Annotated in this window: 106 protein-coding genes and 1 riboswitch (2 of these 107 cut by a window edge); of the genes, 61 read left to right on the forward strand and 45 right to left on the reverse strand. The window is 68.2% G+C overall.

From position 1 onward, the window contains the following. Together DPM12_RS05305 and DPM12_RS05310 are read left to right on the forward strand one after the other, a co-directional pair. Positions 1-447: the 3' end of an NAD(P)-dependent oxidoreductase gene (locus tag DPM12_RS05305; protein ID WP_112257254.1), read on the forward strand. It extends 531 nt beyond the left edge of the window; only the last 447 of its 978 coding nucleotides appear in the window; its start codon lies beyond the left edge, outside the window; it ends in the stop codon at positions 445-447. Further along, positions 444-1,694, forward strand: a complete 1,251-nt coding sequence (locus DPM12_RS05310; protein WP_112257255.1) for a M24 family metallopeptidase — start codon at positions 444-446, stop codon at positions 1,692-1,694. Before DPM12_RS05305 ends, DPM12_RS05310 begins: the two co-directional genes overlap by 4 nt. A 44-nt stretch (positions 1,695-1,738) precedes the next feature. Here DPM12_RS05310 and DPM12_RS05315 read toward each other — a convergent pair whose 3' ends face one another. Further along, positions 1,739-3,904: an elongation factor G-like protein EF-G2 gene (locus DPM12_RS05315; RefSeq protein WP_112257256.1), complete on the reverse strand. Its 2,166-nt coding sequence runs from the start codon at positions 3,902-3,904 to the stop codon at positions 1,739-1,741. A 142-nt stretch (positions 3,905-4,046) separates the two neighbouring features. Here DPM12_RS05315 and pgsA point away from each other — a divergent pair, with 142 nt between their 5' ends. The 4 genes from pgsA to DPM12_RS05335 are packed head-to-tail and all read left to right on the forward strand — an operon-like array spanning position 4,047 to position 7,301. Then, positions 4,047-4,658: a phosphatidylinositol phosphate synthase gene (pgsA, locus tag DPM12_RS05320; protein WP_112257257.1), complete on the forward strand. Its 612-nt coding sequence runs from the start codon at positions 4,047-4,049 to the stop codon at positions 4,656-4,658. Continuing rightward, the gene (locus DPM12_RS05325; RefSeq protein WP_112257258.1) at positions 4,655-5,608 is read left to right on the forward strand and encodes a phosphatidylinositol mannoside acyltransferase; all 954 of its coding nucleotides are present in this window, start codon (positions 4,655-4,657) and stop codon (positions 5,606-5,608) included. Before pgsA ends, DPM12_RS05325 begins: the two co-directional genes overlap by 4 nt. Continuing rightward, a complete protein-coding gene (locus DPM12_RS05330) occupies positions 5,605-6,765 on the forward strand; it encodes a glycosyltransferase family 4 protein (protein ID WP_112257259.1) in 1,161 nt (386 codons plus the stop codon). The genes DPM12_RS05325 and DPM12_RS05330 overlap by 4 nt, the downstream gene beginning before the upstream one ends. Further along, positions 6,762-7,301: a hypothetical protein gene (locus tag DPM12_RS05335; protein ID WP_211658479.1), complete on the forward strand. Its 540-nt coding sequence runs from the start codon at positions 6,762-6,764 to the stop codon at positions 7,299-7,301. Before DPM12_RS05330 ends, DPM12_RS05335 begins: the two co-directional genes overlap by 4 nt. A 56-nt stretch (positions 7,302-7,357) precedes the next feature. Here the strand turns inward: DPM12_RS05335 and DPM12_RS05340 are convergent, their stop codons facing one another. Next, positions 7,358-8,209: a PAC2 family protein gene (locus DPM12_RS05340; RefSeq protein WP_112257260.1), complete on the reverse strand. Its 852-nt coding sequence runs from the start codon at positions 8,207-8,209 to the stop codon at positions 7,358-7,360. Positions 8,210-8,309: 100 nt separating this feature from the next. Between DPM12_RS05340 and DPM12_RS05345 the strand changes: the two genes are divergently transcribed. From DPM12_RS05345 to DPM12_RS05380, 8 genes are all read left to right on the forward strand, one after another. After that, positions 8,310-9,017, forward strand: a complete 708-nt coding sequence (locus tag DPM12_RS05345) for an HAD family hydrolase (protein WP_112257261.1) — start codon at positions 8,310-8,312, stop codon at positions 9,015-9,017. Between the two features lie 212 nt (positions 9,018-9,229). Further along, positions 9,230-9,949: a GntR family transcriptional regulator gene (locus DPM12_RS05350; protein ID WP_158542760.1), complete on the forward strand. Its 720-nt coding sequence runs from the start codon at positions 9,230-9,232 to the stop codon at positions 9,947-9,949. Continuing rightward, positions 9,946-11,343 carry a glycoside hydrolase family 15 protein gene (locus tag DPM12_RS05355; RefSeq protein ID WP_112257263.1) on the forward strand — a complete coding sequence of 466 codons (1,398 nt, stop codon included), beginning with the start codon at positions 9,946-9,948 and terminating at the stop codon, positions 11,341-11,343. The genes DPM12_RS05350 and DPM12_RS05355 overlap by 4 nt, the downstream gene beginning before the upstream one ends. Further along, on the forward strand, positions 11,330-12,511 hold the full coding sequence (locus DPM12_RS05360) for an ABC transporter ATP-binding protein (protein ID WP_112257264.1): 1,182 nt from the start codon (positions 11,330-11,332) through the stop codon (positions 12,509-12,511). The genes DPM12_RS05355 and DPM12_RS05360 overlap by 14 nt, the downstream gene beginning before the upstream one ends. Further along, a complete protein-coding gene (locus DPM12_RS05365) occupies positions 12,508-13,401 on the forward strand; it encodes a carbohydrate ABC transporter permease (protein ID WP_211658482.1) in 894 nt (297 codons plus the stop codon). The genes DPM12_RS05360 and DPM12_RS05365 overlap by 4 nt, the downstream gene beginning before the upstream one ends. Continuing rightward, positions 13,388-14,407, forward strand: coding sequence for a carbohydrate ABC transporter permease (locus DPM12_RS05370; protein ID WP_211658483.1), 1,020 nt, complete (start codon positions 13,388-13,390; stop codon positions 14,405-14,407). The genes DPM12_RS05365 and DPM12_RS05370 overlap by 14 nt, the downstream gene beginning before the upstream one ends. Before the next feature lie 43 nt (positions 14,408-14,450). Beyond that, a complete protein-coding gene (locus DPM12_RS05375) occupies positions 14,451-15,770 on the forward strand; it encodes an ABC transporter substrate-binding protein (RefSeq protein ID WP_112257265.1) in 1,320 nt (439 codons plus the stop codon). Positions 15,771-15,778: 8 nt separating this feature from the next. After that, entirely contained in the window at positions 15,779-17,233 is a 1,455-nt protein-coding gene (locus DPM12_RS05380) for a Gfo/Idh/MocA family protein (protein WP_112257266.1), read from the forward strand. 94 nt (positions 17,234-17,327) lie between these two features. Here the strand turns inward: DPM12_RS05380 and DPM12_RS05385 are convergent, their stop codons facing one another. Then, positions 17,328-19,583 (reverse strand): outer membrane protein assembly factor BamB family protein, encoded by a 2,256-nt coding sequence (locus tag DPM12_RS05385; RefSeq protein ID WP_158542761.1) that lies wholly within the window; start codon positions 19,581-19,583, stop codon positions 17,328-17,330. Between the two features lie 163 nt (positions 19,584-19,746). Beyond that, positions 19,747-20,580 carry a phytanoyl-CoA dioxygenase family protein gene (locus DPM12_RS05390; RefSeq protein WP_112257268.1) on the reverse strand — a complete coding sequence of 278 codons (834 nt, stop codon included), beginning with the start codon at positions 20,578-20,580 and terminating at the stop codon, positions 19,747-19,749. A 172-nt stretch (positions 20,581-20,752) separates the two neighbouring features. Between DPM12_RS05390 and DPM12_RS23100 the strand changes: the two genes are divergently transcribed. Then, complete coding sequence (locus DPM12_RS23100) at positions 20,753-20,893, forward strand: hypothetical protein (protein WP_158542763.1); 141 nt, start codon at positions 20,753-20,755, stop codon at positions 20,891-20,893. A gap of 179 nt (positions 20,894-21,072) precedes the next feature. On the opposite strand, the gene DPM12_RS05395 is transcribed toward DPM12_RS23100, so the two are convergent. From DPM12_RS05395 to DPM12_RS05410, 4 genes are all read right to left on the reverse strand, one after another. Next, entirely contained in the window at positions 21,073-21,759 is a 687-nt protein-coding gene (locus DPM12_RS05395) for a response regulator (RefSeq protein WP_245951213.1), read from the reverse strand. Positions 21,760-21,894: 135 nt separating this feature from the next. Beyond that, positions 21,895-22,764, reverse strand: coding sequence for a RecB family exonuclease (locus tag DPM12_RS05400; protein ID WP_112257269.1), 870 nt, complete (start codon positions 22,762-22,764; stop codon positions 21,895-21,897). Positions 22,765-22,887: 123 nt separating this feature from the next. Then, positions 22,888-23,748 carry a tRNA (adenine-N1)-methyltransferase gene (locus DPM12_RS05405; RefSeq protein WP_112257270.1) on the reverse strand — a complete coding sequence of 287 codons (861 nt, stop codon included), beginning with the start codon at positions 23,746-23,748 and terminating at the stop codon, positions 22,888-22,890. Between the two features lie 10 nt (positions 23,749-23,758). Then, positions 23,759-24,874 carry a site-2 protease family protein gene (locus DPM12_RS05410; RefSeq protein WP_112257271.1) on the reverse strand — a complete coding sequence of 372 codons (1,116 nt, stop codon included), beginning with the start codon at positions 24,872-24,874 and terminating at the stop codon, positions 23,759-23,761. A gap of 138 nt (positions 24,875-25,012) precedes the next feature. Between DPM12_RS05410 and arc the strand changes: the two genes are divergently transcribed. The 7 genes from arc (at position 25,013) to DPM12_RS05445 (ending at position 33,000) form a co-directional block, all read left to right on the forward strand. After that, positions 25,013-26,698, forward strand: a complete 1,686-nt coding sequence (arc, locus tag DPM12_RS05415) for a proteasome ATPase (RefSeq protein ID WP_112257272.1) — start codon at positions 25,013-25,015, stop codon at positions 26,696-26,698. Between the two features lie 162 nt (positions 26,699-26,860). After that, positions 26,861-28,372 (forward strand): depupylase/deamidase Dop, encoded by a 1,512-nt coding sequence (gene dop / locus DPM12_RS05420; protein ID WP_112257273.1) that lies wholly within the window; start codon positions 26,861-26,863, stop codon positions 28,370-28,372. Positions 28,373-28,493: 121 nt separating this feature from the next. Next, the gene (locus tag DPM12_RS05425; protein WP_112257274.1) at positions 28,494-28,715 is read left to right on the forward strand and encodes a ubiquitin-like protein Pup; all 222 of its coding nucleotides are present in this window, start codon (positions 28,494-28,496) and stop codon (positions 28,713-28,715) included. A 42-nt stretch (positions 28,716-28,757) separates the two neighbouring features. Next, positions 28,758-29,567, forward strand: coding sequence for a proteasome subunit beta (gene prcB, locus DPM12_RS05430; RefSeq protein WP_112257485.1), 810 nt, complete (start codon positions 28,758-28,760; stop codon positions 29,565-29,567). A gap of 33 nt (positions 29,568-29,600) precedes the next feature. Then, complete coding sequence (gene prcA, locus DPM12_RS05435; RefSeq protein ID WP_112257275.1) at positions 29,601-30,377, forward strand: proteasome subunit alpha; 777 nt, start codon at positions 29,601-29,603, stop codon at positions 30,375-30,377. A 9-nt stretch (positions 30,378-30,386) separates the two neighbouring features. After that, complete coding sequence (pafA, locus tag DPM12_RS05440) at positions 30,387-31,748, forward strand: Pup--protein ligase (protein ID WP_112257276.1); 1,362 nt, start codon at positions 30,387-30,389, stop codon at positions 31,746-31,748. Positions 31,749-31,860: 112 nt separating this feature from the next. Then, complete coding sequence (locus DPM12_RS05445) at positions 31,861-33,000, forward strand: FKBP-type peptidyl-prolyl cis-trans isomerase (RefSeq protein ID WP_158542765.1); 1,140 nt, start codon at positions 31,861-31,863, stop codon at positions 32,998-33,000. 49 nt (positions 33,001-33,049) lie between these two features. Here DPM12_RS05445 and DPM12_RS05450 read toward each other — a convergent pair whose 3' ends face one another. Further along, positions 33,050-34,138 carry a DUF3866 family protein gene (locus tag DPM12_RS05450; protein ID WP_112257486.1) on the reverse strand — a complete coding sequence of 363 codons (1,089 nt, stop codon included), beginning with the start codon at positions 34,136-34,138 and terminating at the stop codon, positions 33,050-33,052. A gap of 111 nt (positions 34,139-34,249) precedes the next feature. Between DPM12_RS05450 and DPM12_RS05455 the strand changes: the two genes are divergently transcribed. From DPM12_RS05455 to DPM12_RS05480, 6 genes are all read left to right on the forward strand, one after another. Then, positions 34,250-35,224 carry a helix-turn-helix transcriptional regulator gene (locus tag DPM12_RS05455; protein WP_211658485.1) on the forward strand — a complete coding sequence of 325 codons (975 nt, stop codon included), beginning with the start codon at positions 34,250-34,252 and terminating at the stop codon, positions 35,222-35,224. Then, a complete protein-coding gene (locus tag DPM12_RS05460; protein WP_112257278.1) occupies positions 35,221-36,228 on the forward strand; it encodes a helix-turn-helix transcriptional regulator in 1,008 nt (335 codons plus the stop codon). The genes DPM12_RS05455 and DPM12_RS05460 overlap by 4 nt, the downstream gene beginning before the upstream one ends. A gap of 12 nt (positions 36,229-36,240) precedes the next feature. Beyond that, the gene (locus DPM12_RS05465; RefSeq protein ID WP_112257279.1) at positions 36,241-36,474 is read left to right on the forward strand and encodes a hypothetical protein; all 234 of its coding nucleotides are present in this window, start codon (positions 36,241-36,243) and stop codon (positions 36,472-36,474) included. 80 nt (positions 36,475-36,554) lie between these two features. Further along, complete coding sequence (tatA, locus tag DPM12_RS05470) at positions 36,555-36,857, forward strand: Sec-independent protein translocase subunit TatA (RefSeq protein ID WP_112257280.1); 303 nt, start codon at positions 36,555-36,557, stop codon at positions 36,855-36,857. 36 nt (positions 36,858-36,893) lie between these two features. Next, entirely contained in the window at positions 36,894-37,763 is an 870-nt protein-coding gene (gene tatC / locus DPM12_RS05475) for a twin-arginine translocase subunit TatC (protein ID WP_112257281.1), read from the forward strand. 29 nt (positions 37,764-37,792) lie between these two features. Then, on the forward strand, positions 37,793-40,540 hold the full coding sequence (locus tag DPM12_RS05480) for a DEAD/DEAH box helicase (protein ID WP_112257282.1): 2,748 nt from the start codon (positions 37,793-37,795) through the stop codon (positions 40,538-40,540). A 222-nt stretch (positions 40,541-40,762) separates the two neighbouring features. Here the strand turns inward: DPM12_RS05480 and DPM12_RS05485 are convergent, their stop codons facing one another. Beyond that, positions 40,763-41,656, reverse strand: coding sequence for a 5'-3' exonuclease (locus DPM12_RS05485; RefSeq protein WP_112257488.1), 894 nt, complete (start codon positions 41,654-41,656; stop codon positions 40,763-40,765). Positions 41,657-41,784: 128 nt separating this feature from the next. Here DPM12_RS05485 and DPM12_RS05490 point away from each other — a divergent pair, with 128 nt between their 5' ends. Next, positions 41,785-42,900 (forward strand): M24 family metallopeptidase, encoded by a 1,116-nt coding sequence (locus DPM12_RS05490; RefSeq protein ID WP_112257489.1) that lies wholly within the window; start codon positions 41,785-41,787, stop codon positions 42,898-42,900. Positions 42,901-42,998: 98 nt separating this feature from the next. Here DPM12_RS05490 and DPM12_RS05495 read toward each other — a convergent pair whose 3' ends face one another. Next, complete coding sequence (locus DPM12_RS05495) at positions 42,999-43,640, reverse strand: NAD(P)-dependent oxidoreductase (protein WP_112257490.1); 642 nt, start codon at positions 43,638-43,640, stop codon at positions 42,999-43,001. A gap of 83 nt (positions 43,641-43,723) precedes the next feature. Between DPM12_RS05495 and DPM12_RS05500 the strand changes: the two genes are divergently transcribed. Both DPM12_RS05500 and DPM12_RS05505 read left to right on the forward strand, forming a co-directional pair. Then, a complete protein-coding gene (locus DPM12_RS05500; protein ID WP_158542767.1) occupies positions 43,724-44,335 on the forward strand; it encodes a TetR/AcrR family transcriptional regulator in 612 nt (203 codons plus the stop codon). A 76-nt stretch (positions 44,336-44,411) separates the two neighbouring features. Further along, complete coding sequence (locus tag DPM12_RS05505; protein ID WP_211658489.1) at positions 44,412-44,870, forward strand: Lrp/AsnC family transcriptional regulator; 459 nt, start codon at positions 44,412-44,414, stop codon at positions 44,868-44,870. A gap of 52 nt (positions 44,871-44,922) precedes the next feature. Here the strand turns inward: DPM12_RS05505 and DPM12_RS05510 are convergent, their stop codons facing one another. Genes DPM12_RS05510 through lat form a run of 4 tightly spaced genes read right to left on the reverse strand, consistent with a single transcriptional unit; the run spans position 44,923 to position 51,329 of the window. Next, the gene (locus tag DPM12_RS05510) at positions 44,923-46,098 is read right to left on the reverse strand and encodes an acyl-CoA dehydrogenase family protein (RefSeq protein WP_112257285.1); all 1,176 of its coding nucleotides are present in this window, start codon (positions 46,096-46,098) and stop codon (positions 44,923-44,925) included. 8 nt (positions 46,099-46,106) lie between these two features. Next, the gene (locus DPM12_RS05515) at positions 46,107-48,425 is read right to left on the reverse strand and encodes a thiamine pyrophosphate-dependent enzyme (protein WP_164465291.1); all 2,319 of its coding nucleotides are present in this window, start codon (positions 48,423-48,425) and stop codon (positions 46,107-46,109) included. After that, complete coding sequence (locus tag DPM12_RS05520; RefSeq protein ID WP_112257286.1) at positions 48,422-49,975, reverse strand: aldehyde dehydrogenase family protein; 1,554 nt, start codon at positions 49,973-49,975, stop codon at positions 48,422-48,424. The genes DPM12_RS05515 and DPM12_RS05520 overlap by 4 nt, the downstream gene beginning before the upstream one ends. A 13-nt stretch (positions 49,976-49,988) precedes the next feature. Beyond that, on the reverse strand, positions 49,989-51,329 hold the full coding sequence (lat, locus tag DPM12_RS05525; RefSeq protein ID WP_112257287.1) for an L-lysine 6-transaminase: 1,341 nt from the start codon (positions 51,327-51,329) through the stop codon (positions 49,989-49,991). A gap of 337 nt (positions 51,330-51,666) precedes the next feature. Between lat and solA the strand changes: the two genes are divergently transcribed. Continuing rightward, a complete protein-coding gene (gene solA / locus DPM12_RS05530; protein WP_112257492.1) occupies positions 51,667-52,872 on the forward strand; it encodes an N-methyl-L-tryptophan oxidase in 1,206 nt (401 codons plus the stop codon). 51 nt (positions 52,873-52,923) lie between these two features. Here the strand turns inward: solA and DPM12_RS05535 are convergent, their stop codons facing one another. After that, positions 52,924-54,087, reverse strand: coding sequence for an epoxide hydrolase family protein (locus DPM12_RS05535; RefSeq protein ID WP_112257493.1), 1,164 nt, complete (start codon positions 54,085-54,087; stop codon positions 52,924-52,926). A 62-nt stretch (positions 54,088-54,149) separates the two neighbouring features. On the opposite strand from DPM12_RS05535, the gene DPM12_RS05540 reads away from it, so the two are divergent. From DPM12_RS05540 to DPM12_RS05555, 4 genes are all read left to right on the forward strand, one after another. Continuing rightward, positions 54,150-55,193: a helix-turn-helix transcriptional regulator gene (locus DPM12_RS05540; protein ID WP_112257288.1), complete on the forward strand. Its 1,044-nt coding sequence runs from the start codon at positions 54,150-54,152 to the stop codon at positions 55,191-55,193. 603 nt (positions 55,194-55,796) lie between these two features. Continuing rightward, positions 55,797-57,503, forward strand: a complete 1,707-nt coding sequence (gene lnt, locus DPM12_RS23530) for an apolipoprotein N-acyltransferase (protein ID WP_123788477.1) — start codon at positions 55,797-55,799, stop codon at positions 57,501-57,503. Between the two features lie 5 nt (positions 57,504-57,508). Next, positions 57,509-58,276 (forward strand): polyprenol monophosphomannose synthase, encoded by a 768-nt coding sequence (locus tag DPM12_RS05550; protein ID WP_211658490.1) that lies wholly within the window; start codon positions 57,509-57,511, stop codon positions 58,274-58,276. Further along, positions 58,276-58,881, forward strand: coding sequence for an FxsA family protein (locus DPM12_RS05555; RefSeq protein WP_112257291.1), 606 nt, complete (start codon positions 58,276-58,278; stop codon positions 58,879-58,881). The genes DPM12_RS05550 and DPM12_RS05555 overlap by 1 nt, the downstream gene beginning before the upstream one ends. Positions 58,882-58,951: 70 nt before the next feature. Here DPM12_RS05555 and DPM12_RS05560 read toward each other — a convergent pair whose 3' ends face one another. Continuing rightward, positions 58,952-59,341: an RNA polymerase-binding protein RbpA gene (locus tag DPM12_RS05560; RefSeq protein ID WP_112257292.1), complete on the reverse strand. Its 390-nt coding sequence runs from the start codon at positions 59,339-59,341 to the stop codon at positions 58,952-58,954. 306 nt (positions 59,342-59,647) lie between these two features. Here DPM12_RS05560 and DPM12_RS05565 point away from each other — a divergent pair, with 306 nt between their 5' ends. After that, positions 59,648-60,142, forward strand: a complete 495-nt coding sequence (locus DPM12_RS05565) for a peptide deformylase (protein ID WP_112257293.1) — start codon at positions 59,648-59,650, stop codon at positions 60,140-60,142. A gap of 31 nt (positions 60,143-60,173) precedes the next feature. Here the strand turns inward: DPM12_RS05565 and DPM12_RS05570 are convergent, their stop codons facing one another. Next, entirely contained in the window at positions 60,174-60,956 is a 783-nt protein-coding gene (locus tag DPM12_RS05570; protein ID WP_112257294.1) for a glycerophosphodiester phosphodiesterase family protein, read from the reverse strand. Between the two features lie 101 nt (positions 60,957-61,057). Beyond that, positions 61,058-61,162, forward strand: a riboswitch (ZMP/ZTP riboswitch). Between the two features lie 41 nt (positions 61,163-61,203). Here DPM12_RS05570 and DPM12_RS05575 point away from each other — a divergent pair. Continuing rightward, the gene (locus tag DPM12_RS05575) at positions 61,204-62,478 is read left to right on the forward strand and encodes a serine hydroxymethyltransferase (RefSeq protein ID WP_112257295.1); all 1,275 of its coding nucleotides are present in this window, start codon (positions 61,204-61,206) and stop codon (positions 62,476-62,478) included. 103 nt (positions 62,479-62,581) lie between these two features. On the opposite strand, the gene DPM12_RS05580 is transcribed toward DPM12_RS05575, so the two are convergent. Together DPM12_RS05580 and DPM12_RS05585 are read right to left on the reverse strand one after the other, a co-directional pair. Then, on the reverse strand, positions 62,582-62,947 hold the full coding sequence (locus tag DPM12_RS05580; RefSeq protein WP_112257296.1) for a DUF4282 domain-containing protein: 366 nt from the start codon (positions 62,945-62,947) through the stop codon (positions 62,582-62,584). 47 nt (positions 62,948-62,994) lie between these two features. Further along, positions 62,995-64,059, reverse strand: coding sequence for an N-acetylglucosamine kinase (locus tag DPM12_RS05585; RefSeq protein WP_123788476.1), 1,065 nt, complete (start codon positions 64,057-64,059; stop codon positions 62,995-62,997). Between the two features lie 240 nt (positions 64,060-64,299). Between DPM12_RS05585 and DPM12_RS05590 the strand changes: the two genes are divergently transcribed. From DPM12_RS05590 to DPM12_RS05615, 6 genes are all read left to right on the forward strand, one after another. Further along, entirely contained in the window at positions 64,300-65,256 is a 957-nt protein-coding gene (locus tag DPM12_RS05590) for a MurR/RpiR family transcriptional regulator (protein ID WP_211658492.1), read from the forward strand. A gap of 210 nt (positions 65,257-65,466) precedes the next feature. Beyond that, positions 65,467-66,264, forward strand: coding sequence for a sugar isomerase domain-containing protein (locus DPM12_RS05595; protein ID WP_112257495.1), 798 nt, complete (start codon positions 65,467-65,469; stop codon positions 66,262-66,264). A 75-nt stretch (positions 66,265-66,339) separates the two neighbouring features. Beyond that, positions 66,340-67,818: an N-acetylglucosamine/diacetylchitobiose ABC transporter substrate-binding protein gene (ngcE, locus tag DPM12_RS05600; protein ID WP_112257298.1), complete on the forward strand. Its 1,479-nt coding sequence runs from the start codon at positions 66,340-66,342 to the stop codon at positions 67,816-67,818. Positions 67,819-67,911: 93 nt separating this feature from the next. Further along, positions 67,912-68,835, forward strand: a complete 924-nt coding sequence (locus tag DPM12_RS05605) for a carbohydrate ABC transporter permease (protein WP_112257496.1) — start codon at positions 67,912-67,914, stop codon at positions 68,833-68,835. Further along, complete coding sequence (locus DPM12_RS05610) at positions 68,832-69,785, forward strand: carbohydrate ABC transporter permease (RefSeq protein WP_112257299.1); 954 nt, start codon at positions 68,832-68,834, stop codon at positions 69,783-69,785. Before DPM12_RS05605 ends, DPM12_RS05610 begins: the two co-directional genes overlap by 4 nt. 188 nt (positions 69,786-69,973) lie before the next feature. After that, a complete protein-coding gene (locus DPM12_RS05615) occupies positions 69,974-70,360 on the forward strand; it encodes a VOC family protein (RefSeq protein ID WP_112257300.1) in 387 nt (128 codons plus the stop codon). A gap of 104 nt (positions 70,361-70,464) precedes the next feature. Here the strand turns inward: DPM12_RS05615 and DPM12_RS05620 are convergent, their stop codons facing one another. Next, complete coding sequence (locus DPM12_RS05620) at positions 70,465-71,235, reverse strand: TetR/AcrR family transcriptional regulator (protein WP_112257301.1); 771 nt, start codon at positions 71,233-71,235, stop codon at positions 70,465-70,467. An 83-nt stretch (positions 71,236-71,318) separates the two neighbouring features. Here DPM12_RS05620 and DPM12_RS05625 point away from each other — a divergent pair, with 83 nt between their 5' ends. After that, positions 71,319-72,356 carry an ATP-binding cassette domain-containing protein gene (locus DPM12_RS05625; protein ID WP_245951204.1) on the forward strand — a complete coding sequence of 346 codons (1,038 nt, stop codon included), beginning with the start codon at positions 71,319-71,321 and terminating at the stop codon, positions 72,354-72,356. After that, complete coding sequence (locus tag DPM12_RS05630) at positions 72,353-73,210, forward strand: ABC transporter permease (protein ID WP_112257303.1); 858 nt, start codon at positions 72,353-72,355, stop codon at positions 73,208-73,210. Before DPM12_RS05625 ends, DPM12_RS05630 begins: the two co-directional genes overlap by 4 nt. 66 nt (positions 73,211-73,276) lie before the next feature. Here the strand turns inward: DPM12_RS05630 and DPM12_RS05635 are convergent, their stop codons facing one another. Further along, entirely contained in the window at positions 73,277-74,227 is a 951-nt protein-coding gene (locus tag DPM12_RS05635; RefSeq protein ID WP_112257304.1) for a hypothetical protein, read from the reverse strand. Between the two features lie 110 nt (positions 74,228-74,337). On the opposite strand from DPM12_RS05635, the gene DPM12_RS05640 reads away from it, so the two are divergent. The 4 genes from DPM12_RS05640 (at position 74,338) to DPM12_RS05655 (ending at position 80,344) form a co-directional block, all read left to right on the forward strand. Next, positions 74,338-77,295 (forward strand): AfsR/SARP family transcriptional regulator, encoded by a 2,958-nt coding sequence (locus DPM12_RS05640; RefSeq protein WP_112257305.1) that lies wholly within the window; start codon positions 74,338-74,340, stop codon positions 77,293-77,295. Positions 77,296-77,336: 41 nt separating this feature from the next. Further along, positions 77,337-78,239, forward strand: a complete 903-nt coding sequence (locus tag DPM12_RS05645; protein WP_112257497.1) for a putative RNA methyltransferase — start codon at positions 77,337-77,339, stop codon at positions 78,237-78,239. A 250-nt stretch (positions 78,240-78,489) separates the two neighbouring features. Then, positions 78,490-78,651 carry a hypothetical protein gene (locus tag DPM12_RS23105; RefSeq protein WP_158542769.1) on the forward strand — a complete coding sequence of 54 codons (162 nt, stop codon included), beginning with the start codon at positions 78,490-78,492 and terminating at the stop codon, positions 78,649-78,651. A 106-nt stretch (positions 78,652-78,757) separates the two neighbouring features. Next, the gene (locus DPM12_RS05655; RefSeq protein WP_112257307.1) at positions 78,758-80,344 is read left to right on the forward strand and encodes a phytoene desaturase family protein; all 1,587 of its coding nucleotides are present in this window, start codon (positions 78,758-78,760) and stop codon (positions 80,342-80,344) included. 59 nt (positions 80,345-80,403) lie between these two features. Here DPM12_RS05655 and DPM12_RS24450 read toward each other — a convergent pair whose 3' ends face one another. After that, positions 80,404-80,769, reverse strand: a complete 366-nt coding sequence (locus DPM12_RS24450) for a Clp protease N-terminal domain-containing protein (protein ID WP_112257308.1) — start codon at positions 80,767-80,769, stop codon at positions 80,404-80,406. Positions 80,770-80,882: 113 nt separating this feature from the next. Here DPM12_RS24450 and DPM12_RS05665 point away from each other — a divergent pair, with 113 nt between their 5' ends. Next, positions 80,883-81,116, forward strand: coding sequence for a hypothetical protein (locus tag DPM12_RS05665; RefSeq protein ID WP_112257309.1), 234 nt, complete (start codon positions 80,883-80,885; stop codon positions 81,114-81,116). Positions 81,117-81,230: 114 nt separating this feature from the next. Here the strand turns inward: DPM12_RS05665 and DPM12_RS05670 are convergent, their stop codons facing one another. Next, positions 81,231-81,641 carry a rhodanese-like domain-containing protein gene (locus tag DPM12_RS05670; protein ID WP_112257498.1) on the reverse strand — a complete coding sequence of 137 codons (411 nt, stop codon included), beginning with the start codon at positions 81,639-81,641 and terminating at the stop codon, positions 81,231-81,233. Positions 81,642-82,311: 670 nt separating this feature from the next. Here DPM12_RS05670 and DPM12_RS05675 point away from each other — a divergent pair. Next, positions 82,312-83,037, forward strand: a complete 726-nt coding sequence (locus DPM12_RS05675) for a polysaccharide deacetylase family protein (protein ID WP_158542773.1) — start codon at positions 82,312-82,314, stop codon at positions 83,035-83,037. Between the two features lie 91 nt (positions 83,038-83,128). Here DPM12_RS05675 and DPM12_RS05680 read toward each other — a convergent pair whose 3' ends face one another. Continuing rightward, complete coding sequence (locus tag DPM12_RS05680) at positions 83,129-83,887, reverse strand: SDR family NAD(P)-dependent oxidoreductase (RefSeq protein ID WP_123788473.1); 759 nt, start codon at positions 83,885-83,887, stop codon at positions 83,129-83,131. A gap of 192 nt (positions 83,888-84,079) precedes the next feature. On the opposite strand from DPM12_RS05680, the gene DPM12_RS05685 reads away from it, so the two are divergent. Both DPM12_RS05685 and DPM12_RS05690 read left to right on the forward strand, forming a co-directional pair. After that, complete coding sequence (locus DPM12_RS05685) at positions 84,080-84,937, forward strand: helix-turn-helix domain-containing protein (RefSeq protein ID WP_112257312.1); 858 nt, start codon at positions 84,080-84,082, stop codon at positions 84,935-84,937. Between the two features lie 44 nt (positions 84,938-84,981). Further along, positions 84,982-85,470 carry a GNAT family N-acetyltransferase gene (locus DPM12_RS05690; protein ID WP_112257313.1) on the forward strand — a complete coding sequence of 163 codons (489 nt, stop codon included), beginning with the start codon at positions 84,982-84,984 and terminating at the stop codon, positions 85,468-85,470. A 40-nt stretch (positions 85,471-85,510) separates the two neighbouring features. On the opposite strand, the gene DPM12_RS05695 is transcribed toward DPM12_RS05690, so the two are convergent. Then, positions 85,511-85,834 carry a rhodanese-like domain-containing protein gene (locus DPM12_RS05695; RefSeq protein ID WP_112257314.1) on the reverse strand — a complete coding sequence of 108 codons (324 nt, stop codon included), beginning with the start codon at positions 85,832-85,834 and terminating at the stop codon, positions 85,511-85,513. A gap of 134 nt (positions 85,835-85,968) precedes the next feature. Here DPM12_RS05695 and DPM12_RS05700 point away from each other — a divergent pair, with 134 nt between their 5' ends. Together DPM12_RS05700 and DPM12_RS05705 are read left to right on the forward strand one after the other, a co-directional pair. Beyond that, positions 85,969-86,205, forward strand: a complete 237-nt coding sequence (locus DPM12_RS05700; RefSeq protein ID WP_211658499.1) for a DUF1918 domain-containing protein — start codon at positions 85,969-85,971, stop codon at positions 86,203-86,205. Between the two features lie 119 nt (positions 86,206-86,324). Then, on the forward strand, positions 86,325-87,170 hold the full coding sequence (locus tag DPM12_RS05705; protein WP_112257315.1) for a polysaccharide deacetylase family protein: 846 nt from the start codon (positions 86,325-86,327) through the stop codon (positions 87,168-87,170). Between the two features lie 59 nt (positions 87,171-87,229). Here DPM12_RS05705 and DPM12_RS05710 read toward each other — a convergent pair whose 3' ends face one another. Further along, positions 87,230-89,119, reverse strand: coding sequence for an ABC transporter ATP-binding protein (locus DPM12_RS05710; RefSeq protein WP_112257316.1), 1,890 nt, complete (start codon positions 89,117-89,119; stop codon positions 87,230-87,232). A gap of 887 nt (positions 89,120-90,006) precedes the next feature. Here DPM12_RS05710 and DPM12_RS05715 point away from each other — a divergent pair. Together DPM12_RS05715 and DPM12_RS05720 are read left to right on the forward strand one after the other, a co-directional pair. Beyond that, positions 90,007-91,173 carry an ROK family transcriptional regulator gene (locus tag DPM12_RS05715; protein ID WP_211658501.1) on the forward strand — a complete coding sequence of 389 codons (1,167 nt, stop codon included), beginning with the start codon at positions 90,007-90,009 and terminating at the stop codon, positions 91,171-91,173. Between the two features lie 139 nt (positions 91,174-91,312). Then, complete coding sequence (locus DPM12_RS05720; RefSeq protein WP_158542774.1) at positions 91,313-92,821, forward strand: glycoside hydrolase family 3 protein; 1,509 nt, start codon at positions 91,313-91,315, stop codon at positions 92,819-92,821. A 40-nt stretch (positions 92,822-92,861) separates the two neighbouring features. Here the strand turns inward: DPM12_RS05720 and DPM12_RS05725 are convergent, their stop codons facing one another. The 12 genes from DPM12_RS05725 to DPM12_RS05780 form a co-directional block, all read right to left on the reverse strand. Further along, positions 92,862-93,485, reverse strand: coding sequence for a ceramidase domain-containing protein (locus DPM12_RS05725; RefSeq protein ID WP_112257318.1), 624 nt, complete (start codon positions 93,483-93,485; stop codon positions 92,862-92,864). Continuing rightward, positions 93,478-95,445 carry a TRAP transporter permease gene (locus DPM12_RS05730; protein WP_112257319.1) on the reverse strand — a complete coding sequence of 656 codons (1,968 nt, stop codon included), beginning with the start codon at positions 95,443-95,445 and terminating at the stop codon, positions 93,478-93,480. The genes DPM12_RS05725 and DPM12_RS05730 overlap by 8 nt, the downstream gene beginning before the upstream one ends. 27 nt (positions 95,446-95,472) lie before the next feature. Then, entirely contained in the window at positions 95,473-96,492 is a 1,020-nt protein-coding gene (locus tag DPM12_RS05735) for a TAXI family TRAP transporter solute-binding subunit (protein WP_112257320.1), read from the reverse strand. A 143-nt stretch (positions 96,493-96,635) separates the two neighbouring features. Next, positions 96,636-97,589, reverse strand: a complete 954-nt coding sequence (locus DPM12_RS05740; protein ID WP_112257321.1) for a TAXI family TRAP transporter solute-binding subunit — start codon at positions 97,587-97,589, stop codon at positions 96,636-96,638. Next, a complete protein-coding gene (locus DPM12_RS05745; protein WP_112257322.1) occupies positions 97,586-98,965 on the reverse strand; it encodes an ATP-binding protein in 1,380 nt (459 codons plus the stop codon). The genes DPM12_RS05740 and DPM12_RS05745 overlap by 4 nt, the downstream gene beginning before the upstream one ends. Before the next feature lie 5 nt (positions 98,966-98,970). Then, positions 98,971-99,645, reverse strand: coding sequence for a response regulator transcription factor (locus DPM12_RS05750; protein WP_112257323.1), 675 nt, complete (start codon positions 99,643-99,645; stop codon positions 98,971-98,973). Positions 99,646-99,740: 95 nt separating this feature from the next. Continuing rightward, positions 99,741-100,115, reverse strand: coding sequence for a RidA family protein (locus tag DPM12_RS05755; protein ID WP_112257324.1), 375 nt, complete (start codon positions 100,113-100,115; stop codon positions 99,741-99,743). Between the two features lie 60 nt (positions 100,116-100,175). Continuing rightward, positions 100,176-100,964, reverse strand: a complete 789-nt coding sequence (locus tag DPM12_RS05760) for an SDR family NAD(P)-dependent oxidoreductase (RefSeq protein WP_112257325.1) — start codon at positions 100,962-100,964, stop codon at positions 100,176-100,178. Beyond that, positions 100,961-101,854: an SMP-30/gluconolactonase/LRE family protein gene (locus DPM12_RS05765; RefSeq protein ID WP_158542775.1), complete on the reverse strand. Its 894-nt coding sequence runs from the start codon at positions 101,852-101,854 to the stop codon at positions 100,961-100,963. The genes DPM12_RS05760 and DPM12_RS05765 overlap by 4 nt, the downstream gene beginning before the upstream one ends. Continuing rightward, positions 101,839-103,116, reverse strand: coding sequence for an aspartate aminotransferase family protein (locus DPM12_RS05770; RefSeq protein ID WP_112257327.1), 1,278 nt, complete (start codon positions 103,114-103,116; stop codon positions 101,839-101,841). Before DPM12_RS05770 ends, DPM12_RS05765 begins: the two co-directional genes overlap by 16 nt. A gap of 88 nt (positions 103,117-103,204) precedes the next feature. Continuing rightward, complete coding sequence (locus tag DPM12_RS05775; RefSeq protein ID WP_112257328.1) at positions 103,205-104,704, reverse strand: M81 family metallopeptidase; 1,500 nt, start codon at positions 104,702-104,704, stop codon at positions 103,205-103,207. A gap of 69 nt (positions 104,705-104,773) precedes the next feature. Next, positions 104,774-105,601: a sugar phosphate isomerase/epimerase family protein gene (locus DPM12_RS05780; protein WP_112257329.1), complete on the reverse strand. Its 828-nt coding sequence runs from the start codon at positions 105,599-105,601 to the stop codon at positions 104,774-104,776. Between the two features lie 22 nt (positions 105,602-105,623). On the opposite strand from DPM12_RS05780, the gene DPM12_RS05785 reads away from it, so the two are divergent. Beyond that, positions 105,624-105,905, forward strand: a complete 282-nt coding sequence (locus tag DPM12_RS05785) for a DUF2277 domain-containing protein (protein WP_112257330.1) — start codon at positions 105,624-105,626, stop codon at positions 105,903-105,905. Here DPM12_RS05785 and aroQ read toward each other — a convergent pair. The 4 genes from aroQ to aroC form a co-directional block, all read right to left on the reverse strand. Beyond that, a complete protein-coding gene (aroQ, locus tag DPM12_RS05790) occupies positions 105,869-106,300 on the reverse strand; it encodes a type II 3-dehydroquinate dehydratase (RefSeq protein WP_112257331.1) in 432 nt (143 codons plus the stop codon). The genes DPM12_RS05785 and aroQ overlap by 37 nt on opposite strands. Positions 106,301-106,371: 71 nt before the next feature. Then, a complete protein-coding gene (gene aroB / locus DPM12_RS05795) occupies positions 106,372-107,472 on the reverse strand; it encodes a 3-dehydroquinate synthase (protein WP_112257332.1) in 1,101 nt (366 codons plus the stop codon). Then, positions 107,456-107,959, reverse strand: a complete 504-nt coding sequence (locus DPM12_RS05800; protein ID WP_211658503.1) for a shikimate kinase — start codon at positions 107,957-107,959, stop codon at positions 107,456-107,458. The genes aroB and DPM12_RS05800 overlap by 17 nt, the downstream gene beginning before the upstream one ends. Beyond that, positions 107,959-109,155: a chorismate synthase gene (gene aroC / locus DPM12_RS05805; RefSeq protein ID WP_112257501.1), complete on the reverse strand. Its 1,197-nt coding sequence runs from the start codon at positions 109,153-109,155 to the stop codon at positions 107,959-107,961. Before aroC ends, DPM12_RS05800 begins: the two co-directional genes overlap by 1 nt. Positions 109,156-109,195: 40 nt before the next feature. Between aroC and DPM12_RS05810 the strand changes: the two genes are divergently transcribed. Both DPM12_RS05810 and DPM12_RS05815 read left to right on the forward strand, forming a co-directional pair. Then, positions 109,196-110,722 (forward strand): TldD/PmbA family protein, encoded by a 1,527-nt coding sequence (locus DPM12_RS05810; RefSeq protein WP_112257334.1) that lies wholly within the window; start codon positions 109,196-109,198, stop codon positions 110,720-110,722. Beyond that, a complete protein-coding gene (locus DPM12_RS05815) occupies positions 110,719-112,137 on the forward strand; it encodes a metallopeptidase TldD-related protein (protein ID WP_112257335.1) in 1,419 nt (472 codons plus the stop codon). The genes DPM12_RS05810 and DPM12_RS05815 overlap by 4 nt, the downstream gene beginning before the upstream one ends. Here the strand turns inward: DPM12_RS05815 and DPM12_RS05820 are convergent. Together DPM12_RS05820 and gcvP are read right to left on the reverse strand one after the other, a co-directional pair. Next, on the reverse strand, positions 112,121-112,819 hold the full coding sequence (locus DPM12_RS05820) for a DedA family protein (protein ID WP_112257336.1): 699 nt from the start codon (positions 112,817-112,819) through the stop codon (positions 112,121-112,123). The genes DPM12_RS05815 and DPM12_RS05820 overlap by 17 nt on opposite strands. A gap of 132 nt (positions 112,820-112,951) precedes the next feature. After that, a protein-coding gene (gene gcvP, locus DPM12_RS05825; protein ID WP_112257337.1) for an aminomethyl-transferring glycine dehydrogenase crosses the window boundary here: on the reverse strand, positions 112,952-115,343 show its 3' portion. Its footprint extends 503 nt past the window's final position; the window shows 2,392 of its 2,895 coding nt (coding positions 504-2,895); the start codon falls outside the window, past its right edge; it ends in the stop codon at positions 112,952-112,954.

Here is a 115,343-nt window from a genome sequence, read left to right on the forward strand (position 1 = left end):
GCGTCCCGGCTGGTCAAGATCGCGCATAACCTCTTCCTTGGCGTGGTCACCCAGTCGCTGGCCGAGGTCACCGTCCTGGCGGAGAAGGGCGGTGTCTCGCGGCACGCCTTCCTGGAGTTCCTCAACGGCAGCGTCCTGGGCTCGACGTTCACCAGATACAAGTCACCGGCATTCGTCAACCTCGACTACACGCCCACGTTCACCCCGCCGTTGCTGCGCAAGGACTTCGACCTCGGCCTGGGCGCGGCGAGCGACATGGACGTTCCCATGCCGCTCGCCGCCATCACGGCCGCGCTCATCCAGTCGGTCATCGGCCGCGGACGGACCGACGAGGACTTCGCGGTCCTTCTCGACCAGCAGGCGGCGTCCTCCGGCATGGAGCTGACGCCCGAACACGTCGACGTCGACGACGGCCTGACCACGAACGGAAAGGCGGGCGAATCATGACATCGGCCGAGCCGCTGCCCGCTCCCGGGCACATGGGAGTCGACTACGAGGAGCGGGTGGATTTCGAACGGTTGCGACGCTACCGCCTCGCGCGAGCCCGCCAGGCGCTGGAGAGCAGCGAGTGTGGCGCGTTCCTGCTGTTCGACTTCTACAACATCAGATACGTCACCCAGACCTGGATCGGTGGTGGGCTGGGGGACAAGATGACCCGATACGCCCTGCTGGCACGGGAACGCGAACCCATGCTCTGGGACTTCGGGTCTGCGGCACGCCATCACAAGCTCTACGCGCCCTGGTTGGAGCCGGACAACTGCCAGGCCGGGATGCTCGGCCTGCGTGGGGCGATCGCACCCTCGGCCGGGCTCATGGAGGACGCGGTGCGCCAGATCAGGGGCCTCCTCGAAGACGCCGGCCTGGCGGATGAGCCAGTCGGTGTGGACCTCGTCGAACCCCCGTTCCTGTTCGAGATGCAGCGGCAAGGACTGCGCGTCGTCGACGCGCAGCAGCTGATGCTCGACGCGCGCCAGATCAAGTCCCGGGACGAGATCGCGCTGCTGACCCAGGCGGCATCCATGGTGGACGGCGTGTATCAAGAAATCGTCGAGGCGCTCAAGCCCGGAGTTCAGGAGAACGAGATCGTCGCGCTGGCCAACAAGCGCCTGTACGAGCGCGGATCGGACCAGGTGGAAGCGATCAACGCGGTGAGCGGGGAGCGGTGCAACCCGCATCCGCACAATTTCTCGGACCGCATCATCCGGCCTGGCGATCAAGCGTTCTTCGACATCATCCACTCGTTCAATGGCTACCGGACGTGCTACTACCGCACGTTCAGCGTCAGCGCGGCGACTCCCAGCCAGCGAGACGCGTACGCGCGGGCGCGGGAGTGGATGGACGCGTCGATAGAGAAGGTGGAACCCGGGATCGGGACGGACGAGATCGCCGCGGTGTGGCCGGCCGCGACGCAATTCGGGTTCGAGAGCGAGATGGCGGCGTTCGGGCTGCAATTCGGCCATGGGCTGGGTCTGGGACTGCACGAACGCCCGATCATCTCGCGCCTGAACAGCATGACCGAGCCGGTGGAGATTGCAGAAGGCATGGTCTTCGCCCTGGAAACGTACTGTCCGGCAAGCGACGGCTTCTCGGCCGCGCGGATCGAGGAGGAGGTCGTCGTGACACGGGACGGAGCGCGGGTCTTGACGTTGTTTCCCGCGCAGGATCTCCTCGTCACCCACCCCCACTTCCCATGATCATGAACACTAGGGCCTCGAAAATCACCCCCTAGTGTTCATGATCATGGGGAGGGGTGGTGGTCCAGGACCTTGGCCGCCAGATGCTGCGGCATCGGGGCGTAGCGGGAGAACGTGCGGGTGAACGAGGCCGTGCCGTGGGTCATCGCCCGCAGGTCGACGGCGTAGCGCACCAGCTCGGTCTGCGGGACCTCGGCGCGTACCAGGCTGCGTCCCTGCCCGATCGCCTCGGTCCCGAGCACCTGCCCTCGCCGCGCCGACAGGTCGCTCATCACCGTGCCGACGTCGTCGTCGCCGGCCAAGATGGAGACCTCGTCGAAGGGTTCGAGCAGCGCCACGCCCGCCGCCTGCGCGGCCTCGCGCAGGGCCAGGGCTCCGGCCATCTGAAAGGCCATGTCGGACGAGTCGACGCTGTGCGCCTTGCCGTCCACCAGCGTGACCCGGATGTCCACCATCGGATAGCCAGCCGAGGTGGTTCCCTTCTCCATCTGGTTGCGGATGCCCTTCTCCACCGAGCCGATGAACTGGCGCGGGATGGCTCCGCCAACGATCTTGTCGACGAACTCGAACCCCGACCCCTGGGGTAGCGGCTCGACCTGGATCTCGCAGATGCCGTACTGGCCATGCCCGCCGGACTGCTTGACGTGCTTGCCGCGTCCACTTCCGGGACCGGAGAGCGTCTCGCGCAGGGGAACGCGCAACTCGATCGGATCGACGTGCACGCCGTAGCGATGGGCCAGCCGGTCGAGGAGTACGTCGGTGTGCGCCTCGCCCATGGTCCACAGCACCAGCTGGTGGGTTTCGGGATTGTTCTCCACCCGCAATGTCGGGTCTTCGGCGGCGACCCGGCTCAGCCCCTGCGACAGCTTGTCCTCGTCGGCCTTGGTGCGCGGGGTGATCGCCACGGGAAGCATGGGCTCGGGAATGTCCCAGGGCCGCATCAGCAGCGGATCGCCCGGATCGGACAGCGTGTCGCCCGTCTCGGCGCGGCTGAGCTTCCCGACCGTCACGATCTCGCCTGCCGGCGCCTTCGGGATCGGACGCTGCGTCTTGCCCAGCGGTGACGACAGCGAGCCGACCCGCTCGTCCTCGTCGTGTTCCTCGTGGCCGCGTTCGGCGAGGAAGTGCCCGGACACGTGCACCGACATGTCCGGGCGCAGCGTTCCGGAGAAGACCCGGACCATGCTCAACCGCCCGATGTAGGGATCCGTCGTGGATTTGACGACCTCGGCCAGGAGCGGGCCGTCGGGGTCGCAGCTCAGATCGGTGCGGGTCTTGCCGGCCACGGTGGTGACCTCCGGCAGCGGGTGCTCGGCGGGCGAGGGGAACGCGCCGCTCATCAACTCCAGCAGCTCGACCGTGCCAAGGGCGGTCGGCGCGCACACGGGCAGCACGGGGTGAAACGCCCCGCGGGCGACGGCTCGTTCGAGATCGCCGATGAGAACCTTGAGATCGATCTCCTCACCGGCGAGGTAGCGCTCCATGAGCGTCTCGTCCTCGGACTCCTCGATGATGCCTTCGATCAGCTCGCCGCGCGCCCGTTCCACCCGGGCGTGGCCGGCGTCGTCGAGCTGACCCTCGCTGCGGCGGCCGTCAGAGTAGGTGTAGAGCTGACGGCTGAGCATGCCCACCAGGCCGCTCGCGGTTCCGGTGTCGGGATCTGGCAGGTAGATGGGCAGTACGTTGTCGCCGAAGCTCTCCCGGCAGGCGGCGAGCGTGCCCGGGTAGTCGGCTCGCTGGTGGTCCAGCTTGGTCAGGACGACGGCCCGCGGCATGCCGACGGCGGCACACTCGGTCCACAGCAGCCGGGTGGTCCCGTCCAGGGGTGCCGCGGTGGACACCACGAACAGCGCACAATCCGCGGCGCGCAACCCGGCCCGCAGGTCGCCCACGAAATCGGCATAACCGGGCGTGTCGATCACGTTGATCTTCACGCCGTCGTACTCCAGCGGGGCCAGCGCGAGGTTCACCGATCGCTGCTGGCGCGTTTCGATCTCGTCGTAATCGCAGATGGTCGTGCCGTCCTCCACCCGGCCGGGCCGAGAAACAACACCGCTCGTGGCAAGCAGTGCCTCCACGAGCGTCGTCTTTCCTGCACCGGTATGCCCGACAAGCGCGACGTTGCGGACCTCGCGCGCGCCGGGCGATCGCGCTTCGTCGCTGGTGACACCTGCCGCGCTGCCTGAGTTCTTCGAGTTGCGACCCGCCATGGCGCCTGCCCCTCACTCGTGGTGTGATTGCCACTCTGCTGCGCCAGCCCCTGATGCGCAAGAGGGGGAGTGACATCGATGCGCCCCCGGATACGATGTCTGCGCTAGCCTCATCCGGACCCGTACCAGACGAAATGCGCTGATGCTCGACAAATACACGCGCGTATACACGACGCGCATCCTGACGCCAGCAGCGCGCGCCCTGCTGAAGCTGAGGATCGGTCCCGACGCCGTGACCATCGCGGGCACGCTCGGCGTTACCGCGGGCGCGTTCGCCTTCTACCCGCGGGGGGAGTTCCTCTGGGGCACGCTGGTGATCACCGCGTTCATCTTCGCCGACAACATCGACGGGATCATGGCGCGGCTCGCCGACCGGCGCAGCCAGTGGGGAGCGTTCCTCGACTCGGTACTCGACCGTGTCGGAGATGCCGCGATCTTCGGTGCCCTGGCGCTCTGGTTCGCGGGCGAGGGAGCCAACATCCGGATGACGGCCCTGCTGATCGCGTGTCTCGCCTTCGGGGCTATCGTGTCCTACGCGCGAGCACGCGCTGAGAGCCTGGGATACACGGCGTCTGGGGGAATCGCCGAACGCGCAGATCGTCTCGTCGCGCTGCTGGTCACAACAGGTCTCGTGGGCTTGCTGGGCCTACCCGTCGTTGTCTTGGAGGTCGTACTCTGGCTGCTCATGGGGGCAAGCGCGTGGACCGTGGTCCAGCGAGTGCGCTACGTTCGACGTCAGGCGGTGCAGGCATGAAGAGGCTCGCCGACCGAGCGCGGCTGCTGATATATAGCGCTGGGTGGTCAGCAGTGCACGCCATGCCCGAGCGCATGGCCTATGCCTTGTTCCGTTCGCTCGCTGATCTGGCCTGGTTGCGACGCAGCCGGCCGACGCGTCGGCTGGAGCGCAACCTCGCCCGGGTGGTTCCCGATGCCACCGCGGATGAGCTGCGCGCCCTCAGCCGTGCGGGGCTGCGATCGTACATGCGGTACTGGTGTGATGCCTTCCGCATCGACGGCTGGACTCAGCAGCGGCTCAGCGAGCGGGTCCGTACCCGGCGGCTGGACCGGATCACGGAGCCGCTGCAGGAGGGACGCGGGGTGATCGTCGCGCTACCGCACATGGCCAACTGGGATCATGCCGGCGCCTGGGCCTGCATGAACCTCGGCCAGGTCGCCAGCGTCGCCGAGCGGCTCAAGCCCGAGGAGCTGTTCGAGCGGTTCCTCGCGTACCGCGAGCGGCTCGGGATGAAGATCTGGCCGGTGGGCGGCCAGGACGTGAACGTCATGACCGAACTCGCCGCACACGTGCAGCGCGGTGGTCTGGTCTGCCTGCCGGCCGAGCGGGACCTGTCCCGGCGCGGTATCACGGTGACGTTCTTCGGCGAGCAGACGCGGATGCCGGCGGGTCCGGCCATGCTCGCCCTGCGCACCGGGGCGACGCTGGTTCCGATGACGCTGTCGTATGAGGGCCGCGAACCCGACCACGGCATCGTCTTGACCTTTCACGACCCGATCGAGATTCCGGCGGAGCGTACGAGTTCGCCCGGTCGTATCGCCACCATGACCCAGCAGGTTGCCTCCGCCTTCGAAGTGGGTATCAGCCAGCATCCGGAGGACTGGCACATGACACAACGACTCTTCCTGTCCGATCTCGACACCAGCGGGCGCCGCGGGCGCCCATCCGACGAGCTCGTCGCGCCGTGAACATCGGTATCGTCTGTCCGTACTCGTGGGGTGTGCCGGGTGGCGTCCAGTTCCACGTCCGCGACTTCAGCGAGGAGCTGATGGCGCGCGGGCACACCGTGTCGGTGCTCGCACCCGGCGGCGAGGAGGACGAAGCACCCTCATACGTGGTCAAGGCCGGGCGGCCGGTTCCGGTGCCGTACAACGGATCGGTGGCCCGGATCCTGTTCGGCCCGCGTGCGGCGGCACGGGTACGCCGCTGGCTCTCCGAGGGCAAGTTCGACGTCGTGCACATTCACGAGCCGACCACCCTGAGTCTGGGCCTGCTCGCCACCTGGTGGACGGATGCTCCCGTGGTCGCGACGTTCCACCAGGCGACCAGCCGCTCGCGGGCGATGAGTGCCGCGCACGGGATACTGCAGTCCGCGTTCGAAAAGGTCAGCGCCCGGATCGCGGTCTCGGAGGAAGCCCGGCGCACCCTCGTCGAGCATCTCGGCGGAGACGCCGTGCTCATCCCCAACGGCATCTACGTCGACCGGTTCGACGTGCCGCCCCGACCAGAGTGGCAGGGGGAGGACAGCACGCTGTGCTTCCTGGGCCGGGTCGACGAGCCGCGCAAGGGCCTGCCTGTCCTGCTCGAAGCGTGGCCGGAGATCCACACGCGGGTGCCGGGCGCGCGCCTGCTCGTCGCCGGCCCCGGCGATGTCGACGAGGCACGCCGCGCCATCCCGGCCGAGCACCGCGACGCGGTGACCTTCCTCGGCAGTGTCAGCGACGACGACAAGGCGGCCATGCTGGCCAGCAGCGACCTTTACGTCGCCCCGCACATCGGTGGGGAGTCCTTCGGCATCGTCCTCGTGGAGGCGATGGCGGCTGGCACGCCCGTCCTGGCCAGCGGCCTGACCGCGTTCCGGGCGGTGCTCGACGACGGCCGGCTGGGCGCGCTCGTGCCGGTGGGCGACGCGTCGGCCCTGGCCGAGGAGGCGTATGGGTTGCTGTCGGATTCCGAGCGGCGGGAACGATACCGCCAGGCGGCCTCGGTGGCCGTGCGACGATACGACTGGTCGGTACTCACCGACGAGGTACTCGCCGTGTACGAGATGGTCATGGCAGTGGGCTCGCCGGCCTCCAGCGGACGCCGGTTCCGCATGCCCGGTCGTGAGGGACGGCACTCGTGACGTGGGTCTATCTGGGCATCATCGCGTTCGTATTGCTGCTCCTGGGTGTCTACTTGTCGTGGACAGCAGGGCGGCTGGACCGCCTGCACGCGCGGGTAGACGCGTCGCAGGCCGTACTTGAGGCCGAGCTCCTGCGCCGCTCGGCCTCGGCACTGGAGCTCGCCACCGCCGGGTTGCTCGACCCGGCGACCTCGGTGGTGATGGCCGACGCCGCCTCCCGCGCCCGGGTGGTCGGGGCCGAGCACCGCTACCAGGCCGAAAGCGACCTGACCGCCGTCCTGTGCGCGGGCCTGGATGCGCCCGAGGATCTGGCCGCGCTGCGTGACGAGGTGCAGGATCTGGATGCGGCGCTCGACGAGCTCGGCATGGCTTGCCGGCGCGTCGCGCATGCCCGTCGCTTTCACAACGAGATGGTGCGTGGTGTCCAGCGGTTGCGCCGCAAGGCGCTAGTCCGGTGGCTGCGCCTGGCCGGACACGCGCCGTTGCCGGAGACCGTCGAGTTCGACGACACCGTGCCACGCGGTCTGAGTGGCTGAGCACGGCTGGCATGCGCCATGCAGCATGGCCCGGACGGCCCGGACGGCCCGGACTGCTACGTGTCGTTGCCCCGATGGCGCAGGTAACGCTCGAACTCGCGGGCGATGTGCTCGCCGGATGCCTCGGGAAGCTCGATCGTGTCCGAGGCCTCTTCCAGCCGCTGCACGTATTCGGCGATGTCCGAGTCCTCCCGGGTGAGCTCCTCCACGCCGTGCTGCCAGGCCTCGGCCTGATCGGGCAGGTCACCGAGCGGGATGGACATCTCCAGCAGGTCTTCGAGGCGGCGTAGCAGCACCACCGTGGCCTTGGGGCAGGGCGATTGCCCGACGTAGTGCGGCACGGCCGCCCAGAGCGAGACGGCGTCGAAACCGGCCTTGACGGCCGCATCCTGGAAGACGCCGACGATGCCGGTGGGGCCCTCGTAACGGGACTGCTCCACGTTGAGCACCCGGTTCGACGCGGCTGGCTCGCTGGACGACGCGGTCACCGGAACCGGGCGCGTATGGGGGACGTCGGCCAATAACGCTCCGAAGGTCACGATCTGGTCGATACCCAGCTCGGCCGCCACCCCCAGCAGCTCCGAGCAAAACCCGCGCCAGCGCAGGTTCGGCTCGATCCCGCGCAAGAGCACGACGTCCCGGCCGAGATCGTTCTCCTGGGTCAGTGACATGCGGGTGGTGGGCCAGCGCAGGAACCGGTTACCTTCCGTGTCGAATCCCACTTGCGGACGGTTGACCTGGAAGTCGTAGTACTCTTCCGGGTCGAGGGAAGCCAGCGGGGCAGCGTGCCACGTCTGCTCCAAGTGCTCGACAGCGGCAGTCGCCGACTCACCGGCATCGTTCCAGCCCTCGAACGCCGCGATCAGCACCGGCTCGCGCAGCTGCGGAACGCTTTCGAGTTCAATCACGCTGGTCCTTCCCTGCCTCGGGTATTGCTCTTTGCACCCAGCCTAAGGTGTGCAGCGTCCACACTACGGGTCAGCGGCCGGTGATGGCGTGCATGCGACTATGGATCGCGTGACATCGCCATACCCCGCCGCCGTCCTGTGGGACATGGACGGCACGATCGTCGATACCGAGCCACTGTGGATCGCCGCCGAGAAAGCGCTGGTCGAAAGGCATGGTGGTGCGTGGACCGATGCCGACAGCTTGGCGCTCGTCGGCAGTGACCTGCTCGTGGCCGGTGATTACATCCGCCGGCGCGGCGACCTGCCGATGAGCAGCGCCCAGGTGGCCGAGTACCTGCTGGGCGAGGTGCTCGACGGAGTGAAGGCGGGCGTCGAGTGGCGCCCGGGCGCTCGCGAGCTGCTCACCGAGCTCGGAGCCGCGGGCATACCGTGTGCGCTGGTCACCATGTCGTACCAGGTGCTGGCCGAAGCCGTCGTCGCGCAGCTGCCGCCGGGCACCTTCGAGGCCGTCGTCACCGGCGACATGGTCGCCAACGGAAAGCCACACCCCGAGCCCTACCGGACCGCCGCGGAGACGCTCGGTATCGAACCGGAACGGCATGGCACGTGTGTCGTCATCGAGGATTCACCCACGGGAGCCGTTGCCGGTCTCGCTGCCGGTATGCCCGTGCTGGCCGTGCCGAACACCGTGGAGGTGCCGGACCAGCAGGGCATGGTGGTGATCGACTCGCTCGCCGGGCTGCGCGCGGCAGACCTGTGGGCGACCGTCACCGGCGGTCCGGGGCACGGGGCGAATTCCGCTCGGTAGCGCCGTCACCAGCACGCCGTCGCGTGCGGCCCCGGACTGCGACGCCGCTCCGTACGTCGCCTCACATTTTCAGACCGACGGTCTAGCTAACGTCGACGATGACCGCTAGGATCCCCCTACACAGCCCACTTTGAGGGAACCACTGGTACGGCAACGATCCGGGCGGATTTCGGAGGGACACGTTGGCCAGGCCTTCGGTCAAGCCTCGACAGGTGCGCGACCTGCTGGTCAAGCAGTTCGTCGCCACGCTGCAACCGGCCGACGTCCTCCCGTCCGAGCGGAACCTCGCCGAACTGTTCGGGGTCTCCCGCGTGACCGTGCGCGCCGCCCTGAAGCTCCTGGAAGACGAGGGTGTGCTGCGGTCCGCGCCGGGCGTCGGCACCTTCGTCGCCGCGCCCCACGTGTCCACCGCACCCGTGCTCAGGTCGTTCTCCGAAGAGATCCGCGAGCGCGGATGGACACCCGGCTCGAAACTCATGGAGAGCCACGTCGACAGCGCCGATTTCGTCGTCGCGCACGACCTCTCGATCGAACCCGGATCGCGGTTCTACGAGATCACCAGGCTCCGCCTCGCCGACGACGTCCCGCTGTCCATCGAGCGCGTCCGGCTTCCCGAGCGGTACTTTCCCGGCCTGCTCGAGCATGACCTCGAAGGATCCCTGTACAGCCTGCTGGCCCGCGAGTACGGCGTGCGTATCTCCCGGCACGAGCGCCGGATCAACGCGATGAACATCGACGCGCAGACCGCGGAGCTGTTCGGCGTGCCGGACCGCGCGGCCGGGCTGTACGTCGTGCAGAGCGGGTACGACCAGCACGGCCGCAAGGTCGAGCACGGCCGCTCGCTCTACCGCGGCGACCGCTACGACTTCAGCACCGTCGCCTACGCCCCACCCGAGAGTCCTGCCGCCCACACCCCTCCGGAGACCTCATGAGCGAGCCCGGCCACGAGCCCGCCGTCCTCGGCACGCGGGGCACCGCCTGGGCTCCGGAGACCCGCCTGTACTCGGACGGCGTCGTGGTGGGCAAGGACGGCGAGCCGCTGGTGGTGCCGCCGCATTCGGGGCTGGCCCGCGTTCCCGGCACGGGATATCTCGATCCGGTCGCCGGCAGCCTGCCCGGTGCCCACGAGCCAGCTCCGGAGGAGGTGGACGCCTGGACCGCGCGGCTGGAGGGCGCCGCGATTCCCGGTGTCGACGGGCCGTACTCGGACATGGCGCGCACCGCGCTGGCCGACATCGAGGTGCTGACCTTTCCCAACGGCGCGGCCGTCGCCGCGGGCAGCCCGTACTGGCGCTTCGTCTGGCCGCGCGACACCGGCTTCATGGCGGTCGCTCTCAGCCTGACCGGCCGGACGCGGGAAGCCCGGCGGCTGCTGGACTACGTGGCCCGGATGCAGGAGGACGACGGCGGCTGGCAGGCACGCTACCTGCCCGACGGCTCCGGTGACGTGCCGGACGGGCGTGGCCGGCAGCTCGACGGCATCGGCTGGACCCTGTGGGCCACCTGGTTCTGGCAGCGCACCACCGGGGACGAGCTGGGGGATCTGGGGGAGATGGCCGAGGCCGCCACCCGGGCGGCGCTAGACGCGCTCGACCCGGCAACCCACCTGCCCACGGCGTCGCAAGACTACTGGGAGATGGACGTCGACGAGGTCACGCTCGGCACGGCGGCGCCGCTGCTCCTGGGGCTGCGCTGTGCACACGACCTGCTGCTCGACGCCGGCGCCAGTCCAGATGCCGGGGATGCCGCCGACACGGCGGGTCGTCATCGGACCGCGCGAGCCGACCTGGCCGCGCGGGCGGCACGGGCCGCGTCCGGGCTCGACACCGCCATCCACACCGGGTTCGGAGCACACGGCTACCGCCGCCGGTTCAGCGGCTCCGGCGGGTATGACGCCTCGGTCGCGTTCCTGCTCCCGCCGTTCGCCCCGCTCACGCGACGAGATCCGGGCGGCGTCGCCGACGCCTGGCGGCGAGCGGTCGAGGCCACGACGGTCGCCAACGGAGGTGTCCGGCCGGGGGAGGAGTGGACGGATCTGATGACGGCGTGGACGCCGCAGGTCTCGCTGCACGCGCTCGCGGCGGCCGGGCTTGGCGACACGGCCCTGGCGCATCGGCTGCTGAGCTGGCTCGATGTCCGGCGCACCGGGCTGGGCTCGCTGCCCGAGAAGGTCACCGAGGCAGGACGGCCGGCCGCGGTCGCCCCGCTCGGCTTGACCGGGGCGACCGTGCTGATCGCACTGGCCGTGCTGGAGGGCACCACGCTGCCCGTGCCCGGGCACGGGCGAGACGGTACCGAGGGAGGTGTGAGGTATGACCCGTGGTGAATCCGCCGGGGTCCGGTATCGGGGCGTCTCCAAGTGGTACGGCGATGTCCATGCCGTCAAGGAGATCGACCTCGACGTGGCCGACGGCGAATTCCTCGTCCTCGTCGGGCCGTCCGGGTGCGGCAAGTCGACGCTGCTGCGGATGACCGCCGGGCTCGAAGACATCAGCGGCGGCACGCTGGAGCTCGGTGGCCAGGTGGTCAACGACGTCGACGCCGCCCAGCGCGACGTCGCCATGGTCTTTCAAAGCTATGCGCTCTACCCGCATCGCACGGTCCGCGGCAACCTGGCGTACGCGTTGCGGTTGCGGCGCATGCCCAAGCAGGAGATCGCCGCGCGGGTCGATGCGGTCGCCGAGATGCTGGACATCCAGGAGCTCCTCGATCGCCGGCCCGGCCAGCTGTCCGGTGGGCAGGCGCAGCGGGTCGCGCTGGGTCGGGCGATCATCCGCCAGCCCACGGTCTTCCTCATGGACGAGCCGCTGTCCAACCTGGACGCGAAGCTGCGGGTGCAGATGCGGGCCGAGCTCATCAGGTTGCATCGCGAGGTGCAGACCACCACCGTGTTCGTCACGCACGATCAGGTCGAGGCCATGACGATGGGCCACCGGATCGCGGTACTCGACCACGGCGTCCTGCAACAGGTCGGTCCACCGCGCGACGTCTACGAGCGCCCGGCCAACCTGTTCGTCGCCGGATTCCTCGGCGCACCCCCGATGAACCTCGTCGAGGCCGAGCTGATCTCGGACGGCGGTGTATCGCACGTACGTGCGGACGGCGTGTGGGCGCCGGTACCGCCGGCCGTGGAGGCGGGGCTCGACCAGGTTCATCGGGGGCGCACCGAGCGGACCGTGGCTCTCGGGGTGCGACCCGAGCAGCTGGAGGTGGTCGCGAGCGACACGGCTGGCCAGCAGCCCGATGACGCGGCAACCGGAGACGTGATCATCCAGGGTACGGTCGACGTCGTCGAGCTGCTGGGCGGCGAGTCCTACCTGCACATCATCACCGGGACGCAACGGTTCACCGCGAAGGTCCCGTCGTCCATGAGCTTCGACCCGGGCGCGCGCATCACATTGCGCGCGAACTCCGATGCGGCCCATTACTTTGACCTGGAGTCCGGGATCCGGCTGGACTCCGCCCTCGACCGTCCGGCGCTCGGAGCGGTATGAAGGCGCGGCTGGCCTCCATGCGGTGGGGCAGGCGCCGCACGCTCGTGGCAATCGGGCTGCTCGCCATCCCGCTCGCCGGCGTGCTCGTCTTCCGCATCATGCCGGCCATCGCATCGTTCGCGCTGTCGTTCACCGAGTGGAACCTGATCGCACCACCCGAGTTCGTGGGCCTGTCCAACTTCGAGGAACTGGTCGGTGATCCCACGTTCTGGCAGGCGCTGTGGAACACGATCTACTACGTCGGAGGTGCGGTGCCGGGCATCGTCGGCGTGTCCCTGGCACTGGCGCTGATCCTCAACCGGGGCATCCGGGGCATCAAGATCTTCCGGACGGTCTACTTCCTGCCGGTGGTCTCGTCCATGGTGGCCGTCGGCATCATGTGGCGCTGGATGTTCAACGCCCAGTATGGGCTGGTCAACGCCGGTCTCGGGTTCCTGGGCATCGAGCCGATCAACTGGCTGGGATCGCAGACGTGGGCGATGCCGGCGCTCATCGTCGTGACGGTGTGGCGGGAGATCGGCTTCTACATGATCATCTTTCTGGCGGCCTTGCAGGGCGTGCCGCGTCACCTCGTCGAGGCGGCCCGTCTCGACGGTGCCGGGCCGTGGCAGCGCTTCTGGGGCGTGACCTTTCCGATGATCTCGCCCGTGACCTTCTTCGTCAGCATCATGGCGATGATCAACACGTTCCAGGCCTTCGAATACATGTACGTGATGACCGAGGGCGGGCCGCGCGACAGCACCCTCACGCTCGTCTACTACCTGTACTTGCAGGGCTTCGAGTACTTCCGGACCGGCTACGCGTCGGCCATCGCCCTCGTCCTGTTCACGATCATCCTGGTGATCACCATCGTCCAGTGGAAGATCGGAGAGCGCCGTGTCGTCTACTGAGACCTCCACCGGCGACACGCCGGCCCACGAACCCTCTCCGCACGCCCCGCAGGGCGCTGGCTCCCAGCGGCATCTCGTGCAGCCCTTGCGCGTTGCCGCCGACGGCGTGCACCACGCCAGCGGTGCCGAACGCGTCGCGGGGATGGAACCACCGCCACAGGCGCGGGTCTCGCACATGCAGCGGCATCTCGGATGGATGGGCAAACCGCTGTACTACGCCACACTGATCTTCGGTGCGGCGATGATGGTCGTCCCGTTCCTCTGGATGTTCTCCACGTCGCTGAAGGTGGAAAGCGACGTCTTCCAGTTCCCACCCGAGTGGCTCCCCGATCCGGCCCGGCCGGAGAACTACCCGGACGCGTTGACCATCGCGCCATTCGCCCGGTACCTGGCCAACTCGGCCTTCGTCACGATCACCGACACGGTGTTCTCGCTGACCGTCTGCGCGATGGCCGGATATGCCTTCGCCCGGTTTCACTTCCGGTTCCGCAACACCATCTTCATCGCCGTGCTCGCCACGATGATGGTGCCCGTTCATGTGGAGCTCATCCCGCAGTTCATCCTCATGCGCGGGCTGGGATGGATCGACACGTTCCAGGCGCTGATCGTGCCGTCGATCTTCTGGCCGTTCGGGATCTTCCTGCTGCGGCAGTTCTTCATGACGGTGCCCAAAGAGCTGGAAGACGCGGCACGCATGGACGGCGCCGGGCATCTGCGCATCCTGTTCGGGCTGATGGTTCCGCTCTCGCTGCCAGCCATGGCGGCGCTGGGCATCTTCAAGTTCATGTTCACCTGGAACTCCCTGATCGCGCCGCTGATCTTTCTCACCTCACGCGAGAAATTCACCGTCACCCTCGGGCTGGCCACCTTCCAGGGCCAATACGAGACGCAATGGGCCTTGCTGATGGCAGCGACGGTCGTCGCCCTCGTTCCCATCATCACCGTCTTCCTCATCGGTCAGCGCTACTTCATCCAGGGTGTGGCGCTGTCCGGGTTGAAACGTTAACCACCCGACAGATCGCCCCGACACCTTTTTGCGGAGGAGTCAGATGAGGTACCACACCCGTGGCGGCACCGCCACATCCCCGAGAACGACCCGCCCGGCCATGGCGCGGGCGGCCGCGCTCGTCGCCGGGTCCGTCCTGCTCCTCGCCGCCTGCGGCGACGGCGACGACGGCGCCGGCTCCGGCAGCGACGGGCCGGTGAACCTCGTGTTCACCAGCTGGTTCGCCGATCAGGAACTCGAGGTCGCCGACGAGCTGATCGCGGAGTTCGAGGAGGAGAACCCGCACATCACGGTGGACCATCAGATCATCCCCTGGGATGACTACTCGACCACACTGCAGACGCGCATCGCCGGGGGAGAGGTGCCCGACGTGATGTTCCTCAGCCAGCTGTGGTACCAGGGCTTCGCCGACATCGGCGCCATCGGCGAGATCGGCTCGGCGGCCAGTTCCGACGCCGAGTTCGATCTGGACGACTTCAATCCGGACCTGCTCGACAGCGGCTACTACAAAGACGAGCTGCACTGGATTCCCTATGGCATCGACATGCAAGTGCTGTTCTACAACGCCGACATGTTCGACGAGGCCGGCCTGGACTATCCCGACGAGTCGTGGACCTGGGAGGATCTCCGCTCGGCCGCCGACGAGCTCACGGTCGGGGACGGCGATCGGGTGGAACAATACGGCCTGATCGCGCAGAACGACTTCGGCTCCGGATGGAACTGGATCTGGCAGAACGGCGGCCAGGTGCTCAACGACGACGCCACGGGCGGCGCGATGTCCAGCCCAGAGACGCGGGAAGCGCTGAGCTTCTTCAACGAGATGATCAACGAGGACGGCTCCGTCCCCGGCCCGGACGTCATCTCCGACCTCGGCTACACCACGGCGTTCACCGGTGAGAACGCGGCCATGGGCATCTACGGGCACTACCTGATTCCCACGCTCGAGGACGAGGCGGACTTCGAATGGGGCACCACCGTGCTCCCTGCGGGACCGGTCAGCCGCGATTCGTTCGCCTCCGGAGCGGGATACACCATGTCGGCGCAGACCGAACACCCGGAGGAGGCGTGGGCGCTGATCTCGCACATGGCCAGCGCCGACGGCATGAGCCAGTTCATGGAGCTCGGATCGATCACACCGTCGCGCACGTCGCTGTACGAGAGCGAGGAGTTCGTCAGCCGGGAAGCCAGCGAGGCCTTCACCGCCCAGGCCGAGCACCTCACCCCGCTGCCGATCGCCCCAGAATGGAACGAGTACTACGACACGATCCAGTCCGAGCTCGAGGCGGTCTACCGGGGAGACGTCGAACTTGAGGAGGCCACCTCGGTGATCGACGAGCGCATCGGCGAGATCCTGGGCGAGTGATGCCACCTATGCAGAACACCACCGGCACGCCGGTCCGCCTGCTCATCCTGGGAGCGGGCGGACGCGGCGCGCACGCCTACGGGACATGGTGCCGCTCCAACCCGGAGCTGGCACGGGTCGTGGCAGTGGCCGATCCGGACACGGAGCGGCGCACGGCGCTCGCCAAGGAGCACGCCATACCCGAGGCACACCAGTACGGTTCCTGGCAGGAGGCACTCGCCGAGCCGGGTCCGTGGGATGCCGTGCTGGTCGCCACGCCGGACCGGCTGCACGTGGATCCGGCGCTGCGAGCCCTCGACCTTGGCTACGACGTCTTGCTGGAAAAGCCAATCGCGCCCACCCTCGACGAGTTGCACCGGATCGCGGCAGCCACGACCGGCGCCACCGACCATGGACGGGTGCCCCACGAGCAGGCGCGACCCGCCGGCTCCTCCGACGATGCTGCCGGGAATGCCACCAGGGGGGCCCACATCACGGTCGGGCACGTTCTCCGATACACACCCTTCTTCCAGACGGTGAAGCGGCTGCTGGACGACGGGGAGATCGGCGAGTTGCAGACCGTGCAGTGGGCCGAGAACATCGGGTACTGGCACTTCGCCCACAGCTTCGTGCGGGGCAACTGGCGCAACGAATCGCTGTCCAGCCCGATGATCCTCGCCAAGGCCTGCCACGACCTCGACCTGCTGCGGTGGCTGGTCGGCCAGCCCACGGAGCGGGTCTCGTCGTCCGGCGCGCTCACCCATTTCCGGCATGATCGAGCACCCGAGGGCTCGACCGAGCGGTGCATCGACGGGTGCGCCGTGGCCGACACCTGCCCGTACAACGCCGTCCGTTTCTACACCGAGGATCTCGCCGACGTGCACGGGCCACCGGTGACGGCGATGACCCTCGACACGTCGCGCGCTGCCCGCCTGCACGCGCTGCGGACCACGAACTACGGGCGGTGCGTCTACCGCATGGACAACGACGTGGTGGATCAGCAGAGCGTCATCCTGGAGTTCGCGGGCGGCGTGACAGCGTCGCTGCTGGTCACAGCGTTCTCGGCGGATGTGACACGCACGTTCCGGCTGCTCGGCAGCCACGGCGAGATCAGCGGCGACCTGCGGCTCAACGAGTTGACGGTAACGCGGTGGCGGGACGTGGCGCCGGGTGTGGGCCACGATTCCACACGGGGCGAATCATCCAGTTCGGCCAGCCGCAACGTTCCGATCGTCGCAGGTCCGGGCCCAGATGGCGACGATGACGCGAGCGAGGCGTTTCGGGGGCATGCCGGCGGTGACGCCGGCCTGATGGCGGCCTTCGTCGACCGGGTGCGCCAGCGCCTGCACGGCCTGCCCGCGCCCGAGGCCCTGACGTCGCTGGACGAGAGCCTGGAGAGCCATCTCGTAGCCTTTGCGGCCGAAGAATCCCGGCACACCGGACAGGCGGTCCGCCCGGACAGCATGCTCGCCCGCACACCCTGAATCGCGCCGGGCGAAGACGAAGAGAACCGACATTTTCCAGGCTATGGCCTCGATAATATCGGCTCTTTAGCCAATCGCACGGGTCCGAAGCGACCTAGGCCAGGCTCAGTCCGTGTAGTACGCCGTCCTGGTCACCGACGATCAGCATGTCGCCCGTCACCACCGGCGTGCTGTAACAGTTGGCCGTCGCGGTCAGTTGCAGCCGCTCGGTCACCTCGCCACTGTCGAGATCGACGGCAACCAGCTGACCCGTCGTGCCGTGCACCCACGCCACGCCCTCGTGGACAGCTGCGCCCGTGTTGAGCGCACGCACGCCGATGTTCGTCGTCCAATGGGACGCGCCGGTGCGGGGATCGATCACGGAGACCGTGCGGGCCCAGTCGTCGATGACGAGCAGCCGCGTGTCGTCCAACAGCGTCTTCGGGGCGAAGATGTAGGAGCCGGAAATCGACCAGCGCTCGACGCCGGTTTCGACATCGAGAGCGAAGGCGTCCGTCACGGTGGACACCAGCACCTGCCCTCCGGGAAGGACCTCAAGGTTGTCGTACCACGGCCCGTAGATCAGCTGGCGGTACGACTCGCTCCGCGTGTTGGTGCGAAACGACCACACGACCTCGCCGGTCGAGGCGTCATACGCGTACGCATACGCATTCCCACCGCCGGTGTAGACGCGCTGACCGTCGGCCGCGGCCCTGCCGACGAACATGCCCTGCTCACCGGTGGACCACAAGCCCGCGCCCGTCACGGCGTCGACGGCATGTACCGTCTCGCCGGCGCCGACGACGATCACGGGCTCGCCCTCCACGTGGGTCAGCAGCGGGCTGCCGGTGACCGGATCTCCGGCGTCGTAGGCGAACCGGGTCTCGCCGGTGTCCGCGTCGAGTGCGTAGAGGCGGTGATCGACAGATGGGACGTAGACCGTGGCTCCGTCGTCGGCGAACACTGGCCGGCCCGTCACCGCCCCCACGTCCCGGCTCCACCGCTCGTCCAGCCCGGAGCTCGTGGGATTCCCGGCGAGCACCGTGCCGGCCGTCGTCGTCGCAACCAGCAGGCCGTCATGCGCGGCCAGGCCGGCCTGCACCGGCGCGCCCAGTTCCACGCGCCAGCGGACCCGTTCGGCACCCGGGATGGTGTACCCGTGCGTCTCCTCGCACCAGACGTCGCCGTCACCGCTGACCCGCACGGTCATGCGATGTGCGCCGGGAGGCAGATCCGAGATGTCGAACGCGCCGGAATACCGGCGACGGCGCGCGTCGGGGCGCAGCTCCGTCCAGTCTCCCGGATCCTTCATGGCGTACGTGTGCTGTGGATACAGCTGCGCGTGCACCGGTGAACCGGACGCGCGCGAACGCAGCCGCACCGACACCCGCAGGGTCTCGCGTTCGGGTTCGAGATCGACGGTCAACGGGCGCTGGTGCAACGCGATGCGCGGACCGCCCAAGGGAATGGTGCCGACCTCGCGGGTGACCGTCTCGCCGTCGGAGCTCGCGTCGGTGCCGTTCGCGCCACGGTCCGCATCCGGCTCCTCGGCGCCGTCCCGCGCGTGCTCGGGTATGCGCGGGCGAGTGCGGGGCGTTGCCCCCGATGAGCCGTCGTCGGCGCGGCGCACCTCGGAGACCCGAAGGGCCGGACCATCGGTGCCGGTGACGTGCTCCAGCCAGTAGTACAGCGGCGCGTTCAGCGTGCCGTTGACGGCCAGCTGGGTGATGCCGTTGAACCGGTGCAGCTGCTCGTAATGGATGTGCCCGGCGAACCAGGCACGCACGTTGTAGTCGTAGAGGATCTCCAGCAACCGTTCCTGATCGCTCAGGTAGTAGTTGTCGAATCCGATGGGGAAGTGGCACATCAGGATGACCGGCGTGCCGTCCGGCGCCTGGTCAAGCTGATCGATCAGCCATTCCATGCCGTGCTCGCCGATCCCGCCGCCTTCCTGGAACAGGTGGCTCGGGTCGATCGTGACGAACCGGATCCCCGCGGCGTCGAACGCGTAGCGGGTATCGCCGAGCAGTTCGCGATACCGTTCCCGGGCGGTGGCGTCCCAGCGCCAGTCGTGATTCCCGGGTACGTGGCGCACCCGGGAAAAGAGGTCGTCGGGGATGGTGCTCAGATACGCCTCGTACTCCTCGACCGAGCCGTAGTCCATGATGTCGCCGACGTGGCACACCGCAGCGGCGTCGCGTGCGGCGATGTGCTCGTACACCCAGCTGACCCATTCCGCGCGCTGGGGCACGGTCACGCCCACGTGGGTGTCGCCGAGCAGCGCGAACCCGGAAGGTCGCGGTTGTGCCGACGCGACGCCGGAACCACCCACGCTCCCGAGGGCGGTCGCGCCGACCGAGCCCGCCGCCATCGACAGCAGCGTCCGGCGATTCAGCCTGTACGGTTCCCGTGACGTGTGCTGTGACTCCGCTGTCTTGTGCTGTGACTCTGCTGTTGCCGGGTGATCAATCCCGTCCATGGTGCTCCCTTCACCAACCCGCTGATCATGAACACTCTTCGTTCTATGTAGTCGCTTACTGTTCATGATCAGCGGGATTGGGGTAGAGGACCGGGTTCAGCGGCGTGTCGGGGATCTCGCCCGTCTTCGCTCCCGGCATCAGCATGTCGAGATCATTCTGCTGTTCCGGCCGCGCCAACGGTGCCACCCGAATGTTGGCGTCCATGTAGATCACGGTCATGACGCGGCGGGCCTCGGTACCGACGTTGCGCCCGGCCCGGTGGAAGGTCCAGCCCATGTGGAAGCTGACGTCACCAAGCTCGTACGGTTCCTCGTCCACGGGGAACTGCGCCTCATCGAGTGCCTCTTGAAGCGCGCGTTCGGACTCGTCGCTGATCTTCAGGTCCCGGCCGAACTCGAACCGGTGGCTGCCGACGGCGAACGACAACGGACCCATGTCCAGCGGTGTGTCCTGCAGCGGGATCCACACGGTGCAGGTGCGATCGCTCGACAGCGGCCAGTAGTACTGATCCGCGTGCCAGGGCGTGATTCCTCCGGAGGGTTCCTTGTAGAGCGCCTGATCGGCGTACAGCCGCACGCTGTCGACCTGCAACAGCTCGGCAGCAATCCTGGCGAGCCTGGGGGAGAAGACGAGGTCACGCGCGGCCTGGCAGTGCCGCCACAGGTTGCCCACCTGGAGGAAGGCCTTCTGCGTGGTCGAGCGCTCTTCCATCGGCGCATCGACGGTGTTCAGCTCGAACACCTTGTTGGTGATTTCCGGTTCCCGTTCGCGCAGCACATCGGGATCAAGAACGTCCTTCAGGCGGATGAAGCCCTGCCGATCGAAGGTGTCGATGTCTTCTTGACTCAGCGGCAGCGGCGTCGCGAGTGCGGCGGGTGCAGCGGTCATGATGCCCGTCCCTCCGAACCATCGGTCTGCTCATCAGGCCCGCACCCGTCGGCGACAGGCCCTCCGGAATGCAATTGTTCCGGGAGTCTAACGGTGATCATCCAACTTGAACAGACCACTGGTCTGAAAATTTGCCGAACACGAGACAGCATCGAGGTGTGCCCTGGCTGGCGTGCCTCGACTGGTGTGCGCTGGCTGGCGTGCCCCGGCTGGCGTGCGCTGGCTGGCGTGCCTCGACTGGTGTGCGCTGGCTGGTGTGCGCTGGCTGGCGTGCCCCGGGCTGGCGTGCCCCGGGCTGGCGTGGCCCGGCTGATAGCCCTGATGTGTCCCGGCCGCAGCTCACTTCGACACCCAGACGTGCGTCAATGGCCGCCAAAACGCCAATTCGCGCCCGCGTGGATATCGAAGTGCGGTCCATGGGGTCGCTCGGGGAAAGCCGGCTCCGCGCCGGTGTCGTCAACCGGAAACCAGCTGGCGCGGCTGGTCGACGGCTCAGAGCGAGCCGGGCGTGACGAGGCCGCTCTCATAGGCATAGATGGCTGCTTGCACGCGGTCTCGCAGGTCGAGCTTGGTCAGCAGGTTGCCGACGTGAGTTTTGACCGTGGTCTCGGAGACGACGAGCTCCGTGGCTATCTCGGCATTGGACATGCCGCGGGCCACCATGATCAAGACTTCGCGCTCCCGGCTCGTCAGGTGCTCCAGCCCCTCCGGAACCGGTGCGTTCGACGCCGGCAGCCGGGCGGCGAACATGTCCAGCAGCCGCCGCGTGATGTTCGGCGCGACGACCGAATCGCCACTGGCCACGGTGCGGATCGCTGCCACTAGCTGGTCGGCTGGCACATCTTTGAGCAGGAACCCGCTCGCGCCCGCGCGCAACGCTTCCACCACGTATTCGTCGAGGTCGAACGTGGTGAGCACGAGCACCCGGGGTGGTGTCTCCCGGGTACTTCCGGTGATTGCCCGCGTGGCCTGGACACCGTCCATGTGCGGCATCCGGATGTCCATCAACACGACATCCGGTTGCAGCGCGCGGGTATGGGACACGGCCGCTTCGCCGTCGCCGGATTCCCCGACCACCGCGATGCCGGATTCAGCTTCGAGGATCATCCGGAAACCAGTGCGCAGCAAGGGCTGATCGTCCACGAGCAAGACCCGGATCGGCTGGGGCATCGTTACCATCACGTCGTTCGAGTATTCCAGGTGGGGCATAAGCGGCCGTGGAGTGCATCCCCGTGCCAGCAGGGTGATGGTGGACGTGCCCGGGCGGCCGGATCGTGGCGTGCATCGTCGCGTGCCGGGGGCGGGTACACGCCGTCAGATGTCCGCACCCGAGGTGCGTGGCGATGGTGCGTCGTGACCTTCCTCGCCAGCTGCCTCGCTAGCGGGGACGTTCTCCGGCAGCGGTGGGGGTGTGCCGCCGTAGGCCGGACACAGGGCCTGGTGCGCACACCACCCGCACAGCCGGCTCGGGCTGGCCCGCCAGTCTCCCGTGCTCAACGCCCGCTCGATGGCCGTGGACAGCGCCGCCAGCTTGCGTTCGGTGGCGCGCAGATCCGCCTCGTCCGGTTCATAGCGCAGGATCTCACCGCTGCCGAGATAGACCACCTGCAGCAACCGGGGCACCACGCCGTGCTGGCGCCACAGCATGACCGCGTAGAAGCGCATCTGGAACATGGCACGCTGCTCGAAGCCCGCCGTGGGAGCCTTGCCGGTCTTGTAATCCACCACCCGTAGCTCGCCGGTAGCCGGAGCCCGGTCCAGCCGGTCGATGTATCCCCGCAGCTGCAGCCCGGATTCGAGGGTGGTCTCGATGTAGAGTTCGCGTTCGGCCGGTTCGAGCCGCTGCGGATCCTCCAGCGCGAAATACCGTTTGACCAGGTCCTCCGCGCTGGCCAGCCATTCCTCCTGGGCGGGGGCTTCGTCGTCGGCGAACAACTCGCCCAGCTCCGGTTCCTCCTCCAGCAGGCGGTTCCACTCCGGGCGAACCATGCGCACCGCCTCGTCCGGTGTGCGCTCACCCGCCGGGAGGTCGAACAGCCGCTCCAGCACGGCATGCACGACCGTGCCCCTGGTGGCGTCCGGGTTCGGCGGCTCGGGGAGCCGGTCCACGGTGCGAAACCGGTACAACAGGGGGCAGCTCATGAAATCGGTGGCGCGTGACGGCGAGAGGCTCAACGAGACCATGACGTCACAGCGTAGACGAGCCGTCCGACAACGTCGGGACGCGCGCCGGGGCCGTTCCGGCCCGTCTCGTGCACCGCGCATGGCCCGTCTCGTGCACCATCGGCGGCCCGTCTCACGCGCGGGTCACTCGCGCTGCGCGCTGGGCGCCGGGCGCCGACGACGCGGCGGCGCCGTAACCCCTGGTGCCAGCCTGCGGGCGGTGATCAGAAACCCGGTGTGGCCGACCATCCGGTGGCTCGGACGCACGGCGAGTCCCTCCACATGCCAGGTGCGCAGCATGGTCTCCGAGCTGGCGGGCTCGGTGAAGCCGCCGCGTTCCCGTACGGCCTCGACGAACGTCGACAACTGGGTGGTGGTAGCCACGTAGCAGCACAGCACGGCGCCGGGAACCATCGCCGAGGCGACGACGTCGAGGCACTCCCACGGCGCGAGCATGTCGAGGATCACCCGGTCGACCTCGGTGTCGTCGAGCTCGTCCGCGAGATCGCCGACGGTCAATGTCCACGTGTCCGGGACCTCGCCGAGGAAGCGCCGCACGTTTTCGGTGGCAACCTCGGCGAAGTCGGCGCGTCGTTCGTAGGAGTGGACGCGGCCTTCGGGGCCGACGGCGCGCAGCAACGACATCGTCATCGCCCCGGAACCGGCGCCTGCCTCGACGACGCGCGCACCGGGAAAGATGTCGGCCATGGTGATGATCTGCGCCGCGTCCTTGGGATAGATCACGGTCGCCCCGCGTGGCATGGACAGGACGTAGTCGACCAGCAACGGCCGCAAGGCGAGATACGACGTGCCGCCCGTGGTGGTGACCACGCTTCCCTCGGGTTCGCCGATCAACGCGTCGTGGCGCAACGCCCCCTTGTGCGTGTGGAACTCGCGCCCGGCCGCGAGCGTGATCGTGTGCTGGCGTCCCTTCTGGTCGGTGAGCTGGACCTGGTCTCCTACCCGGAACGGACCGGTGCGTCGTGGTGTCTCGCTGGTCGGCATGCGACGCAGGTTACCGAGTACCGCTTCCCTTCGCGGACAGGGCGGCGTCGACGTCGGCTGCGGCCAGCACACCGTAAACCGTGCCGTCGTGGTCCAGGACCAGGTACTCCGGGACCGGTGCGCTGCGCATCGCTGCCAGCAGTTCCGTGCCGGCGATGTCGACGCCGAGCGTCATCCCGTCGCTGACGGTGCGGGCCACCGACGCCACGGACACCCACGGCCGCCGTTCTTCGGGCAGTGCGGAGAGCGCCGTGAGGTTCACCACACCGGTGGGCCGGTCCCGCGCGTCGACCACCACCATCGACGAGGCCCCGCGTTCGCGTGCGGCGCGCAATGCCTCGGAGACCGGCTGATCCGCGGAAACGGGCACCGCACGACGGGCGAGTTCGCGCGCGCCGAGCCGGGGGATCCGGGCACGCATGCGGCCCGTGGCGAGCGCCTGCGTGGCGCCCGTCCACAGCAGCATCGCCACGAGCGCGGCCCACACGATGCCGAAGGTGGTGGGCCCGTCACCCACGACGAACGGCACCAGCAGGACCAATCCGGCCAGGACCTGGCCCGCGCGTGCCGCGACGACGGTGCCGCGCTGCTCGTCACCGCTGATCCGCCAGACCGCCGCGCGCAGCATGTGCCCGCCGTCCAGCGGCAGCGCGGGCAGGAGATTGAAGAAGCCGACAATCCCGTTGGCGGCGGCGAGCACCAGCAGCAGATACTCCGGGATCGGCGCCGTCACCGGCATCGCCGCCAGATATGCGGCGGCGCCGAGCACTAGTGACAATGCCGGACCCGCGGCGGATACGAGCAGGTCGCGGCCCGGTGTCGGCGAGTCTCGCTCGATCTCGGTGTGTCCACCGAGGAAGTGCAGCGTGATCCCGCGCACGGGCAGGCCGAACGCACGTGCCGTCAGCGCGTGGCTGAGTTCGTGCAGGAGGACGGAAACGTACAACAGGACCGCGAAGGCGAACGTGACCGCGTACGCGCCGGCGCCAAGATCGCGCAGGCTGCGCGCGACGAACGGCTCGAAGCCGACGGTGATCACTGCTGCCACGATGAACCAGGTCGGGCTGACGTAAACCGGGATCCCGCGCAGTCGTCCCAGCGGGATATTGCGCCAGCCACTCACCATACGGGCAAGCCTACGGTGTGCCCGCCACTCGCGGATCTAGGGTGAACTTCTCGTCACGACCCTGCTACATGCGGCGCAAGTGGGGTAAGCGATTGTAGGGTCAGGGTGAGAGAGGACACCTGACGAGGAGGTGCGACCGTGACAACGCAGGACGACGGTTTCGAGCACGCGCGTCGTGGATCTGGACGTGAGTCCTCGGAGCTCGCTGGTGAGGTGGCCTTTCTCGAGGCTCGGCTAGCTTCGGTGACAGCGCAGAACGAACGGCTCGCCGCCACCCTCCGGGAGGCTCGCGACCAGATCGTGTCGTTGAAGGAGGAAATCGACCGGCTGGCACAGCCGCCTTCCGGTTTTGGCACGTACCTGGCCAAGTACGACGACGGCACGGTGGACGTGTTCACCGGTGGCCGCAAGCTACGCGTGGCGGTCAGCCCGGATGTCGACGTTTCGTCGCTGCGGCCGGGCCAGGAAGTCATGCTCAACGAGGCACTCAACGTCGTACGAGCGCTGGAATTCGAGCGCGTCGGCGAGGTCGTGATGCTCAAGGAGGTGCTCACCGACGGCGAGCGCGCGCTCGTGATCGGCCACACCGACGAAGAGCGGGTGGTGTGGCTTGCCTCGCCGCTCAAGGATGCCGGGCTCCGCTCCGGCGATTCCCTGCTGCTCGAGCCGCGTTCCGGCTTCGTCTACGAGCGCATACCCAAGAGCGAGGTCGAGGAGCTGATCCTCGAAGAGGTTCCCGATATCGATTACCTCGACATCGGCGGCCTCGGCGGCCAGATCGACCTCATCCGCGATGCGATCGAGATGCCGTATCTGCATTCGGACATGTTCCGCGAGCACCAGCTGCGTGCCCCGAAGGGTGTCTTGCTGTACGGGCCGCCCGGCTGCGGGAAGACACTCATCGCCAAGGCGGTGGCCAACTCGCTGGCCAAGGAGGTCGCGCGCAAGACCGGACGTGCCGAAGGCAAGTCGTACTTCTTGAACATCAAGGGTCCCGAGCTGCTCAACAAGTACGTCGGCGAGACCGAACGGCACATCCGGCTGGTGTTCCAGCGTGCCCGGGAGAAGGCGAACGAGGGCATGCCGGTCATCGTCTTCTTCGACGAGATGGACTCGCTGTTCCGCACCCGTGGTTCCGGCGTGTCGTCGGATGTGGAGAACACGATCGTCCCGCAGCTGCTGTCGGAGATCGACGGCGTGGAGAGCCTGGACAACGTCATCGTCATCGGGGCGTCCAACCGTGAGGACATGATCGATCCGGCCATCTTGCGGCCGGGACGGCTGGACGTGAAGATCAAGATCGAGCGGCCGGACGCCGAGGCCGCGAAGGACATCTTCACGAAGTACCTCACCACCGACTTGCCGCTGCACAAGGATGACGTCGCCGAGCACGGTGGCGATCCCGAGGCGACCGTGGAGGCAATGATCCAGCGGTCGGTGGAGCGGATGTACGCCGAAACCGAGGAGAACCGCTTCCTCGAGGTGACCTACGCCAACGGCGACAAGGAAGTGCTGTACTTCAAGGACTTCAATTCCGGAGCGATGATCCAGAACATCGTCGACCGGGCGAAGAAGATGGCGATCAAGGACGCCATCGACACGGGCGTCAAGGGAATCCGCGTCCAGCACCTGCTCAACGCCTGCTTCGACGAGTTCAAGGAGAACGAGGACCTGCCCAACACCACCAACCCCGACGACTGGGCCCGCATCTCCGGCAAGAAGGGCGAGCGCATCGTCTTCATCCGGACTCTCATCTCCGGCAAGACCGGAGGCGAGGCGGGCCGGTCCATCGACACGGTGGCCAACACGGGCCAGTACCTGTGATGAACACCTCCCCACTTTCCCGTGATCATGAACACTAGCTGGCCATATGGGTCACATAGTCTTCATGATCATGGGAGGGGAGGGGGTTACGGCTGTGTTTCACTCCGAATCGTGGGTACGTATAGACATCGTCGAAACGGAACTCTCACGTAGGCTCGTTGCATGAGCGCACGTCGCATCATGGGTATCGAGACCGAATACGGGATCTCGGTTCCCAGTAACCCCGCCGCAAACTCGATGTTGACGTCCTCCCAGGTCGTCAACGCTTACGCGAGTCAACGGGCCCGGGCCAGACGAGCGCGGTGGGACTTCGAAGAGGAGAATCCGCTGCGCGATGCCCGGGGTTTCGAGCTCTCGCGAAGCGCAGCCGATCCCAGCCAGCTCACCGACGAGGAGATCGGGCTGGCCAACGTCATCCTCACCAATGGCGCCCGGCTCTACGTGGACCACGCTCATCCCGAGTACTCCTGCCCGGAGGTCACGAACCCCCTGGACGCGGTGCTGTGGGACAAGGCCGGCGAGCATGTCATGACCGACGCCGCACAGTTCGCGGCCTCGCTGCCGGGCGCGGCGCCGATCCAGCTGTACAAGAACAATGTCGACAACAAGGGCGCCTCCTACGGCTGTCACGAGAACTACCTCATGGAGCGGGCGACGCCCTTCGCCGATATCGTGCGGCACCTCGTCCCGTTTTTCATCTCCCGGCCCGTGGTGTGCGGTGCCGGCCGGGTGGGCATCGGCCAGGACGGCAGCCGCCACGGCTTCCAGCTGTCCCAGCGCGCCGATTACTTCGAGGTCGAGGTCGGCCTGGAGACGACTTTGAAGCGGCCGATCATCAACACCCGCGACGAGCCGCACGCCGATCCGGACCGGTACCGGCGGCTGCACGTGATCGTCGGCGACGCGAACATGTCCGAGATCTCCACCTACGTCAAGCTCGGCTCCACAGCGCTGGTCCTGACCATGATCGAGGAGGGCTTCCTCGGCTGGGATATCGCCGTCGAACGTCCGGTCAACGCCATGCACGCGGTGTCGCACGATCCCAGCCTGCGGCACATGATCGAGCTCACCGACGGCCGGCGGCTCACAGCCGTGCAGTTGCAGTCGGAGTACGCCGAGCAGGCGCGCAAGTTCGTGGAGGATCGCTACGGCGCCGACGCGGACCCGATCACGATCGACATCCTCGACCGGTGGGAGTCGATCCTGACCATGCTCGCCAACGACCCCATGGCCCTGGCCGACCAGCTCGACTGGGTGGCCAAGCTCGCCCTGCTGGAGTCCTACCGCGAACGCGACGGGCTCGACTGGTCGAGCTCGAAACTGCATCTGATCGATTTGCAGTACTCCGACGTCCGGCCCGATCGCGGGCTGTATCACCGGCTCGTCAACAAGTCTCGTATGCAGCGCTTGCTCGATGACGACGACGTGATCCGTGCGATGTATGCCCCACCCGAAGACACCCGTGCCTACTTCCGGGGCCGGTGCCTGGCGCAGTACTCCGATTCCATCGCGGCAGCCTCGTGGGACTCCGTGATCTTCGACCTTCCCGGGCACGATGCCCTCAAGCGGGTGCCCACACTCGACCCGCTGCGTGGCACCAAAGCCCATGTGGGCGCTCTGCTCGACCGCTGTGAATCGGCCGCGGAGCTCGTCTCGCAGCTCACGGCCAAGTAGCGGTGATCACCTTGGGTTCGCTGTTGGCGAAGAGCCTCGCGGGGAACAATTCGATCCCAGACAAGGCTCTCATGGGTGATCCCGGATAGGGTCATAGGTAGGCCACGAACGGAGGTTGACGATGGCGCGTGACACAAGTGGTGGGCAGCAGCGCAAGCAGCCCCGCCGCAACGAAGACGTCGAGACCGAGGAAGCCCAGGAAGCCGAGGCCACCGAAGAGGTGAAGGACCGCCAGGAGAAACTGGCGGACGACGTCGACTCCATGCTCGATGAGATCGACGAGGTACTGGAGGAGAACGCGGAAGATTTCGTCAGGTCGTTCGTTCAGAAGGGTGGAGAGTAACTAGTGGACCTGTCCGGTGCCGGCCGCCTACCCGCGGCATTCATGACACCCGGCACATCGTCGTTCACCGACTTCCTGGGACAGCATGCGCCCGATTTGCTTCCCGGGCGGCGGCTGGCGGGCAAGCTGTCCGACGGCGAGTACAGTGAGATCGCACCGCACGGCACCACGATCGTCGCCGTCACGTTTCGCGGCGGCGTGGTGATGGCAGGTGACCGGCGGGCAACCGCCGGCCACCTCATCTCGCAGCACGACGCCGAGAAGGTGTTCCAGGCTGACGAGTACTCGGCGGTCGGCATCGCAGGAACCATGGGCCTGGCGCTCGAGCTGGTCCAGCTGTTCCGGCTCGAGCTCGAGCACTACGAGAAGATCGAGGGCACCGTGCTCTCGCTGGAAGGGAAGGCGAACCGGCTCGCCCACATGATCCGGGCCAACCTCGGTCTCGCCCTGCAGGGACTCGTCGCGGTCCCGTTGTTCGCGGGGATGGACCCGGGAAGCGAGCGGGGCAAGATCTTCTCTTATGACCCCACGGGTGCGCGCTCGGACGAGCACTCGTTTTACTCGGTCGGCTCCGGTTCGGTCTTCGCGCGAGGAGCGTTGAAGAAGCTGTTCCGGGAAGACTTCACCGCTGACGACGCGGTCATGGCGGCGTTGCAGGCCCTGTACGACGCCGCCGAGGACGATTCGGCCACTGGTGGCCCCGATGTCCTGCGCAAGATCTATCCCATCGTGGCGGTGGTCGACGAGGACGGGTACCGGCGCTACGAGGACGAGGATCTCTCGCAGATGGTCGACACGATCGTCTCGGGGCGCAGCCGCCGTCCGGACGGCCCGCAAGCCCCGTTGAACTGACCCCCACCCGGCCCGTCGGAAGGATCACCACCGTTGTCGATGCAGTTCGGATACGTCTCGCCCGAGCAGATCATGAAGGATCGGGCGGACTACGCCCGCAAGGGCATCGCCAGGTCGCGCTCGGTCGTCGTCCTTCAGTACGCCGACGGTATCTTGTTCGTCGCCGAGAACCCGTCGCCCTCGTTGCACAAGATCAGCGAGATCTACGACCGCATCGCCTTCGCGGCGGTCGGTAAGTACAACGAGTTCGAAAATCTCCGCCAGGCCGGGGTGCGCATGGCCGACCTGCGGGGCTACGCCTTTGACCGGGTCGACGTCTCCGGGCGTGCACTGGCCAACATCTACGCCCAGACGCTCGGCACCATCTTTACGCAAGATCCCAAGGCCTACGAGGTCGAGCTCGTGGTCGCCGAGGTCGGCAGTGGCGAGGAGGGCGACGAGATCTACCGGATCACCTACGACGGCTCGGTCTGGGGCGAGACGGGCTTCACGGTGATGGGAGGGCCGGCCGAACAGGTCGCCAACTACGTGAAGGAGCGCTTCGAGCAGTCGGCGTCGCTGGAAGGTGCGCTGCGCCTGGCCGTGGACTCGCTGAGCCGCGACAACGGCGGCGAGCCGCGCCAGCTGGAGACGTCCCTGCTGGAGGTGGCGGTCTTGGATCGCCACCGGCAGCGGCGCACATTCCGCCGCATTCGGGGCGCCAAGCTTGATGCGCTGCTCGGCCGGAGCGGAGCGGATCAGGCAGGCCAATCCAGCGATTCCGGACAATCCGGCCGATCGGACGAGGCATCCGAGAGCACAGACGACTAAAGTCGATTCATGGATCGACGCATCTTCGGGTTAGAGAACGAGTACGGCGTCACGTGTACGTTCCGCGGTCAGCGTCGGCTCTCACCCGATGAGGTCGCGCGCTACCTGTTCCGCCGGGTCGTCACGTGGGGCAGGAGCAGCAACGTCTTCTTGTCCAACGGCGCCCGGCTGTATCTCGACGTGGGCAGCCATCCCGAGTACGCGACGCCGGAGTGCGACACGATCACCGATCTCGTCGCGCACGACAAGGCGGGCGAACGAGTACTGGAGGGCCTGCTCGTCGACGCCGAACGCCGGCTGGCCGAGGAAGGCATCGTCGGTGAGGTCTACCTGTTCAAGAACAACACCGACTCGGCGGGCAACTCGTACGGCTGCCACGAGAACTACCTCGTCGGACGTCACGGGGAGTTCTCCCGGCTGGCCGACGTGCTCATCCCGTTCCTGGTCACGCGTCAAATCATCAGCGGCGCCGGTAAGGTCTTGCAGACACCGCGGGGGGCGATGTTCGCGCTCAGCCAGCGTGCGGAGCACATCTGGGAGGGCGTGTCGAGTGCCACCACCCGCAGCCGGCCCATCATCAACACCCGCGACGAACCCCACGCCGACGCCGAGCGCTACCGCAGGCTGCACGTCATTGTCGGCGACTCCAACATGAACGAGTGCACCACGCTGCTCAAGATCGGCGCCACCGACCTGGTGCTGCGCATGATCGAGGCCGGGGTGGGGCTGCGCGACCTCGGACTGGAGAACCCGATCCGCGCGATCCGGGAGATCAGCCACGACATCACCGGGCGGCGCAAGGTACGCCTGGCCGGCGGGCGCGAGGCGTCGGCGTTGGAGATTCAAGAAGAGTACTTCACCAAGGCCCGCAACTTCGTCGAACGCCGCGAGATCGAGACCCCTCTGATCCGCCGCGTGCTTGACCTGTGGGAACGCACGCTCAAGGCGGTCGACACCGGCGACGTCGGGCTCATCGAGCGCGAGATCGACTGGGCCACCAAGTACCAGATGGTCGAGCGGTACCGGGCCAAGCACGGCATGACGCTCTCCAACCCGCGTATCGCCCAGATCGATCTTGCGTACCACGACATCCACCGCGACCGCGGCTTGTACTACATGCTGGAGCGCCGGGGCTCGGTGGCCCGTGTCATCCGCGACATCGAGACGTTCGAGGCGAAGTCGGTGCCACCACAGACCACGCGGGCCAAGCTGCGCGGCGAGTTCATCAAGCGCGCCCAGGAGCGCCGGCGCGACTTCACGGTCGACTGGGTTCATCTCAAGCTCAACGACCAGGCACAGCGCACCGTCTTGTGCAAGGACCCGTTCCGGGCACACGACGAGCGGGTGTCCCGCCTGATCGAGAGCATGTAGGAGATCCGCACGCCTCGGCGGGAACGGGCCGTCGTACTGGCACGTTGTCGGGGATAGGCTAGCTTCTCGGCTCGACAGACGTGTCCACCAACTTTTCGAGGATTTGTCCACTGTGCACACACGACAGCTTTTCACCGTCCTCGTCGCCGCGTCCGGCCTGGTACTCGCGGCGTGTGGCGACGACGACGGCACGGATGACACCAGCACGCAGGGGAGCGGGGCGCTCCAAGACGTCGGCGTGACCGGGGAGTTCGGCGACAAGCCGGACTTGGAGATACCGGACGGCGACCCCTCGGGCGAGCTCGAAGTCGAGGTCCTCGTCGAAGGCGACGGGCCCGAAGTGGCCGAAAGCGACTTCGTCGTCGCCAACTATCTGGGCCAGACGTGGGACGAGCGTGACGGCGAGGAATACGTCTTCGACAACTCCTACGATCGCGAGCAAGCATCCGGTTTCTCGCTCAATTCGGTCGTGGATGGGTGGAAGCAAGGACTCGCGGGGCAGAAGGTCGGCTCGCGGGTCCTGCTCTCGATCCCGCCAGAACTGGGCTACGGCGAAGCCGAGGAGTCACAGGACGGCGCAGAAGGCTCCGAGAACGGCTCCGGGGAGGGCTCGGAAGGCGGCTCTGAGGACGGCTCCGGCGACGGCTCCCAGGACGGCGCGGCCGGAGGCGCGGAAGGAAGCGGGGAAGGAAGCGGGGCGAGCTCGCAACACGATCTGGCCGGGGAGACGCTGGTCTTCGTCGTGGACATCGTCGAGAACGTCGCTCCCGACGCCGCGGCGACGGGTGCTCCCGCGCAGGATCTGCCGGACGACTTGCCCGTGGTCGAAGGCGGCGAGACCGGCCCACCCGAGATCGACTTCGGTGACGCTCCGGAACCGGAGGAGACCGACGCCACCATCATCCTCGAAGGCGACGGCCCGGAGGTTTCGTTCGAGTCGGTGGATGACGGGGGCGAGGACGGCGACGCTCCTGCCAATCCCCAGGCCGGCCCGACGGTTCTCGTGCAGATGATGGAGGCACCCTACCCGGATGGCGAGGGCACGCAGAGCACCTGGGAGCTGCAAGGCCCCGAGCAGGTGCCGGCCCAGGGTCTCGCGTCGCTTCCCGGCTGGGACGCGATCACCGACGATCTCACCGTGGGTTCGCGGGTGCTGACCCGGATCAGCTCCGAGGACGCCGGAGCGGCAGCTCAGGGCGAGGAGGAATCCCCTCCGCTGGTGCTGATCGTCGACGTGCTCGCCACCTTCTGACGCTGCCAGCACGTACTGACGCTGCCCGGGCGTCGCTCGGTGACGCGCCTCAGGCCTGCCCGCGTACCTGGGCGGCCAGCGTTGCCGCGTAGCGGCCAGCGGCCGCGGCGGTGAGGAAGTATGCCGTGTCTTCGTCGACGCCGCGGCCCATGGTCGACAGGTGCACCGGCGCCGCGCGCAGCGCGGCGTCGAGGCCGTCCACTGGCGTGTACACGAGGGTGTGCCGCTCACCCAGCCGCTTCACCTGCGCGTTGACCTGACCGCCGAACACGCCGCCGAGATCGGGGACGACGACGTCTGCCGGCGCCAGCGCGACCTTGCCGTAGGCGGTCATGCTGTGGTGCGACACGCCGTGGTGCCGCGGGCGGGCGTCGGCCTCGCTGATGCGCAGCGAGCCCACCGGTCGCCCGCCGAGCGTCGCCACGGCGTTGACCGCCTCACCACACGCCACGCCGGAGAAGCCCCACGCCGTGCCGGTGCCCAGGTTGCCCGGACCTTGCGCGACGACGGCGATGTCGGCGTCGAGCACGTGGCGTGCCGCGAGCAGGCCGGTGTGCAGCGTCACCGCTTCGATGTCGCCGCCGAACGCCTGCCCGACGGTGACCGTGCCGGCCAGCCAGCCGGCCTCGACCATGCCTGCCACCGAGCGGCTGAACCACAGCGGCAGCGCGCCGCCGTCGGTCATCACGTAGGCGACCCGGATGCCCGCGGCATGATCTCGGGCTCCGGCCACCACGGCGGGCAGCGCCGAGTGCAGGTCGGCCGTCACCACCGGCATGTCCGCGAGGTCCCGTGCCACCCGCAGCTCGTCGTACCACGGCGAGTTCTGCTCGTCGACGCCGAGCACGGTCGCTTGCAGGGGGGTGTAGCGGGCCTTCATCAGGTGGCCCGGCGTCGGTGGCGGATCCGCCGGCAGCCGGTCAGGTATCGCCACCACCTGGGCATAGCCGCCCGTGCCGAGGCCGAGAGCCAGCGCGTTGACGTTGAGCAGGACCCGGTCGCCCGGCTCGGGCTCGCCGACCAGCTCGGTATAGGCCAAGGCACGCACCGTGCCGTCGTCGGTCTCGACGTCGAGTTCGAGCGCGCCAGGCCAAGATCGACCTGCTGTTCGCACCACGCCGTTTCGCCACCGGATCACCCGCACAGCGTAATAGAGAGGTACTCTCGCCGTTGAGCGTGACTCGGACGGCGTCGGCCGGCGGCCCCGCCGGGGCCGAGTCGGGCACGGACATGACAAAAGGGGGTGCGCGTGTCCCAGCAGCTCAAGAGCGAGCGGTTGATGAATCTGGTCATCTGCCTGCTGGTCGCGCGCGGTTATGTCCCGAAAAGCCGGATCCGCCGGATCGTCGGCGGCTACGGGGGACAGACCGACGAGGCGTTCGACCGCATGTTCGAACGAGACAAGGAGGAGTTGCGCGAGGTCGGCATCCCCATCGAAACGGGGTCGAACGACCCGTTCGGGGAGGACGAGCCCGGCTATCGCATCTCCCGCCAGGAGTTCGAGCTGCCCGAGATCCGGTTGGAGCCGGACGAGGCCGCCGTGGTCGGGCTGGCGGCGCGCATGTGGCAGCAGTCCGGCCTGGCCGAGGCCACCAGCAACGCCGTGGCCAAGCTCCAGGCCGCCGGCGTGTCTGCCGACACCCGCGCGCTCGACGTCGTCGAACCGCGCGTGGGCCGGGAAGAACCGGCGTTCTGGCCGCTGTGGGAGGCGGTACGCGACTGCCGGCCGGTGCGCTTCTCCTACCAGAAGCCGTCCAGCGCGTCGGCCGAGCGGCGGCACGTGCAGCCGTGGAGCGTGCTGTCCTGGCACGGTCGCTGGTACGTGCTCGGCTTCGACGTCGACCGCGACGATTCCCGCATGTTCCGGCTGTCCCGGATCGTCGGCGACGTCGAGCCCGCCGGCCCGCCCGGCAGCTACGAGATGCCGCCGTCCGACGAGGTCCGCGCCGCCGCCATCGGGTTCAGCCCACCCGAGCCGCACGACCTGCCGACGGCCACCATCCGGGTCCGCCGGGGTGCGGGCCACACGCTGCGCCGGCACGCCGTGCACGTCACACCCGACGACGAGCCGGGGTGGGATGTCGTCACCGTGACCTACTCGTCGCTGGGCCGGCTTGCCGAGGAGATCGCTGCCCACGGCGTGGACGCCGTGGCGATCGAGCCGGAAGAGCTGCGCACGCGCATGGTCTCGTGGCTGAGCGATGTCGCGGGGGCGGCGTCATGAGCAACGCCACCCGCCGGCAGCCACGGCCTGACAGCGCCTCGTCGCAGGTGGCGCGGCTGCTGTCGATGCTGCCCTACCTGCGATCGCACCCGTATACGCGCGTCGCCGATGTTGCCCAGCTGTTCGGCGTGAGCGAGCGCCAGGTCATCCGCGACCTGCGCGTGCTGTGGTTCTCCGGGCTTCCCGGGCTGGCCATGGGCGACTACATCGAAGTCGACATGGAGGCCGTCGAGGGTGAAGGCACCGTCAGCGTGTCCAACGCCGACTACCTCGCGCGGCCGTTGCGCCTGCGCACGGACGAAGCCGTCGCGCTGATCGTGGCGCTGCGCACGCTGCGCGATGTCCCGGGCACGTTCGAGCGCGAGGCCATCGACCGGGCGATCACCAAGCTCGAACACGCCGCCGGCGAAGTGGCCGAGCGCGCCGCGGCCGTCCAGGTCGAAGTCGACGCCGACGCCGTCGCCGAGGTTGCCGCCACGGTCCGCGAGGCGCTGGAACGCAACCGCGTGCTGCACCTGTCGTACTGGGTCCCGGCGCGGGACGAGACCACCGAACGCGATGTCGACCCCATGCGGCTGGTCGTGGTGGACGGCCGGCTGTATCTGGAAGGGTGGTGCCGGCGCGCCGAGGCCGTCCGGCTGTTCCGCCTGGACCGGGTCGCGGCCATCGACGTGCTGAACGCGACGGCCGACGTGCCCGGCGAGGCGCGGCCCCGGGATCTGTCCGCCGGCCTGTTCCAGCCCTCGCCCGGAGACGAGCTGGTCACCCTCGATCTGACCCGGCACGGGCGGTGGGTGGCCGACTACTATCCCCACGAAAGCGTCGAAGAGCTTTCCGGGGGCGGCGTGCGGCTGCAGCTGTACGTGCGGGACCGGCCGTGGGTCCGGCGCCTGGCATTGCGCCTCGGGGCGACCGGGCGCGTCGTCGACCCGCCCGACCTCGCCGCGGAGATCTCTGCCGAGGCACGCGCCGCCCTGGCCGGTTACGGCGTGGATGTGCAGTAGGCTCGAAGACCTATGTCGACGTTGGCAATCTGGTTGTTCGTCGCGGTCGGGCTCCTGTTCCTCGCGGCGGTCCTGTTCGTTCTCCTCGCCGCGCGCTCGACGCTGCGCAAGGGCGCCACTCTGGTGCGCGAGCTGGATGGCCTGTACGCGGATGTCGACGGTGTCATGGCACCGCACAATTCGCACCAGCCGGACGGTGGTGCACAAAACGTGACCACTCCCGGGTATGACGTGGGCCACCACTGACGTACCATCGGATGGCAGGCCCGTATAAGGCACCGTCGACCCGTCGGCATGCGGCGCCGACAGCAAGGAGACGAGTTCGAATGTTCGGTATGCAGGGATGGCAAATCGTCATCGTCGCGGCTGTCATCTTGCTGCTCTTCGGCGCCAAGAGGCTGCCGGAGATGGCACGGGGTGTGGGACGCTCACTGAAGATCTTCAAGGCCGAGACGAAGGGCCTCGTCGACGACGACTCGAAGCGGGATGACTCCGTCGTCGCCGACACCGATGAGCAGTCCAGCGGTTCCTCGTCCGACGACGATGCCCGGGCCGTCGAGCCCACCAAGGTCGAAACGTCGACCGAGCGCACGGCGGAGTCCTCGGGCTCCTCGAGCCGCGACGCGTAGACCGACATCGTAGACCGACAACAGGGCTGAGAAGACGTGGCGACCATCCTGGGCCGTCGCGGTAAGGGATCCCGTCCCGAACGCGACCCGGAAGGCCGGATGACCCTGGCCGAGCACTTGCGCGAGCTGCGCTGGCGGCTGCTCGTCTCGGCCGGGGCCGTGGTGCTGTTCGGCATCCTCGGCTTCGTCTTCCGCGATCAGATCATGGAGTTCTTGCTGGAACCCATGATCGACGCCGCGGCAAGCACCGGAGCCGACGCGCGAGCTACCTACCCGCAGGCCATCGATCCGATCATCGTCCCGATGATGATCGCGCTGTGGACCGGCCTGATCCTGGGTGCTCCGGTCTGGATCTACCAGGTTTGGGCGTTCGTCACGCCCGCGCTGTACTCCAACGAGAAGAAGTGGGCGACGACGGCCATCGGCGTGTCGGTGCCGATGTTCGCCGCCGGGGTTGCCGTCGCCATCTGGGTCATGCCCCGCGCGTGGGAGTTCTTGCTGAACTTCACCCCGGAGGAGGTCCACAACTATGTCCACTTCCGGGACTATCTGAACTTCGTCATCCGGCTGACGTTCGTCTTCGGTGTCGGATTCTTGCTCCCCGTGTTCGTCGTCCTGCTCAACGCGGTCGGCGTGTTGCGGCACGAGACGCTGGCATCGGCGCGCCGCTGGGTGATCGTGGGAATTTTCGTCTTCGCGGCGGTTGCCACGCCCACCGGCGATCCACTCACCCTGATCTCGCTGGCAACGCCGATGTGGCTGCTGTTCGAAGCGGCGGTGCTGGTATGCCGCGTGTTCGACCGGCGCCGGGCACGCATGTACGGCACGGCGCTCGACGACGATGCGGCCACCCCAGACGACGAACTCGACCGGATCGGCCGTGTCGATGACGAGGATGACGGCTGAACCCGACGATGAATGGGTAGCCTGGGGGCATGAGCTCGCCCGCTGAGCGGTACGCGGCGTCGCGACGCCGGCAGGCGGACCGCCAGTCGTCGCTGGAACGCTTCCGTTCCTACTACGGATTCGATCTCGACGACTTCCAGGTGCAGGCATGCAGCGCTCTGGAACAGGGCCGCGGCGTCCTGGTCGCCGCTCCCACCGGTTCCGGGAAGACGGTGGTCGGCGAGTTCGCCGTGCATCTCGCCCTGGAAGAGGGGCGCAAGTGCTTCTACACCACACCCATCAAGGCGCTGTCCAACCAGAAGTATCACGATCTCGTCGCGCGTCACGGCTCCGAGCAGGTCGGGCTGCTCACTGGCGACAACACCATCAATGGTGAGGCCCCGGTGGTCGTCATGACCACCGAGGTCCTGCGGAACATGATCTACGCGTCCTCGCCCACCTTGCTGGGCCTGGGCTACGTGGTGATGGACGAGGTCCACTACCTGGCCGACGTCTTCCGCGGCGCGGTGTGGGAAGAGGTGATCGTCAACCTTCCCGATTCGGTGTCCATCGTCTCGCTGTCGGCCACGGTCTCCAACGCCGAGGAGTTCGGCGAATGGCTGAGCACCGTACGCGGCGACACCGACGTCGTCGTCGAAGAACGCCGCCCCGTGCCCCTGCTGCAGCACGTGATGGTCGGTCCCCGGCTGCTCGACCTGTTCTCGCAGACCGGTTCCGGCCAGGAAGCCCGCCGGAGCGTCAACCCGCACCTGCTGCGCTACACCCGTGGGGAACCCAACCGCCGCAACGGCCGCGGGCCACGGGGCCGCGGCCGAGACGGTCGGGGCCGCGGCAGCGCCACGTACACGCCCCGCCGAACCGAAGTCCTGGAAAAGCTCGACAGCGCCGACCTGTTGCCAGCGATCGTGTTCGTGTTCAGCCGTGCCGGCTGCGACGCTGCCGTCGAGCAGTGCCTGGCATCCGGCGTGCGGCTGACCGAGCGCGACGAGCGCGACGAGATCCGGGCCGTCGTCGAGGAACGGGTCGCCGGGATCCCCGACGACGACCTGCGCGTCCTGGGCTACGACGGCTGGCTCGACGGCCTGCAGCGTGGGATCGCCGCCCACCACGCGGGCATGCTGCCGACCTTCAAGGAGGTCGTGGAGGAACTCTTCGTCCGCGGGCTGCTGCGGGCGGTCTTTGCCACCGAGACGCTCGCGCTGGGTATCAACATGCCGGCGCGCACCGTGGTGCTCGAACGGCTGGTCAAATGGAACGGCGAGACACACGCCGACATCACGCCGGGCGAGTACACCCAGCTGACGGGACGGGCCGGCCGGCGGGGCATCGACCTCGAAGGCCACGCCGTCGTGCTGTGGCAGCCCGGCTTCGACCCCTCCGCCGTAGCCGGCCTCGCCTCCACCCGGACGTATCCACTGCGCTCGTCGTTCCGGCCCTCCTACAACATGGCGGTCAACCTGGTGGGCCACGTGGGCCGCGACACCGCACGCGAGATCCTGGAATCGTCGTTCGCCCAGTTCCAGTCCGACCGGGCCGTCGTCGGCATGGCGCAGCGGCTCAAACGCAGCCAGGAGGCTCTGGAAGGCTACCGGGAGGCGATGACCTGCGAGCTGGGCGACTTCGAGGAGTACGCCGAGCTACGCCAGGCGATCAAGGACCGGGAGAAGGCCCTCGAACGCGAGGGCACTGCCCGGCGGCGTGCCGAGGCAGCCGCGTCGCTGGAAAAGCTACGCACCGGTGATGTCATCCAAGTACCGGCGGGCAAGTCGGCCGGGCTCGCCGTCGTCCTCGATCCCGGCCGGCCCGGCGGGAACGAGCATCGCGACGGCCCGCGGCCCACCGTCTTGACGGAGGGCCGCCAGGTCCGCCGGCTGTCGCTGACCGACTTTCCCGACCCCGTCGAGTCGGTGGCCCGGATGCGGATCCCGAAATCGTTCAACCCCAAGGTGCCGGCGGCGCGGCGCGAGCTGGCGGCGAACCTGCGCGCGCAGGCGCCGCAGCACGCTGGCAAGCCGCGACGGCGCAAGAAGCGCTCGATGGCCATCGACGACGAGGAACTCACCCGGCTGCGGCGGGAAATGCGCCAGCACCCGTGCCACCGCTGCCCGGAACGCGAGGAACACGCCCGCTGGGCACAACGATGGTTCAAGCTGCGCCGGGAAGCAGAACAGCTCACCCGGCGGATCGATTCGCGCACCAACATCCTCGCCCGGCAGTTCGATCGGGTCTGCACGGTGCTGGAATCGCTGGACTACCTGCACGGCGACGAGACCACCGAATCGGGGCGGCGGTTGGCCCGCCTGTACGGCGAGCTCGACCTGGTCGCGGCCGAATGCCTGCGCCACGGGGTCTGGGAGGGCCTGGACCCGGCCGAGCTCGCGGCGTGCGTCTCGGCGTTGACGTTCGAATCCCGGCAGCCCGACGATTCCATGCGCCCGTCGATGCCTCCGGGCCAGGTGCGTGAGGTCCTGACCCGCATGGTGCAGATCTGGACCGAGCTCGACGAGCTGGAATCTTCACATGGCGTGGACCTGCTGCGCGAGCCCGACCTCGGCTTCGCACACGCGGCGTGGCGATGGGCGAGCGGGCACCGGCTCGAGGCGGTGCTGCAGGAGGCCGGGCTGGCGGCTGGGGACTTCGTGCGTGCCGTGCGGCAGCTCCTCGACCTGCTCGACCAGATCGGTGACGCCGCGGCCGGTACGCCCCTGCGGGACACCGCACGCCACGCCTCGGCCTCGCTGCGCCGCGGCATCGTCGCCTACGACATGCTCACCTGACCCCACACACTCCACACGACGTCACAGAATGATCATGTATGGTACGTTCCCTCGGGCCATGACACGGCTGTAGACGTGGTACGGCCCGAGGAAACGTGTCAACGTGTCGCATCGGTCGCACCGATCATGCCGCTCGCGTCGCTCGCGTCGGTCGCACCGGCCGCACCGGTCGCACTGACCACGCCGCTCGCAGCGACCAGCTGATCACGCCGATTGCGTGGATCACGCCAGGGCGTTCAGCACGCGATTCACCGACGAGTCGATACCCCAGCGCTCGGTGAGGTTCCCCAGCGCCTCGGGCTCGGCCGGGGAGCGCGGCATCCGATCGTCGAGCTCGGGGATGGGCACGTCGGCACGGACGGCCACGACACCGGGAGCAGCGGCGAGATACTCGTGCGCATCGAGCAACTTGCGCCGCACGGTGGGGGAGAGCTCCGAGCCCGAATCGTCGGCGGCCGCGCGCAAGCTCGCCAGATCACCGAAACGCGTGATGAGGGTGGCGGCCGTCTTGTCGCCGACGCCGGGCACGCCGGGCAGCCCGTCACTGGGATCGCCGCGCAAGGTGGCGAAGTCGGCGTATGCCCGGCCGGGAATGCCGTACTTCTCGGTGACCGCGGCCTCGTCGATCACCTGGTGCTTGCCGACACCACGAGCCGTGTACAGGATCCGTATCCCGCGCTCGTCGTCCACCAGCTGGAACAGATCTCGATCGCCGGTCACGACGTCGACCGGTCCGTGGTGGCGTGCCGCCAGGGTGCCGATCACGTCGTCGGCTTCGAATCCCGGCACTCCGACGTTCGCGATGCCGAGCGCGTCAAGAACCTCGATGATCACCGGGACCTGCGCTTCCAGTTCGGGCGGGATCGTCTCCGCTCCGGTCTGTTCGTCCGCGATCCGATGCGCCTTGTAGCTGGGCAGCAGCTCGACCCGGAAGGCGGGCCGCCAATCGGCGTCCAGGCAGGCCACTAGACGATCGGGAGCGCGATCGGTGACGAGGCGGGCGATGAAGTCCAGCAACCCCCGCACCGCGTTGACGGGGGTGCCGTCTGGCGCGGTGATGGTCGAGGGCACGCCGAAGAACGCCCGGAAGTACAGGGACGCGGTGTCGAGAAGCATCAGACGTTCCACGAGAACCAAGCTTGCCACGAACCGCCGCCTGACCGGACGCCGACCGGTCTCGTAGGCTGGGCTTCGTGATCGACGCATGGAACGACCAGGGATTCGACGACGTGGGATCCGACCACATGGATTTCGGTCCCGCGGTATTCGACGACCGCCTGGCCCGCACGCGCGCTGCCGCACGTGCGGCCGGAATCGATGCTCTCCTCGTCACGCCCGGCTCCGATCTGCGCTACCTCACCGGGTACGATGCCCTGCCGCTGGAGCGGTTGACGTGTCTCGTGCTGCCCGCCGACGGCCCGACCCGCCTCGTGGTGCCGGCGCTGGAGAGACCGGCCGCGCTTGAATCGCCGGCGAGCCAGCTCGACCTCGAGATCCGCGACTGGCCCGAGACGGAGGACCCGGTCGAGCTCGTGGCCTCGATGCTCCCTGGGGCTCGACGGGTCGGGCTCAACGATCACATGTGGGCCGAGAAGGTCCTGCGGTTTAGATCGGCCATGCCGGACGCCGAACAGGTGCTTGCCGGAGAGGTGCTGTCGGAATTGCGGATGCGCAAGGACGCCGCCGAGGTCGATGCGCTGCGGGAGGCCGGCCAGGCCATCGACCGGGTGCATGCCCGCATCTCCGAATGGTTGCGTCCGGGCCGCACCGAGGCCGAGGTCGGCCGGGATATCGCCGAGGCGATCGTCGCCGAAGGACACGTCCGCGCCGACTTCGTCATCGTCGCGTCCGGTCCGAACGGCGCGAGCCCGCACCACGAGGCGGGGGAGCGGGTGATCGAGCGTGGCGATGCGGTGGTGATCGACATCGGCGGTACCACGGCGGCCGGCTACTGCTCCGACGAGACGCGAACTTACGTCATCGGGGAGCCTCCCGACGGCTTCGCCGAACGCTACGACGTGCTCGTGCGCGCGCAGGAGGCCGCGGTGGAGCACGTACGTCCCGGCGTCAGCACGGAGTCCGTGGACACCGTGGCTCGCGATGTCCTGACCGATGCCGGGCTCGGTGAGTACTTCATTCACCGCATCGGGCACGGAATCGGGATGGACACCCACGAGGCGCCTTATCTCGTCGACGGGAACACCAGCCCGATGGAGCCCGGCATGACCTTTTCCATCGAGCCGGGCTTTTACATTCCCGGCCAGTACGGGGCGCGCATCGAGGACATCGTTGCCGTCACCGACACGGGTGTGGAACGGCTCAATACGCGGCCCCGGGAGATGACCGTTCTGCACGCGTGACGCGCGAGCCAGCGCGCGCCGCCGTGCACGCTGAGGACACGTCAGACGGCCGTGGAAAGCGACGATCGGGGTGCATTCACCGTGCACGGACAGCGCGATTACGATGTCACGCCCAGCGAGGTGCGGATGGTTGACGGGTCGTCTACGGCGTCGAGGACGGCGTGTGCCAGATCGGCGCGGCGCGTGACCATCCCGCGTCGCACGTTGCTGTTCCGGCTGATCCGATAGTTCCGGGTCAGTGGCTTGTCCGTGAGCATCGCCGGGCGCATGATCGTCCACTCCAGGGAGCTGGCTTGGACGAGCTCCTCCATGGCCAGCATGTCGGCGAAGGCGTGTTTGAGTGCCCGTTGCAAGATCGGCTTGACCAGGGTGCGGGTGATGATTCCGTCACCGTCGGTGTGCGCTCCGGCGGCGCTGATGACGACGAGCCGGCTCAACCCGGACGTGTTCATGGCACGGATGACGGCGCTGGTGCTGGAGCGGCAGATGGTGGACCGATCCCTGGCCGGCGGCCCGAGCGCCGATATCACGGCGTCGTGCCCGCCGATGGCGCCGGAGAGGGTGTCCGGATCGGTGACGTCGCCCTCGAGGACGTGCAACCGGGGATTCGTGTGCTCGGCCAGCCCGGCCAGCTTGGCCGGATTGCGGACGATTGCCGTGACCGTGTGGCCGCGGGAGAGTGCCTGATCGACGAGTAGGCGGCCGGTACCACCGGTTGCGCCGAGCATGACGACCTTCATCGTGGTCACCCTTTCGGAGGTTAGTAAATACTTACCCACCAGAATGGTTAGTGAACACTCACATGTCAAGTAGGATGCGGGGCGTGAGTACACGCGAGCGAATTCTCGACGCGGCGGCCGAGATCATGCGCACCGACGGTATCGCCCGGGCAACCACCAAGGAGATTGCCCAGCGTGCTGGCTTCTCCGAAGCGGCCCTGTACAAACATTTTTCCGACAAGACCGAGATCTTCATGGCCGTCCTCGGCGAGCGCGTACCCGGCCTGGCCGCGGTGCTCGACCGGTTACGTTCGGCAGCCGGCACCACCGACGTGCGGGACACGCTCGAACAGGTCACCCGCACGGCCATCGAGTTCTACGACCGCACCTTTCCCATGGCGGTGGGCATGTTTCACGAGCGTCGCCTGCTGGAGACATACCGCGAGGGAACGCAACACCACGGAGGCGGTCCGGAAACGGTGAATCGAGCGCTGTCCGAGTACCTGCATGCCGAACAGGATCTGGGCCGCCTACGAGCCAACGTGGAGCCCGAGGCTCTGGCGTCGTTGCTGATGGGTGCCTGCTTGCAGCAGGCGTTCTTCCGTCATTTCTACGGCCGGCCCGAACCGGCGGACGCCGACGATCGCGCGTCGCAGCTCGTGGATGCCGTTCTGCACGGAGCGGTGCTGCCCTCGGCACACGGGGCCCGATACTAACGGTCGGATCACGATCCTCCGCCATGCCCAGAAGAATTTCCTGCATCCCGGGCTCGATAACCTCTACAGTGAGCGGGTGGAAGAGCTCGATAGACAGATCGTGTGGCTGCTCCTGCAAGACGGCCGGATGAGCTACACCGATCTCGGCAAGGCGACCGGTCTGTCGACGTCTGCGGTGCACCAGCGGGTCCGCAGGCTGGAGGAGCGCGGTGTCATCAAGGGATACACCGCCGTGGTGGATCACGAGTCGCTGGGGCTTCCGCTGACGGCCTTCGTGTCGATCAAGCCGATCGACCCCAGCGAGCCGGACGACTCGCCCGATCGGCTCGCCAAGATTCGCGAGATCGAGGCATGTTACTCGGTGGCCGGCGACGAGAACTACATCTTGAAGGTCCGCGTTGAACGCCCGGTGGGCCTGGAAGAGCTGCTCGCGCGGATCCGTTCCTCGGCCAATGTCTCCACCCGCACCATCATCGTGCTCTCGACGCCCTATGAGAACCGCCCCACCATGGAACCGCCTCCGCAGGACGGGTGACCTGCTGCCGCGCACGCATCGCGAGGCCGCTCGTCAGGGGCGGAGCCGATCGTCAGGCGAACGCGGACTCGCCCGTGAGGGCCTGGCCGATCACCAGCTGGTGAATCTCTGATGTCCCCTCGTAGGTGAGCACCGATTCCAGGTTGTTGGCGTGGCGCAGCACCGGATACTCCAGCGTGATCCCGCTGGCCGCGAGGATGGTGCGGCACTCGCGCGCGATGCCGAGCGCCTCGCGCACGTTGTTCAGCTTGCCCATGCTCACCTGGCGAGGATCCAGGCGTTCGTCGTCTTTGAGCCGGCCGAGGTGCATCGCCAGCAGGAAACCCTTCTGCAGCTCCAGCGTCATGTCGGCCAGCTTCGCCTGGGTGAGCTGGAACGACGACAGCGGCTTGCCGAACACCTCGCGGTCGCGGGCGTACTCCAGCGTCGCGTGCAGGCAGTCGCGCGCGGCACCCACCGCGCCGAAGACGATCCCGAACCGGGCCTCGTTCAAGCAGGACAGCGGACCACGCAGGCCACTGGCCTCGGGCAGCACGGCATCGGCCGGCAGGCGCACACCGTCGAGCACCAGTTCGCTGGTCACCGAGGCGCGCAGCGACAGCTTCTTGGAGATCGACGGGGCCGAGAAGCCGGGCGTGTCCGTGGGCACGACGAAGCCCCGGATGCCGTCGTCGGTCTGGGCCCACACGATCGCGACATCGGAGACCGTGCCGTTGGTGATCCACATCTTGGTGCCGTCCAGCACCCAGTCCGAACCGTCACGCCGTGCCCGGGTGCGCATCGCGGACGGATTGGAACCGAAGTCCGGCTCGGTCAGGCCGAAACAGCCGATCAGCTCGCCGCTGGCCATGCCCGGCAGCCAGCGCTGTTTCTGCTCCTCCGAACCGAACTTCCAGATGGCGAACATGGCGAGCGAGCCCTGCACGGAGACCAGGCTGCGCACACCCGAGTCTCCGGCTTCCAGCTCCAGACATGCCAGGCCGTAGGAGACGGCGTTGGTCCCGGCGCACCCGTAGCCCTCCAGGTGCATGCCCAGCAGTCCGAGCTTGCCGGCCTCGCGGGCCAGCTGGCGCACGGTGTCGGCATCCAGCTCGTGTTCGTACCACTCGGCGACGTGCGGGCGTACCTGGTCGTCGACGAATCGGCGCACGGTCTCCTGGATCGCCTTCTCCTCGTCGTCGAGCAGGTGGTCGACGCCCAGGAGCTGGAGCGGGTTCAGAGCGGTCATGGCTACCTTCAATCCCTCAGCTTTCCGGCTTTCCGGGCAAGCTCGTTCGCTGCCGCCTCGATGTCATCCTCTCCCAGCAGCACGTGATGTGCCGCCCGGCCGAGCGGGACGAAACTGTCATAGCTGGCCACGCGCGTGACCGGGCCGGAGAAGCCCGCCTCCACGAGGGCCGTCACGACGCCTTCGCCGACACCGCCGGAGTGCCGGGTCTCGTCGGCGACGACGACGCGCCCGCTGGCCTGTGCCTCGCGGACGATGTCCTCCACCGGCAGCGGGGCTAGCCAGCGCAGGTCCACCACCCGGGCGGCGACGCCCTGCTGCTCCAGCCGGCTCGCCACGCGCAGGCTCATGGGCACGCCGTTGCCAAACGTCACGATGGTCAGATCGGTGCCGTCGCCATGGACCCGGGCCCGGCCCACGGGCACGTGCGCACCGGTGTCCCGGGCCAGCCACGCGCCGTCGCCGTCGTCGTGCAGGTCGCGGGTGTGGTATAAGGCGATGGGTTCGAGAAATGCCGACACGGTGCCGTCGACGTCGGCCGCGGCAAGGCAGGTCCGCAGCATGCCCGCGGCGTCGTCGGCACGGGCCGGGCATGCCACCACGACGCCGGGAATGTCGCGCAGCACGCCGACGGCGTTGTCGTTGTGAAAGTGGCCTCCGAAGCCCTTCTGGTAAGCCAGCCCGGCGATGCGCACCACCATCGGGTTGCGGTACTGGGCCTGCGAGAAGAACGACAGCGACGCCGCCTCGCCACGCAGCTGATCTTCGGCGTTGTGCAGGTATGCGAGGTACTGGATCTCGGGGACCGGCAACAGCCCGGCCAGACCGGCCCCCAGGCCCAGGCCGAGAATGGACTGCTCGTCCAGGAGCGTGTCGAAGACGCGGGCCGCGCCGAACCGGCGTTGCAGGCCGCGGGTCACGCCGTAGACGCCGCCCTTGCGCCCCACGTCCTCGCCGAAAAGGATGACCTTGCGCTCCTGTTCGAGCGCACTGGCAAGGGTCGCGTTGATCGCCTCGGCCAGGGTGCGCTCGGGTTGTCCCGCCTCATGAGCGGTACTGCCGGCGCCGGACCCGTACTCGCCGGTGCCGGAAGTGCCGATCGGGAGGCCGGCCAGCTCGACGGCGCGGGCCGCGACGCGCTCGGGCGTGCGCGGCGCCTGCGGAGCCATCACCTCGGCCGCCGAGGCGAGCGTGCGCACCTCGCCGAGCCCGGCCAGCGTGGTATCCACCACGGCGCGCCGGTCACGGTAGCGCCGTACCAGCTCGTCTCCGGGAACGCCCCGCTCGGCAAGCAGGCGTGCCGTGCCGAGGATCGGGTCCCGGGCGTAGTCGGCCGCGACCTGGGAGGGGGTGCGGTAGCTGATCTCCGCGTCGCTGCCGGCGTGCCCGCCGAAGCGCACCGTTCGCAAGTGCAAGAAGGCCGGCTGCCGGGTATTGCGGACGTGCGCGGCAGCGTCGGAGGCGGCCTGCATGGTGGCTGCAACGTCCGCGCCGTCGGCTTCCAGGTACCGCAGGTTCGGCCGGTTCCCGTAGGCGGCCTCGATCCAGCCGTCGGGTGTGGGCACGGAGATCCCGTACCCGTTGTCCTCGCACACGAACAGGACTGGCACGGGCAGGCCCCGGAACGCGGTGTTGATGGCCGCATTGATGGCGCCCGCGGCCGTGGAGTGGTTCACCGACGCGTCACCGAACGAGCACACCACCAGGGCATCGGCCGGCCATTCGGCAGGCGAAACGGCAGGCGAGGTACCCGGCGAGCTATTCGGCGAGCCGGCATGCGAGCCGGCGGGCGAGACACCTGGCTGACGATCCGCGGCACCGAGCCGCCGGGCCCGATGCAGGGATAGGGCGAGCCCGACGGCCCGGGGCAGGTGGGAGGCGATGGTCGAGGTCTGCGGGATGACCGAGAGCGCGGCGTTGCCGAAGACCTTGTGCCGCCCGCCGGCTATCGGCTCGCCGGTGGCGCACATCAGCCCTTGCAGGACGTCCCGGACCGGCGTCGTCCCCTCGACCTGCGCTGCCCGGGCGAGGTAGAAGGCGCCGGAGCGATAGTGCAGCAGCGCCGGGTCGCTGGGACGCAGCGCCTCGGCGACGAGGGCGTTGCTCTCGTGCCCGGACGATCCGATGGTGTAGAAGCCGCGCCCGGCCGCCTGCAACTCCCGGGCCACCGCATCCAGGTGGCGGCTGGTGGCCTGCGCGTCGAAGATCCGCCAGAGGACGTCGGCATCGAGCTGCGACGCCGGCGACACCGGCCGCTCTGGCAGGGCCGTGCCGTTTCCCGCCAGAGCGGCCAGCGCCTCGACGAGCGCGGTCTCGTGGTCGCTCACGGCGTGCTGAGCCGGAACTCGGTGTCGGGCACCAGCTCGGCCACGTCCATCTGAGCCTTCTGCAGCTTGCCGGAGTAATCCCAGTTCATCGACTGCCAGCGGGTGAACTGGTCGATCACCCACAGCCCGGACAGGCGCGAACCGTTGCCGGACTTGCCGTTGCCACCGAACGGCAAGTGCACCTCGGCCCCGGATGTCGAGTTGTTGACGCTGACCATGCCGGCCCCGATGCGCTCGCGGAAGGCGAGGGCATCGGCCGGATCGCTGGTGTAGATGGACGCGGACAGGCCGTAGCCGGGCGCGTTGGCCAGCTCGATGGCCTCGTCGAAGTCACGATACGTGGTGACACCGACGATCGGCCCGAACGTTTCCTGGTCGAAGAGGCGATCGCCCGGGCGGACGCCGTCGACGATGACCGGGTGATAGTACAGGCCCTCCGCGGCCTCGCCCGCGAATCCGTCCCGCGGCTGCTCGGAGGTGATCCGTCCCGGCGTGCCGTACCGGGTGTGGTGCGGCTCGATCCAGCCGAGGAACTCCTCGTAGCGCCGGGCGAACTTCTCGTCCAGCATCGGTCCCATCAGGACGTCGCCGGTGGGGTCGCCGATCGTGGCGCTCTCGACGGCGGCGGTGAAGCGCTCGAGGAATTCGGCGTGCCGGGACTCGTGCGCGATGGCGGTGCCCAGCGACGTGCACCGCTGCCCGCCGGTGCCGAATCCGGAGAACAGCGCGCCCTCGACGGCGAGGTCGAGATCGGCGCTGGGCGTGACCACGAGCGGGTTCTTGCCACCGAGTTCGAGGCAGGCGGTCTGCAGGTGCCGGCCGGTGAGCGCGCCGATCTCGCGGCCGACCTCGGGCGAACCGGTGAATCCGACCTTGTCGACCGTTCCGGCACCCAGGGCCTGCTCCAGGCCGGCCTGGGCGTCGGCGCCCTCGGCGTAGACAACGTTGAACACTCCGGGCGGCAGGCCACCACCCCGGACGAAGAGCTCGTGGAAGGCGCGCGAGACGGCGGCCGAATACTCGGCCGGCTTCCAGACCACCGTGTTCCCGCACAGCAGCGCCGGCACGATGTACCACGACGGAACGGCGACGGGGAAGTTTCCGGCCGTGATCACCGCGGCGGTACCGACCGGGTTGCGGAAGGTGAACAGCTGCTTGTCGGGCATCTCGCTGGGAACGGTCTGCCCGTACAGGCGCCGGCCTTCGCCGAGGAAGACGTCGCAAGTATCGACGACCTCGCGCACCTCGCCGAGCGCCTCGACGTAGGGCTTGCCGATCTCCCGGGTAACCAGCGCGGCGAGGCGTTCCGCGTTGGATTCGACGAGCCGGCCGATGTGGGCGATGGCCCGGCCACGCACGGGGGCCGGGACGGCGGCCCAGCCGGGTTGGGCACGCTTGGCCGACGCTGCGGCGTCGGCGAACGTCTGCGCCTGGGCGAGCGAGATCTCCGCGACCGTGTCGTCGAGATGCGCCGGGTTCGGGCTGGTGATGGTACGGGTGCCCTCCACGGGCTTGCCGTCGATGATGGAGGTCACGAGCTTGTCGGTCATGGCGGAACTCCTCTTACGACGTCTGGCGGGCCACGGCCCGGCTGAACGCGGCCACGGCGTGGTCGATCTCATCATGGGTCACGGACAGTGCCGGGCGGAAGCGGACCGCGTGCGGACCGCTCGGCAAGACGATCAAATGTTCCGTCTCGCGCATGTCCGCGATCACGGCATCCCGGGTGGCGCGGTCGGGCAGGTCGGCGGCGAGCATGAGGCCGCGTCCGCGGACGTTGCCGATCACGCCGGGTTCGGCTGCGCTGGCCGCCTTCGTCAGCGCGGTGAGGAAGTATTCGCCCTTGGGGCCCACGCTCTCGATGACGGCGTCCCGCTCGATGATCTCGAGGAGTCGGCGGGAGCGCACCATGTCCACCAGGCCACCTCCCCACGTGGAGTTGATCCGGCCGGAGACGGCGAACACGTTGTCGGCCACCTCGTCGATACGTCCTCCCGCCATGATCCCACCGACCTGGGCCTTCTTGGCGAACGCGACGATGTCGGGGGAGAGGCCGAACTGCTGGTAGGCCCACGGCGTGCCGGTGAGGCCGACACCGGTCTGCACCTCGTCGACGATGAACAGCGCGTCGTGCTCGTGGGCGAGATCCTGCATGGCTCGCAAGAACTCGGGCCGCATGTGGTTGTCGCCGCCCTCGCCCTGGATGGGCTCGCAGATGAACGCGGCGATGTCGTGCGGGTGGGCGGCGAAGGCCGCACGCGCCTGGCTCAGCGCGCGCTCCTCGGCGGCCATGACGTCGTCGAGGTGTTCGGCCAGCGGGAAACGGATGGCGGGGACGTCGATGCGGGGCCAGTCGAACGCCGGGAACCGTGCCGTCTTGCCGGGCTCGGTGTTTGTCAGCGACATGGTGTAGCCGCTGCGGCCGTGAAACGCCCGCGTGAGGTGCAAGATGCGACCACCCAGTTCCGGGTCGCGGCCGGCGGCCTCGTTGTGCCGGCTCTTCCAGTCGAAGGCGGCCTTGAGCGCGTTCTCGACGGCGAGTGCCCCGCCTTCGACGAAGAACAGGTGGGGGAGCGCGGCGTCACCGAGCACCCGGGTGAACGTCTTGGTGAACTCCGCGAGGTGGGTGGTGTAGACATCGGAGTTGGCGGGCTTGTTGGCCGCGAGCTCGCCGAGCTGCGCCATGAAATCGGGATCGTCGACGATTCCCGGCGGGTTGCATCCCAGCGGCGCCGAGGCGAAGAAGGTGTACATGTCCAGGTAGCGCGTGCCATCTCGCGCGTCCACCAACCAGCTGCCACTGCTGGCCTTGGTGTCCAGCACCAGCTTGAACCCGTCGGTGAGCAGATGCTCGCTCAATACGGTGTGGACCTTCTCGGCCGGGACACTCGACTCCGCAATCATGCGTTGACCTCCTCGACTGGCGACCGGAAGCACGTCGAGGCGGAAGGATCTTCCCGCACGAGCGCTTCATGACGTAAGTCTTACGGTATCAGCTCGATATTTCGGGAAGAAGTTACGAGTCGGTCTCATTGCGATGGAGAAGTTTGTGGTCGTCACGCCACTCGGGTGATCACGCCATGCCGCGTTGGTCATCAACGATCATTCACAGTGACATGTGACACGTGCGCCGTCGTCGACGATCACGCCAGCAGGACCGTGCTCTCGGGACGTGCGATCCGGACCGGGGAGAGTCAGGGGCGCTTTCCGGGCGAGCCGAGTGTTGCGTAGCCTGCCGTTCATGCAGCACTACGAGGTGATCGTCGTCGGTCTCGGCGCCATGGGCAGCGCCACCACATACCACCTGGCGCGCGCGGGTGCCCGGACCTTGGGCATCGACCAGTTCGCACCGCCGCACACCCTGGGATCGACGCATGGCGATACCCGGATCACCCGCCAGGCGGTCGGGGAGGGCGACGCCTACGTGCAGCCCGTGCTGCGCAGTCACGAGCTGTGGCGCGAGCTCGAAGCCGAGGCCGACGTCTCGCTCTTCGACCAGGTGGGTGGCCTGATCCTGGCGCCCGCCTCGGGCGGGCCGGCGATGCACGGCGCCGAGGACTTCTTCGCCGCGACCCTCAAACTCGCCCAGCGCCACCGCATCGACCACGAGGTCCTTCCTGCCGCCGAACTCGCCCGGCGGTTCCCGCAGTTCCGGCTCGGCGACGAACCCAAGGCCGCCGACGTGGTGGGCTACTACGAACCCGGCGCCGGTGTGGTCCGCGCCGAAGCAGCCGTTCAGGTGCAGCTCGACCTGGCCGAACGCCGCGGCGCCCACGTTAGCCGCGAGGAGCAGGTGCTCGACGTCACGCCGTCGCCGACGGGCGTAACCGTGACGACAGACCGCGGCAGCTACGGCGCCGACACGGTGGTCCTCTCCGCCGGGCCGTGGATCCGCGAGCTGGTCGAACCCGAGATCGGCGAACTCTTCACGGTGCACCGGCAACTCATGTCCTGGTTCACGCTCGACCGTGCCGCGCAGACGGCCGGCACGTTCGAGCCCGGCCGATGCCCGGTGTTCATCTGGCAGTTCGGCACCACGGAGGAGGACGTCTTCTACGGGATTCCCGCTGTCGACGGCCCGTCCGGCGGCGTCAAGATCGGTACCGAGGGCTACGGCGCGACCACCGATCCGCACCGCGTCGAGCGCGCGGTCGATCCCACCGAGCCCGCAGAGACGTTCGAACGCTGCCTGCGCGGCCGCGTGCCGGCGCTCCAGCCGGCGGCGCTACGCAGCGTGACATGCCTGTACACGGTCTCGCCGGATTCGGGCTTCGTGATCGACCGCCATCCCGAGCACGACAGGCTGATCATCGCCTCGCCGTGCTCGGGACACGGCTTCAAGCACTCTCCAGCGATCGGTGAGTCGCTGGCGGAGCTCGCCACCACCGGAACCAGCACGCTCGACACGAGCCCGTTCAGGCTTTCCCGCTTCGCCGCGCCAAGCTGACCCGTCCCGCCGGCCGGCCAGAACCGGGCAGTGCCAGCCGAGTGGATCCGGTCAGCGCCAGATCCGGAAGAACTCGCGCAGGTCCGCGACGAGCAGGTCGGGCACCTGATGCGCCGAGTAATGCCCGCCGGTGTCGTAGGTGTGCCACTGGACGATGTTGTGGTGGTCCCGCTCGGCGAACCGGCGCATCGACACGAAATCGTCGGCGAAACCGGCCAGCCCGAGCGGGAAGGTCGTGGGCTCGGAACCGTCGGCACCGGCATGCCGATCTTCGTAATAGAGCCGCGCCGAGGACGCCGCCGTGTTAGTCAGCCAGTAGATCGTCACGTTGGTGAGCAGGAAGTCGTCGCTGACCGCACCCGCGCCGAACAGCTGCGCGTTCCACGCCAGCTGACCCGCTGGCGAATCGGCCAGGGCGTGCGCCAGGGTCTGCGGCTGGCTGGACTGTAGCTGGTTGAACGCGCCCATCGTTTCCCAGAACCATTGCAGGTGGGCCAGGCCCGCCTGCTCCTCGTCGGACAACCCGTCCATCTCGGCCGGATCGCCCGACGGGAACGAGAAGATCTGGGTGACGTGCACGCCCGCGATCGAATCTCCGGCGATCCGGCCGACGCACGGAGAGATGATGGAGCCGGCATCGTTGCCATGGACGCCGTAACGTCCGTAGCCGAGCCGCCGCATCAGCTCAGCCCACGCCGCGGCGATGCGTTTGCTGTCCCAGCCCTTCTCCGTCGTCGGTCCGGAGAACGCGAAGCCGGGCAGCGAGGGGATGACCAGGTGAAATGCCGTGGACGGGTTGCCGCCGAATGCCCGCGGATCGGTGAGTGGCTCGATGACATCCAGAAACTCGACGATCGAGCCCGGCCAGCCGTGAGTGAGCAGGAGCGGGAACGCGTCCGGCTCGGGGGAACGGACGTGCAGGAAGTGGATGTTCTGGCCGTCGATCTCCGTCGTGAATTGCGGGTACGCGTTGAGCCGTGCCTCCCACGCCCGCCAGTCGTAACCATCACGCCAGTACTCGGCCAACCTGCGTACGTGATCGATCGGCACGCCGTAGTCCCACCCGGCGCCGGGGAGCTCCTGGGTGAATCGCGTGCGGTTCAGGCGCTCGTGCAGATCGTCGAGATCGGACTGGGGAATGGCGATGGTGAACGGGTGGATCTGGGCGGACGGGGTCTCGTGGGTGGCGCCGGTAGCGCTCGCCGTGTTGGTCATGACAGGCATGCTAGGGAGAATTGCGGAAGACTTTCTTCCTTGATTGCTGCCATTCTTGACGAATGCTGGAAACGTCGGCGCGGCTCCTGCGGCTGCTCTCCTTGCTCCAGGTCCGGCGAGAATGGTCGGGCACCGAACTCGCCGCTCGCCTGGACGTCAGCACCCGCACGATCCGCAATGACATCGACAAGCTGCGTGCGCTGGGATATCCCGTCGACGCGACGCCAGGCGTCCACGGTGGTTACCGGCTGGGAGCCGGTGCCGAGCTACCGCCGCTGCTGCTCGACGACGACGAGGCCGTCGCCGTCGCCTTAGGCCTGCGCACCGCGGCGACCGGTGCCGTGGAAGGGATCGAGGAATCGTCGGTGCGTGCCCTGGCCAAGCTCGAACAGGTGCTGCCGCACCGCCTACGGCGGCGCGTCGCAGCGCTGCAGGATTACACGATGTCGGTGCCGTTCGACGCTCCGGCTCCCGCCGTGGATGCCGCCATCGTGACCGTGCTCGCGGCGGCCTGTCGTGACCGTGAACGGGTGCGCTTCGCCTATCGCAGCCACGATGGCACCGAGACGAGACGGGCAGTGGAGCCACACCGCCTGGTGCGCTGGGGTCGTCGCTGGTTCCTCGTTGCGTGGGACCGCCATCGACGGGACTGGCGCACGTTTCGCATCGACCGGATCCGCGAGTGCGTGCCCGTGGGTGCTCGGTTCGGCGACCGCGAGCCACCCGCGGCCGATCTCACCGCCTACGTGGCCCGGCAGGTATCGGTAGCGCCCCGCACCCACCAGGCCAGGATTCTGCTACACGGCTCGTTCGAACGACTTCGCGAGCGCATTCCCGCGGCGGCCGGAACGCTCGTGGATATCGACGGTCGTGCGTGCGTTCTCAATACGAGCGCGAATTCACTGAATGAGATCGCCGTTAATATCAGCATGATTGGTGTGGATTTCGACATCATCGAACCCGCAGAATTGATCACACACGTTCGCGATCTCGCCGAACGGTATGCGCGTGCCGCGTCCGCTGGTGACTCGGCGTCACCGTCACACCCAGTGACGATGCCGAACAGAAGGCGAAGTGACGATGGTCATGACAAGGCTCATGACTAGCATGATCACATCGAGTCGATCACCAATATCGTACGGGCGTCCGGGCGCCATGGGCGACACGCCGATAACCGGCAAAGAATTCATGATCGATGTACCTCCAGAAGGCCCCGGTTGACCTGCGGCTACAGGGTATTCGCGCAGGTCGCTAAGAGCTTGACAGTTCCCCGTGCGCTGGAGGAGAGTCGCAACAAGTCCACCAGCGGACGAACCGCTACGAGCCACGTCCCGGGTAGGTTGCGTGACCGGGGTCGAGGTGGCAATTCGGCCATGCCGGTACACCTCTTGCAGCCAGGCCTGCGCTCACGCTTCTGGCCCGCCACGTGAGCCGTAGCGGCACGGGGTGAGACCAGGTCGGGCCCGGCCGCCCAGTAGACAACGGGCCGCGAGTCGCAGCCGGCGGCACCGCGGCCTGGTCCGAAGGGCGTCCGGGCCGCGTCCCTCCGCAGCGTCGCCCTCGCGAGCGTCGCCCTCGCGTTTCCGGCCGCGCGCTCGTTGCAATCCTGGGCACTCACACCGATCCCGAGACGTTGTACCGTCGCAGGTATCGGCCATCGCTGCCATGTCGTGACGACCAGCGAATCGGCACCAGTAGACGAGACACGAGTGAATGGAACACGAGTGGATGGCACGCGTGAACACCAGCCGCCGGTGAACCACCAGGGCAGCCTGTCCAGTCACGGGAACGAGACAACCGGCGACGAGCGCACGCTGATCCGGCTGGGCCGGCATCCGGTGTCGCGGTTGGCGATGTCGCTTGTCCTCGGCGGCGCACTCGTTCTGGCGTTCCCGCCCTACGACCTGTGGTTCCTCGCCGTACTCGCACCCGCCGGGCTCACGCTGCTCACTCGCCGCCAGCCGGTCAAGCACGCCGCCCTCTCCGGCTTCATGCTCGGGCTGGGCTTCTTCGTTCCGCTGCTGTATTGGACCGGACTCGAGGTCGGCCCGATCCCGTGGCTCGTCCTCGCGATCGTGCAGGCCCTGTTCTTCGTGCCGCTCGGCATCGTTTCGACTCTCCTTCAGCGGTTGCCGGGATGGCCGTTGTGGATTGCCTGTGCCTGGATTGCCATCGAGGCAGTGCGGGGCCGCGTTCCGTACGGCGGATTGACCTGGGGGAACCTCGCGTTTTCCCAGGCCGACGGCTCGTTCGCCGGGCTCGCCGCACTCGGTGGCACGCCCCTGGTGTCGTTCGGAGTGGCCCTGTGCGGCTCCCTGCTGGCCTGGACGGTGCTGGCCGCTACGGCACGCACCCGGCTTGTCGCGGCGGGCGCAGCCGTGGTCGTGGCGCTCGCCGGTCTCGCCGTGCACCCGCCGGAACCGAACGGGCCCACCACCACCGTGGCGTCCGTGCAGGGAAACGCGCCCACGCTGGGCATGGACTTCAACTCGCGCGCCCGCGCGGTCACCGACAATCATGTCGAGGCCACCGAGCAGCTCGCCCGAGACGTCGAGGCCGGTGCCGCCAAGCAGCCGGACCTGGTGATCTGGCCCGAGAACGCCCCGGATCGCAACCCGTTCCGCGACGAGGCGACCCGCGACGCGATCGATCGCGCGGCCCAGCGTGTCGACGCTCCCATCCTCGTCAGCGCCATCATCCCGACCGCCGACGAGCAGAACGTGGAAAACACGTCCATCCTGTGGGATCCCGTCGACGGGCCCGGTCAGTCCTACGTCAAGCGCCATCCGATGCCGTTCGGCGAATACATCCCGTTTCGCGGTATCGCCGAGATGATCACCGACGCCGTGCAGCGCCAGCCACGTGACCACGTCGGCGGTGACGAGGTCGGGGTCTTCGACACCGACGCAGGTACCGTCGGCGTCGCCATCTGTTTCGAGGTCGGTTTCGGCCATCTCGTCCGCGACACGGTCCTCGACGGCGGCCAGTTGATCGCCGTGCAGACCAACAACGCGCACTTCCTCGACTCGCCGATGACCGAACAGCACCTGTCCCAGTCCCGCCTGCGCGCGATCGAGCACGGCCGCACGGTGGTCGTATCGGCGCTCACCGGTGTCAGCGCGGTGATCGGCCCGGACGGCGAGATTAACCAGCGCACGGACATCTTCACCCAGGATGTACTCGTCGGGGACGTGCAGCTGTCCGACGAGATGACCGTCGCGACGCTCGTAGGCGAGTGGCCCGAATGGATCCTGGTGGCCGTCGCGCTCGGCGCCCTCGGCGCATGCGGTGTCTGGTTTCGGGCCGGCAGGTCCGGACGTCGCGAGCCCGCCGTGGCGGGCGAAAGCACGGCATCACCAGAAACCGGATCAGCAGATACCGAATCACCAGAACCGGTCACCGCGGGATTATCGTGAGGCGAGTGCGATCCGATCACACCGGGGTACTCGTCATCATCCCCACGTACAACGAGGCCCTTACCCTGGAAAAGGCGCTCACCCGCCTGCACACGGCGGTGCCTGACGCCCACGCCCTCGTCGTCGACGACGGTTCCCCCGACGGGACGGGCGAGCTGGCGGACCATCTCAGCGAACTGGACTCCCGAGTGCACGTGATGCACCGCACCAGCAAACGGGGCCTCGGCACGGCCTACGTCGCGGGATTCGACTGGGCACGGCGGCACCAGTACGACGTCATCGTGGAGATGGACGCCGACGGCTCGCACCAGCCCGAGGAGTTACCCCGGCTGCTCAATGCACTGCGGCATGCCGACCTCGTGCTGGGGTCGCGCTACGTGCCGGGAGGATCGGTGGTCAACTGGGCCCGGCATCGCGAGCTGCTGTCCCGAAGCGCCAACCTGTACGCGCGCCTGGCACTGGGCATCAGGATCCGCGATGCCACGGGCGGCTATCGCGCATTCACGGCGACGGCGCTCGAACACCTCGACCTGGAAACGATCGCTTCACAGGGGTACTGTTTCCAAGTCGACCTCGCCTGGCGCGCCGTCCGGGCGGGCTTGCGCGTCGTCGAAGTGCCGATCACCTTCGTCGAGCGAGAGCAGGGGCAGTCGAAGATGGGCGCGGACATCGTCCGGGAGGCGCTCCTGCGAGTGTCGCGGTGGGGAATCGAGCACAGGCTGGCGCAGCTGAGAGCCAGACTGCAGCCGCTGGCAAGCAAGAGGAGACGCTGATGACCTACGGTCAGAGCATATATCGTCCGCGTCGTCGCAGATTCGGAGCCTTCGGCCCCTTCCTCGGTGCCGTCGTGGAGATCGTTTTCTTCGTGTTCGTGGCCAACGTGATCGGCTTCGGGTACGCGGTTCTCGCGGCACTGGCCACCAGCGCCATCGGCCTGTGGCTCATGCGACGCGCCGGCTTCCGGGCATGGAGATCGTTGCGGTCGGCCATGGCCGAAGCCGACCCCGCCACCCGGCCGTACGACCACACGGGGACCATCTCGTCGTCGGACGAAGCACGACCCGAGGATCGCATCGCCGACGCGGGCGTCACGCTGCTCGCCGGCACGGTGCTGGTGCTTCCCGGCTTCGTCACCGACGCGGCGGCGCTGTTGCTCCTGTTGCCGCCGGTACGCACAAACGTGGGCCGCCGCCTTGCGGCAGCGGCCCTGCGCACATTCCCGGCCCGGCCCCGCGCGGGCGCCTCTCCCGATGGCACCGTCATCGAAGGCGAGGTGGTCGACGAGAGCGATACCGGCGGGGCAACGGGCACCACGAATAGCTGGCGGCAAGTTCGCGACCCGAACAGCCGGGACCCCGGGGAACCCGACGGGGGGTAACTCCCGGGGCGAGAGCCCCGCTGAGTCCTTGAGGAACCTTTGTGAAGTCCGCGATGCCCTGGAGGAGCCGCTATGCGGACTTCTTGCGCTCGCGGTTGTTCTGGGCCAGATGCGCCGCACCAGGCAGCAAACCGGCGCGGAGGAGCTCGAGCCGCTCGTTAAGCAGGGCTTCGAGATCTTCCATGGACCGCCGTTCGAGCAACATGTCCCAGTGCGTCCGAGCCGGCTTGAGCTGCTTGTCGTCGGGCTTCTCACCGGACTGCTGCAACGCCTCGGTACCGCATCGCGGGCAATCCCAGAGCGTCGGGACGTCGGCCTCGGTGGAGAAGGTCACCTCGAACTCGTGACCCGCCGGGCACGCATACGGGATGACCTGACGTTCAGCGAACTCGACGCCGCGCTCGTCCTCGTAGCTCCGGGCGCCGAGGCGGGAGCCACGCAGGGTAGAACGCTCAGACATGTGAAAGACCCTTCTGGGGTGTGCACACCCCTGGACGTTGTGTCGTGTACTAGTACCGCAATGAAATAACGGATGAGGCGAGGCCAGTGTTCCGGAATCGGCGCGCCGCCGCGATGCGAGCACGAGTGATTCCGGTCACACATGGTCCTTGTCTACTACCCCCTCCCCACCGTTCTATGCTATCGCGACAGCGATCCGTGCGCTGCCCGATGCTGGGTTAAGGTGGGCGCGGCTCGCGAGGAAAGGCTGACCACTGACACGTACCGGCTGGGTACGTCCGAGAAAGACATCTGGAGTTGAGCGACGTTGACGGTCCGTGAGATCCGCCTGTATGGCGATCCGGTCCTGCGCACGGTGACCGACGAGGTCAAGGAGTTCGGGGAGTGGAGCCACGCGCTAGCTGAGGACCTGCTCGACACCCTGGACGTTCCGGGCCGGGCGGGAGTCGCGGCACCACAGATCGGGGTGCCGTACCGTGCCTTCTCCTACGGCATCGAGGGCGAGCGTGGCGTCATCTTCAACCCGGTCCTGGTCAAGACCTCGGGCGAACAAGGCGGGGAGGAAGGATGCCTCTCCGTGCCGGGGCTGTGGTTTCCCACCCAGCGTGCCGCGTATGCCGCCGTCGAAGGCGTCGATGCGGACGGCGAGCCCATCCGCGTCGAAGGTGAGGGCGAGCTCGCCCGGTGCTTGCTCCACGAGGTCGACCATCTGGACGGCATCGTCTACATCCACCGCCTCGAGCCGTCCACCCGGCGTGGTGCCATGAAGGAGATCCGCCGCAGCGCCTGGTTCAACGGATAGCCCGACACGCCTCCGGCGCTAGCCAGGAGGATCACGTGCTCCACGAGCCACGGGTGCGGAGGACATCGCGCAGGATGTCCGCACGGTCGGTCAGGATCCCGTCCACGCCGAGATCGAGCAGGCGATGCATCTCCGGCGCATGGTTCACCGTCCACACGTGCACCTGCCGGCCAGCGGCGTGCGCGTCGGCGACCGTCTTCTGCGTGACAAGCTGCACGGACCCCATCCGCACGGGCACCTGCAAGCAGTGGATCTCGGCGAGCCATGCGCGCATCCGCGCGGCAAGCCCCACGCGCGAGGCGAACACGAAGCCGGACACTATCGACCGACCGGCAGACGTCGCCACCTTGCGCGAGAGCCCGCGCAGCACGGCCCGGCGACGGGAATCGGAGAAGGAAGCGATGCACACGCGGCCGTGAGCCCCGGTACGTTCGATGGCGCGCACCGTCGGCCCCACCGCCGAGGCCGCCTTGACGTCGATGTTCACCCGCAGCTCGGGCCAGGTGCCGAGCACGTCCTCCAGCGTGGGAACCGGCTCCACCCCGCCGATCCGCGCCCGGCGCACCTGCGACCACGGCATCCGCGCGATCTCACCCCGCCGGTCGGTGACCCGGTCGAGCGTGGCGTCGTGGAATGCGACCACGACGCCGTCGGAGGTGGCGTGCACATCCGTCTCCACATAGCGGTAACCGGCGTCGACGGCCGCGGCGAAGGCCCGCATGCTGTTCTCCAGCCCCTCGCGGGAGAACCCCCGGTGCGCGAGTGCCAGCGGCCCCGGATGGTCGAAGTACGGGTGCGGCGGTTGCGGACGCATGGAACCCACGCCTGCAGCCTACGCCCTCGCACCGCACGTGCCCTGCTCACATGGCAGCCGCTTGGAGCCGCACTCCCGCCGCGGAACGGTTACGGCTATGGTGAAGACGTGGCGACTGGCGTATTCGGCCGTGACGCTTCGCGGCCGAGGTGGAACTGACCACCAGGGAGCTGACAGCGGACGTACCGCGCGCCTGGGTACTTCCGGCAACCGACTGCAGACTGCAGAAAGGATGTGGCCACCCGCCATGACCACAAACCCCGAAGCACTGCGTAGTACCGATCCGCAGATCGCCGAGCTGGTCAATGCCGAAGAGGCCCGCCAGCGAGACACGCTCAAGCTCATCGCCTCGGAGAACTACGTCTCGGCTGCCGTGCTGGAAGCCAGCGGGACGGTGCTGACCAACAAGTACTCCGAGGGGTACGCGGGGCGCCGCTACTACGAGGGCCAGCAGGTCATCGACCAGATCGAGACAGTGGCCATCGACCGCGCCAAGGCACTGTTCGGCACCGATCACGCCAACGTGCAGCCGTATTCGGGGTCTCCGGCCAACCTCGCCGTGTATCTGGCCACCGCCAAGCCGGGTGACACCGTCATGGGAATGGCGCTGCCGATGGGTGGGCATCTGACCCACGGCTGGTCCGTTTCGGCGACCGGGACCTGGTTCAACGCGGTCCACTACAACGTCCGGCGGGATAACGGCCGCATCGACATGGACGAGGTACGCGAGCTCGCGTTGCGGGAGCGCCCCACGTTGATCTTCTGCGGTGGTACCGCGATTCCGCGCACCATCGATTTCCCGGCGTTCGCCGAGATCGCCCAGGAGGTCGGCGCGGTCCTCGTCGCCGACATCGCGCACATCGCCGGCCTCGTCGCCGGAGGTGCACACCCGTCGCCGGTCGGATATGCCGACATCATCACGACGACGACGCACAAGACACTGCGTGGCCCACGCGGCGCGATGATCCTGGCCAGCGAGCAGTACGCCAAGGCCATCGACAAGGCGGTCTTTCCCGGCCTGCAAGGAGGCCCGCACAATCACACGACGGCCGGGATCGCCGTCGCGCTGGCCGAGGCCGCGACACCGGAGTTCTCCGAGTACGCTCACCAGATCGTCCGCAATGCCCAGGCGCTCGCTGACGAGCTGCAGGCCCGCGGATTCGAACTGTCTTCCGGCGGTACCGACAACCACCTGCTGCTCATGGACGTCACGTCCAAGGGCGTCACCGGCAAGCCGCTGGCCAAGGCGCTCGACCGGGCGGGGCTGGAGACGAACTACAACACCGTGCCCTACGATCCGCGCAAGCCGTTCGACCCCTCGGGTATGCGCCTCGGCACCGCCGCCCTCACCAGCCGTGGCATGACCGAGGCGCAGATGCGCGAGGTCGCGCGCTGGATCGATCAGGTGGTCGGGGCGCTGGCCACGGAAGAGAGCGACACCCTGGACAAGGCGATCGACCAGGTGCGTGGCGAGGTCAACGAGCTGACGGGACGCTTCCCGGTCCCCGGCCTCGATCGCTGATCACCGAGCTGATCGACATGAGCTGTGGGGTGCCAGCCCTGCGACAGTGCTGGCGCCCCACAGCGCGCCTCCTCGGTACCGGCGCTGAATCCTCCAGGATCCCCTAGCGGCTGGCCTGCTGGCGCCATTCGTCCCGCCACTGGCGGAAGTCACCGGACAGCCGGACCAGGGCGAGGTAGAACTCGAGTGTCACCCGGAGCCAGATCAGGGCCAGCAAGGCACCGAGCGGGCCGAGGATGAGCAGGACGAGGATGCCGAAGCCGGCATTGACGTTGAACGCCAAGACCACGTACGAAAGGTACCCGATGGCGATGCCGATCATCCCGAGTACGTACAGGACGGAGATGATCGTCGGCGTCACGTAGGCGTTGAACCGGAAGTCGAACAGGCGGGCGAAGAAGTTCGGCTGTTGGTCCGAGCCTCCGGAGCCGGGCTGTTCTGGCTGGTGAGATGGCTGTTCGTATGTCATGAGGCCGGAGAATATCAGTGTCTTCTGCCACCGGGGAGTGAGCTGGCTCAGCGATCCACGTCGTCTCCGCCGGCAGAATGCATGAGCCGGGCGTGCAGCTTGGCGCCGTCCGCCGTGTCCAAGCCGATCAGCCTGCCCGCGGCCAGCCACGCGGCCCCTCCCACCGCGTCCCGGGCGACGATGATCGGCGGGTCCGGCCACAGCTCCCGCAGCCGCGGCTCCACCAGGTCGCGCACCGGAGTGGCCGCGGCGAGCAGCGATCCGGCCAACACCAGCGGCGTGCCGTCGCCGGGCGCGCGTACGGTCGTGACCGCTGCCATGAGGTGCTCGGCAGCTTCGGTGACGATCCGTTTGGCCTCGGGATCGTCCGCTACCGCCGCGGTGACGAGGGGAGCGAGCTCGGACAGCGCCACCGGCGGGCGCTGATGCACCGCCATGATCAGCTCCGACCGGAGGTCGTGTTGCCCGCCCACCTCCGCCTTTCTGTCGGCGTCGCCGTTGATGTCCGCGGAAGGTTCCCCGTGCGACTCCGGGCCGAGCAGGGCACGTAGCACGTCCTGTCCGAGCGGGCCCGGCTCCTCCCGGCGGTCCAGCGCGGCCAGGGTGGCGCGCACCGCCTCCCGGCCCAGCCAGAATCCCGAACCCAGGTCACCGAGCAGCCATCCGTGCCCGTCCACGGCGTGGCTGGGGTTGCGGTTATCGAAACGGATCGCGCTCGCCCCCGTCCCGCTGAGCAGAAGGGTGCCGGCAGGCTCGGCGGTACCGGCGGTGAAGGCCACGCTGACGTCACCCACGACGTCGTAACCGCACTCGAGGCCGGCATTGCGCCAGGTGCGGGCGAAGGCCTCGGCCACCTCGGGAACGGCCAGGTTCGCCATGCCTGCGGTCCCCACCACGGCATGCCGCACGGCCCCAGGATCGTCGACACGTTCCAGCGCGTTGCGCAGTGCCTGCGCGATCCCGGCGAGCGCGGAGTCCAGGGCATGTGAGGTGAGGTTCGCGCCCGGGCCGCGACCCATGCCAACTCTGTTCCCGTCCATGTCCACGACCAGGGCACGCGTCGAGGTGCCCCCGATGTCCAGCCCCATGACAAGCGTCGCCGGTATGCTCACGTGCCAACCCTTCCCGTCTCAGCCGCATCGCCAGAATGTCACGCTTGCGCAACGTCGCCGTAAGGGCTTGACACACACGAGCGCGACAGAAATAGTTTTCACAACACTACCGCCTAGCGCCATTCGTGAAACTCAAATTCAGCAGCCTGTGGAGAGAGTATCGATGCGGCCGACAGCGTCCGTCTACCGTGTGAATCCATGGTGCACGGAGGGATGTCGAACGAAAAGGGGAGCCGAGCCGTGACCGAGCCCGCACTCTCTCCCGAAGGAGAAGCAATCGACCAGCAAGCGTCCGGCGAGCGCTTGACCGGCGACGCCGTACTGGCGCGTACGAGAGCCCTGCTGCCGAACCTGCCGACCGCGCTGCAGAAGGTGGGGGAGCAGGTCATGTCGGCTCCGGCTGCGGTCGCCCGCTCGACGATCCTCGAAACCGCAGAGCGCAGCGGCACCTCGCCCGCCACCGTGACCCGCTTCTGCCGCGCTCTCGGCCTTCCGGGCTACGCCGACCTGCGGCTGGCCATGGCCGAAGAGACCGGCCGATCGTCGTCGGTCGCTGGCTGGGAGATCGACATCGGACGCGAGATCGACCCCACCGACTCGCTCGACCGCGTCGCGAACCTGATCGCCACGGCCGAGATCAGGGCGGTCCAGGAGACCGTCAACCAGCTCGACCTCGACGCGGTGTCCCGCGCTGCCGAGGCGATTGACCACGCCCGGCGCGTGGAAGTCTACGGAATGGGCAGCAGCGCGCTCGTGGCTGGCAAGATGCAGCTGAGCTTGCACCGGATCGGGGTGCCGACGTGGGCCTGGGGCGACGTTCACTCGGGCCTGACCAGTTCGGTCCTCCTCAAGCCGGGCGACGTTGCCATCGGCGTGTCGCATTCCGGAGCGACCCACGAGACGCTTGAGATGCTCTCGGTCGCGGCCAGCAGCGGCGCGACCACCGTCGCCGTCACCAACGTTCCCGATGCACCGCTGGCCGAGGTAGCCGACATCCTGCTGACTACGGCGACGCACGAGACCACATTCCGGCCGGCGCCCATGGCATCCCGGCTGCCGCAGATCATCGTGCTCGATCTCGTCTATGTTGCCGTGGCCCAGCGCCGCCACGAGCAGACGATTTCCGCATTGAAGGTGACGGCCGACGCGGTCAGTGGTCACCGGAAAGGACCACGGGTGAAGAAAGCGGGGGGTTAGCACGCCACGAGCACGCGATGATAGACGTCCGACGCCGATATCGAAAGTCGATATCAGGCGAATAACGAACGGCTAGACAAAACTGGAAAGAACGTGAACAGTACTGGCAGGATGGAGCCCGGCAACACACGGGGCACCCGGCGGGCGCAGTCCGACGACCCGGACGATGCCGCCGACGACACCGCGACCGGAATGGACGTGAATAGCGATATGACCAGCGGGCAGGGGGAGCAGGCCGATGGTGAGCCGACACCACCGGTGAGCGCCGACGCGTTTCTCGCACGAGCGCACGACGCCATCGACCGGGTGGCAGCCACGCAACGAGGCAACATCGCCGAGGCCGCGGACATCGTTGCCGATGCCATCCGCCGAGGCGGCGTCGTCCAGGCGTTCGGCACCGGCCACTCCCAGGCGATCGCCATGGAGATCGCCGGACGGGCTGGAGGGCTGATCCCCACCAACCGCATCGCCCTGCGCGACCTCGTCATCGAGAACGGGGAATCGCCGACGATGCTGGCCGATCCACGAGTCGAGCGCGATCCCGGCCTCGCGCAGCGACTCTACGATGCCACTCCCGTTGATCCCGCCGACGTGTTCATCATCGCGTCGAACTCGGGCATCAACGGCAGCATCGTCGGGCTGGCGGAACTGGCCAAGGAACGCGGCCATCCGCTGATCGCCATCACCTCGCTCGAACACAGCGAGCAGGTCGAGTCACGTCACCCTTCCGGTGACAAGCTCGGAGAGATTGCCGACGTCGTCCTCGACAACGCCGGCCCGTTCGGCGATGCCGTGCTCCCGCTTCCAGGCGGGGGAGCCGTCTGCGCGGTATCCACGATCACGTCGGCACTTCTCGCACAGTTCCTCACGGCAGAGGTGGTACGCCGGCTCCTCGACGCCGGCGAGACACCTCCTGTCTACCTCTCCTCGAACGTTCCCGAAGGAGATGCCCACAACGACGCCCTACTCAAGCGATACGAGGGCCGCATCCGGCGCGGTGGTGGGTGAGAGACCCGCTCTCCGTCCCTTCGCACCCTGGCACGGCCCTCTCATCCATCCCAGACACCCGAGAAGGAGATAGACATGGCGAGCAGCATCACAGGGAGGACACCGTCGGGTACGTCGTCCCGGCGCAAGTTCTTGCAGCAGATCGCCGCCGGCGGAATCGCGATCGGATCCGGCAGCGTCGCGCTGTCCTCGTGCGCGATCGGCGGCAGCGATGACGACGACGATGACAGCGGCGACACCGCCGAGGCTCCCGAAGAACGGAGCGAAGAGAACCCGCTGGGCATCGACCCCGAGGAGCCCGTTGAGATCCACATCTTCGACGGCGGCTTCGGCGACGCGTACGCCACCGACATCCACCAGCCGATCTTCTCCGAGCGCTGGCCCGACGTGGAGATCGACCACAACGCCGCCGTCGATATCGCCGGCGAGCTGCAAACCCGGTTCGCCGCCGAGGATCCCCCGGACTTCATCAACAACTCCGGCGACGGCCAGATGGACCCCGGGCAGCTGGTGGCGGACGGGCTACTGCACGACCTCACCGAGCTGTTCGATGCACCGAGCTGGGACGATCCCGAGGTCCCCGTGCGCGACACGCTGCGTGCGGGAACCATCGAGAGCGGCACGTTCGACGGCAAGCCGTACATCCTCAACTACACGTTCACCGTGTTCGGGATCTGGTACAACAAGACCCTCATGGACGAGAACGGCTGGTCGGTACCCACCACGTGGGACGAGATGCTCGACCTGTGCGCCGAGATCGCCGACGCCGGCATCGCGCCGTGGGTGTATCAGGGCGTCACCGCGCCCCGATACATGAACTGGCCGCTGCTCACCATGGCTGCCAAGCTCGCCGGACCTGAAGTGCTTGTCGCCATCGACAACCTGGAAGAGGGCGCCTGGGGTCACGAGGCCGTGCGGGAAGCCGCGAGCGCCATACGCTCCCTGCACGAGGGCGGCTACTTCCTCGACGGCGTCGAAGGCATGGAGTACCGCGACGCCCAAGGGCTGTGGGCCAGGGGAGAGGCGGTGTTCTGCCCGTCGGGCTCCTGGATCGAGAACGAGGAGGCCGATGCTATCGCCGAGGACCCCTCGTTCGAGCTGGCCGTCATGCCGGAGCCGCTGCTGTCCGAGGACTCGGTCATGCCGCTGGAAACGATCCGGGCGACGGCTGGCGAGCCGTACATCATCCCGGCCGATGCGAACAATCCGCGCACCGGGATGGAGTACATGCGCGCGATGCTCTCGCAAGAGGGTGCACGCGGGTTCACCGAGATGGTGACGAGCCTGACCTCGGTCATCGGCGCAGCGGACGGCGTCGAATTGGCGCCGGGGTTGTCCTCGGCGCAAGAGGCCCTCAACGCCGCCGGGGACAACATCGTGAACTGGTTCTATCCGACCTGGTACAAGGAGATGGAGAACCCCGGCATCGATCAGGCGACCGGCAAGCTGCTGCGCGGCGACGCCACCGTCGACGAGTGGGTCGACGAATGTGAGGCGGTCGCGGCAGAGATCCGCGAGGACGACTCCCTGCTCAAGCAAAACCGGGAACTGTAAAGGCCGACGATGACCCTGACCGAACCCGCTGGCGCCGCGCCGGCCGAGGAGACGCGGCGCCAGCGCACCCAGCGAACACGGTCGCGCTCACCGATGAAGCGCGGCATGTACCCGTTCATCCTGACGTTCCTGCTCCCACCGGTCGGGATCTACGCGTTGTACATGCTCTCGCCGTACATCCAGGCCATCTACATCTCGTTTACTGACTGGAGTGGCCTGACGACGGATTTCAACGTCATCGGATTCGACAACTATGTAGAGTTGTGGAACGACGATCAGATCTGGACGGCGCTGCGCAACAACTTGATCCTGCTGGTCTTCGCGCCGGTGCTGACGCTCCTGCTCGGCCTGTTCTTCGCCTCGATGCTCAACGTCGGGGGCAAGCGTCGGGGAGTGGCCGTCCAGGGCGTGCGAGGCTCGTCGATCTACCGGATCGTGTACTTCTTCCCGCAGGTGCTCTCCGTGGTGATCGTCGGCATCGTATTCAAGTACGTGTTCGCGCCCGAGTCGGCCGGCGGGATCCTCAACAGCCTCTTCAGCTTCATCGGCCTGGACGGTTTGACCCAGCTGTGGCTGGGCGAACCCTCCTATCTCATCTGGATCGTCCTCCTCGTGATGACGTGGTCGTTCGTCGGCTTCTATGTCGTGCTGTTTTCCGCCGCGATGCAGTCGATCCCCAAGGAAATCTACGAGGCCGCGCTGCTGGACGGCTCCACCCGATTCACCACGTTCCGCAGGGTCACGCTGCCGCTGGTCTGGGACACCGTGCAGGTCGGCTGGGTGTACATGGCGATCCAGGCGATGGACGGTTTCGCCTTCGTGCACATCATGCTCGGCGTGCACGGCGGCGTCGACGGTGCCGGTGACGTCCTCGGCGTGGCGATCTACCGGGAGGCATTCAGTAACAATGACTTCGGCTACGCGTCCTCCATTGGTGTGTTGATGCTCGTCCTGACCATGACCATCGCCGTGCTGTTCATGCGGATCATGCGACGAGAGCGGGTGGAGCTGGCATGAGCACGACGACAACCATGACGCACGACCACGAACCCGATGGCAACGGCCAGCCGCCGAGGCCGGTCAGCCCGCGGCGACGGACGCCGGGGGTCGGCCCGGGCGAGCGGGCCATCAGCTTCCTGAACGGCGGGTTCCTGCTGTTCTGGGCCCTGGTCACGACACTGCCGCTGCTGTGGGCGATGCTGTCGTCGTTCAAGACCAACGGCGAGTTCCGCACCGACCCGATGGGCCTGCCCAGCGGACTGGAGTGGGACAACTTCGCCCGGGCATGGTCGGCGGCCAACATCGGGCAGTACTTCCTCAACAGCATCATCGTCATCTCCATGTCGCTGACCCTGACCATGCTGTTCGGATCCATGGGCGCCTACGTGCTCGCCCGGTACGACTTCCCGGGCAACCGGCTGGTCTACTACGTGTTCGTCGCCGGGCTCGTGCTGCCCGTGTTCCTCGCCCTGGTGCCGATGTTCTTCGTGGTCCGCGAGACCGGGGAGCTGCCGCTCATCGGGCCGATGCTCGGGCTGAACAGCTACCTGAGCTTGGCACTGGTGTACGTCGCGTTCTCGATGCCGTTTACGGTGTTCTTCCTCACGGCGTTCTTCCGCACGTTGCCCAGCTCCGTCTCCGAGGCGGCGATCATGGACGGCTGTTCGCACTTCCGGCTGTTCTTCACGATCATGCTCCCGATGGCCAAGCCGGGAATCGTGAGCCTGGCGCTGTTCAACTTCCTGGGCCACTGGAACCAGTACGTCCTCCCGCTGGTGATCATGCAGGACGGGGACAAACGGGTACTGGCCCAAGGACTCGGGACCCTGGCCGCGAACACGGGCTTTCGCGCGGATTGGACCGCATTGTTCGCCGGTCTGGTCATCGCCCTGCTGCCGGTGCTGATCGTGTACATCCTGTTCCAGAAGCAGGTCCAAGCCGGCCTGACCGGCGGCGTCCTCAAGTAGAGGGGCCACGTCACCGCGTCCATACGCACTTGTTGGGTCTGTGGAACGTTCAGGCACGCATCCAGGGCTCTGGACGTTCCGCAGACCCAACAAGTGGCGTGTCATCTCACCGATGAGTCCGGAACCCGGGTCGAGTCCATACGTGCAGAAACCATGCACCGTCGAGAACCCGAAGGGAAGGACTCCGGATGCCTGTCGAAACACCCGGCGCCACGATCTCCGGCGTACTGGCCGGCCTCGCCACCAGCGACATGGAGACCTCGATCGAGTGGCTGAGCACGGTCATCGGCCAGCGAGAGAGCGCGCGCCCGATGGCCGGCCTCGCCGACTGGTATCTCGGGCCGGCCGGCACGATCCAGCTGATCTACGACCGCGAGCGAGCCGGCGGCAGCATGGTAACGCTGCACGTCCCCGACATCGCCGCCACCCAACGGCGGCTGGCCGCCGCGGGCATCGACCTGCAGTACGACGAGACGACGTCCGACAAGGTCACGTTCGGCACGGTGCTTGACCCGGACGGCAACAGCGTGACGTTCGTCGAGCAAAAACCGGGTTTCCACCCGCGAGGCGAGTGACCAGTGCGGCCACCTGCACAGACGGGGCCGCCGCCCGCACCGATGGGGCCGCCCGCGCAGGTGCGGCCGTCTGCACAGACGGGACCGCCTGCACGAACGCCACGTCAATCGTCCTGGCGGCGCCGGATGAGTGCCTCCACACCATCCAGAATGATCTCCAAGCCGAATTCGACGTCGTCGGCGGGATCCGTGCCTTCCGTGTCGAAGACGCCCGAGCGCAGCGTGCGTGCGAGCATGGGAAGCTCGGCGGGATCGATCACCTTGGCGAGTAGCTGCCCGTAGATCGGGTCCCACTCGTCCGGCGCCACGCCGGTCTGTGACGACGCCTGGGTCAGGTTCAGCTCGATCCGGCCGGCGCTCAACGTGTAGGTGCTGACCAGCTGCAACACGCCCATCATCTCGCCGTGCGACAGGCCGGTGTCCGCGTAGGCACCGAGGAAGCTCTCCATCCACCGCACGTGGTTCGGACCCATGGGTGGCCTGCTCAGGGGTATATCCAGGAACCACGGATGGTGGCGGAACATCGCCAGTGTCTGCCGCGCCCACCACCGGGTTCCCTCGCGCCAGCCGCCCGGCATGTCGGCGAGCGTCACGCCGGGCGGCAAGGCGGCTGCGGCGTCCTGCATCAGTTCCAGGAGATCGTCCTTGCTGGGCACGTACCGGTACAGCGACATGGGGGTGAATCCCAGCTCGTCGGCGACGCGCCGCATGGACACCGCCGTCAGGCCCTCGGCGTCGGCGATCTCGACCGCGGTCTGCACGATTTTCGCCACGCTCAGCGAAGGCTTGGGGCCACGGCTGGGCGGAGTGACCGTGTCCCAGAGCAGTTCGAGCGTCCGGGCAGGGCTGCGGTTGGCCGGCTGATCTGTGCACATACCGTCTGCTCGCCTCGTTCGATTGACTGCCGCCTCGAAACTGTGTATATCATAAACACATTGGTATACACTGCATACAGTTTATGGAGAACACAGTCATACGTGAGGGGATGGCCACGGTGAAACCCACCCGCCAGGCCGCGATACACGCCAGCGGCCTGCGAAAATCCTTCAAAGACAGCGCCGTCCTCGACGGCGTCGATCTGGACGTCGACACGGGCACCATGCTCGCCCTGCTCGGTCCCAACGGCGCGGGCAAGACCACGACGGTGCGCATCCTGAGCACCTTGCTTCCCTTCGACGGGGGAGAGGCGACCATCTCCGGCTACGACGTGGCGTGCGAGCCCGACGAGGTGCGCCGTGTCATGGGCATCACCGGGCAGTACGCCACGGTCGACGAGGTCCTGACCGGGCGTGAGAACCTCGTCATGATCGGCCGGCTCTACCACCTGGGCAAGGCGGCCGCACGGGCACGAGCCGACACGCTGCTGCACCAGTTCGATCTCGTCGACGCCGCCGACCGCGCCGTGCGGACCTACTCCGGCGGCATGCGCCGCCGCCTCGACCTCGCGGCGAGCCTCATCGCCGACCCGCCCGTGATCTTTCTCGACGAGCCGACCACCGGACTCGACCCACGTAGCCGGCAAGCGATGTGGGACGTGATCCGCGGACTCGTCGCCTCCGGAACCACAATCTTGCTGACCACGCAGTACCTCGAAGAGGCCGACCAGCTCGCCGATCGCGTCGCCGTCATCGACCATGGCCGGATCATCGCCGACGGAACGGCAGCAGAACTCAAGCAGCGGGTGGGTACCGAGCGCCTGGAACTGTCCTTCGAGCACACCGCCGACCTCGCCGCCGCGCGCACCGCACTCGGGGTCGAGGACCTGCATGTCGACGAGGAGGCGCTGCGGCTCAGCACGGCCGTCGGCGGACCGGATGAGGTCCGCGACGTGCTGAACGCGCTCGGCCAGGTGCCGGTGCGAGCGACCGACCTCCAGCTGTCCCGGCCGACCCTGGACGACGTGTTCTTCGACCTCACCGGACAGGCCCGTCCCGACGGCGACGGCACCCGCACCACCGCTCGCGCCGTCGCCACGGAAGGAGCCGACGCCGCATGAACGCGACCCTGATCCATCACGACACGCACGACACCCGGCCGGAGAACGCCCGTGCAGGCTCCCGGCCCGGAACGGGCGCACGCTGGCTCGCCAGCGACGCCCTCGTCCTCATCACCCGTGGACTCCGGCACACGCTGCGCAGTCCGGATTCGATGATCACGAGCGTTGCGCTGCCCATCATGCTGATGCTGATGTTCGTTTACGTGTTCGGCGGCGCCATCGAAGGCGGAATCGAACACGTCGCACCCGTTGCCTACGTCGACTACGTGGTGCCCGGCGTCATCCTTCTCACCGCGGGATTCGGCGCCGCCATCACGGCCATCAACGTCACCAACGACATGTCCACCGGCGTCATCGACCGGTTCCGCTCGCTGCCAATCGGGAACTGGATCGTCGTGCTCGGCCACGTCGTTGCCAGCCTGGCGCGCAACCTGTTCGCCACCGCACTCGTCGTCGGTGTGGCGCTGCTCATCGGTTTCCGGCCAACGGCATCCGTGCTGGAATGGGCCGCCGCGATCGGCGCGATCACGCTGTTCGTTCTCATGATGACGTGGGTGTCCGTACTGTTCGGATTGATCGCCAAGACGCCGGATGGGGCGAGCGGATTCACCTTCTTCGTCCTGTTCCTGCCGTACGTCAGCAGCGCCTTCGTGCCGCCCGAAACGATGCCAAGCGTGCTGCACGGCTTCGCCGAACACCAGCCCGTCACGCCGATCATCGAGACGGTCCGCGGCCTCCTCACGGGCACACCGATCGGTAACAGCGCGTGGCTGGCCATCGCGTGGTGCGTCGGCATCCTCGTGCTGGTCATGCCGATCTCGGGCCGCCTCTTCCGCCGCCGCACCACGTCATGAACATTGGCACCGATGATGCCCATGTCCGGTCGATGCTCTCGGCGGTCACGGGCATCGGGACGTGCGCTACCCGTCGATCGACCCGACCCGCTGGGCGGTCCAGAACTGCGTCACCGAGCTCGTCGCCTCCTGGCCGGAGTCGCCGTCCTCCTCCGAGTCGCCGTCGCCCGAGTCACCTTCGCTCTGCTCACTCGTGTCGGACACCGCCAGCCAGCCCTGGGAACCTTCGCTGATCACCGCCGGTTCCTGCCACGGCGTCCACACGTCCAGCTCCTGATCGGTGACCGGCACGTTCTCGTCGATGTAGGCCAGCGACACGGACAGCGGGATGCTGCTAGCCTGACCGGCATCGACCCATTCGATGTGGATCGAGTTCGTCGCATCGTCCACATAGCCGGTGATCTCGCCGGACCGCACCGGTTGCGGGTCCTCGTACTTGCCCTTGACACCGACGATGCCGGCGATGCCGGTCTTTCCGGCCTCCTTGGCCGCGTTGATCAGCCCGGAAACCATGCCGAGCTGGCCGCCCGGGAGCATCCCGAGCATCCCGCTGGTGTAGTTCTTCACGACGCTGATCTTGGCGTCCAGGCCCGACGCGTCGAACGTCGGCTGATACACCGCGTACGCGTGGCCGGACACCTGGCCCTGGGCGTCGATCTGGAACCAGAAGTCGCTGCGCATCGTGTACCCGACGGTCACATCCGTCGTTCCGCGTTTCATGGTGACGAACGAACTGCCGGTCCACAGCCCCGTCATCGAGCCGGCCTCGCCGTCCGGGTACTCACCCAGTTCGTCGGTGAGCCCGGCCATCTGTGGCTGTGGATACACCTGTGATTGTGGATTCTCCTGGGGCTGTAGGGGCGCATGTGGCTGTTGGTACGGCTGCGCCTGCGGCTCGGGTGCGCTCCAGGCCGTGCCGGACATCGCCAGGGCCGTGACGGCCGCCCCGGCGACGGCCACGGCCGATCTCACCCACGAACTCGCCGGGCTCCGCGACCGCAGTGCGTTGATGGTCATGTCGTCACTCCTCCGCTCGAACGTACGTGCCCGACCCTAGGAACCGGCGGTAAAGAAATGGTTGGGGCGCTGGTCCGGGACGATCACCGTCGCTCCGATAGTCTCGTAGTGTGATCTTCAGGTTGCTGGGGCAGGTTGAGGCCGTATACGACGACCGGTCGCTTCCGCTCGGCGCACCCAAGCAGCGGTGCGTGCTGGCCGCGCTGCTGCTCGAACCCCGGCAACTGGTCTCGCTGAATCGGCTCTATGACGCCGTGTGGGGCACGCATCCGCCCGCTGCCGCCAGGAAGGCGACGCAGGTGTACATTTCCAACCTGCGCCGCGTTCTCGAACCCATTCCCGACGTCGCGATCACCAGCTTTCCGGACGGGTACCGCCTCGACGTCGATCCGGACCAGATCGACCTGCACCGGTTCCGGCGGCTCGTCGCTGAGGCCGCCACGTCGAACGCGGACGACGCCCGGACGTTGCTGCATGCGGCGATCGGCCTGTGGCGTGGTCCGGTGCTCTCCGGACTCGGCGAGTGTGACCTGCGCGACCAGCATGCCGACGCGCTGCACGAGGAATGCCTGAGCGCGTACGAGCGCCGGGTGGCCGCGGACCTCGACGCCGGCCAGGCGGCTGAACTCGTCCCGCAGCTGCTGTGGCATGCGGGGGAGAACCCCTTCCGCGAGACGGTGCACGCGCTGCTCATGACGGCGCTGCAGCGGGCCGGTCGCCGCGCGGAGGCGCTGGGCGTCTTCCGGGACCTGCGCGCCCGCATGATCGACGAGCTGGGCTCGGAGCCAGGAGCAGAGGTGTTCTCGCTGCACCAGGAACTCCTGGAAGCGGAGCACGCCGACGAGCAGGGGGGTGGCGCACCGGAACGGGCGGCGAGCACGGACGAGAGCCCGATGGTTCGGCCGACCCCGGCACAGCTGCCACCCGCCGTCGCCGACTTTCACGGCCGCGAGACCGTGGCCGCACGCATCCGGGCCGCCGTCACCGGCCAGATGCGCACGTTGCCGGTGGTCACGCTGACCGGGCAGGGCGGCGCGGGCAAGACCGCGCTGGCCTTGCGGGTCGCGCACCAGGTGCGCGAGCTCTTCACCGACGGGCAGCTATTCGCCAACATGCGAGGCTCCAGCGACGCGCCAGCCGAACCCGCCGACGTGCTTGCGGCCTTCCTCCGGGCGCTCGGTACCGGCGCCGACGAGATACCCGCCGGCGTCGACGACCGGTCCGCGCTGTATCGGACCCTGCTCGCGGGACGTCGCGTGCTGGTGGTGCTCGACGACGCCGCCGACGCGGCCCAGGTCCGCCCGCTGCTGCCCGGAGACGAGCAGTGCGCCGTCCTGGTGATCGCCCGCTCCCGATTGTTCTTGCTCGAAGGATCTCTCTCCGTCGAGATCGGCGAGTTCACCGGCGAGGAAGCGCATCAGCTGCTCGCGTCGACCGTGGGAGCGGACCGGGTGGCTGCCGAGCCGGACGCCGCCGAAGCGATCGTCCGTGCCTGTGGTCACCTGCCCCTGGCCTTGCGGATCGCCGGCAGCCGGCTGGCCGCACAGCCCGGACGCCGCCTGGCCGACTTCGCCGAACGCCTGGGCTCGGCCCGCGTGCTCGACGAGCTGACCGTCGCAGACGTCGGCGTGCGCAGCAGCCTCGCGCTGAGCTACCAGCAGCTCGACCCTGCTACGGCCCGCGCGTTCCGCCTGCTTGCACTACCGGAAGTGGCCTCGCTGTCGTGGCGCACGGCCGCCGCGGTTCTGGATGTCGGCGACGCCGAGCTCCAGCGCATCACGAACGCTCTCGTCGACCTGCATCTGCTCACCGAGCCCGCGCCGGGACGGTACCGTTATCACGACCTGCTCCGCGTGTACGCCCGGGAGCGTTCATACGGGGGTGCACCCGACAGTTCGGGTGAGCATGGCGGATCCGCCGACGGCGGAGGGTCGGGCGGCCCCAACAGCCCGCCAGATCCGGCTGCTGAACGCGATCAGGCGGTACGCCGCGGCTTCGAACAGCTGGCCGGTTCGGCCGCGCACGCCGTACAAGCCATGATGCCCGCCCTGGACACGCCGCCACTTCAGCTCGAAGGGTCGGCCGTGGCCCAACGCTTCGGCGATCGGGCCACGGCCGTGGAGTGGCTGGCCGACGAGCACGTCAACCTGACGACGATCAGCCTCCAGGTCCTCGGACAACCCGACCCGCCGCTCTACGGCCTGGCGCAGCTAGCCAGCCTGTTAGGCAACTATGCCGAGGCGGGGGGCTACTGGTCCGGCTGGGAGGCGCTGGCTGCCGCACTCCTGGAACGGGCCCGGCACGAGCACGACAAGCCGTCCGAGATGCTGGTCCGGATGTGCCTGGGTGGCTATGCGCTGCGCCAGGGACCCGCCACCACCGCGATCGAGCATCTCGGCATGTTCGTCGACCATCACCGTCGAGGCGAGGAACACACCACGCTGGGTCGCGGGCTCACCATGCTCGCGCTCGCCCATCTGGAGGTCGGGGCCGTCGACGAGGCGCTGCGCTGCTTCGACGAGGCGCTGTACGCACACGAGCGGGGCGGAAACCGGCGCAGCTACGCCATCACCTCCTGCCACCTCGCCGAGCTGTTCGTGAAGAACGGCGAGTACGAGCAGGCCGTGGCGCGCGCCTCGGCAGCGATCGAGGTGTGGCGTGAGCTCGGGAGCGCCGATCCTTACCTCGGAGTCGACGCGTCCAAAAATCTCGGCCTCGCCTACGCCGCGCTGGGACGATATACCCAGGCCATCCAGCACGGTGAGACGTCGTTGCGACTCGGTGACGCCGCAGGATACACGCTCGCACACCGGGTGGTGGCGGCGACGCTGGCCCGCGCCCATCGGGATGCGGGAAACCTGCCGCAGGCGGCGAGCTTTTTCGAGCGGGCGTTGGGCGAGGCCCACGACCCCAGAGAACCCATCACGTCCGCCGTCGCGGACGAGACGCTCCGTCACGAGCTCGGCCAGGTGTTGACCCGCATGGGCAGGGTCGAACATGCCAGAGCGTCCCGGGGCGAGCACCCGGCTCCGCGGCCGGGCTGTTCGACAGCAGCACCCCGCGGGTGACCGTGCCGAGCGAAACGTCGCCGCGTGCGAGTATCGGACCGATGGTGCCCGAGACGATCCTGCAAGCGTTGCGCTGCCCCGTTTGCGGCGCGGGGCTGTACGCACGCGAGCGAGCGCTGCGCTGCCCGTCCGGTCACTCGTTCGACGCAGCCCGGCACGGCTACGTGAACCTCCAGACGGGGCGGCGGCCCAGCGGCACCGGCGACACCGCCGACATGGTGGCCGCGCGGGCGGATTTCCTCGGCGCCGGGCACTACCAGCCCGTTGCGCGCGCGGTGCGGCAGATGGTCACCACCAGCGACGCGATCGGCCCGCACGCATCCGAGTTCGACACATCTGATCCTGACGCGCCCGCACTCGACGCACCGGGGCTCATCGTCGACGCGGGCGCCGGCACGGGCTACTACCTGCGGGAGCTACTCGACCAGCTCCCGCAGGCATGGGGCGTCGCGTTCGAGGTGTCACGCTACGCGCTGCGCCGCGCTGCCCGGGCACATCAGCGTGCGGGCGCGCTGGGAGCCGACGTCTGGCGCGGCCTGCCGATCTCCGACGGATCCGCCAGCGTCGTGCTGGACATCTTTGCCCCACGTCATGGCGCCGAGTTCCACCGCGTGTTGCGCCCGCAGGGGATTCTCGTCGTCGTCACTCCCATGCCGGAGCACCTGCGCGAACTCGTCGAGGCACTCGGGCTGCTCACCGTCGACGAGCGCAAGGACGAGCGGGTGGAGGAGTCGCTGGGAGCGTGGTTCGAGCTGGACGCCCGCGAGGAGATCCGGTTCGAGATGCACCTCCCGTCCGCCGACGTCGAGCGGGCGGCCCGGATGGGTCCCAGCGCCCACCATCTCGACGCCGCTGCACGGGCCGCACGGGTCGCGCGGCTCACCACGCCGATGGCGGTGACCGGGGCCGTCACGGTCGCGCGCTACCGGCCGCGCCAGCGGTGATCACGCGGGTCGGACCGCAGTCGTACGCGGATCAGGCGGCGGATGCAGGAGAGCCGGGGACGCACGTACGCGGGTCGGACCACGGTCGAAGCCGGACCCCGACACGGGGGAGGAGGGGAACCCCGGAGGCTTCCCTGAGATCCCCGTCTCGGGGTTGATCACGGGGTCGTCCTCCCGACAGGCTGATGCCGGGTGGGGCAGGGCCTTCGACGCGAGGGCCGCGGCACAACACAAGGGGACGGTACAGATCGTGGTATGGAGCATCTTGACGTTCGCTGCCTGGCGAACGGGAAACGTGGGGGAGAAGGACTCCGAACAGACCGCCGAGCATCACATCCCGCAGCGGCGGCCCGCACCGGAGCAGGCTGGTGACCGGGAGGAGCCGGGGACCGATCGGGCGGAACCGATGTGAACGGGTCCGGTGAACGGTCGCGGGCTCGACCGGTGAACGGTCGCGAGCTCGACACGACCAGGCTCGACATGACCAGGATCAGCGCAACCCGGGAGACGCCACCCAGATGAGCAGGATCGGCTCTCGCGCCGTGCACCACGCTCCGAGATTGTCCAGCAGGTACGACGCCGTGGTGATCGGCGGCGGTCACAACGGGCTGACCGCCGCCGCCTACCTCGCCGATGCCGGGTACAGCGTGCTGGTTCTCGAACGGCTTGATCAGGCCGGGGGAGCCGCCGTCTCGACGCACCCGTTCCGTGGCGTCGACGCCCGGGTGTCGCGGTATGCCTACCTCGTGTCGCTGCTGCCACGCCAGATCGTCGACGAGCTCGCACTGCCCATCACGTTGCGCCAGCGCCGCTCCGCCTCCTACACGCCCACCGGACACACCGGGCTACTGGTGGACACCGACGATGGCCTCGACGGGACGGCACGCACCGCAGCATCGTTCGCCGACGTCACCGGCAGCGCGGGCGAGTACGCCACCTGGAACGACTTCCACTCCCGTATCGCACACGCCGCTGCGCGGATCTTCCCGACAATGACGCAGCCGCTGATCTCGCGCGAGTCGATGCGACGCCTCGTCGACGACGACGAGACCTGGCGCATGCTCGTCGACGAACCCATCGGGCACACCGTCACCACGGCGTTCGGCGACGACGCCGTCCGAGGTGTCGTCCTCACCGACGCGCTGATCGGCACGTTCACCGACGTCCACGACACGTCACTGCTGGCCAACAGGTGCTTCCTGTATCACGTGGTCGGCAACGGCACGGGGGACTGGGACGTGCCCGTCGGCGGCATGGGCGCGGTCAGCGAGGCGCTGGAGCATGCGGCGCGGGCCAGGGGAGCAGCAATCCACACCGGCGCCGTGGTCACGGCGGTGGATCCGGACGGTGAGGTCAGCTTCGTCGACGCCGACGGCATCACGCATCGCGTCGGTGCCGGGCACATCCTGGCCGGCTGCGCACCGGCCACACTGGCCAGGTTGCTCGGTGAAGAACCCGGGACGGCACCCGAAGGCGCGCAGCTGAAGGTGAACATGCTGCTGCGCCGCCTACCCAGGCTGCGTAGCGGTGCGGATCCCGAGCTGGCGTTCGGCGGGACACTGCACGTCAACGAGCGCAGCTCCCAGCTGCGGGCGGCGTTCGCCTGGGCCCGGGCGGGCACGATTCCCCATCCGGCCCCGTGCGACGTGTACTGCCACTCGCTCACCGACGATTCTGTTCTCGGGCCGTCCCTGCGCGCCGACGGTGCCCACGCGCTCACCGTGTTCGGCTTGCACATGCCGGCACGGCTGTTCCGCGACGACAACGATGCGGCTCGCGAGTACGCCACCCGGGCCGTACTCGCGTCGCTGGACAGCGTGCTGGCCGAACCCATCGAGGACTGCCTGTACACCGACGTCGACGGCCGGGCCTGCCTGGAGGCGCACACACCCGTCGACCTCGAGCATGAGCTCGGTCTACCCGGCGGTCACATTTTCCACGGCGACCTGTCCTGGCCGTTCGTCGAGCACGAGGACGAAGCCGGCCGCTGGGGCGTCGAGACGGAGCATGCCCGGGTGCTTCTCTGCGGTGCAGGAGCGCGGCGGGGCGGCGGTGTCAGCGGCATTCCCGGCCGCGCCGCCGCCATGGCGGTGCTGGGCAAGTGACGTCCTCGAAGTCCTCGGACGCCAGGTTCACGGCCTAGCTTGACGGCTGGTGGCCGTCGTCATCCGCACCGTTTGATCCGCCATATGCGTCCGACTCCATCAACTCGCGAATTCTCGTTTCGATACGGCCGAGATCGATCATCTCCGAAAGCACCTGCGATCGAACGAGGATCTTGAATCATCGCCAGAAACAGGTGTTCGACACCGACATGACCATGGCCCATTTCCCTCGACACCGATTCAGCAGCTTCGAGTGTTGCGCGATAGCGGGGCGTACCGACCACCCTTCGCCTCACCATTCCGTGCCCACCTTCCCGACGATGCCGGCCTTCCTGCCAGACACCGGCCGTGCGCGCCGAATCCACGTGTTTCGGCGCCAGAAGCGCTTTCTCGGGGACATTCACCGCGCACGGCACCACTCGCATCCGTGAGCGCCACGCCTGTTCATGCCGTTCATGCAGGACACGACAATTCTCGTCCCACGTCGCGGGCGTGCGCTAGCGTGGCAGGGGAGAAGATCTCGGGTAGGTGACCGGCAATGACAGATGATCGCCGCACGAAACAAGACGTAACGCCGGGGGAGGACCCGCGCGAAATCGACCGCGAGCGACACACCGAGCAAGCCCTGCACGACCAGGAAGCGCAAGACGCCATGCTCCATCGGCAACGTCGCACGCAGGGCGGAATGGGCGTGAGCTCCGACTCGCCGGGTCACGATCTTGAGGAACTCGACGACGCGCCCGACGTTCCCAAGAATCGTAAACAGTCGTGATCAGGTTGGCCGGGCGCGGCGCGGCCCGTGTGAGCGGGTCGGTCAATGACGTGCGCTCCGGCCTGCGGGTGAACCTGCGTGCGCCACGGCCGCACGCAGGCACCCGCTCGCGTTCTAGCTCTCGACGAGGTCGAAGCCCTCATCGAGCCAGCCGGTGGCACCACCGATCATCTTCTTCACCGGCCGCCCCAGCCGGGCGAGCCGAACGGCGGCCTTGTCGGCGCCGTTGCAATGCGGGCCCGCACAGTAGACGACGAACAGCGTACCCATCGGATACTCGGCGAGGTTGCGCTCGATGAGCCGGCCGTGCGGCAGGTTGCGCGCACCCGGCACGTGTCCGGCGGCGAACAGGTCCGGGCTACGCACGTCCAGTAGCACGAAGTCTGCCACGCCGCGCGACATCGCATCGTGTACGTCCCAGCAGTCCGTTTCGAAGGCCAGCAGCCCGGCGAAGTGTGCTTCGGCATCTGCGGCGGGCGCGGCCGGAACCTCGGACACGGGCGATTTTGCATCATTCCTGGTCATATGGCCTTCGCCGTTCTCCGACTGACCGGCCTGCGACGATCTGCCGTGCGACTGTGTGGTCATGGTGTCGAACCTATGCGGGCCAGGATGGATCCACCAGGGGAAATGGCGCCGATTGGGGCCCACATCCTGCCACGGGCTGCTGGGACGTGCGCGACGTGATGTCGCCACGCCGCCGTGCGACGCCAGCTGACAGCCCGGTAGCTGTTCATGTCTTGGCCCCAGCGCACCTTGTGGCTTGCAGCGTGCATCTTCTTGGGTGTGTGTAACGTCCAGAGCCTCTCAGGCGTGTCTGGACGTTACACACACCCAAGAAGATGGCAGTGAAGCAGGCAGTGACCAGACTCGGGAGCCTCTTCCCCGCAACCACACACAACGCCGATAATGTACATTATGTCAAGTTATCTCCTGAGAACCCCGTCCCCGGCAGGAGCCCCGTCCCCGGCAGGCCGGCAGGGAGGCCCGCCGTACACACGTGTACGAGGCGAACATCCCAGCCATCCGCTCATGCTCGTGGAGATCGATGTGGCATGGCAATCGAATTGCGTCACCCCGGCAGGGCCGACCGATCTGCGACAATCCCGGACGCTCCTGGCGTGCCTTCCGGATTCCCGCCCCTCGTGCCCTTATGATCGCGACGTCGGACACGTGCTCGGTGATGGGGAGTCACATGAAGCTTACGGGTCCCGCACTTGTTGGCATGGTCATCGTGGTCGTCGCGCTGGCTATGGCGAACAGTGGCGCGGCCAGCGAATCGTCGGACGATCAGCCGGCTCGCATCGCTGGTACGCTTCCCGACCTTTCCGAGTGGGCCGCCGACGGCGTCACGTTGACCTTCGACGACGGGCCGCATCCCACGTATACACCAGAAATTCTCGACGTGCTCGAAGCTCGCGACGTGCGCGCCGTGTTCTGCGTACTCGGTGAGCTCGCGCACAAGCATCCGGAGCTGATCCGGCGGATCGCCGCCGACGGTCATGTGCTGTGCAACCATTCGTACAGTCACGATGCCCACTTGCCGGATCGTCCTCGCTCCCGGATCGAGGAGGAGATTGGCGACACGATGGACGCGATCATCGAGGCCACTCCGGATGCCTCGATCCGGTTTTTCCGGCAGCCCGAGATGCATGTCAAGCCCGAGCTCGCCGCCGTTGCTGCGGACTACGACCTCGCTCCGCTCGACTGGACGCTGGACGCCCGGGACTGGAACCGGCCAGGCGTCGCCACGATCACCAAACGGGTACGCCAGAACATCGAGCCGGGTTCGATCATCCTCTTGCACGATGGCGGTGGTGACCGATCCCAGACGGTTACCGCTCTCCCCCAGATTCTCGACGACGTCGAGGCTGCCGGCTACGACATCGTCATCCCCCGGCTCAGGCCAGACACCACCTGATGCCCTGCCCGCCGGCAGGTCGGCTCCCGGTGGGAGCGCAGCCGGAACCACGCCGGAGCCACCGGAAGCCGACCTGCCCTGGTGGCCGGGCTCAGGCGCCACCCGTCACGGTGATCGCCTGCCCGGTGATGCCGGTGTTCGCCGCCGATCCGAGGAAGGCCACCGGACCGGCGATCTCCGAGGCGTTCAGGAGCCGGCCCAGGGGTGTGACCGAGGTGATGTGCTGCTCGATCTCTTCGGTGATGATGTGCTCGTTCGTCTCCGTGCGGGTGAGGCCCGGCATGACCACGTTGGACAGGATATCGCCGTCGCTTCCCAGGTTGAACGCTGCGGAACGGCTGAAGCCGTGCAGCGCAGCCTTGGCTGTCCCGTAGTACTCCGCGCCGGCCATGCCGTCGGTGGCGATGCTCGACGAGATGTGCACCATCCTCCCCCACTTCTGTTCCCGCATCACTGGCGCGACGGCCCGGCTGAGCCGCAAGGCGCCCTCGATGTTGGTACGTACCACTCCTAGCCACCGCTCGTCCGGCACGGACTCGAACGCACGTCCGGGTGTGGGTGCGTCGGCACCCCAATAGACAGCGTTGTTGACCAGCACGTCGATACGTCCGGCCCATTCCAGAACGCGCTCCACGAGGCGTCCCGCCGCGTCGTCGTCGGCCATGTTGTATGGGACTGCCAGACCGCGCCCGTCGAACTCCTTGGCGAGCCGCTCTGCGTCGTCGTGCGCCTGCCGGTATGTCACGACGACGTTCGCGCCCTCGGCGGCGAACGTGCGTGCGATGTGCCGGCCGATGCCACCGGGTGCTCCGGTGACGATCACGGTACGTCCGGTCATGCCCAGATCCATGTCAAACTCCTCGTTCGTTGGCGACTCGTCGGCCACTGGATCCGATGCCGCGTGCCACGCCGCATCGGTGCGCCCACGCTTTCGGGGCCGTGTTCCACGATGCGGCCAGAAGCGCCGGACAGGGAGACCGCACGAAGACTAGCCCTGCCGGGGCCACGCTCAGCTCGCCTGGCACGGGTAAGCTTGATAACCATGAGCGACAACGAGCTCGGCGCGTTCCTGCGCTCGCGCCGCGAGGCGGTGACCCCCGCCGATGTCGCATTGCCCGCAGGCAACCGTCGACGGACACCGGGCCTGCGTCGAGCGGAGCTGGCCACCCTGGCCGGCATCAGCGTCGAGTACCTGACCCGGCTCGAACAGGGACGCGACCGGCATCCCTCCCCGCAGGTGCTCGGCGCCATCGCCGACGCGTTGCGCATGCCCACCGAGGAACGCCTGCACCTGCGGTGGCTGTCCAAGATCACTGCTGGGGATCCCAGCCTGTGCGGGGCGGCCGAACCACCGGACCGCTCCGTGCGCGCGACCGTGCAGGCGATGCTCGACCGTCTCGAACCCACACCGGCCACCGTGCTCAACCGGCTCGGCGACGTGCTGGCGTTCACCGGCGGCTACGACCACCTCGCCCGCCCGTTCGGGCTGTTCGACACCCAGCCACCCAACGTGCTCCGGTTCTTGTTCACCGATCCCCGTGCACGCGAGATCTACCCGGAATGGGATCGTGTCGCGGACGAGCACGTCGCCACCCTCAGATCGGCCGCGCCGCCCGAGGATCCACATGTGGCGGCGCTCACCGAGGAACTCGAAGTGTCGGCAGGCGCTTCGTTCTCCGATCGGCTGGCCGCCCCACCTACGCTTCCCCAGCGAACCGGCGTTGAGCGGCTCGTTCACCCCGAGGTCGGCGAGCTTCGGCTGGCGTACGAAGCTTTCGACGTTCCGGGGGCGAGCGGGCAGCGCATCGTCGTCCTTCTCCCCGACGACGATGCGACGGCCGGCGCGCTGGACCGGCTGTCGGGACGCCGCTCCGGCAATCTGCGGGCCGTGCCCAGCTGAGACCCCGGCATCGCCACCGGACGGGAACTTGGCATGCTAATGCCATGAACATCCGGGAAGCGACGGCCGACGACTGGCCACACATCTGGCGATTCATGCAGGACATCGCCGCTGCCGGTGAGACGTTCGCCTGGGACCGCCACGTCAGTGAAGAGTGGGCCCGCACGTACTGGATGCACGACCTGCCGGGACGTACGTTCGTCGCCGTCGACACCGACGGCAGCATTCTCGGGACCGCGGAGAGCCACCCCAATCTGGGCGGTCCTGGCGCGCATGTCGCGAATGCGGGCTTCATGGTGGCGCCCGAACACGGCGGCCGTGGTGTGGGACGTGCTCTGGCCGAACACGTCGTCGACCAGGCACGCGCCGATGGTTACCGCGCGATGCAGTTCAACGCCGTGGTCGAGACGAACACCCATGCCGTCAAGCTCTGGCGGTCACTGGGCTTCGAGATCCTCACGACGGTTCCCGAAGCCTTCCACCACCCTGAGCACGGCTACGTCGGCTTGCACATCATGTACCGCCGGCTGTGAACACGACCCGGCAGGCGTCGGCGGGCGGTGCGCCCGTTCGTCACGCGACGAACGGTTCCCCGCCGGTCTCGCTCGTCATCGGCAGGCCCGCCGCCTGCCAGGCGTCCATTCCCCCGCTGATGTTCACGGCTCTCCGGCCCAGCCCGTTCAGCCATGCTGCCGCGTGGGCGGATCTGCCGCCCACCTTGCAGACGACATACACCTGCTGGTCCCCCGGGACGTCGTCTGCGCGATCGTGCAGCTCGCTGAGCGGGATGTGAACTGCCTCGGGAGCGTGCCCGGCGAGCCACTCGTCCTCTTCACGAACATCCAGCAGGAACGCGCCATCCGGCACGGCGTGCACGTCGATCTCGGAGACGTTCATACTCTCAGTGTGTCAGCCGGTTCCGGTGCCGCTCACAGCCGTTCGACATCGCGCCCCTGCGAGGAGCATCCTGGAAGAGATGAGACTCCTTGCCAATGCCGTATGCGAGGAGCACTCTGGGACATAGCTGCTGGTTGAACGTCGACGTTAAACCACTGGAGGAAGACGTGCAGGCACGTACCGGAGATCATCTCATCATCGAAGGGGCCAAGGTAGGCATCTCGCGTCGCGACGGCGAGATCCTCGAGACGCACGGCCCTGACGGTGCGCCACCGTTCCTGGTGCGCTGGAATGACAGCGGAGCCGAAGCTCTCGTCTATCCCGGCCCGGACGCGCATGTCGAGTCGGCCGAGCAGACGAGCACAACGTGATGTCCCTCGTCACATAGGAACCCCGTTCCGATTATTGAGAAATCCTCTCAACCCGACCCACGCCCGTCATCTGATCGTTTACGATCGGATCATCGTTTGTGTGTCGGGTTGGGAGGCACATGAAGATACCGGGACCCGTACTGGTGGGCGTGGTCGTCGGCCTGCTGGCGTTTGCATGGAACGCTGGTGATTCGGACGCTGACTCGTCCGCCGGACCATCGGACACCGCCTCCGAGACCGACGGCTCCAACGGCACTGTCGAGTCTGGAAACGATGACACCCAGGACATCGAAAACGGCGATAACGCTGGTGACACTGGTCACACGGGTGGTTCCGGTGATGGCGGCCCACCAGATACGGGCGGTCCGAACGCAGCCGAGCTGCCTGGTGGTTCGTCCGACGATGAACAAACTGTGATCTTGACCTTTGACGACGGGCCGCACCCGGTACACACTCCGCAGATTCTCGACCTCCTGGTGACGTACGATGCCACCGCCGTGTTCTGCGTCGTCGGGGAACGTGTCCGGGAGCATCCCGAACTCGTCCGCAAGATCGCGTCGCGCGGGCACGCGCTGTGCAACCATACGTACAGCCACGATCACGATCTCGCCGATCGGACGCCGCGAACGATGGACGCGGAGATCGCCGACACGATCGATGCCATCGCCGACGCCACACCGGATGCGGACGTCTCGTACTTTCGCCAGCCCGGCACGCACGTGACCGCCGAGGTCGCCCCGATCGTGACGCACCACGGTCTCGATGTCCTCGACTGGACCGTCGATCCCCACGACCGTGACCGTCCGGGCGCGCTGACCATCATCCAACGCGTATTCGATGGCCTCGAATCCGGTTCCGTGGTGCGACTGCACGATGGCGGTGGTGACCGATCGCAGATGGTCCGGGCACTCACCCAACTGTTGCCGGCGCTCGACCGGATCGGCTACGAGACGAGCCTCCCCTAACCCCCTTTCCGCTGATCATGAACACTTGGCAGGCCGCACGGCCTGGCAAGTGTTCATGATCACGGGACTGGGACGGGGCTTGAGGTGGCCTCGGTGTCGAACTGCGTCCGGTACAGCTCCTCGTAGCGCCCGCCCTGGGCCATCAGGCTCTCGTGGCTGCCCCGCTCGACGATCCGGCCGTCATCAAGGACCAGGATCTCGTCAGCCGCGCGAATCGTGGACAGCCGGTGAGCGATGACCACAGCGGTCCGGCCGACCAGCGCCTCCGCCAGCGCGGCTTGTACCGCCGCCTCCGACGTGGAATCCAGATGTGCCGTGGCCTCGTCGAGGACGACGACCCGGGGCTGAGCGAGCAAGATGCGCGCGATCGTCAACCGTTGCCGTTCACCCCCGGAAAGGCGATAACCACGCTCACCGACAATGGTGTCCAGCCCTTGCGGCAGCGTCGCCACCAGATCGTCGATGCGGGCCCGTCGCAGCGCATCCCAGATCTCGGCTTCCGTTGCCTCGGGCCGGGCGATCAGGAGGTTCGAACGCACCGAGTCGTGGAAGAGATGCCCGTCTTGCGTCACCAGCCCCACCGCGGCCCGCACCGACTCGGCTTGCAGCTCGCGCACGTCCACTCCACCGAGCCGCACCGCTCCGGCGTCCGCATCGTACAGGCGCGGTATCAGCTGAGCGATGGTCGACTTGCCCGCGCCGGACGAACCGACCAGCGCGATCATCTGACCCGGTTCGGCACGGAACGAGACACCGTGCAAGACGTCGGTGGCGGGGTTGCTGTCCAGGCGGGCGACCTCTTCGAGCGACGCCAGCGAGACCTGCTCCGCCGACGGGTAGGCGAAATGAACGTTCTCGAACTCCACCGAGATCGGTCCCTCCGGGACCGGCTGCGCCCCCGGCGAGTCCGAGATCAGCGGTTTGAGATCGAGCACCTCGAAGACTCGCGAGAAACTCACCAGGGCACTCATGACTTCGACGCGGGCGCTCGCCAGCGCCGTCAGCGGCGCGTAGAGCCTGGTCAACAGGAGCGCGAGCGACACCACAGCGCCGGTGTCGAGCTGGTCGCGCAGCGCGTAGAAGCCGCCGAGCCCGTACACCAGTGCCAGGGCCAGCGCACCTACCAGCGTCAGCGCGGTGATGAACACCCACTGCACCATTGCCGTGCGCACACCGATGTCGCGGACGCGCCGGGCCCGTACCCAGAACTCGCTCAACTCGCTCTCCGGCCGGGCGAAGAGCTTGACCAGGGTGGCTCCGGGCGCCGAGAAACGCTCGGTCATCTGCGTGCTCATCGTCGAGTTATGGTTGGCGGCCTCACGCTCGAGCCGCGCCAAACGGGTACCCATGCGTTGGGCGGGAAGGACGAATATGGGCAGCAGAACCAACGTCAGCAGTGTGATCTGCCAGGAAATGCTCAACATCACCGCGAGTGCCAGGGTCAGCGTCACGATGTTGCTGACCACCTTGGAGAGGACGTCACTGAAGCCGCGCTGGGCACCGATCACGTCGTTGTTCAGCCTGCTGACCAGGGCGCCGGTACGCGCCCGGGTGAAGAAGGCGATGGGCATCTTCTGCACGTGATCGAAAACTGCCGTGCGCAGGTCAAGGATGATCCCCTCCCCGATGCGCGCCGACAGCCACCGTTCGATCAGGCCGAATCCGGCCTCGGCGAGAGCGATCGCGGCGATCAGCACGGACAAGCCGGCGATGAGGCCGGTCGAGGCGCCACTTTCGATACCGTCGACGATGCGCCCGGCCACGACGGGTGTTGCCACCGCGAGTGCGGCGCCGATGGCGCTCAGTACGAGAAAGCCGGCGAGTTCCCGGCGATGTGGCCGAGCGAATCCCCCGATCCGGCGCAGGACCGCCCGCGAGAACGGGCGCCTGTCCAGCTGGGCGTGCATCGCGTTGTACACGGCGGTCCAGGCCGTGACCTCCATGCTCATGGGTGTTCCTCCTGCGTTGCTCGGTCCCGTCGGCCCGGACCCTTTCCGCCCGGATGCCGTGCTGTCAGCAACGCTAGAAGCTCAACCAATGTTTAGGTCAACAGCGACACTGTGAACCGTGCTGGAGGTGTTTGCGGCCGCTCGACTTCGTCCCAGCACGGCGACCGCACCCGCGTCGCGGCGCTCGGGCAAGATTCAACGGGCCTGCGAGACGCACCAGAGAACCCCCTCCCCCTGGAGCTGGAGGTGATCGAATGTGTGGACTCGTTGGTCCCTCACGGGAAGCCGCCCTCTCCCTGGCTGGGGAGCCGCGGTCTTTCCCGCAGTCGCGGTCCTGCCCCAAACCGCGGTCGAACCAGAGTCGTGGTTTCCCCGGAATCGCAGCGCCGTGCACGCTGATTCCCCGTCCGAGGCGCGGGGAAAGCGCTTTCTGACGTGGAATCAGCGTGCACGGCAGGTGGCTGCACCGTGCATGGCGTTCAACCAGGCACCGAGTGACCGCTTCCGGCATGCGGAACGGCGTCGTGGGCGTTTCGCCACTGCACCGAGGAGACTCCCTGCCGTCATGCGACTGTGAGAAAGGCTCAGGTCTGTCCAGCGCGGGATGGTGGCGAAACGGCGGGCAATCGGTGGTGGAGCGGCGGGTCTCGATGGTCGAGCGGGTGGACGTCGGCGGTGGAGCGGCGGGTCTCGGCGGTGGAGCGGGTGGACGTCGGCGGCGGAACGCGGGCCTCGGGGGTATCGGCGAAGCCCGTCCGGCTATCAGCACGCGTGCCATCCGGACACGCTGGGGCCCGCTCCACCGGGACGCCAGGTTCACCCGGGCCACGGAAGGTACGCTGTCAACAGCACTTTGCCGGAAAGAAGATTTCCATTATGGAGTCTACGTGTCTCGACGACCAGGTACCCCGAGTTTGCTCCGTTCGATCAACGATCGCAACGCGCTCGAGTTGCTGTTGCACGACGGGCCTCTCACCCGCGTCGAGCTGAGCAAGCGTACGGGCCTGTCCAAGGTGACCGCCTCGCAGCTACTGTCCCGCCTGCAAGAACGTGACCTGGTGGAGGTTGTGGGTACTCGCTCGGCTCGGCGCGGGCCGAGCGCCGAGTTGTATGCCATCCGGCCCGACTGCTCGTACAGCATCGGAATCGAGATGGATCCCCACCATGTCCGGGCGTCGCTCGCCGATATCACCGGCGCCGTCGTCAGTCACGTGGAACGCGAGGTGGAAGGAACCGGCGATCCGAAACAGCTGATCCACGACACCGCCGCTGACGTCGCCTCGCAGGGTGAGATCGAGCTGACGAAGGTCGACGAGGTCGTCATCGGCATGCCGGGGGTCGTCGATCCTGTGAGCGGTGACATCGAGCTCTCGTTCGATCTGCCGGGCTGGCACCGGGGGCTGCGGCACACCCTGGCCGCCGACCTCGGTGCCCGGGTGTCTTTCGAGAACGACGTCAATCTCGCCGCGTCCGCGGAACGAGCCGAGGGCGCGGGCCGCGATGTGGACAACATGGTGCTGCTGTGGGTCGGCCGGGGCGTCGGCTTGGCGATCGTTCTCGGCGGTGACGTGCATCACGGGGCCACCGGCGCGGCAGGCGAGATCGGCTACCTCCCGGTGCCCGGCGTGCCCTCGCCGGCCAACATCGAACGTCCGGCGCAAGGGGCACTTCAAGCCCTGGTCGGTGCCAGTGCGGTGCTGGAGCTCTCGCGCGAACACGGCATCGTCGCCGATGGTGCGCCCCAGGCCGTCCGGGCGGCGCTCGCTGGTGGTGCGGCTGCCGAGGGCTTCCTGCGCGAGCTGGCCGACCGGGTGGCACTGGGCTTGGCGGCCGTCTGCGCGGTCGTCGATCCCGCGGTGGTGGTCGTTGCCGGCGAGACGGGTGCTGCCGGTGGTGACGAGCTCTGTGCGCGGATCGCCGACGCCGTGCCGCACATCGCGCCGGTGCATCCGAAGGTCGTCCCCACGGGGATCGACGACTCGCCCATCCTGCGGGGCGCCGTTCTGGCGGCCGTGGACAAGGCGCGCCAGGCGATCATCATCTCGGCCGAGTAGCCGGCCGGCGCGGCGCACGGAATCACGGAGCGCGGAATCGCTGACGACGCGCATCGTCTACAATCTGGTAACTTACCTTACTATAGTTATCTCTATTGATAATCCAGTTGCCTATAGTTGCCACCGGCCAAGGTTGATGATGCGAAACCCTCCATATACCTCGCGCGAGCTGCGGACGCTCGCTCTCGGCACGATTTTCGCCGGCATCGACGGTCACCTCTCCCCTCCCCCGTGGCTGCACCGGTACGCCGCCGACGGGCTCGGTGGCGTCGTGCTGTTCGGCCGGAACATCCATCCTGACCATTCCGACGCCGGCGTTGCCCGGCTCACCGCCGCCATCCGCGAGGCAGGGCCGGACCTGCTCGTCGCGGTCGACGAGGAAGGCGGGGACATGACCCGCCTCGACGCCGCTTACGGATCACCCCTGCCCGGAAACGCCGCGCTAGGCGTGCTGGACGAGCCAGCGCTGACCGAGCAGATCGCCGCCGAGCTGGCCGGGCGATTGCGTCGTTGCGGTGTTGACATCAACCTCGCGCCGGTCGCCGACGTCAACACCGAGGACGCGAACCCCGTCATCGGCGTTCGCTCGTTCGGCGCCGATCCCGAACTCGTCGCCCGGCATGTCGCCGCCTTCGTCACCGGCCAGCAGCGCCACGGAGTGGCCGCGACCGCGAAGCACTTTCCCGGGCACGGCGCGACGCGTGACGACAGCCACCTGACCATCCCGGTCCTGGACATGGCAGACGAGGTCATCCGGAAAATCCAGCTTCCGCCGTTTCGCGCCGCTGTCGAAGCCGGCGCCGCGATGGTGATGACCGCGCACGTCCTCGTCTCCGCTCTCGACGAGTCCGGACCCGCGAGCCTGTCCCCGCCGATCGTCACCGGTCTGCTCCGGGACGAGCTGGGTCATCGCGGTGTCGTCATCACCGATGGGCTCGACATGGACGCGATGAGCCAGACCTACGGACATGCCGACGCGGCCGTGCGAGCGCTGGCCGCCGGTACCGACGCCCTGTGCATCGGCGGCGAAAGCACGCGGCCCGAGCTGCTCGATCACATCGCGTCCGCCATCGTCGACGCGGTCGGCAACGGCCAGCTATCCGCCGAACGGCTCGTCGACGCGACGACCCGCATCGCCGGGTTACGGGAATGGTCGCGACGGGCGGCGCCGGCACCGGCGCCCGAGGACGCGGCGGTCGCAAACGGGTCGGCGGCCAGCGACGCGGCCCGTCGTGTCGTCACGGTTCAGGGTGACGTAGTGATCAGCGAGGCGCCGCTGGTACTGGAGCTGCACGATGCCCCGTCACCGGCCACCGGGGATGTCCCCTGGGGTATCGGCCAGCCCCTCGCGGAACGCATGCCCGGCACGATCGTGGTGACCGTCCGCGAAGACGGCCCGGATGTCGGAACGGTACTCGCCGGACATCCGGACCGCGAGGTCGTCGTGAGTGTCCGCGGGACCCACCGGCACGGCTGGCAGCGGCGCGTGGTGCAGCAGGTGCGGCACCGATGCCCCGGCGTCCTCGTGGTCGATCATGACGTCAGTGCGGCTCCGGGCGTGCTCGGGAACCGGTATGTACGCGCCTACGGCGCCTCGCGGGCCACGGCGGAGGCGGCGGCCGACGTCGTGACGGGCCGGCTGGCCTAGCGACGAGCCACGTGGAGTCATGCCTGCGAGCCACGTGGCGTCATGCCTGGCCGATGGCTGGCGCCAGCCGCCAAACCGCCACGGCGGCGAGAACGTGCCAGATCGCGTGGCCTTGCAGGAGGCTGTCCGGCTCGCACCACGGGCCGCCGGTACGCGAGAGCGTGCCGATGAGCGCGCCGGCGCCGAGGATCAGCATGGCGAGCAGGATGGTCTGGCGATGTTCCGGGCGGGCGCGCATCCGGAGCACGCTTGCCACCAGTGCCGCAGCGGCTACCACCGCTTCCAGCGGCGCGCTGTCAATACGGGTCGTTTCGGCGAGTGCCACGATCACCAGCGGTGGCAGGACCCACCACGCCGGTGAGAGCGGGCGGCCGCGCAGATCCGAGACGGCGTCGGCGGCGACGAAGGCGAACAGCGCGATGAGCGGAAGGTCGTGCACGGGTTCCGCCCACGACGGCGCCGGTCCGTGAAACACGACGGACCCAGCCCCGGTGCCGATGGCCAGGACGGCGTAGATCGTGCGGCTCCGGTGGCTCGCCCGGCTGGCGAGCAGGATCGCCACGCCGGCGGCGACGAAGGCCAGGCTGGTGGTGGTGTTGGCGGCCTGGCCCAGGAAGCCGTCACCGAACGCCTCGCAGTCGGATTCCGCGGGACGATCAACCATGTGGCTGACGGTACCCCCGCCGGGACTGCACGAACGCGATCGCGAGCATCACCACGAGGGCGGGCACGGCACTCACCCACTCGGGATAGACCAGGGCGATGCCGGAGGCGACGAGGAGGAGCCGCTCCACCGGATACGCCTCGCGTAGCAGGTAGCCGGTCAGTCCGGAGCTGACCGCAAGCAACCCGAGGAGGGCCGTGACCACCACCGGGATCAGCTCGCCGATGCTCGTGTCCTGCAGGAGCAAGGCGGGTTCGAGGATGAAGATGTACGGGATGATGAAACCGACGATGGCGATGCGCAGCGCCGTGACGCCGGTTTTGAGCGGATTCGAACCGGCGATCCCCGAGCCGGCATAGGCTGCGAGGCACACCGGCGGGGTGATATCCGCCAGGATGCCGAAGTAGAAGACGAACAGGTGTGCGGCGATCACCGGGACGTCGAACTCGTTGAGCAGGATCGGCGCCGCGATCGTCGCGGTGACCACGTAGTTCGCCGTGGTGGGCAGGCCCATGCCGAGGAGCAAGCAGGCCAGCATCGTGAAGATCAGCACCAGCGGGAACTGGCCGAACGCCAGATCGAGGATGCCGCCGGCGATCTTGCCGCCGAGACCGGTGGCGGTCACGGTTCCGGCGACGATGCCGGCGGTCGCGCACGCTGCGATCACCGGCAGGGCCACCCGGGCACCGGCTTCCAGGAGCCCGACGATCGCGCGCGGCGAGAGCCGCGTCGACGACCGCGCGAAGCTCAGGACGAACGCCGCGGCAATCCCCCACAGCGCCGCATTCGCGGGCGTGCGCCCGCTGAGCAGCATCGTCACGATGACGACGAGCGGCAGGAGGAGATCGAGACGCAGCAGCAAGCCGCGCCACGCGGGAAGCTCGCTGGCGTCCACACCGACGATCCCCCGCCGCTTCGCCTCGAAGTGGATGCCCATGAACAGGCCGGAGAAGTACAGCAGCGCGGGCAACAGCGCGAGGACGATGATCTCGCTGTAGGCCACACCCGTGTACTCCGCCATGATGAACGCGGCCGCACCCATGACCGGCGGCATCAGCTGTCCCCCCGTGGACGCCGACGCCTCGGTGGCTGCCGCGAACGACGGCCGGAAACCGGCCCGCTTCATCATGGGGATGGTGAACGACCCCGACGCCACCGTGTTGGCCACGGAGCTGCCCGACACCATCCCCTGCGCGCCGCTCGCGACGATGGCCGCCTTCGCGGGACCGCCCGAATAGCGACCCGTGGCGCGGTAGGCGAGGTCGTTGAAGAAGCCGCCGATGTTCGTCTTGACCAGCAGCACCCCGAACAGCAGGAACAAGAAGATGAACGTCGACGACACCTGGATCGGCGTGCCGAAGACCGAGCGGCTGGTGAAGAAGGTCTCGACGGCGAACGCATCCCAGGTGTACCCGGCGTGCGGGAAGATCGGCATGTGCGGGCCGAAGATCCCGTAGAGGATGGCGATCGAGGCGATCACCACGATGGGCAGCCCGACGCAGCGCCGGGTGGCTTCGAGGACGAGCAAGATCCCGGCGACGGCGACGATGTGGTCGACGTCGGTGTACCCCAGGATCCGCACCTCCGCGCCGGTCAGCCGCTCGTAGTTGACGACGATGTAGATGTTCGTCGCCAGTGCTGCCGCGGCGAGCAGCACGTCATACCACTGGATCCCCCGTCGGTTGCTCAGACTCGGCCGCACCGGGTAGAGCAGGAACACCAGGCCCATCGCGGCGCCGACATGCATGGCGCCTTGCACCAGGCTCGGGCGCGCTCCGTACAGCGCGGTGTACAGCTGAAAGACGGTGAGGGCGATGGCGAGCGGTCCCACGACCCACGCCCACGGCCCGAGGTCGATGCGGTATCGGCTCGCCGTGTCGTGTTTGCGCAAGACCTCGTGCGCGCGTTCGGTGGCCTCCCCCTGATCGGCCACCGTCGCCGTGTCGTGTGCGCTCACCATCGCCCCTTCTCGTTGCTGCCCGGGTGGCTAGAGCAGTCCCTGTTCCTCGAAGTACTGCTGCGCGCCGGGATGCAGCTCCAGATCACCCCGCCCGTTCAGGGCCTCCTCGACGGTGATTAGATCTCCCTGTGCGAGGGAGATGTCCCCGGCGTGTTCGTAGATCACGCGGGTGAGCTCGTAGCCCAGCTCGGGACTGACCTGGGTCGTGGACGCCGCGACACCGGCGAACACGGACACCGTGCTCACGTCGCCGTCGTTAAAGTCGTAGGCGTCCTGCGGGATCGTGTACGCCTCGAAATCGGTCTCGGAGGCGATCGATTCGGCGATCGACTCCTCGATCGGAAGCAACTGCACGTCGTGCGTGGCGGCCAGCTCGTCGAGCGAGCCCGCCGGCACGCCCAGGATCTCGATCGACGCGTCGAGGTTGCCGTCCTGCAACCGCGAACGCGCGTCACCGAAGCTCTCCTCGAACGCCTCGTAATCGCCCTCTTCGATCCCGTGCGCGCTCAGGATCGCCTCGGCCACCGCCTGCGTGCCGCTTCCGGGCGGGCCCACCGAGATGCGCTGGCCTTCCAGATCCTCGATCGATTCGAAACCGCTGTCTTCGAGCGTGATGACCTGGGCGGCTTCCGGGTAGAGCTGGCCGAGCCAGCCGATGTTGTCGATGGCCATGCCCTCGAACTCTCCTGCCCCGGTCACGGCATCGATCGCGGTGTTGTTCTGGGTGAGGCCGATCTGCATCTCCCCCTGGAAGATCCGCCCCAGGTTGTCGACCGACGCGTCCGTCTCGATGGCGTTCACGGTCACGTCGTCGATGTGTTCTTCGAACAGGTTCGCGTACTCGGTGCCGAGCGGGAAGTACACGCCGGCCGTGCCTCCCGTACCGAAGGTGAGGCTGGTGGTGAACTCCCCGTCCTGGCCCTCGGCCGCTTCGCCACCGTCGGCCTCGCCGTCACTCTCTCCACCGTCGTCGTCACCGCACGCGGCCAAGGCCAGGGCCAGGGCACCCGTCAGCGCGAGGAGCTGGCTCCCACGCGTCGCTCTCATCCATACGTCCTTTCTCGTGGGTCTGTTCCGGTCACATCCGCTGCGGCCGTGCGGGCGATCCCATCAACGCACGCGCGTGCGGGGAATGGGTGTTGAGGAGGTCTTGAGCTTCCGGACGTGCGCGTCGGTGCACGTCCTCCGGCTCACGGTTTCGTCTCGCGGTAATAGCGCACGGCGCCGTCATGCAGATCGACGGGCTCGGTGAAGATCGCCCGCCGCTGGTCGAGACGCCCAGCTGCCCGGACGTGGCGGGCGATCTGCAAACGCTGGTCGAAGAGCACGCGCACGGCGTCGTATGCCAGTTGCGGCGCGGTCTCCTCCGCGGTGACCAGGTAGTTCGGCACCGCCATGGTCGCCACGCTGCCGGAGATGCCGTACGTTCCCTGGGGTACCACCGCGTGGCGGTAGACACCGTCGTACCGGGCGTTGACGTCGTCGACGTGCTCTTCCACCGGGACCAGCCGCACCGGCATCTCGTCCGCGAGCGTGGTCATGCCCGGCGTCGGCAACCCGCCCACCCACACGAACGCGTCGATTTCGCCGCGCGAGAACGCCTCGATCGACGCGTCGATCCCGAGCGCGGCGTTGTCGAGCTCGTCCGGATCGATGTCGGCGACGCGGAGCAGGCGCCGCGCGATGACGTCGGTCCCCGACCCCGGAGCGCCGAGCGACACGCGCAGGTCGCGCAGGTCCGCGAGCTCGTCGACGGCAGCGTCGCCGGGCACGACGACGTGGACGAACTCGTCGTACACCCGGGCCACCGCCTCGATCGGCATCGGCTCGTCGAACGGCGGCCGCCCGGCCACGGCGTCGACGGCGGTGTCGCCCTGGGTGAACCCCAGCAGGGCCTCCCCGGAGGCGACCCGCTCCAGGTTCTCCACCGACCCGTCGCTCTCCTCCACGACGACGGAGAGATCGAGCTCGTCGGACATCGCCCCGGCCAGGTAGCGCCCGTAGTTGTAATACACCCCCGTGGTGCCGCCGCCGGTGATGACGTGCCGCTCGCCCGATCCCGGATCGTCGCCGGTGCACGCGGCGATCAGCGCGATCGGCGGCGCGAGCACGAGTACGAGGAGCACCGTGGCCATGCGTGTCATGCCTGTTCCCCACTCGCCGGCATCCGCAGGGTGACGACCAACCCGCCGCTGTCGGCCGGGGCGACGCCGAGCGTGCCGCCGCAGGACGCCAGGAACTCCGTCGCGATGGCCAGGCCCAGCCCCGAGCCCGCGACCTCCTGGTGCGGGGAACCGCGCCAGAACCGTTCGTCGACGCGTGCCAGCTCGTCGCCGGGCAGGCCCGGCCCGTGATCACGCACCGCGATCTCGACCATCTCGTCCCCGTTCGTGACCGACACGTCCACCGACGAACGCGCTGGTGAGTACTTCACCGCATTGTCGAGCACGGCGTCGAACGCGCTCTCGATCACGATCTCGTCCACCATGCCCCACACCGCCGTATCGTCGTGCAGGCGCAATGCGACGTCGTGCTGTTCGGAGATCGGCTGCCAGGCGTCCAGACGGCGCTCGACGAGGGCGCGCAGATCCACCGGCGACGTCTCCGGTTCCGAGTGCTGCCCCCGGGCAAGCATGAGCAGCGCATCCAGGATCCGGGTCATGCGCCTGCCCTCCTCGCGGGCGCGCTCCGCCTCGTCGGCCCACTCCTCCGGCACGCCCATCGCCAGATGCTCGATACGCAGCAGCAACGCGTTCAACGGGTTACGCAACTCGTGCGAGGCGTTGGAGACGAACTCCTGCTGCCGGTGGATCAGGTGCTCAACCTCCTCGGCCATGGCATTGAACATCGCGATCATGTGGCGCAGCTCCGGGGGCCCGGTGGTGTCGGAGATGCGTGCCTCCATGTGGCCGTGCCACATCTCCGTCATTGCCGAGTCGACCCGGCGGATCGGGCGCAGCACCCAGTTCGCCAGCCGGGACACCAGGAACAGGCTCGCCCCGATCGCCAGGAGACCGCCGAGGGCGAGCACGCCCCACTGCCGCAACACGTCGCGGGCGACGGCGTCCGTGCTCGACGACGTGACTACGGCACCGATCAAATCGCCCGCGTCGAAGATCGGCTCGGCCACCACGAGATCGTCGAACGTCCACGGCAGCACGCTCTGCGGCGCCTCGCTGCGCCGTCCGGCCAGGGCCGTCTGCACGACGCTCATGGCGTTGTCGTCGAGCGCGAGAGTGTTGAGCCCGCTGCTGACCCACATGTCACCGGCCCGGTCGAGCACGGCCGCCTCGATGCCGTAGACCTCCCGGTAGCGCTCCAGCTCGCCGTCGATCACCGTCGGATCGTCCGAGCGCAGCGCCTGCCGGGCGCTAGTCACGAGATACCCGGTGTCGTCCAGCCGATCGACGAACAGCTCCTGCTGCGCCGCCAGCGCCACGCTGCGACCGTACGCCACGCCCAGGACCGCGAACAGCGCGATCAGCGGGATGATGAAGACGACGATCAGACGTGCGCGCACGCCGGCTACCCGCTCGCCAGCCGGTACCCCACGCCCCGGACGGTCTCGATGACATCATGCGAGCCCAGCTTGCGCCGGATCGAGCCCACGTGCACTTCGAGGCTGCGTCCCAGGCCGCGCCAGTTCGTCTGCCAGACCTCCCGCAAGATCCGCTCGCGCGGGAGCGCCACCCCGGGATGGCGGGCGAGCAAGGCGACGACGTCGAATTCCTTCTTGGTGAGCGGCACGTCCTCGCGACCGGCGATCACTCGCCGGGAGGCGAGATCGATGTGTACCTCGCCGACCCGGATCGGCGTCTCGGCGCCCGTGCGCGCGGAATCGCGGGAGCTGCCGCGCCGGTTGATGGCCTCGATCCGTGCCATGAGCTCGCGCACGTCGTAGGGCTTGACGACGTAATCGTCCGCGCCGACCTCCAGCCCGTGAATCCGGGCCTGGAGCTGGGATCGGGCGGTCGCCATGATGACCGGTGCGTCGGAGAGGCGGCGGATCTTGCGGCACAGTTCGAAACCGTCGATGTCCGGGAGCCAGAGGTCGAGCAGGACCATCTCGGTATCGGCGCCGAGCGCCTCAAGTGCCTGCCGCCCGTCGCGGGCCCACACCGTCTCGTAACCGGCCCGGTTCAGCACGGCCACGAGCGCGCTCGCCACGTGGGCGTCGTCTTCGACGATGAGGAGTCGCACACCTACCTCCCAACGAACGCACAATACCGCTGATCATGAACACGTTCCGACCACATAGGTCGGAAAGTGTTCATGATCAGCGGAAAATACGGGGGTTATGAGGAGACCGCGACGACGTCGATCTCGACCAGGATGTTCATCAGATCCGACCCGACGGTGGTGCGAACCGGGCGGGAGCCGGTGAACCGGCGGCCGTAGACATCGTTGAACTGGGCGAAGTGCTCGTGCAGGTGTTGCAGGTGCGCGGTCACCTTCACGACGTCCTGCAGACCCAGCCCGGCGGCGCGCAGGGCCCGCTCGACGTTGTCGATGGTGAGTTCGGTCTGCGCGACAATGCCCTCGGGCACCTCACCGGTCTGCGGGTCGATCGGGCCGAACCCGGCGGTCCACACGGTCGAACCAGCGACGGCGACGTGGCTGTACGGGCCCCCTGGCGTGGGCAGGTCGTCGCTGATGATGAACTCCGCCATGGCATTGTCTCCTCGGATTGTCGATGTGTTGGTGCGGCAGGATAGCAGCGTCCCGACCGGTCACCAGTGTGCCCAGCCGCCGTCCACGTTGAGCACCTGGCCGGTCATGAACGAACTGTCGTCGCTGGCGAGAAAGAGAAACGTGCCGGCGACATCCTCGGCGAAGCCGCGTCGTTTCAGCGACTGCGCCGCGGTCACCCGGGCGAACACGGCGTCGGCGTCGGGGAAGAGCTCCGTCTCGTGCTCGGTGCGGATGGCGCCCAGCATGACGGCGTTCACCCGGATGCCGTCCGTCCCGGCCTCGCGCGCCATGGCGCGCGTGAACCCGATGAGTCCCGCCTTGCTCGCGGTGTAGTGCACGGCGTTCTCCTGGCCGGTGGCGACCATGATGCTGGTGACGTTGATGACGCACGCGTGTTCGCTCGCCCGCAGATCGGGATAGGCGGCGCGGGCCACGAGCCAGGAACCGCGCAGGTTCACCCGGTGGATGTGGTCCCACTGCTCCACGGTGAGCTCGTGCCACGGCCCGCGCGCGGACGCGGCGGCGTTGTTGACGACGACGTCGATCGGCCCGAGTCCGGACCGCGCGGAGGCCACGAGGGCGTCGACGGCATCGGGATCGGCGAGATCGGCACCGATGGCCAGCGCCTGCCCGCCCGCGGCGACGATCTCCGCGACGAGCTTCTCGGCCTGCTCGCTCGGCTCGGGGCCGGGTTCGTGTGCCACGGCGACTGCGGCGCCCTCGTTCGCGTACGTTCGTGCGACGGCCGCGCCGATCCCTCGCGAGGCGCCCGTGACGAGCGCGACTCGCCCGTCCAACCGGCCGCCGCGCCGCGTCCCGGCGATCATATGAGCCCCATCTCGACCACGGCCGGCCGCCGGGCCACGCCGGCGTGCTCGCTGCGCGCGTGATAGAGCCGGCCGGCCCACGGCTCGCGCGCGCTGCGTTCGTCGTTGTAGCCCTCGCGCGCGGTGGTGATGAGAAGCTCTTTGCGGTCCGGCCCGCCCAGCTCCACGCTCGTCGATTGGGGCGGGTCCACCTCCACGGACGTGTCGAAGACACCCGACGCGTCGTAGCGGCGAATCTCGCCGGCGCCGTACATCGCCACCCACACGCCGCCGTCGATGTCCGTGGCGAGCCCGTCCGGAACGGCATCGTCCGGGGAGAACGTCAGGAACCGTTCGCTGCCGAGAACGGTGCCCGAAGCCATGTCCACCCGATGGGACCAGACGGTGCGTTCGAGCGTGTCCACGTGCAGCAGGTGTTTCTCGGCGACGTCCCAGGCCATGCCGTTCGACATGGTGAATCCTTCGACCGCGGCCGCGATCCGTCCATCCGGCTCCACGCGCAGCAACGCGCCGCCACCGGGTGCCTGGCCGGGTGCGATCGAGCCGATCCAGAGCCGCCCCCACGAGTCGGCGACGCCGTCGTTGACCATCCACCCCTCGTCAAGGCCAAGATCACACCAGCGCACGGCGGTGAACCGCATGCCGGGGCCCCGACGGCGGAGCACGTAGAGCACCTGTTGACGAGCCACCACGGCACCGCCGGAGACCTCGGGATGCACGAGCGACGTGCGTTCCCCCAGCGACCAGACGGCCGTGGCGGAACGTCCGGGCTGGCGCGCCCACACGCCGTCGCTCGCATCGACCCACCACCAGATGCGGCCGTCCCACCGGGGGCTCTCGCCGAGCACCGTGCGCGGGCCGTCCGGCTCGTCGATCAGGGTTGCCCGCACGCCGCCTCCACCGACAGCGCCGCGTCCAGCCGTTCGAGCGTCGCGGAGAGCTCGACGTCGCCGTGCGCGGCCGAGACGTACCAGATGCCTCGCGGGGCCACCCAGATGCCGTGGTCGGCGAGGGTGTGGCTGAACGCCGCGTACCGGTCGAGGTCGAAGCTGGCCAGCCCGGCGTGGTCCAGGATGGATCCGGGCGAGCCGAACGAGACGTGAAAGGCGACCGGCAAGCCTTGCACGCGCAGCGGCAGATCGTGCTGGACGGCGAGCTCGCGGATACTGTCCATGAGCTTGGTTCCGTGCGCGTGCACCCGGCCATACGGCGGATCCTCGCGCAACAGCGTGAGCGTCGAGACCACAGCGGCACATGCCGGAACCGACGAATTGAACGTTCCGGCATGGGTGACGCCGTCGGCGAACAGGTCCATCAGCGTCGCGCTGCCGGCCAGGGCCGACACGGGCCACCCGCCGGCCATCGCCTTGCCGTAAACGGCGAGGTCCGGAGTGACGCCGAAGTACTCGGCCGCTCCCCCGAGAGCAAGCCGGAAGCCCGTGATGACCTCGTCGAAGATCAGCACGACGCCGTGCTGGTCACACAATTCCCGCAGGCGGTGCAGATAGCCCTCGACCGGCAGGATCGCCCCGCTGTTGCAGAGCACGGGCTCGACGATGACGGCCGCGATGTCGTCGTCCTGGTCCAGGAGCGTCTCCAGCGCGGCCGTGTCGTTGTAGGGCAGGACGTAGCTGTCGTCGAGATGGCGGGAGAGTTGGCCGGCGCTGGCCGGGCGCGGGACACCATCGACCGTCGTGATCAGGACGTTGTCCAGCCAGCCGTGATACGTCCCGGCAAAACGGACGAATCTGGTGCGCCCCGTCGCAGCCCGCGCCAGGCGCAGCGCCGCCTGGTCCGTTTCGGTTCCCGTGACACCGAAGCGGACCTTCTCGGCCCAATCCACGGACTCCAGGAAGAGCTCGCCAGCGCGATTTTCCAGCGTGTGTTGGCCCGCGAACACCGAACCACGCCGCATCTCCCGTGCCACCGCGTCCGTCACCTGACGCGGGGCGTGCCCGAGAAAGATCGGACCTTGACCCAGAAGGTAGTCGATGTAGTCGTTGCCGTCTTCGTCGTACAGCCAGGCGCCCTCGCCCCGTTCGAAGAACACCGAGGGTCCCGCGAGCCGCACGTTCGAGTGCACGCCACCCGGCGTGATCTCGCGTGCCCGTTCGGCCAGCTCGGCCGAGCGCGTCCGTGTCAGCAACGACATCAGCACCTTCCCGCCTGAACTATGTTTTATTGTACGAAATATATCTTTCTTTAACTACTCCTATGATGGGGCATCGGCGCACATAACGTCAACGAAAGCTCGCCGGCTCGAAGGGAAACATGGGCCGCCGCCGGTACCGGTAGGTGAAATTCGACAAGTCCGCACTCGTGGCGCCCGGCGTGGCCACCCAGATCAGGCGGGTCGCGAGCGGCTCGAACGCCGCCCGTGGCGAGTGCACGCCCTTCGCCACGATGATCCGCTCGTGCCGGGGTTCGATCCCGAGCGTCCGGAACTGTTCCTGGCTCCGGGTGCCCTCCGGACGGGAATGGACGGCGAGCGCCAAGCCGTCGTCGGTCCGGATGCCTGCGGACGTGCCCAGGTCGAAGAACCGTGCCCCGCCATGCGTGGGCGTGGGATCCTCGAACTTCCCGTCGGTGACCGCGACGACCTCACCGGCCACCGGCAGTGGCGCGCCGTGCCGGTCGTCCACCCGGCCACCGACCTCCAGCTCCACCCGGGCGCCCGGACCCGCGGCCGCGGCCTCGCGCGCGGCTCGTGGATCGAAAAGGCACGCCGCCACGCCGCGGATGCCCAGCTGGCGGGCCGCGTGCAACACGTGTGTGGAATCCCCGGGGCTCCCGCCGCCGACGTTGTCCCCCATGTCCAGCAGCACCACCGGCCCGCGGGCGGCCGCGTCCGCCTCGCGCAGGGCGTCGTCGATACCGTGAGCGTCGCCGGCGAACTCCGCGCGCCGCTGCCAGGCCGCGTCGGCGATCCGGTACGCCACATCGCCGGCCAGGGCGTCGTCCCCGTCGGTGACGGCGAGCACCGACATGCCCATCTCCGGCACGTCCGCGTACGGGAAGCCCTCCACCACGCTCACCGACAGCACCCCCGGCCGGCGCTCCTCCTCGCGGGCCTGCCGCAACAGCGAGGCCATGGGCTCGTCGCTGGTCCCTTGCCGCAGGATGTTGATCGCCAGCGGCACGTCGGCCAGCGCCATCACCGGCTCGATCTCACCCCGGATCTGCCGGCCGAGCAGCCGCGCACAGGCCAGCCCTTGCTCGCGGGCGTCGACGTGGGGATTCGTCTGGAACACCGTGATGACATCGGCATGCGAGACCATGGCATCCGAGACGTTGGCGTGCAGATCGAGCGTGACGCCGATCGGGACGCGCCCGCCGACAACGTCCCGGACCCGCCGGATGGTCTCGCCGTCGGCGTCGAGATGGTGCTCGGCGACAGCCGCGCCGTGCTGCGGCATCAGCACCCCGTCCCACGGTCCCGCCTCGCGCAGGGCGGCCACCATCCGGCCGGCGAGATGCTCGTATGCTTCCCGGGTGCTCACGCCGGTGGGCGTGATCCAGCTGAACAGCAGCGGCACCAGCTCGACCCCGGGGTCCTCGGCCTCGTAGCCGAAGAACCCGGCCAGGATCGACTCCGAGCTGGCGTAACGCTCCCGGATGGCCGCGCCCTCCAAGATGCCGGCGTGTTGCCACGCCTGGAGAGTCGCGGGTACCGGGGCGAAGGAATTGGCCTCATGTCCGAAGCCGACGGCCGCCAGGCGCATCCGGCCGGCAGTTGCCATGACACTCACACCTCACCTGATCCGACCCACCGCGCCAGGCGGAGAGTTTCATCAAACGGTATGAGCGTATCAGTCAGGTGGGAGGTGTGGAATCAGTTCGTGCAGCACGGCGGCGTCCCGAACGACGTTGGCCGGATCGTCGTCGGGAACGAACTCCATCAGCGCATCGATCGTCTCGCCGCTCCCGGCCGCCGTGCCGCTCCCGGCGCCGGCCAGGTACGCGAACGCCTCGCGCCACAGCGAGCTTCGCTCGGCCAGCGGCAACCGCTGCGTATCCGGCCACCACGAGAAGACGTGGACCGCCCGCACCTGATCGCCCAGCCGGCGCAAGGTCGCCAGCGCATCCTCGGCCGGCATGCCGTTCGGTGGCTGCCAGTAGCTCGTCACGTTCGCCCGATCCACGTCCGCGAGCAGCGCGAGCGTCGAATCGATGTCGTCGGTCAACGTCCCCGCGTGGTACTCGAATCCCAGCTCGATGCCCTCGTCGGCAGCCCGATCGGCGGCATGGCGCGTCGCCTCCGCGACGGCACGCCGCTCCTCCGTGCCGGCCTCGGCCGAACCGACCGAGCCGGCCCAGATCCGGATGCGCGGCGCTTCCAGCGCCCGCGCCGTGCGCAGCACGTCCTCGAACTCCTCCGCGGTGCTCGTACCAGCACGGTAGTAGCTGCCGAGCGACGTCACGACGAGACCGGCCGCGGCCGTGAGCCGTGCCACCCGTCGCGCTTCGGCCTCGTCACCGGCCGGCGCGTGGACGTCGGATCCCCATTCCACGCCGTGCAGCCCGGCCTCGGCGGCCACCGCCAGGACCTCCTCGACCGGCAGCTGCCGGAGCGTGATCGAGCACAATCCCGGCCGGATCGGTGCCCCGTCTTCTTGCGCTGCATTTCGGGCTGGCATCGCACTCCCTTACGCTCGACTCATGTGCCGCAACATCAAACCACTCCACAACCTCGCTCCCCCAGCCACACCGGAGGAGGTCGGTGACGCCGCACTGCAGTACGTGCGGAAACTGTCCGGAACGCGCAAGCCGTCGCGCGCCAACCAGGAGGCCTTCGACCAGGCCGTCGCCGAGATCACCGAGGCGAGTCAGCGCCTGCTTGACTCGCTGGTGACGAAGGCACCGCCGCGGGACCGCGACGCCGAGGCCGCCAAGGCACGCGCTCGCTACCTGGCCGACAGCGCCCGCAGGGCCAGCTCGTAGGAAGCCAGGCCGAACCCGGCGATGGTGCCGGTGGCGACGCCGGCGACCACGCTGGTGTGCCGGAACTCCTCGCGGGCAGCCGGATTGGAGATGTGCACCTCCACCAGCGGCGCGGTTAGCTGGGCGCACGCGTCCCGCAGGGCATAGGAGTAGTGCGTGAACGCCGCGGGGTTGAGCACCACCGGGAGCGAGGCGTCGGTGGCCTCGTGCAGCCAGCCCACGAGTTCCGCCTCGTCATCGGTCTGGCGCACGTCGACGTCGAAGCCCAGCTCCGTGCCGATGGCCCGGCACCGTTCGGCCAGCGTTTCGTACGAGGTGCTGCCATACACTTCCGGCTCGCGGGAGCCGAGCCGTGCCAGGTTGGGGCCGTTCAGCACCAGGACGCGGGTCGGCACCCACCACCTCCTCTCCCCCTCCCGATGATCATGAACACTAGACGTCCCATGTGGTCGACTAGTGTTCATGATCATCGGGTGGGTCGTGTTGCGATCTCGCGGAACGCCGCGGCCAGCAGCTGCGAATCCGGTCCCTCCAGCCGTCCCGGCTTGGCCAGGCCGTCCAGCACGACGAGCCGCAGCTGGTCCCCGCGGCTCTTCTTGTCCACCCGCATCGCCTCCAGCAGCTGCGGCCACGCGTCGGCATCGTACGTCGTCGGCAGGCCCAGCGTCTCCAGCACCGCCCGATGCCGGTCGGCCGTGGCGTCGTCGAGCCGGCCCGACGCCCGGCCGAGTTCCGCGGCGAACGCCAGGCCGACCGACACGGCGGCGCCGTGGCGCCACCGGTAACGTTCCACCTTCTCGATGGCGTGCCCGAGCGTGTGGCCGTAGTTGAGGATCTCGCGCAGCCCGGACTCGCGCAGGTCGCTGCCGACGACGTCGGCCTTCACCCGCACGGAGCGCTCGACCAGCTCGCGCACGACCGGCCCGTCCGGGCGGGCGGCCGCTTGCGGATCGGCCTCGATGACATCCAGGATGGCGGGATCGGCGATGAAGCCCGCCTTGACGACCTCGGCGAGCCCGGCCACGTACTCGTTCGCCGGCAGCGAGCCGAGCGTGGCGAGGTCGCACAGCACGCCGGCCGGCGGGTGGAACGCGCCGACCAGGTTCTTGCCCTCGGCCGTGTTGATCCCCGTCTTGCCGCCGATCGCCGCGTCCACCATGCCGAGCACCGTGGTCGGGACGGCGATCCAGCGCACCCCGCGCAGCCAGGTGGCCGCGACGAACCCGGCGAGGTCAGTGCTCGCGCCGCCACCGACGCCGACGATCGCATCGGAGCGCGTCATGCCGATACGGCCCAGAACCGCCCAGCAGTACGCGGCGACATCGGCCGTCTTCGCGTCCTCGGCGTCCGGCACCTCGACGGCATGCGCCTCGTATCCCTGCTCGACGAGGTCATCGCGCACCGCGTCGGCGCTGGTGCGCAGCGCGCCGGGGTGAATGATCGCTACTCGCTGCACATCCCGGCCGAGCAGCGCGGCCAGCTCCCCCAGCAGATCGGTGCCGATCACGACATCGTAGGGAGCATCACCGGGAACCGTGACGCGCGACGGCTCATCCGGACCGGGCATGTCGCGCCACCTCCTCGGCGACGTCATCCACGGTGCGCTCGCTGGTGTCGATCGTCACCGAGGCCACCTCCTCGTAGTACGGGCGCCGCTCCTGCATCAGCTGGCGCAGCCGCGCCCGGGGGCTGTCCAGCAGCAGCGGCCGGCTGCGGTTCAACCCCACGCGTGACACCGCGTTCGGCAGATCGACGTCAAGGAACACGACGGGAGCCGCGCCGAGATCGGCGCGCGTGTCGGGGTTGCGGACCGCGCCGCCACCGAGTGCGAGGACGCCGTCGTGCTCGGCCAGGGCCTTCTGCACCGCCGCGCGCTCCATCTCGCGAAAGGCCGGCTCCCCATCCTCCACGAAGATATCCGTGATCGGCTTGCCCGCCCGTTCCTCGATGTCGGTGTCGGTGTCGCGCCACGGCACGTCCAGCAGCCGCGCGACCGCCTGCCCGACGGCCGTCTTGCCCGCACCGGGCGGGCCGACCAGGATCAGCCGCGGCATCATCGCACCGCCAGCCTTTCCGGTATCGATTCGAGGTAGGACTGCATGTTGCGGGACGTCTCGGTCACCGAATCCCCACCGAACTTCTCCAACGCGGTCTGGGCGACGACGAGTGCGACCATCGCCTCGGCCACCACGCCAGCAGCGGGCACGGCGCACACGTCGGAGCGCTGGTGATGCGCGCGTGCCTCCTCGCCCGTCGTGGTGTCGACCGTGCGCAGCGCGCGCGGCACGGTCGAGATCGGCTTCATCGCCGCGCGCACCCGCAGCAGCTCGCCCGTGGACATGCCGCCCTCGATCCCGCCGGAACGGCCGGACGTGCGCCGCACGCCGCCCTCGTCAGCCGGAGTGATCTCGTCTTGGGCCGCCGAACCCCGGGTGCGGGCGAGCTCGAAACCGTCGCCGACCTCCACACCCTTGATCGCCTGGATGCTCATGAGCGCGCCGGCCAGCCGCGCGTCGAGCTTGCGATCACCGTGCACGTAGCTGCCGACGCCAGGAGGCAGGCCGGTGACCACCACCTCGACGACGCCGCCGAGCGTGTCACCGGCCTTGTGAGCGTCGTCGACCTCGGCCACCATCGCCTGACTCGTTTCGGGATGCACGCAGCGCAGCGGATCGGCGTCGAGGGTGTCGACGTCGTCGGGGTGTGGCCGCGGCACGTCGGCCGGCACCGCGACGCTGCCCAGCTCGACCGTATGGCTGACCAGCCGCACGCCATAGGCCTGGCGCAAGAACGCCGAGGCGACGGCACCGAGTGCGACGCGAGCGGCGGTCTCGCGGGCACTGGCCCGTTCGAGCACGGGCCGGGCCTCGTCGAAGCCGTACTTCTGCATGCCCGTGAGATCCGCGTGCCCGGGACGCGGCCGCGTCAGTGGGGCGTTGCGGGCCAGGCCATCCAGTTCGGCGGGGTCCACCGGGTCGGCGGACATCACCTGCTGCCACTTGGGCCATTCGGTGTTCCCGATCTGAACGGCGACCGGACCGCCGAGGCTGCGGCCATGCCGGATGCCGCCGACGAAGGTGACCTCGTCGGCTTCGAACGACATCCGGGCACCGCGGCCGTAACCGAGCCGGCGCCGGGCCAGAGCCGCGCCGACGTCGGCCGTGGTGACCTCGACGTCGGCCGGCAATCCTTCGAGGACCGCGACCAGTGCGGGACCGTGCGACTCCCCCGCAGTGAGCCATCTGAGCATGGTGAACATCATCCCATAGGTCGTGAGGTAGTCTCGCGCCGTGGCACATGAGATCGATCCGGCCTTCCTGGCCCTGCCGATGCGCTCGCTGGCCGACGCCGCTCTCCAGCGAGCCCGTGATCTCGGCGTGCAACACGCCGACTTCCGCCTCGAACGCATCCGTTCTCAAGATCTCGCGCTGCGCGACGGCACCCTGCAAGGTAGCCACGACGGCGAGGACGTCGGCTTCGGCGTGCGCGTGCTGCACGAGGGCACCTGGGGGTTCGCCGCCAGCGTTGAGATCAGCACCGAGGAAGCGGTGCGGGTCGTGGACCGCGCCGTCGAGCTCGCGAGCATCTCCCGGCCGCTCAACACGGAATCGGTCGAGATCGCCGACGAGCCCGCACACCCCGACGTCAGCTGGGTCTCGGCCTACGACGTCGACCCGTTCAGCGTGCCGGACACGGAGAAGGTGGAGCTGCTGTCCGCCTACTCGCGCCGGGTGCTGGAGCAGGCCGGCGTCGAACACGTCCAGGCACACCTGCAGCAGATCCTCGAGGGCAAGTTCTACGCCGACACGGCAGGCACGGTGTCTACCCAGCAGCGGGTCCGGGTGGCACCCGTGGTGGAGGCCATCGCCGTGGATCAGGAGAGCGGGCGATTCGAGACGATGCGCACGCTCGCCACCGCCGCCGGTCGGGGCTGGGAATACGTCACCGGCGACGACGGCGTCGTCTCGTGGGACGCCGCGCTCGACGAGCTCGGGCCGCTGCTGGCGGAGAAGCTCGCCGCACCCCCGATCGAGGCCGGCCGCTACGACGTCGTCATCGACCCGTCCAACCTGTGGCTCACCATTCACGAGTCGATCGGCCACGCCACCGAGCTCGACCGCGCGCTGGGCTACGAGGCCAACTACGCCGGGACGTCGTTCGCCACCCTGGACAAGCTGGGCAAGCTCCGCTACGGCACCCCGCTCATGCACGTCACCGGCGACCGCACCGCCCGCCACGGGCTGGCCACCATCGGGTACGACGACGAGGGCGTGCAAACCCAGCAGTGGGACATCATCCGCGACGGCATCCTCGTGGGCTACCAGCTCGACCGCACCATGGCCCGGGCCAAGTCGGACGTCTTGGGAACCAGCCGATCCAATGGCTGCGCCTTCGCCGACTCACCGGGGCACGTTCCCCTCCAGCGGATGGCCAACGTCTCGTTGCAGCCGGCGACGGGCGGCCCGTCCACCGACGAGCTCATCACCCGCGTGGACGATGGCCTGTACATCGTCGGTGACAAGTCGTGGTCCATCGACATGCAGCGGTACAACTTCCAGTTCACCGGCCAGCGGGTTTACCGGATTCGCGGCGGCGAGCTGGCCGGGCAGGTGCGCGACGTCGCCTACCAGGCCACCACCACGGATTTCTGGGGCTCCATGGAGGCCGTCGGCAACCCGCAGACCTACGCCCTGAACGGCGCGTTCAACTGTGGCAAGGGCCAACCCGGCCAGGTGGCGCCGGTCTCGCACGGGTGCCCGTCAGCCATGTTCCGCGACATCACCATCCTCAACACGGCCCAGGAGGGCGGCGAATGACCCGGCCGATCACACCTCAGGAGATCGTCGAGCGCTGCCTCGAACTGTCGACGACGGCCGGCACGAGCGCGACGGGCGGCAGTCACGGCTTGACCGTCCTGGTCGACGAGCTGTCCAGGGCCAATCTGCGCTGGGCCAACAACACGCTCACCACCAATGGCACCACGCAGGAGCGGCAGGTGACCGTCATCGCCACCGTCGACGGGGCACACGGCACCTCGGCCGGCGTCGTCGGGCGTTCCGCGGTCACGGCTGACACCCTGGAACAGCTGGTCCGCGCCGCCGAGCACGCCGCTCGGGAGAACGGCCCGGCCGAGGACGCCCAGCCACTCGTGGCCGATAGCGTATCGGCGGACTGGCCGGAGGAGGCCGGCGCCACCTCGCCAGCTGCGTTGTCGACGCTGGCCCCGGCGCTCGGCGAGGCGTTTCACCGGTCGGAGCGCCAGCGGCGCATCCTCTACGGCTTCCTGGATCACGAGGTGCACACCACGTATCTGGGCAACTCGGCGGGGCTGCGGCTACGCCACGAGCAGCCCACGGCCCACATCAGCATCACCGGCAAGTCGCGTGATCTGACCCGCTCGGCCTGGGTGGGCCAGGCCGAGCGCGACACGTCCGAGATCGACGTCACCGCGCTCGATGCGGAGCTGGACCGCAGGTTGGCGTGGGCCAGCCGCCGGGTGGAGCTTCCGGCCGGGCACTACGACACCGTGTTGCCGCCCACGGCCGTTGCCGACCTGATGATCTATGCCTACTGGACGATGAGCGCCCGCAACGCGCACGAGGGACACAGCGTGTATGCCCGGCCCGGGCAGGGCACGCGCGTGGGTGAACGGCTCTGCGAGCAGCCGGTGACACTGTGGTCCGATCCCGCCGCCGGCGGGCTGGAGTGCGCCCCGGCCGTCCTGGCCCGGGCGTCGTCGGCGGAGCAGAGCGTCTTCGACAACGGCCTCCCGCTCGGGCGCACGGAATGGATCCGTGATGGCCAGCTCGCCTCGCTCATCCAGACCCGCCACTCCGCCGGGCTCACCGGCCTTCCCACGACGCCCGCCGTGGACAACCTCCGCCTGGACGTCGACGGCGCGGGCTCCAGCCTGGAGGAGCTGGTCAGCGGCGTCGAGCGCGGCCTGCTGCTCACCTGCCTGTCCTACATCCGCGAGGTGGACCCGCAGACCCTGCTCCTGACCGGGCTCACCCGCGACGGTGTCTACCTCGTGGAGAACGGGGAGGTGACCGCGGCGGTGAACAACTTCCGGTTCAACGAGAGCCCGGTGGCCCTGCTCAACCGGTTCTCGCACGCCAGCACCACGGTGGCGGCGTTCAGCCGGGAATGGGGCGACTACTTCCCCCGCACCGCCATGCCGGCCCTGCGAGTGCCGGACTTCAACATGTCGTCGGTCAGCCAGGCGTCGTAGTTTCCGATGATGTCTGCGGGCCACCGCTCCCTGTCTCCAGAGCGGGTGGCCCCGCCATCTTCCGGCGGCGACGCTGGATCCAGAACCGGGTGACCTCCACGATCACCGAGATCGTGATCGCGATACTGAAGCCCAGGGCCAGTCCTTTCAGCGGCTCCTCGCCGAAGGTCAAGCCGCCGAAGTATCCGATCAGCGCCCCGTACAGCCCCCAGGACAGTGCCGCAAATATCTCGAAGAACGAGAACTTGCGCAACGGATAGCTCACCGTGCCGGCCGTGAGGGTCACTGCCGTGCGCCCGCCCGGGATCTGCCGGCAGACCACCAGGATCAACCCGCCACGTTCTTGCAAATGTCGGTGGGCCCAGCTAAACGCGGCGCGTCTCTTGGAATCCGCCTCCGAGCGATGGTAGATCCGCCGGCCGGCGACATGGCCGATGCCGTATGCCATGTGGTCTCCCAGGTACGCGCCCGCGGAGGCGGAGACGATCACCAACGCCAGCGACGGAACGCCACTGGCGGCGAACACGCCCGCGGTGATGACCAGTGTCTCCGCCGGAATGACCGGCAAGACCGAATCGATCGCGGCGAACACCAGGATGACCACGTAGATCCACGGCGAGGACATCGCACTGTGCGCGATCTCCAGGATCGCATCGCCGAACTCCCCCAAAGCCTCCGACATTGTCCTCTTCCCGTGAAACCGGCTCCCCTTCTGGCATTAATCCTGTCACGACCGTACGCCGGTTTCACGGGAGAGGCATGCGACTTCAGGTGGACTTTACCCCTACACCACCCTGAGGAGGACCCAGCTACGTCAGTCGGCGTCGCCCTCCTCCTGGAATGTCTCTGGCGCCGGGCACGAGCACACGAGGTTCCGGTCGCCGTAAGCGCCGTCGATGCGCCGCACGGGCGGCCAGTACTTGTCGTCGCGCAGCACCGGCGGGGGGAAGGCGGCCAGATCCCGCGAGTACGGGTGCTCCCAGTCCTTCGTCAGCGAGGACGCCGTATGCGGGGCGTTGCACAACGGGTTGTCGTCTGCCGGCCACTCGCCCGCCTCGACCCGGTCCGCCTCCTTGCGGATGGCGATCATCGCGTCACAGAACCGGTCCAGTTCCACGAGGTCTTCGGATTCCGTCGGCTCGATCATCAGCGTCCCGGCCACCGGGAAGGACATCGTCGGGGCGTGGAAACCGTAGTCCATCAGCCGCTTGGCGACGTCGTCGACGGTCACGCCCGTCGTCCTGGTCAGCGGGCGCACGTCGACGATGCACTCGTGGGCTACCAGCCCGTTCCGGCCGGTGTAGAGCACCGGGAAGTGGTCGGCCAGCCGGACGGCGACGTAGTTCGCTGTCAGCACGGCCACCTGGGTGGCGAGCTTGAGGCCGGCGGCACCCATCATCCGGATGTACGCCCACGAGATCGGGAGGATCGACGCCGACCCGAACGGCGCCGCGGAGATCGGGCCGACGCCCGTCGCCGGACCCGCCTCCGGCAGCAGGGGATGATTCGGCAGGAAGGGTGCGAGGTGCTCGCGCACCCCGATCGGGCCGACTCCGGGGCCGCCACCGCCGTGCGGGATGCAGAACGTCTTGTGCAGGTTCAGGTGGCTCACGTCGGCGCCGAACTCGCCCGGCTTGGCCAACCCCATCAGGGCATTCAGGTTGGCGCCGTCGACGTAGACCTGGCCACCGGCCTCGTGGATCAGCCGCGCGATCTCGGCGATCCCCTCCTCGTACACGCCGTGCGTCGACGGGTAGGTGACCATGATGGCGGACAGCCGGTCTCCGTGCTGAGCCAGCTTGGCGCGCAGATCGTCGAGATCGACGGTGCCGTCGTCGCCGGAAGCCACGACCACCACGCGCATGCCGGCCATGACCGCCGACGCCGCGTTGGTGCCGTGCGCGCTGGACGGAATCAGGCACACGTCACGCTGCGTGTCCCCGTTCGAGCGATGGTAGGCACGGATGGCCAGCAGTCCGGCCAGCTCTCCCTGCGAGCCCGCGTTGGGCTGCAACGAGACGGCAGCGTACCCGGTGATCGTGGCAAGCCACCGTTCCAGCTGCCGGACCAGTTCGAGATACCCTTCGGCCTGTTCGATCGGAGCGAAGGGATGCACTCCGGCGAAGCGGGGCCAGGTGATCGGCTCCATCTCCGTCGCCGCATTGAGTTTCATCGTGCACGAACCCAGCGGGATCATGCCCCGGTCCAGGGCGTAGTCGGCATCCTGCAGGCGCCGCAAGTAGCGCAGCATGGAGGTCTCCGAGCGGTGCACGTTGAACACCGGGTGGGTCAGGTACTCGCTGGTGCGCTGGAGGTTCTCCGGGATCGCCCAGCTAGACTCGCCGGTCTCGTGGCCGGTGTCGAGGCCCGTTCCGAACGCCTTCAAGACCACCGCGATGTCTGCCTCGGTGGTCACCTCGTCGCAGGCGATCCGGACCCGCTCGGAGCCGTCGAGACCCACGTTGACACCCAGTTCGGCGGCCTCGGCAACCACCGCCTCGGCACGGCCGGGAACCCGGGCGAGCACGGTGTCGAAGAACGCCTCGTGCACCACCTCCACACCGCTCGCCCGTAGCTGGGCGGCCAGGGTGGCCGCGTGTCGATGGGTCCGGCTGGCGATCTCGCGCAGGCCTTCCGGCCCGTGCCAGACCGCATACATCGACGCCACCACGGCCAGCAACACCTGCGCCGTGCAGATGTTCGACGTGGCCCGTTCACGCCGGATGTGCTGCTCACGGGTCTGAAGTGCGAGCCGGTACGCCTGATTGCCGTCGGCGTCGACGGACACGCCCACCAGGCGGCCCGGCAAGCTGCGTTCCAGGCCGGAGCGGACGGCCATGTATCCGGCGTGCGGGCCCCCATACCCGAGCGGCACGCCGAAACGCTGGGAGCTGCCGACCACGACGTCGGCGCCCATCTCGCCGGGCGGCACCAGCAGCGTCAGCGCGAGAAGGTCCGCGGCCACGGTGACGAGCGCCCCGCGCGCATGCGCATCGGAGATCAGCCCGCTCAGATCGCGGACCCGGCCCGACACCCCCGGATACTGCAGCAGCAGGCCGAACAGCTCGCCCTCGGGAAGGCCGGCGTCCAGATCGGCCACCTCGACCGTGAGTCCCAGCGGCTCGGCCCGGGTTCGCAGCACCGCGATGGTCTGCGGCAGGCAGTCCGCATCGACCACGATCCGGTCCGGCCCGCCGCGCACGGCA

Origin of the sequence: Phytoactinopolyspora halophila (assembly GCF_003287285.1) — a bacterium.
Classification (GTDB): domain Bacteria; phylum Actinomycetota; class Actinomycetes; order Jiangellales; family Jiangellaceae; genus Phytoactinopolyspora_A; species Phytoactinopolyspora_A halophila.

Coding starts and splice junctions, on each gene's coding strand:
- DPM12_RS05720 (WP_158542774.1), top strand. CDS start 91,313: ATGCGAAACCCTCCATATACCTCGCGCGAGCTGCGGACGCTCGCTCTC.
- pgsA (WP_112257257.1), top strand. CDS start 4,047: ATGCTCGACAAATACACGCGCGTATACACGACGCGCATCCTGACGCCA.
- dop (WP_112257273.1), top strand. CDS start 26,861: ATGAGCGCACGTCGCATCATGGGTATCGAGACCGAATACGGGATCTCG.
- DPM12_RS05390 (WP_112257268.1), bottom strand. CDS start 20,580: ATGACCGCTGCACCCGCCGCACTCGCGACGCCGCTGCCGCTGAGTCAA.
- DPM12_RS05645 (WP_112257497.1), top strand. CDS start 77,337: ATGGTGCCCGAGACGATCCTGCAAGCGTTGCGCTGCCCCGTTTGCGGC.
- DPM12_RS05345 (WP_112257261.1), top strand. CDS start 8,310: ATGGATCGCGTGACATCGCCATACCCCGCCGCCGTCCTGTGGGACATG.
- DPM12_RS05655 (WP_112257307.1), top strand. CDS start 78,758: ATGAGCAGGATCGGCTCTCGCGCCGTGCACCACGCTCCGAGATTGTCC.
- tatA (WP_112257280.1), top strand. CDS start 36,555: ATGTTCGGTATGCAGGGATGGCAAATCGTCATCGTCGCGGCTGTCATC.
- DPM12_RS05615 (WP_112257300.1), top strand. CDS start 69,974: ATGCCTGTCGAAACACCCGGCGCCACGATCTCCGGCGTACTGGCCGGC.
- DPM12_RS05310 (WP_112257255.1), top strand. CDS start 444: ATGACATCGGCCGAGCCGCTGCCCGCTCCCGGGCACATGGGAGTCGAC.
- DPM12_RS05395 (WP_245951213.1), bottom strand. CDS start 21,759: ATGGTAACGATGCCCCAGCCGATCCGGGTCTTGCTCGTGGACGATCAG.
- solA (WP_112257492.1), top strand. CDS start 51,667: ATGCAGCACTACGAGGTGATCGTCGTCGGTCTCGGCGCCATGGGCAGC.
- DPM12_RS05315 (WP_112257256.1), bottom strand. CDS start 3,904: ATGGCGGGTCGCAACTCGAAGAACTCAGGCAGCGCGGCAGGTGTCACC.
- DPM12_RS05680 (WP_123788473.1), bottom strand. CDS start 83,887: ATGGATCTGGGCATGACCGGACGTACCGTGATCGTCACCGGAGCACCC.
- DPM12_RS05625 (WP_245951204.1), top strand. CDS start 71,319: ATGGAGAACACAGTCATACGTGAGGGGATGGCCACGGTGAAACCCACC.
- prcB (WP_112257485.1), top strand. CDS start 28,758: ATGACACCCGGCACATCGTCGTTCACCGACTTCCTGGGACAGCATGCG.
- DPM12_RS05670 (WP_112257498.1), bottom strand. CDS start 81,641: ATGACCAGGAATGATGCAAAATCGCCCGTGTCCGAGGTTCCGGCCGCG.
- DPM12_RS05820 (WP_112257336.1), bottom strand. CDS start 112,819: ATGTCGGAGGCTTTGGGGGAGTTCGGCGATGCGATCCTGGAGATCGCG.
- DPM12_RS05710 (WP_112257316.1), bottom strand. CDS start 89,119: ATGAGCATGGAGGTCACGGCCTGGACCGCCGTGTACAACGCGATGCAC.
- DPM12_RS05555 (WP_112257291.1), top strand. CDS start 58,276: ATGACCTACGGTCAGAGCATATATCGTCCGCGTCGTCGCAGATTCGGA.
- DPM12_RS05570 (WP_112257294.1), bottom strand. CDS start 60,956: ATGCGTCCGCAACCGCCGCACCCGTACTTCGACCATCCGGGGCCGCTG.
- DPM12_RS05730 (WP_112257319.1), bottom strand. CDS start 95,445: ATGGTGAGCGCACACGACACGGCGACGGTGGCCGATCAGGGGGAGGCC.
- DPM12_RS05705 (WP_112257315.1), top strand. CDS start 86,325: ATGAAGATACCGGGACCCGTACTGGTGGGCGTGGTCGTCGGCCTGCTG.
- DPM12_RS05690 (WP_112257313.1), top strand. CDS start 84,982: ATGAACATCCGGGAAGCGACGGCCGACGACTGGCCACACATCTGGCGA.
- DPM12_RS05675 (WP_158542773.1), top strand. CDS start 82,312: ATGAAGCTTACGGGTCCCGCACTTGTTGGCATGGTCATCGTGGTCGTC.
- DPM12_RS05760 (WP_112257325.1), bottom strand. CDS start 100,964: ATGATCGCCGGGACGCGGCGCGGCGGCCGGTTGGACGGGCGAGTCGCG.
- pafA (WP_112257276.1), top strand. CDS start 30,387: ATGGATCGACGCATCTTCGGGTTAGAGAACGAGTACGGCGTCACGTGT.
- DPM12_RS05755 (WP_112257324.1), bottom strand. CDS start 100,115: ATGGCGGAGTTCATCATCAGCGACGACCTGCCCACGCCAGGGGGCCCG.
- DPM12_RS05785 (WP_112257330.1), top strand. CDS start 105,624: ATGTGCCGCAACATCAAACCACTCCACAACCTCGCTCCCCCAGCCACA.
- DPM12_RS05375 (WP_112257265.1), top strand. CDS start 14,451: ATGAGGTACCACACCCGTGGCGGCACCGCCACATCCCCGAGAACGACC.
- DPM12_RS05510 (WP_112257285.1), bottom strand. CDS start 46,098: ATGACCGCTCTGAACCCGCTCCAGCTCCTGGGCGTCGACCACCTGCTC.
- DPM12_RS05405 (WP_112257270.1), bottom strand. CDS start 23,748: ATGCCGACCAGCGAGACACCACGACGCACCGGTCCGTTCCGGGTAGGA.
- DPM12_RS05480 (WP_112257282.1), top strand. CDS start 37,793: ATGAGCTCGCCCGCTGAGCGGTACGCGGCGTCGCGACGCCGGCAGGCG.
- DPM12_RS05490 (WP_112257489.1), top strand. CDS start 41,785: ATGGATTTCGGTCCCGCGGTATTCGACGACCGCCTGGCCCGCACGCGC.
- ngcE (WP_112257298.1), top strand. CDS start 66,340: ATGGCGAGCAGCATCACAGGGAGGACACCGTCGGGTACGTCGTCCCGG.
- DPM12_RS05325 (WP_112257258.1), top strand. CDS start 4,655: ATGAAGAGGCTCGCCGACCGAGCGCGGCTGCTGATATATAGCGCTGGG.
- DPM12_RS05685 (WP_112257312.1), top strand. CDS start 84,080: ATGAGCGACAACGAGCTCGGCGCGTTCCTGCGCTCGCGCCGCGAGGCG.
- DPM12_RS05560 (WP_112257292.1), bottom strand. CDS start 59,341: ATGTCTGAGCGTTCTACCCTGCGTGGCTCCCGCCTCGGCGCCCGGAGC.
- DPM12_RS05495 (WP_112257490.1), bottom strand. CDS start 43,640: ATGAAGGTCGTCATGCTCGGCGCAACCGGTGGTACCGGCCGCCTACTC.
- lat (WP_112257287.1), bottom strand. CDS start 51,329: ATGATTGCGGAGTCGAGTGTCCCGGCCGAGAAGGTCCACACCGTATTG.
- DPM12_RS05740 (WP_112257321.1), bottom strand. CDS start 97,589: ATGACACGCATGGCCACGGTGCTCCTCGTACTCGTGCTCGCGCCGCCG.
- DPM12_RS05775 (WP_112257328.1), bottom strand. CDS start 104,704: ATGGCAACTGCCGGCCGGATGCGCCTGGCGGCCGTCGGCTTCGGACAT.
- DPM12_RS05815 (WP_112257335.1), top strand. CDS start 110,719: ATGACCCGGCCGATCACACCTCAGGAGATCGTCGAGCGCTGCCTCGAA.
- DPM12_RS05355 (WP_112257263.1), top strand. CDS start 9,946: ATGAGCGAGCCCGGCCACGAGCCCGCCGTCCTCGGCACGCGGGGCACC.
- DPM12_RS05540 (WP_112257288.1), top strand. CDS start 54,150: ATGCTGGAAACGTCGGCGCGGCTCCTGCGGCTGCTCTCCTTGCTCCAG.
- DPM12_RS05770 (WP_112257327.1), bottom strand. CDS start 103,116: ATGTCGTTGCTGACACGGACGCGCTCGGCCGAGCTGGCCGAACGGGCA.
- DPM12_RS05460 (WP_112257278.1), top strand. CDS start 35,221: ATGAGCAACGCCACCCGCCGGCAGCCACGGCCTGACAGCGCCTCGTCG.
- DPM12_RS05360 (WP_112257264.1), top strand. CDS start 11,330: ATGACCCGTGGTGAATCCGCCGGGGTCCGGTATCGGGGCGTCTCCAAG.
- DPM12_RS05380 (WP_112257266.1), top strand. CDS start 15,779: ATGCAGAACACCACCGGCACGCCGGTCCGCCTGCTCATCCTGGGAGCG.
- DPM12_RS05385 (WP_158542761.1), bottom strand. CDS start 19,583: ATGGCGGCGGGCTCGGTCGGCGCGACCGCCCTCGGGAGCGTGGGTGGT.
- DPM12_RS05535 (WP_112257493.1), bottom strand. CDS start 54,087: ATGACCAACACGGCGAGCGCTACCGGCGCCACCCACGAGACCCCGTCC.
- aroC (WP_112257501.1), bottom strand. CDS start 109,155: ATGCTCAGATGGCTCACTGCGGGGGAGTCGCACGGTCCCGCACTGGTC.
- DPM12_RS05425 (WP_112257274.1), top strand. CDS start 28,494: ATGGCGCGTGACACAAGTGGTGGGCAGCAGCGCAAGCAGCCCCGCCGC.
- aroB (WP_112257332.1), bottom strand. CDS start 107,472: ATGCCCGGTCCGGATGAGCCGTCGCGCGTCACGGTTCCCGGTGATGCT.
- DPM12_RS05410 (WP_112257271.1), bottom strand. CDS start 24,874: ATGGTGAGTGGCTGGCGCAATATCCCGCTGGGACGACTGCGCGGGATC.
- DPM12_RS05780 (WP_112257329.1), bottom strand. CDS start 105,601: ATGCCAGCCCGAAATGCAGCGCAAGAAGACGGGGCACCGATCCGGCCG.
- DPM12_RS05365 (WP_211658482.1), top strand. CDS start 12,508: ATGAAGGCGCGGCTGGCCTCCATGCGGTGGGGCAGGCGCCGCACGCTC.
- DPM12_RS05665 (WP_112257309.1), top strand. CDS start 80,883: ATGACAGATGATCGCCGCACGAAACAAGACGTAACGCCGGGGGAGGAC.
- DPM12_RS05400 (WP_112257269.1), bottom strand. CDS start 22,764: ATGGTCTCGTTGAGCCTCTCGCCGTCACGCGCCACCGATTTCATGAGC.
- DPM12_RS05635 (WP_112257304.1), bottom strand. CDS start 74,227: ATGACCATCAACGCACTGCGGTCGCGGAGCCCGGCGAGTTCGTGGGTG.
- DPM12_RS05630 (WP_112257303.1), top strand. CDS start 72,353: ATGAACGCGACCCTGATCCATCACGACACGCACGACACCCGGCCGGAG.
- DPM12_RS05695 (WP_112257314.1), bottom strand. CDS start 85,834: ATGAACGTCTCCGAGATCGACGTGCACGCCGTGCCGGATGGCGCGTTC.
- DPM12_RS05520 (WP_112257286.1), bottom strand. CDS start 49,975: ATGACCGACAAGCTCGTGACCTCCATCATCGACGGCAAGCCCGTGGAG.
- DPM12_RS05595 (WP_112257495.1), top strand. CDS start 65,467: ATGACCAGCGGGCAGGGGGAGCAGGCCGATGGTGAGCCGACACCACCG.
- DPM12_RS05735 (WP_112257320.1), bottom strand. CDS start 96,492: ATGAGAGCGACGCGTGGGAGCCAGCTCCTCGCGCTGACGGGTGCCCTG.
- DPM12_RS05465 (WP_112257279.1), top strand. CDS start 36,241: ATGTCGACGTTGGCAATCTGGTTGTTCGTCGCGGTCGGGCTCCTGTTC.
- DPM12_RS05605 (WP_112257496.1), top strand. CDS start 67,912: ATGAAGCGCGGCATGTACCCGTTCATCCTGACGTTCCTGCTCCCACCG.
- DPM12_RS05620 (WP_112257301.1), bottom strand. CDS start 71,235: ATGTGCACAGATCAGCCGGCCAACCGCAGCCCTGCCCGGACGCTCGAA.
- DPM12_RS05485 (WP_112257488.1), bottom strand. CDS start 41,656: ATGCTTCTCGACACCGCGTCCCTGTACTTCCGGGCGTTCTTCGGCGTG.
- DPM12_RS24450 (WP_112257308.1), bottom strand. CDS start 80,769: ATGCGAGTGGTGCCGTGCGCGGTGAATGTCCCCGAGAAAGCGCTTCTG.
- DPM12_RS05800 (WP_211658503.1), bottom strand. CDS start 107,959: ATGCCGCGGCTGATCCTGGTCGGCCCGCCCGGTGCGGGCAAGACGGCC.
- DPM12_RS05575 (WP_112257295.1), top strand. CDS start 61,204: ATGACCACAAACCCCGAAGCACTGCGTAGTACCGATCCGCAGATCGCC.
- DPM12_RS05725 (WP_112257318.1), bottom strand. CDS start 93,485: ATGGTTGATCGTCCCGCGGAATCCGACTGCGAGGCGTTCGGTGACGGC.
- DPM12_RS05610 (WP_112257299.1), top strand. CDS start 68,832: ATGAGCACGACGACAACCATGACGCACGACCACGAACCCGATGGCAAC.
- DPM12_RS05580 (WP_112257296.1), bottom strand. CDS start 62,947: ATGACATACGAACAGCCATCTCACCAGCCAGAACAGCCCGGCTCCGGA.